117 protein-coding genes and 1 pseudogene (2 of these 118 running past the window's edge) are annotated in these 115,343 nt (G+C 42.8%); 3 read left to right on the top strand and 115 right to left on the bottom strand.

Going from position 1 to position 115,343, the window contains the following annotated elements:
- The 17 genes from ymdB to tepA form a co-directional block, all read right to left on the bottom strand.
- Positions 1–284, bottom strand: the start of a protein-coding gene (ymdB, locus tag Q3W56_RS01145) for a 2',3'-cyclic-nucleotide 2'-phosphodiesterase (RefSeq protein WP_019714462.1). Its footprint begins 511 nt before the window's first position; 284 of the gene's 795 nt are visible here — the first part of the coding sequence; it begins with the start codon at positions 282–284; its stop codon lies beyond the left edge, outside the window.
- Between the two features lie 70 nt (positions 285–354).
- On the bottom strand, positions 355–1,917 hold the full coding sequence (gene rny / locus Q3W56_RS01140; RefSeq protein WP_003221010.1) for a ribonuclease Y: 1,563 nt from the start codon (positions 1,915–1,917) through the stop codon (positions 355–357).
- 276 nt (positions 1,918–2,193) lie between these two features.
- Positions 2,194–3,369 carry a serine hydrolase domain-containing protein gene (locus Q3W56_RS01135; protein WP_302894206.1) on the bottom strand — a complete coding sequence of 392 codons (1,176 nt, stop codon included), beginning with the start codon at positions 3,367–3,369 and terminating at the stop codon, positions 2,194–2,196.
- Between the two features lie 176 nt (positions 3,370–3,545).
- Positions 3,546–4,592: a recombinase RecA gene (gene recA, locus Q3W56_RS01130; protein WP_019714460.1), complete on the bottom strand. Its 1,047-nt coding sequence runs from the start codon at positions 4,590–4,592 to the stop codon at positions 3,546–3,548.
- A gap of 172 nt (positions 4,593–4,764) precedes the next feature.
- The gene (locus Q3W56_RS01125; RefSeq protein ID WP_019714459.1) at positions 4,765–6,015 is read right to left on the bottom strand and encodes a competence/damage-inducible protein A; all 1,251 of its coding nucleotides are present in this window, start codon (positions 6,013–6,015) and stop codon (positions 4,765–4,767) included.
- Between the two features lie 17 nt (positions 6,016–6,032).
- A complete protein-coding gene (pgsA, locus tag Q3W56_RS01120; protein WP_302894205.1) occupies positions 6,033–6,614 on the bottom strand; it encodes a CDP-diacylglycerol--glycerol-3-phosphate 3-phosphatidyltransferase in 582 nt (193 codons plus the stop codon).
- Positions 6,615–6,663: 49 nt separating this feature from the next.
- A complete protein-coding gene (gene rodZ / locus Q3W56_RS01115; protein WP_483298514.1) occupies positions 6,664–7,578 on the bottom strand; it encodes a cell shape determination protein RodZ in 915 nt (304 codons plus the stop codon).
- An 18-nt stretch (positions 7,579–7,596) separates the two neighbouring features.
- Entirely contained in the window at positions 7,597–8,388 is a 792-nt protein-coding gene (locus tag Q3W56_RS01110; RefSeq protein ID WP_003220998.1) for a DUF3388 domain-containing protein, read from the bottom strand.
- A 129-nt stretch (positions 8,389–8,517) separates the two neighbouring features.
- Entirely contained in the window at positions 8,518–8,775 is a 258-nt protein-coding gene (locus tag Q3W56_RS01105) for a DUF3243 domain-containing protein (protein WP_003220996.1), read from the bottom strand.
- 80 nt (positions 8,776–8,855) lie between these two features.
- Positions 8,856–9,584, bottom strand: coding sequence for an elongation factor P 5-aminopentanone reductase (ymfI, locus tag Q3W56_RS01100; RefSeq protein WP_268400936.1), 729 nt, complete (start codon positions 9,582–9,584; stop codon positions 8,856–8,858).
- Positions 9,585–9,637: 53 nt separating this feature from the next.
- The gene (gene yfmH / locus Q3W56_RS01095; protein ID WP_302894204.1) at positions 9,638–10,924 is read right to left on the bottom strand and encodes an EF-P 5-aminopentanol modification-associated protein YfmH; all 1,287 of its coding nucleotides are present in this window, start codon (positions 10,922–10,924) and stop codon (positions 9,638–9,640) included.
- Positions 10,921–12,201 (bottom strand): EF-P 5-aminopentanol modification-associated protein YfmF, encoded by a 1,281-nt coding sequence (gene yfmF / locus Q3W56_RS01090; protein ID WP_302894203.1) that lies wholly within the window; start codon positions 12,199–12,201, stop codon positions 10,921–10,923. Before yfmF ends, yfmH begins: the two co-directional genes overlap by 4 nt.
- Before the next feature lie 201 nt (positions 12,202–12,402).
- Positions 12,403–13,614, bottom strand: a complete 1,212-nt coding sequence (gene bcbE, locus Q3W56_RS01085; protein ID WP_268400941.1) for a bacillibactin exporter BcbE — start codon at positions 13,612–13,614, stop codon at positions 12,403–12,405.
- A 138-nt stretch (positions 13,615–13,752) separates the two neighbouring features.
- Positions 13,753–14,478, bottom strand: a complete 726-nt coding sequence (locus Q3W56_RS01080) for a GntR family transcriptional regulator (RefSeq protein ID WP_019714452.1) — start codon at positions 14,476–14,478, stop codon at positions 13,753–13,755.
- Between the two features lie 143 nt (positions 14,479–14,621).
- Positions 14,622–16,988: a DNA translocase SpoIIIE gene (gene spoIIIE, locus Q3W56_RS01075; protein ID WP_302894202.1), complete on the bottom strand. Its 2,367-nt coding sequence runs from the start codon at positions 16,986–16,988 to the stop codon at positions 14,622–14,624.
- A 129-nt stretch (positions 16,989–17,117) separates the two neighbouring features.
- Entirely contained in the window at positions 17,118–17,330 is a 213-nt protein-coding gene (locus Q3W56_RS01070; protein ID WP_019714450.1) for a YlzJ-like family protein, read from the bottom strand.
- Positions 17,327–18,064 carry a translocation-enhancing protein TepA gene (gene tepA, locus Q3W56_RS01065; protein ID WP_302894201.1) on the bottom strand — a complete coding sequence of 246 codons (738 nt, stop codon included), beginning with the start codon at positions 18,062–18,064 and terminating at the stop codon, positions 17,327–17,329. The genes Q3W56_RS01070 and tepA overlap by 4 nt, the downstream gene beginning before the upstream one ends.
- A gap of 179 nt (positions 18,065–18,243) precedes the next feature.
- Here tepA and Q3W56_RS01060 point away from each other — a divergent pair.
- Positions 18,244–19,415 (top strand): annotated as a pseudogene (locus Q3W56_RS01060) (IS3 family transposase).
- Between the two features lie 60 nt (positions 19,416–19,475).
- On the opposite strand, the gene rnjB reads toward Q3W56_RS01060, so the two are convergent.
- From rnjB to Q3W56_RS00645, 83 genes are all read right to left on the bottom strand, one after another.
- Entirely contained in the window at positions 19,476–21,143 is a 1,668-nt protein-coding gene (gene rnjB, locus Q3W56_RS01055) for a ribonuclease J2 (protein WP_268400184.1), read from the bottom strand.
- A gap of 178 nt (positions 21,144–21,321) precedes the next feature.
- Positions 21,322–22,194, bottom strand: a complete 873-nt coding sequence (gene dapA / locus Q3W56_RS01050; RefSeq protein WP_302894200.1) for a 4-hydroxy-tetrahydrodipicolinate synthase — start codon at positions 22,192–22,194, stop codon at positions 21,322–21,324.
- 30 nt (positions 22,195–22,224) lie between these two features.
- Positions 22,225–23,439 (bottom strand): aspartate kinase, encoded by a 1,215-nt coding sequence (gene dapG / locus Q3W56_RS01045; protein WP_302894199.1) that lies wholly within the window; start codon positions 23,437–23,439, stop codon positions 22,225–22,227.
- Between the two features lie 91 nt (positions 23,440–23,530).
- Positions 23,531–24,571, bottom strand: a complete 1,041-nt coding sequence (gene asd, locus Q3W56_RS01040) for an aspartate-semialdehyde dehydrogenase (protein ID WP_302894198.1) — start codon at positions 24,569–24,571, stop codon at positions 23,531–23,533.
- 125 nt (positions 24,572–24,696) lie between these two features.
- Positions 24,697–25,299 carry a dipicolinate synthase subunit B gene (gene dpaB, locus Q3W56_RS01035; RefSeq protein WP_019714445.1) on the bottom strand — a complete coding sequence of 201 codons (603 nt, stop codon included), beginning with the start codon at positions 25,297–25,299 and terminating at the stop codon, positions 24,697–24,699.
- 2 nt (positions 25,300–25,301) lie between these two features.
- Positions 25,302–26,195, bottom strand: coding sequence for a dipicolinic acid synthetase subunit A (gene dpaA, locus Q3W56_RS01030; RefSeq protein ID WP_302894197.1), 894 nt, complete (start codon positions 26,193–26,195; stop codon positions 25,302–25,304).
- A 191-nt stretch (positions 26,196–26,386) separates the two neighbouring features.
- Positions 26,387–26,644 (bottom strand): YlmC/YmxH family sporulation protein, encoded by a 258-nt coding sequence (locus Q3W56_RS01025; protein WP_268400188.1) that lies wholly within the window; start codon positions 26,642–26,644, stop codon positions 26,387–26,389.
- Between the two features lie 78 nt (positions 26,645–26,722).
- Positions 26,723–27,952 carry a M16 family metallopeptidase gene (locus Q3W56_RS01020; protein WP_302894196.1) on the bottom strand — a complete coding sequence of 410 codons (1,230 nt, stop codon included), beginning with the start codon at positions 27,950–27,952 and terminating at the stop codon, positions 26,723–26,725.
- A gap of 39 nt (positions 27,953–27,991) precedes the next feature.
- Entirely contained in the window at positions 27,992–28,951 is a 960-nt protein-coding gene (locus tag Q3W56_RS01015) for a polysaccharide deacetylase family protein (protein WP_302894195.1), read from the bottom strand.
- Positions 28,952–29,068: 117 nt separating this feature from the next.
- Positions 29,069–31,186, bottom strand: a complete 2,118-nt coding sequence (pnp, locus tag Q3W56_RS01010; RefSeq protein ID WP_302894194.1) for a polyribonucleotide nucleotidyltransferase — start codon at positions 31,184–31,186, stop codon at positions 29,069–29,071.
- A 172-nt stretch (positions 31,187–31,358) separates the two neighbouring features.
- Positions 31,359–31,628, bottom strand: a complete 270-nt coding sequence (gene rpsO / locus Q3W56_RS01005) for a 30S ribosomal protein S15 (RefSeq protein ID WP_003220957.1) — start codon at positions 31,626–31,628, stop codon at positions 31,359–31,361.
- A gap of 156 nt (positions 31,629–31,784) precedes the next feature.
- Complete coding sequence (ribF, locus tag Q3W56_RS01000) at positions 31,785–32,735, bottom strand: bifunctional riboflavin kinase/FAD synthetase (protein ID WP_302894193.1); 951 nt, start codon at positions 32,733–32,735, stop codon at positions 31,785–31,787.
- Between the two features lie 18 nt (positions 32,736–32,753).
- Complete coding sequence (gene truB / locus Q3W56_RS00995; protein ID WP_019714438.1) at positions 32,754–33,683, bottom strand: tRNA pseudouridine(55) synthase TruB; 930 nt, start codon at positions 33,681–33,683, stop codon at positions 32,754–32,756.
- Positions 33,684–33,764: 81 nt separating this feature from the next.
- Positions 33,765–34,118, bottom strand: coding sequence for a 30S ribosome-binding factor RbfA (gene rbfA, locus Q3W56_RS00990; protein WP_003220952.1), 354 nt, complete (start codon positions 34,116–34,118; stop codon positions 33,765–33,767).
- A gap of 16 nt (positions 34,119–34,134) precedes the next feature.
- A complete protein-coding gene (locus Q3W56_RS00985; RefSeq protein WP_302894192.1) occupies positions 34,135–34,413 on the bottom strand; it encodes a DUF503 domain-containing protein in 279 nt (92 codons plus the stop codon).
- Entirely contained in the window at positions 34,410–36,557 is a 2,148-nt protein-coding gene (gene infB, locus Q3W56_RS00980; protein ID WP_302894191.1) for a translation initiation factor IF-2, read from the bottom strand. Before infB ends, Q3W56_RS00985 begins: the two co-directional genes overlap by 4 nt.
- A 19-nt stretch (positions 36,558–36,576) precedes the next feature.
- The gene (locus tag Q3W56_RS00975; RefSeq protein ID WP_003220946.1) at positions 36,577–36,879 is read right to left on the bottom strand and encodes a YlxQ family RNA-binding protein; all 303 of its coding nucleotides are present in this window, start codon (positions 36,877–36,879) and stop codon (positions 36,577–36,579) included.
- Between the two features lies 1 nt (position 36,880).
- Positions 36,881–37,156 (bottom strand): glucose-induced regulator RulR, encoded by a 276-nt coding sequence (gene rulR, locus Q3W56_RS00970; protein ID WP_019714436.1) that lies wholly within the window; start codon positions 37,154–37,156, stop codon positions 36,881–36,883.
- Positions 37,157–37,169: 13 nt separating this feature from the next.
- Complete coding sequence (gene nusA / locus Q3W56_RS00965) at positions 37,170–38,288, bottom strand: transcription termination factor NusA (protein ID WP_302894190.1); 1,119 nt, start codon at positions 38,286–38,288, stop codon at positions 37,170–37,172.
- A 34-nt stretch (positions 38,289–38,322) separates the two neighbouring features.
- Complete coding sequence (gene rimP, locus Q3W56_RS00960; RefSeq protein ID WP_003220940.1) at positions 38,323–38,793, bottom strand: ribosome maturation factor RimP; 471 nt, start codon at positions 38,791–38,793, stop codon at positions 38,323–38,325.
- Between the two features lie 329 nt (positions 38,794–39,122).
- A complete protein-coding gene (locus tag Q3W56_RS00955) occupies positions 39,123–43,436 on the bottom strand; it encodes a PolC-type DNA polymerase III (protein ID WP_302894189.1) in 4,314 nt (1,437 codons plus the stop codon).
- Positions 43,437–43,544: 108 nt separating this feature from the next.
- Positions 43,545–45,239, bottom strand: coding sequence for a proline--tRNA ligase (gene proS, locus Q3W56_RS00950; RefSeq protein ID WP_302894188.1), 1,695 nt, complete (start codon positions 45,237–45,239; stop codon positions 43,545–43,547).
- A gap of 32 nt (positions 45,240–45,271) precedes the next feature.
- On the bottom strand, positions 45,272–46,540 hold the full coding sequence (gene rseP / locus Q3W56_RS00945) for an RIP metalloprotease RseP (protein WP_302894187.1): 1,269 nt from the start codon (positions 46,538–46,540) through the stop codon (positions 45,272–45,274).
- 6 nt (positions 46,541–46,546) lie between these two features.
- Positions 46,547–47,698, bottom strand: a complete 1,152-nt coding sequence (gene dxr / locus Q3W56_RS00940; RefSeq protein ID WP_302894186.1) for a 1-deoxy-D-xylulose-5-phosphate reductoisomerase — start codon at positions 47,696–47,698, stop codon at positions 46,547–46,549.
- A gap of 61 nt (positions 47,699–47,759) precedes the next feature.
- Positions 47,760–48,569, bottom strand: a complete 810-nt coding sequence (gene cdsA, locus Q3W56_RS00935) for a phosphatidate cytidylyltransferase (RefSeq protein WP_302894185.1) — start codon at positions 48,567–48,569, stop codon at positions 47,760–47,762.
- A 3-nt stretch (positions 48,570–48,572) separates the two neighbouring features.
- Positions 48,573–49,355 (bottom strand): undecaprenyl pyrophosphate synthase, encoded by a 783-nt coding sequence (locus tag Q3W56_RS00930; RefSeq protein WP_268400199.1) that lies wholly within the window; start codon positions 49,353–49,355, stop codon positions 48,573–48,575.
- A 130-nt stretch (positions 49,356–49,485) separates the two neighbouring features.
- Entirely contained in the window at positions 49,486–50,043 is a 558-nt protein-coding gene (gene frr, locus Q3W56_RS00925; protein ID WP_003220926.1) for a ribosome recycling factor, read from the bottom strand.
- 1 nt (position 50,044) lies between these two features.
- Complete coding sequence (gene pyrH, locus Q3W56_RS00920) at positions 50,045–50,767, bottom strand: UMP kinase (RefSeq protein WP_003220923.1); 723 nt, start codon at positions 50,765–50,767, stop codon at positions 50,045–50,047.
- Positions 50,768–50,912: 145 nt separating this feature from the next.
- Positions 50,913–51,794: a translation elongation factor Ts gene (gene tsf, locus Q3W56_RS00915; RefSeq protein WP_019714429.1), complete on the bottom strand. Its 882-nt coding sequence runs from the start codon at positions 51,792–51,794 to the stop codon at positions 50,913–50,915.
- A gap of 101 nt (positions 51,795–51,895) precedes the next feature.
- Positions 51,896–52,636 (bottom strand): 30S ribosomal protein S2, encoded by a 741-nt coding sequence (gene rpsB / locus Q3W56_RS00910; RefSeq protein ID WP_003220918.1) that lies wholly within the window; start codon positions 52,634–52,636, stop codon positions 51,896–51,898.
- A 143-nt stretch (positions 52,637–52,779) separates the two neighbouring features.
- Positions 52,780–53,274 (bottom strand): DUF6115 domain-containing protein, encoded by a 495-nt coding sequence (locus Q3W56_RS00905; RefSeq protein ID WP_302894184.1) that lies wholly within the window; start codon positions 53,272–53,274, stop codon positions 52,780–52,782.
- 28 nt (positions 53,275–53,302) lie between these two features.
- Entirely contained in the window at positions 53,303–54,067 is a 765-nt protein-coding gene (sigD, locus tag Q3W56_RS00900) for an RNA polymerase sigma-28 factor SigD (RefSeq protein ID WP_019714427.1), read from the bottom strand.
- Between the two features lie 22 nt (positions 54,068–54,089).
- Positions 54,090–54,590, bottom strand: a complete 501-nt coding sequence (cheD, locus tag Q3W56_RS00895) for a chemoreceptor glutamine deamidase CheD (protein WP_302894183.1) — start codon at positions 54,588–54,590, stop codon at positions 54,090–54,092.
- Positions 54,587–55,216, bottom strand: a complete 630-nt coding sequence (gene cheC / locus Q3W56_RS00890; protein ID WP_019714425.1) for a CheY-P phosphatase CheC — start codon at positions 55,214–55,216, stop codon at positions 54,587–54,589. The genes cheD and cheC overlap by 4 nt, the downstream gene beginning before the upstream one ends.
- Positions 55,217–55,234: 18 nt before the next feature.
- A complete protein-coding gene (gene cheW, locus Q3W56_RS00885; RefSeq protein ID WP_302894182.1) occupies positions 55,235–55,705 on the bottom strand; it encodes a chemotaxis protein CheW in 471 nt (156 codons plus the stop codon).
- A 21-nt stretch (positions 55,706–55,726) separates the two neighbouring features.
- A complete protein-coding gene (gene cheA, locus Q3W56_RS00880; protein ID WP_302894181.1) occupies positions 55,727–57,742 on the bottom strand; it encodes a chemotaxis protein CheA in 2,016 nt (671 codons plus the stop codon).
- A 5-nt stretch (positions 57,743–57,747) separates the two neighbouring features.
- Entirely contained in the window at positions 57,748–58,818 is a 1,071-nt protein-coding gene (cheB, locus tag Q3W56_RS00875) for a protein-glutamate O-methylesterase CheB (RefSeq protein WP_302894180.1), read from the bottom strand.
- Between the two features lies 1 nt (position 58,819).
- Positions 58,820–59,716 carry a flagellum location/number ATPase FlhG gene (flhG, locus tag Q3W56_RS00870; RefSeq protein ID WP_302894179.1) on the bottom strand — a complete coding sequence of 299 codons (897 nt, stop codon included), beginning with the start codon at positions 59,714–59,716 and terminating at the stop codon, positions 58,820–58,822.
- Positions 59,707–60,807, bottom strand: a complete 1,101-nt coding sequence (gene flhF, locus Q3W56_RS00865) for a flagellar biosynthesis GTPase FlhF (RefSeq protein ID WP_302894178.1) — start codon at positions 60,805–60,807, stop codon at positions 59,707–59,709. Before flhF ends, flhG begins: the two co-directional genes overlap by 10 nt.
- Positions 60,807–62,840: a flagellar biosynthesis protein FlhA gene (flhA, locus tag Q3W56_RS00860; protein WP_302894177.1), complete on the bottom strand. Its 2,034-nt coding sequence runs from the start codon at positions 62,838–62,840 to the stop codon at positions 60,807–60,809. Before flhA ends, flhF begins: the two co-directional genes overlap by 1 nt.
- A gap of 32 nt (positions 62,841–62,872) precedes the next feature.
- Positions 62,873–63,955, bottom strand: a complete 1,083-nt coding sequence (gene flhB, locus Q3W56_RS00855) for a flagellar biosynthesis protein FlhB (protein ID WP_019714418.1) — start codon at positions 63,953–63,955, stop codon at positions 62,873–62,875.
- Positions 63,952–64,734 (bottom strand): flagellar biosynthetic protein FliR, encoded by a 783-nt coding sequence (gene fliR, locus Q3W56_RS00850; RefSeq protein ID WP_268400208.1) that lies wholly within the window; start codon positions 64,732–64,734, stop codon positions 63,952–63,954. Before fliR ends, flhB begins: the two co-directional genes overlap by 4 nt.
- A gap of 7 nt (positions 64,735–64,741) precedes the next feature.
- On the bottom strand, positions 64,742–65,011 hold the full coding sequence (gene fliQ, locus Q3W56_RS00845; protein ID WP_003220888.1) for a flagellar biosynthesis protein FliQ: 270 nt from the start codon (positions 65,009–65,011) through the stop codon (positions 64,742–64,744).
- Positions 65,012–65,025: 14 nt separating this feature from the next.
- Entirely contained in the window at positions 65,026–65,691 is a 666-nt protein-coding gene (gene fliP / locus Q3W56_RS00840) for a flagellar type III secretion system pore protein FliP (RefSeq protein ID WP_003220886.1), read from the bottom strand.
- Positions 65,684–66,343, bottom strand: coding sequence for a flagella biosynthesis regulatory protein FliZ (fliZ, locus tag Q3W56_RS00835; protein ID WP_302894176.1), 660 nt, complete (start codon positions 66,341–66,343; stop codon positions 65,684–65,686). Before fliZ ends, fliP begins: the two co-directional genes overlap by 8 nt.
- Positions 66,344–66,357: 14 nt before the next feature.
- A complete protein-coding gene (gene cheY / locus Q3W56_RS00830; protein WP_003220882.1) occupies positions 66,358–66,720 on the bottom strand; it encodes a chemotaxis protein CheY in 363 nt (120 codons plus the stop codon).
- Between the two features lie 25 nt (positions 66,721–66,745).
- Positions 66,746–67,885, bottom strand: coding sequence for a flagellar motor switch phosphatase FliY (gene fliY / locus Q3W56_RS00825; RefSeq protein WP_302894175.1), 1,140 nt, complete (start codon positions 67,883–67,885; stop codon positions 66,746–66,748).
- On the bottom strand, positions 67,875–68,873 hold the full coding sequence (fliM, locus tag Q3W56_RS00820; protein WP_003220879.1) for a flagellar motor switch protein FliM: 999 nt from the start codon (positions 68,871–68,873) through the stop codon (positions 67,875–67,877). The genes fliY and fliM overlap by 11 nt, the downstream gene beginning before the upstream one ends.
- A 33-nt stretch (positions 68,874–68,906) precedes the next feature.
- Positions 68,907–69,332 carry a flagellar basal body-associated protein FliL gene (gene fliL / locus Q3W56_RS00815; protein ID WP_302894174.1) on the bottom strand — a complete coding sequence of 142 codons (426 nt, stop codon included), beginning with the start codon at positions 69,330–69,332 and terminating at the stop codon, positions 68,907–68,909.
- Positions 69,329–69,544, bottom strand: coding sequence for a swarming motility protein SwrD (gene swrD / locus Q3W56_RS00810; protein WP_302894173.1), 216 nt, complete (start codon positions 69,542–69,544; stop codon positions 69,329–69,331). Before swrD ends, fliL begins: the two co-directional genes overlap by 4 nt.
- Before the next feature lie 39 nt (positions 69,545–69,583).
- Positions 69,584–70,378 carry a flagellar basal body rod protein FlgG gene (gene flgG, locus Q3W56_RS00805; RefSeq protein ID WP_302894172.1) on the bottom strand — a complete coding sequence of 265 codons (795 nt, stop codon included), beginning with the start codon at positions 70,376–70,378 and terminating at the stop codon, positions 69,584–69,586.
- Between the two features lie 21 nt (positions 70,379–70,399).
- Positions 70,400–70,825, bottom strand: coding sequence for a flagellar hook assembly protein FlgD (gene flgD / locus Q3W56_RS00800; RefSeq protein ID WP_019714412.1), 426 nt, complete (start codon positions 70,823–70,825; stop codon positions 70,400–70,402).
- Positions 70,822–72,273 carry a flagellar hook-length control protein FliK gene (locus tag Q3W56_RS00795; RefSeq protein WP_302894171.1) on the bottom strand — a complete coding sequence of 484 codons (1,452 nt, stop codon included), beginning with the start codon at positions 72,271–72,273 and terminating at the stop codon, positions 70,822–70,824. The genes flgD and Q3W56_RS00795 overlap by 4 nt, the downstream gene beginning before the upstream one ends.
- A 12-nt stretch (positions 72,274–72,285) precedes the next feature.
- A complete protein-coding gene (locus Q3W56_RS00790; protein WP_302894170.1) occupies positions 72,286–72,900 on the bottom strand; it encodes a MotE family protein in 615 nt (204 codons plus the stop codon).
- 11 nt (positions 72,901–72,911) lie between these two features.
- Positions 72,912–73,355: a flagellar export protein FliJ gene (fliJ, locus tag Q3W56_RS00785; protein WP_003220866.1), complete on the bottom strand. Its 444-nt coding sequence runs from the start codon at positions 73,353–73,355 to the stop codon at positions 72,912–72,914.
- Positions 73,356–73,357: 2 nt separating this feature from the next.
- A complete protein-coding gene (fliI, locus tag Q3W56_RS00780) occupies positions 73,358–74,674 on the bottom strand; it encodes a flagellar protein export ATPase FliI (protein ID WP_019714409.1) in 1,317 nt (438 codons plus the stop codon).
- Positions 74,671–75,423 (bottom strand): flagellar assembly protein FliH, encoded by a 753-nt coding sequence (gene fliH / locus Q3W56_RS00775; RefSeq protein ID WP_302894169.1) that lies wholly within the window; start codon positions 75,421–75,423, stop codon positions 74,671–74,673. The genes fliI and fliH overlap by 4 nt, the downstream gene beginning before the upstream one ends.
- Positions 75,416–76,432 carry a flagellar motor switch protein FliG gene (gene fliG, locus Q3W56_RS00770; protein ID WP_302894168.1) on the bottom strand — a complete coding sequence of 339 codons (1,017 nt, stop codon included), beginning with the start codon at positions 76,430–76,432 and terminating at the stop codon, positions 75,416–75,418. Before fliG ends, fliH begins: the two co-directional genes overlap by 8 nt.
- Positions 76,433–76,444: 12 nt before the next feature.
- The gene (fliF, locus tag Q3W56_RS00765; RefSeq protein ID WP_302894167.1) at positions 76,445–78,055 is read right to left on the bottom strand and encodes a flagellar basal-body MS-ring/collar protein FliF; all 1,611 of its coding nucleotides are present in this window, start codon (positions 78,053–78,055) and stop codon (positions 76,445–76,447) included.
- Between the two features lie 45 nt (positions 78,056–78,100).
- The gene (gene fliE / locus Q3W56_RS00760; RefSeq protein WP_302894166.1) at positions 78,101–78,421 is read right to left on the bottom strand and encodes a flagellar hook-basal body complex protein FliE; all 321 of its coding nucleotides are present in this window, start codon (positions 78,419–78,421) and stop codon (positions 78,101–78,103) included.
- A gap of 11 nt (positions 78,422–78,432) precedes the next feature.
- Positions 78,433–78,885, bottom strand: coding sequence for a flagellar basal body rod protein FlgC (gene flgC / locus Q3W56_RS00755; RefSeq protein ID WP_019714405.1), 453 nt, complete (start codon positions 78,883–78,885; stop codon positions 78,433–78,435).
- On the bottom strand, positions 78,885–79,274 hold the full coding sequence (gene flgB / locus Q3W56_RS00750; RefSeq protein ID WP_302894165.1) for a flagellar basal body rod protein FlgB: 390 nt from the start codon (positions 79,272–79,274) through the stop codon (positions 78,885–78,887). The genes flgC and flgB overlap by 1 nt, the downstream gene beginning before the upstream one ends.
- 378 nt (positions 79,275–79,652) lie before the next feature.
- A complete protein-coding gene (gene codY / locus Q3W56_RS00745; protein ID WP_003220850.1) occupies positions 79,653–80,432 on the bottom strand; it encodes a GTP-sensing pleiotropic transcriptional regulator CodY in 780 nt (259 codons plus the stop codon).
- A gap of 39 nt (positions 80,433–80,471) precedes the next feature.
- The gene (hslU, locus tag Q3W56_RS00740; RefSeq protein WP_483298513.1) at positions 80,472–81,875 is read right to left on the bottom strand and encodes an ATP-dependent protease ATPase subunit HslU; all 1,404 of its coding nucleotides are present in this window, start codon (positions 81,873–81,875) and stop codon (positions 80,472–80,474) included.
- A gap of 16 nt (positions 81,876–81,891) precedes the next feature.
- The gene (gene clpQ / locus Q3W56_RS00735; RefSeq protein ID WP_003238555.1) at positions 81,892–82,437 is read right to left on the bottom strand and encodes an ATP-dependent protease subunit ClpQ; all 546 of its coding nucleotides are present in this window, start codon (positions 82,435–82,437) and stop codon (positions 81,892–81,894) included.
- Between the two features lie 12 nt (positions 82,438–82,449).
- Entirely contained in the window at positions 82,450–83,364 is a 915-nt protein-coding gene (gene xerC / locus Q3W56_RS00730) for a tyrosine recombinase XerC (protein WP_302894164.1), read from the bottom strand.
- Positions 83,365–83,431: 67 nt separating this feature from the next.
- Positions 83,432–84,739: an FADH(2)-oxidizing methylenetetrahydrofolate--tRNA-(uracil(54)-C(5))-methyltransferase TrmFO gene (trmFO, locus tag Q3W56_RS00725; protein ID WP_019714401.1), complete on the bottom strand. Its 1,308-nt coding sequence runs from the start codon at positions 84,737–84,739 to the stop codon at positions 83,432–83,434.
- Positions 84,740–84,814: 75 nt separating this feature from the next.
- Positions 84,815–86,890: a type I DNA topoisomerase gene (gene topA / locus Q3W56_RS00720; RefSeq protein WP_268400220.1), complete on the bottom strand. Its 2,076-nt coding sequence runs from the start codon at positions 86,888–86,890 to the stop codon at positions 84,815–84,817.
- A 186-nt stretch (positions 86,891–87,076) separates the two neighbouring features.
- Positions 87,077–87,970, bottom strand: coding sequence for a DNA-processing protein DprA (gene dprA / locus Q3W56_RS00715; protein ID WP_302894163.1), 894 nt, complete (start codon positions 87,968–87,970; stop codon positions 87,077–87,079).
- Positions 87,971–88,030: 60 nt separating this feature from the next.
- The gene (gene sucD / locus Q3W56_RS00710) at positions 88,031–88,933 is read right to left on the bottom strand and encodes a succinate--CoA ligase subunit alpha (RefSeq protein WP_019714398.1); all 903 of its coding nucleotides are present in this window, start codon (positions 88,931–88,933) and stop codon (positions 88,031–88,033) included.
- A gap of 28 nt (positions 88,934–88,961) precedes the next feature.
- Positions 88,962–90,119: an ADP-forming succinate--CoA ligase subunit beta gene (gene sucC, locus Q3W56_RS00705; RefSeq protein ID WP_302894162.1), complete on the bottom strand. Its 1,158-nt coding sequence runs from the start codon at positions 90,117–90,119 to the stop codon at positions 88,962–88,964.
- A gap of 173 nt (positions 90,120–90,292) precedes the next feature.
- Positions 90,293–90,574: a FlhB-like flagellar biosynthesis protein gene (locus Q3W56_RS00700; RefSeq protein WP_019714396.1), complete on the bottom strand. Its 282-nt coding sequence runs from the start codon at positions 90,572–90,574 to the stop codon at positions 90,293–90,295.
- Positions 90,571–92,274 (bottom strand): hypothetical protein, encoded by a 1,704-nt coding sequence (locus Q3W56_RS00695; protein WP_302894161.1) that lies wholly within the window; start codon positions 92,272–92,274, stop codon positions 90,571–90,573. Before Q3W56_RS00695 ends, Q3W56_RS00700 begins: the two co-directional genes overlap by 4 nt.
- 28 nt (positions 92,275–92,302) lie before the next feature.
- A complete protein-coding gene (gene rnhB, locus Q3W56_RS00690) occupies positions 92,303–93,070 on the bottom strand; it encodes a ribonuclease HII (protein ID WP_302894160.1) in 768 nt (255 codons plus the stop codon).
- Between the two features lie 70 nt (positions 93,071–93,140).
- Entirely contained in the window at positions 93,141–93,989 is an 849-nt protein-coding gene (ylqF, locus tag Q3W56_RS00685) for a ribosome biogenesis GTPase YlqF (protein WP_019714393.1), read from the bottom strand.
- 144 nt (positions 93,990–94,133) lie between these two features.
- Positions 94,134–94,481 carry a 50S ribosomal protein L19 gene (gene rplS, locus Q3W56_RS00680; RefSeq protein ID WP_003220825.1) on the bottom strand — a complete coding sequence of 116 codons (348 nt, stop codon included), beginning with the start codon at positions 94,479–94,481 and terminating at the stop codon, positions 94,134–94,136.
- Positions 94,482–94,620: 139 nt separating this feature from the next.
- Positions 94,621–95,352, bottom strand: a complete 732-nt coding sequence (gene trmD / locus Q3W56_RS00675) for a tRNA (guanosine(37)-N1)-methyltransferase TrmD (protein WP_302894159.1) — start codon at positions 95,350–95,352, stop codon at positions 94,621–94,623.
- A complete protein-coding gene (gene rimM, locus Q3W56_RS00670) occupies positions 95,349–95,873 on the bottom strand; it encodes a ribosome maturation factor RimM (RefSeq protein ID WP_019714391.1) in 525 nt (174 codons plus the stop codon). The genes trmD and rimM overlap by 4 nt, the downstream gene beginning before the upstream one ends.
- 4 nt (positions 95,874–95,877) lie before the next feature.
- Positions 95,878–96,264, bottom strand: a complete 387-nt coding sequence (locus tag Q3W56_RS00665) for a YlqD family protein (RefSeq protein WP_019714390.1) — start codon at positions 96,262–96,264, stop codon at positions 95,878–95,880.
- Between the two features lie 121 nt (positions 96,265–96,385).
- On the bottom strand, positions 96,386–96,631 hold the full coding sequence (locus Q3W56_RS00660) for a KH domain-containing protein (protein WP_003220817.1): 246 nt from the start codon (positions 96,629–96,631) through the stop codon (positions 96,386–96,388).
- A complete protein-coding gene (gene rpsP, locus Q3W56_RS00655) occupies positions 96,631–96,903 on the bottom strand; it encodes a 30S ribosomal protein S16 (protein ID WP_003220815.1) in 273 nt (90 codons plus the stop codon). Before rpsP ends, Q3W56_RS00660 begins: the two co-directional genes overlap by 1 nt.
- A gap of 105 nt (positions 96,904–97,008) precedes the next feature.
- Complete coding sequence (gene ffh / locus Q3W56_RS00650) at positions 97,009–98,349, bottom strand: signal recognition particle protein (protein WP_302894158.1); 1,341 nt, start codon at positions 98,347–98,349, stop codon at positions 97,009–97,011.
- Positions 98,350–98,362: 13 nt separating this feature from the next.
- A complete protein-coding gene (locus tag Q3W56_RS00645) occupies positions 98,363–98,695 on the bottom strand; it encodes a putative DNA-binding protein (protein ID WP_003238590.1) in 333 nt (110 codons plus the stop codon).
- 169 nt (positions 98,696–98,864) lie between these two features.
- Here Q3W56_RS00645 and Q3W56_RS00640 point away from each other — a divergent pair, with 169 nt between their 5' ends.
- Positions 98,865–99,350 carry an Ig-like domain-containing protein gene (locus Q3W56_RS00640; RefSeq protein WP_019714388.1) on the top strand — a complete coding sequence of 162 codons (486 nt, stop codon included), beginning with the start codon at positions 98,865–98,867 and terminating at the stop codon, positions 99,348–99,350.
- 35 nt (positions 99,351–99,385) lie between these two features.
- Here Q3W56_RS00640 and ftsY read toward each other — a convergent pair whose 3' ends face one another.
- The 13 genes from ftsY to Q3W56_RS00575 form a co-directional block, all read right to left on the bottom strand.
- Entirely contained in the window at positions 99,386–100,375 is a 990-nt protein-coding gene (gene ftsY / locus Q3W56_RS00635) for a signal recognition particle-docking protein FtsY (RefSeq protein WP_019714387.1), read from the bottom strand.
- A 20-nt stretch (positions 100,376–100,395) separates the two neighbouring features.
- Entirely contained in the window at positions 100,396–103,956 is a 3,561-nt protein-coding gene (smc, locus tag Q3W56_RS00630) for a chromosome segregation protein SMC (protein ID WP_302894157.1), read from the bottom strand.
- A 101-nt stretch (positions 103,957–104,057) separates the two neighbouring features.
- Complete coding sequence (rncS, locus tag Q3W56_RS00625; RefSeq protein WP_014113767.1) at positions 104,058–104,807, bottom strand: ribonuclease III; 750 nt, start codon at positions 104,805–104,807, stop codon at positions 104,058–104,060.
- Between the two features lie 139 nt (positions 104,808–104,946).
- Positions 104,947–105,180, bottom strand: a complete 234-nt coding sequence (gene acpP, locus Q3W56_RS00620) for an acyl carrier protein (protein WP_003154310.1) — start codon at positions 105,178–105,180, stop codon at positions 104,947–104,949.
- A gap of 82 nt (positions 105,181–105,262) precedes the next feature.
- Positions 105,263–106,003 carry a 3-oxoacyl-[acyl-carrier-protein] reductase gene (fabG, locus tag Q3W56_RS00615; protein WP_019714385.1) on the bottom strand — a complete coding sequence of 247 codons (741 nt, stop codon included), beginning with the start codon at positions 106,001–106,003 and terminating at the stop codon, positions 105,263–105,265.
- Positions 105,996–106,949, bottom strand: a complete 954-nt coding sequence (fabD, locus tag Q3W56_RS00610; RefSeq protein ID WP_014113765.1) for an ACP S-malonyltransferase — start codon at positions 106,947–106,949, stop codon at positions 105,996–105,998. The genes fabG and fabD overlap by 8 nt, the downstream gene beginning before the upstream one ends.
- Before the next feature lie 18 nt (positions 106,950–106,967).
- Positions 106,968–107,969 carry a phosphate acyltransferase PlsX gene (gene plsX, locus Q3W56_RS00605; RefSeq protein ID WP_302894156.1) on the bottom strand — a complete coding sequence of 334 codons (1,002 nt, stop codon included), beginning with the start codon at positions 107,967–107,969 and terminating at the stop codon, positions 106,968–106,970.
- Positions 107,970–107,982: 13 nt separating this feature from the next.
- The gene (gene fapR, locus Q3W56_RS00600) at positions 107,983–108,549 is read right to left on the bottom strand and encodes a transcription factor FapR (protein ID WP_019714383.1); all 567 of its coding nucleotides are present in this window, start codon (positions 108,547–108,549) and stop codon (positions 107,983–107,985) included.
- 108 nt (positions 108,550–108,657) lie between these two features.
- Complete coding sequence (gene recG, locus Q3W56_RS00595; protein WP_302894155.1) at positions 108,658–110,706, bottom strand: ATP-dependent DNA helicase RecG; 2,049 nt, start codon at positions 110,704–110,706, stop codon at positions 108,658–108,660.
- A complete protein-coding gene (gene sdaAA / locus Q3W56_RS00590; RefSeq protein ID WP_302894154.1) occupies positions 110,684–111,586 on the bottom strand; it encodes an L-serine ammonia-lyase, iron-sulfur-dependent, subunit alpha in 903 nt (300 codons plus the stop codon). The genes recG and sdaAA overlap by 23 nt, the downstream gene beginning before the upstream one ends.
- A gap of 23 nt (positions 111,587–111,609) precedes the next feature.
- A complete protein-coding gene (gene sdaAB, locus Q3W56_RS00585; RefSeq protein ID WP_302894153.1) occupies positions 111,610–112,272 on the bottom strand; it encodes an L-serine ammonia-lyase, iron-sulfur-dependent subunit beta in 663 nt (220 codons plus the stop codon).
- A gap of 136 nt (positions 112,273–112,408) precedes the next feature.
- Positions 112,409–114,070: a DAK2 domain-containing protein gene (locus tag Q3W56_RS00580; RefSeq protein WP_302894152.1), complete on the bottom strand. Its 1,662-nt coding sequence runs from the start codon at positions 114,068–114,070 to the stop codon at positions 112,409–112,411.
- 15 nt (positions 114,071–114,085) lie between these two features.
- Positions 114,086–114,448 (bottom strand): Asp23/Gls24 family envelope stress response protein, encoded by a 363-nt coding sequence (locus tag Q3W56_RS00575; RefSeq protein ID WP_003221550.1) that lies wholly within the window; start codon positions 114,446–114,448, stop codon positions 114,086–114,088.
- A gap of 279 nt (positions 114,449–114,727) precedes the next feature.
- Here Q3W56_RS00575 and rpmB point away from each other — a divergent pair, with 279 nt between their 5' ends.
- Positions 114,728–114,916: a 50S ribosomal protein L28 gene (gene rpmB / locus Q3W56_RS00570; protein WP_003221548.1), complete on the top strand. Its 189-nt coding sequence runs from the start codon at positions 114,728–114,730 to the stop codon at positions 114,914–114,916.
- Between the two features lie 72 nt (positions 114,917–114,988).
- Here rpmB and spoVM read toward each other — a convergent pair whose 3' ends face one another.
- Together spoVM and Q3W56_RS00560 are read right to left on the bottom strand one after the other, a co-directional pair.
- On the bottom strand, positions 114,989–115,069 hold the full coding sequence (spoVM, locus tag Q3W56_RS00565) for a stage V sporulation protein SpoVM (RefSeq protein ID WP_003221545.1): 81 nt from the start codon (positions 115,067–115,069) through the stop codon (positions 114,989–114,991).
- A gap of 64 nt (positions 115,070–115,133) precedes the next feature.
- A protein-coding gene (locus Q3W56_RS00560) for a thiamine diphosphokinase (protein WP_302894151.1) crosses the window boundary here: on the bottom strand, positions 115,134–115,343 show its end. The gene runs 438 nt beyond the window's last position; the window shows 210 of its 648 coding nt (coding positions 439–648); the start codon falls outside the window, past its right edge; its stop codon occupies positions 115,134–115,136.

Raw genomic sequence — 115,343 nt, 5'->3', positions numbered from 1 at the left:
GTTCCTTCAGGAAAGTTTGCGGGGCGAACCAAGTTCGGAACATCATCTATAAAATCGAAAATTTCTTTTTTATCCCATGTGTGGTTCCCCATCGTGATGGCATCTGCGCCGGACTGGATTAGGCTGTGATAAATCTTTTCAGTCAATCCTTTTCCATGTGCGGCGTTTTCACCATTAATAATGGTAAAGTGCGGCTTATATTTTGTTTTTAGCTTTGGTACATATTCTTTTACCATGTCGCGGCCCGGTGAACCGACGACATCTCCGATAAATAAAATCCTCATTTTGTAATTCCCTTCTATCTTAAAAATTTCTTAGCCGTCAAAAAAATAAAGTGATGCTTAGCGCATCACTTTATTTTGCATACTCTACGGCTCGAGTTTCTCTGATCACTGTCACTTTAATATGACCTGGATAATCGAGCTCGTCCTCAATTCGCTTACGGATATCTCGCGCCAGTCGATGAGCTTCAAGATCATTAATTGAATCCGGCTTCACCATAATACGCACTTCACGTCCAGCCTGAATGGCAAATGATTTTTCAACACCTTCGTAGGACTCAGAAATTTCTTCGAGCTTTTCAAGTCTTCGAATATAATTCTCGAGCGTCTCGCTTCTTGCGCCAGGTCTTGCAGCTGAAAGCGCATCTGCTGCAGCTACCAGGACAGCGATAATAGAAGTCGGCTCTTCATCCCCGTGGTGTGATGCAATACTGTTAATCACGACTGGGTGCTCTTTATATTTGGTTGCAAGCTCTACCCCGATTTCAACGTGGCTTCCTTCTACTTCATGGTCAATTGCTTTCCCGATGTCGTGAAGAAGTCCCGCACGTTTAGCAAGCTTTGCGTCTTCTCCAAGTTCCGATGCCATTAAACCAGCCAAGAATGCGACTTCCATAGAATGCTTAAGCACATTTTGACCATAGCTTGTACGGAACTTTAAGCGGCCGAGGATCTTGATGAGATCTGGGTGGAGTCCGTGAACGCCAACCTCAAATGTCGTTTGCTCCCCCATCTCACGAATATAGTCATCGACCTCGCGGCGAGATTTTTCAACCATTTCTTCAATCCGTGCCGGATGAATACGGCCATCCTGAACGAGTTTATCAAGAGCAATCCTTGCTGTCTCACGTCTGATCGGATCAAATCCAGAAAGAATGACAGCTTCAGGCGTATCATCAATAATCAGGTCAATTCCTGTCAGCGTTTCAAGCGTACGAATGTTACGCCCTTCCCGTCCGATGATACGTCCTTTCATCTCATCATTTGGAAGATTGACAACTGATACCGTTGTTTCGGCAACGTGGTCCGCTGCGCAGCGCTGTAAGGCGAGTGAAAGAATGTTTTTCGCTTTCTTATCCGCCTCTTCTTTCGCGCGGTTTTCAGTTTCTTTTGTCATGATGGCGATGTCATGTGAAAGCTCGTTTTCAACCCGCTCAAGAATGATTTGTTTTGCTTCATCACGAGTCAGACTCGAAATTCGTTCCAACTCTGACTGCTGCATACGAATCATCTCATCCACTTTGCTTTCCATCTCTTCAATATGTTGTTGTCGTTCATTCAGAGAATGATCTTTCTTCTCCAACATCGCTTCCCGTTTATCAATTCCCTCATGTTTGCGATCAAGGTTTTCCTCCTTTTGGAGTAAACGGTTTTCTTGTTTTTGAAGCTCATTTCGTCTTTCACGAACTTCCTGTTCAGCATCTATTCGAAGTTTGTGGATTTCATCCTTTGCTTCAAGCAGAGCTTCTTTTTTCAGTGCTTCAGCATCACGCTTTGCATCTTCAAGAATTTGCTCGGCTGCACCGCGTGCGCCCGCAATTTTCGCTTCGGCAATGGTTTTACGAACAAAGTAGCCAACAACTAAACCGAGTAGAATCAGCAAAATGGAGATGAGAACCATCATAATTGGGGTCATACTTTCACCTCCTCTTGCTATGAACTTGGTTGTTGCTTACATAAGTGTCGGCATGTACATTGTCTAGTTTTCTCAACATACAGAACCTTCACAGGGAATGAGTATTTTCATCGCCCTTGTCAAGTTTAAAATGGTTTAACAATCATGTTAAAAAAACAAATGTTACAACTTCATTGTAAATGTGTCGGAAATACTTGTCAAGCTTGCCATCTTAACGTTTACCGACCTGCCGTCTTTTTACGTGCCGAATGCAATCCTTCCAAAGAAGATCATAAACTATTCTTGATTCAGAAGCTGGTATATCTTATTGTTCACTTGGCCTAATTTAGCGTTATTTTGAATGTTTGACAACAAAATAACAATGGTTTGCCCTGATTTGCTAAAGCTGTTCAAGATATTAAAGCCCGGCATGACACCATGGTTTGAATAGCTCCCGGGAGCGACATAAAATCCCATACCATATGTGGAGCTGCTCCCTGGCGTAAACATCTTTTCGTAGCTTTTTTGCGAATACAGTTTGCCGTCTATCAGCGCTTGGTCAAATTTGTACATATCTATAGCGCTCATATAAATATCACCGGCTCCATACAACTGAGATAAATTAAGCATATACGGTGTAACAATTCTGCTGCCCTTCAGCTTATACCCGACAGCAGGATAAGGTTCTTTATGATATGTTTTATAAAAGCCTGCATGCGTCATTCCCACTGGTTTAAAAATATGATTCGTTATGTACTGTTCATAGGGCTCACCGCTTACTTCAGCAATAATATAAGCGAGAACAGAATAATTGGAATCCTTATAGTCCCATACGCCCGGCTGGCGTTTGATTCCCTGACGTTCTATGTCTTGTATTAAATCGTCCGGAGCGATTGCCCCGTTGCCTTCAATATGTCCGTTTATTCCCGATGTATGTGTTAGCAGATTCTTCAAAGTAATCGTTTGACCGTTAGGAAAATGAGGTAAATATGTGCTTACCGGATCACTTGTTTGCAGTTTCCCCTTTTCCTCAAGCTGCAAAATAGCGGTTGCAATCAATGCTTTTTGTGATGAACCGACATAAAAAGATGTCAACGGATTATTTTGAATGTGGTGTTTACGGTCTGCATAACCAAAACCTTTATTTGTTACGATTTCTCCATTTCTGACAATCATGGCTGTACCGCTGAAACCGATCTCTTTTAAATAATTGCTGATTTTTTGATTAAGGTCGACTGTTTTGATTTGTTCCTCTGTTTTTTTGGCGGTTTTCTTTTTGACTTCTTTTTTCTGGCCGTTATCTGAAACAGCTGCAGTTTCTTGAGATAGCTCGTTCTCTTTACTATTTCGGTGTAGCGCATTCAAAATCGCAAAGCAAATCATCACAGCTAAAAGACCAAGCAAAAGTTTTCCTCTTTTATTTAGTTTACTCCGTCTGCGATTCGCAGTTCTTCTGCGGGTTGGGCTTGTCATTCATTTTTTCCTCTTTTCCTCCCAAAATAAATTCCATTTTGCACACGTTTTGTAGACGAATAAAGCACTGAAAAAGTTGTCAAAAAAAGCAAGATTTTTATCATGTTTTTGCAAAAATACAAAAAGGCTGAGTTTTTTAACTCAGCCTTTTGTATCATTTCAAACTTATTTTATTTTTATTCTTCAAATTCGAGTTCTTCTTGTGTGTCTCCAGCTTGCTGCTGAGCTGCTCCGTGATTATCCAAGCCGTAATGTTCGCGAATTTGCTCCTGGATCATCAGCATGATATCTTTATTTTCTTTCAAGAATTGTTTTGCATTTTCACGGCCTTGGCCAAGACGCTCTTCTTCATAAGAGTACCATGAACCGCTTTTTTGCACGATATCAAGTTCAGTTCCAAGATCAATAATTTCGCCTTCTTTTGAGATGCCTTCTCCGTACATAATGTCAACCTCGGCTGTACGGAACGGCGGGGCTACCTTGTTTTTCACGACTTTGATTTTCGTTTTGTTCCCCATTACGTCGTTGCCTTGTTTCAGCTGTTCAGCACGGCGCACCTCAAGACGCACGGAAGAGTAGAATTTCAGCGCACGGCCGCCAGGAGTTGTTTCCGGGTTCCCGAACATAACGCCGACTTTTTCACGGATTTGGTTAATGAAAATCGCGATTGTCTTCGATTTGTTAATGGCCCCTGAAAGCTTACGAAGCGCTTGAGACATTAAGCGTGCTTGTAAACCGACATGTGAATCCCCCATGTCTCCTTCAATTTCCGCTTTCGGCACGAGAGCTGCCACAGAATCGACAACAACAATGTCAACTGCACCGCTTCGAACCAGCGCTTCCGCAATTTCAAGCGCCTGCTCGCCTGTATCAGGCTGAGACAGTAAAAGCTCTTCGATATTGACTCCGAGCTTTTGCGCGTATACCGGATCTAGCGCATGCTCCGCATCGATAAACGCGGCTTGTCCGCCCTGCTGCTGAACCTCAGCAATCGCATGAAGCGCCACAGTTGTTTTACCTGAGCTTTCAGGACCATATACTTCAATAATCCGTCCGCGCGGATACCCGCCAATTCCCAGTGCTGTATCAAGAGCGAGGGAGCCGCTTGGGACAGTAGAAATTCTTGTATCTGTCTTTTCTCCCAGTTTCATAATGGAACCTTTGCCGAACTGTTTTTCTATTTGTTTAAGAGCCATATCTAAGGCTGCCTGACGATCACTCATTCTATTTTTTCCTCCTTTATGCTACCACTACATATACTATACCCTGTTTGAAGGGATTTGCCAAGAAAAAAGCGAACGCATATTCGGATTTTTTCTTGTCGTGATTTCTATCAAAATAACATAATGTATCAGAGAAATCATGTTTTCTTAGGAGGATAAGGTACTGAAAATATTATTTTCGCTCTAAAAGCTTCAAGAGTAAATGGCAGCCGTATTTAGCACCGCGTTTTCTGATTCCCGTTCTGGAACCCGCAAAGTGAAACTCGTGCACCTCTTCTTTTCCATTTGCTGAAATACCGATAAACACATGTCCAGGCTCATGCCCTTCTTGAGTATCCGGTCCTGCTACACCGGTAAAGCTGATGCCGATGTCGCTGCCAGTGAGCTTTTGAACACCCTTTGCCAGCTCTGATGCGCACTCCTTGCTGACCGCGCCAAATTGATCTAATGTTTCCTTCTTGACGCCAAGCACATTCTGTTTCACGTCGTTTGTATAGCAAACGACGCCGCCGGCAAATCGTTTTGAAGCACCGCTCAGATCCGTCAGCCATTCAGAAAACAGCCCGCCGGTAAAACTTTCCGCCGCGGAAATCGTAAGGCCTTTTTCCTTACATGCTTTAGAAAGCTCTTTTACAAGAGAAGTATCATCGTAACCATAGAAAAATTCACCGACACGTTCTAAAATAACAGCCTCTGTTTCTTTTAACAGACGCTCTGTTTCCTTTTCGTCAGCATGCTTGGCTGTCAGACGAAGCGTTACCTCTCCATCTGCCGCCAATGGAGCGATTGTCGGGTTGGTTTGTGCATCAATAATATCTTCCAAATCGGCTTCAAGCTGAGATTCTCCGATACCGAAAAAGCGAAGAACGGTTGACACAATTTTTTCATTGGAACCCATCTTTTTCATCAGAAGAGGTTTTGCTTCATTTTCAAACATGGGACGCAATTCACTTGGCGGCCCAGGAAGAAGCATATAAAAGCGCGATTCATGCTCAGTGAGCATTCCCGGTGCCATTCCAAAGTGATTTGCCAGTACGTCAGATCCTTCGATCACAAGCGCTTGTTTTCGGTTATTGGGTGACATCGTGCGTTTTGTTCGTTTGAAATAGTCCTCAATGGATTGGAACGCCTCATCATTTAACACAAGCGGACGCCCCAGCGCATTTGCAATCGTTTCTTTCGTCAAATCATCTTTTGTCGGTCCAAGACCTCCTGAAAAAATAATGAAGTCAGAGCGTTCTTCAGCAATACGGATGACCTGCTTCAGCCGCTCCGGGTTATCTCCGACTGCTGTATGGTAAAATACGTTCACTCCGATTTCAGCGAGCTGTTTGCTAATAAACTGAGCATTTGTATTAGCGATCTGGCCAAGCAACAGCTCTGAACCGACTGCAATAATTTCTGCTTTTTTTGGAAATTCCATGACGAAGTCCTTCTTTCTTAGTTAGATGTTTTTAACGCTTCCCAGTTCTTAGCGAAATATTCCCAGCCTGATACGACAGTAAAGAAGACAGCTACCCACAGCGCTAAATCAGCAAACGGGAATGACACAAGTTCAAACGGAAGATTATGAAGAAGCAATGCGGAAACCGCAATGATTTGTGCCCAGGTTTTAATTTTACCAAGCATGTTAGCAGCTACAACTTCTCCTGTTCCAGCTAAGACAAGCCTTAAACCTGTCACGGCAAACTCCCGGCTGATAATCACAATGACCATCCAGGCCGGAGCAAGATCAAATTGAACAAGGATAATTAACGCTGCGGATACAAGCAGTTTGTCCGCAAGCGGATCTAAAAATTTCCCGAAGTTTGTAACGAGATTCAGTTTTCGAGCATAATATCCGTCTATCCAGTCTGTTGTGGATGCAATAATAAATAAGATAGCCCCCGCCAAGTGTGCGACCGGAATCGATTCGTCTCCAAATTTGAGCCTGCCCCAGTCAAATGGCGCCAGCATGATAATCATGAAGATTGGGATTAATGCGATTCTAGCTAGTGTGATCTTATTTGGTAAGTTAAACATAAAGCCCCTCCAATTTCATACTCGGACGTGAAGAAAAGTCATCTGGTAATTAAGATGACTTTTCTTCCTGGTTATTTACAATCTTTATGGTTTGTGCCATCACTTGTTTCGGATCAAGTTCATATGAGAGAACCTTACCGTTGATTTTAATTTTCAGATTAGGTGCATATCCGGTGCGGATTTCAACTTTTTTCTGATCAGTTATATCTTTTTTATAGGTTTCATCTTTTTTCAGCGTTCCCTCTTTTAACGAACTGCTGTTTTCATCGCGCACACGAATCCAAGAACTGTCTAATGCCTTCAGTTCGAGTTCGATTTTATCAGCGCCGGACACTTCATAAGTCGTTAATGATCCTTCAGTGCCAGTTGCTTTAATCTCCAGTTTATCACTGTCGCTTTCTTCTTTTTTATCTTCTTTTTCTTTCGTTACTTTTTTAGTATCTGTCTCTTTTTCAGAGCTGTTGCTTTGATTCTCTTTTAGCGTTGAATCTTTTGGGATTTCGTACTTGCTTTCACTTTGTGTAATTGTTTTTTCAGATGCGGCATTGTTATCATCACTGTTTTTGTGATTCGTAAATTGAATGATCGCGTACACGATCGCAATCACGACAATGACGCCGAGAATGACAAGTATCGTTGGCAGCAGTTCCAGCACCTTAGATGCCGGTTTTGGCATTTCCTTTTGAGGATTCATGCCGGAGATCTTTTCAGACACATCGTCATGATACGTATTTGGGATATCTTTTTTATGCTCCTCAAACAGCTGATCCGCATCAAGCCCGACAGCTTCCGCATATTGCTTGATGAATGCCCGAACATAAAACTTCCCCGGAATAATGTCATAGTTTCCTTCCTCCAAGGCAGTTAAATACCTTTTTTGAATCTTTGTTGCCGCTTGGAGATCATCCAATGACATTGCTTTTTCCTCTCTGGCTTCTTTGAGCCGGATTCCTAGTTCAGTCACAACAAACACCTTCCAATTTTAAAAATCAAAGCTTGAAAACCCGGATTGATCAAACATTTGGGGTTCTTCGGCATGTTCATATGTAATAACCTCATCAGGGTCATTTCTAAGTTCAATAATATAATCAAAGTCATCTAGTGTATACTCTGTATTTTGAACGAATATGTCCGGATGCTCCACCACTTTTGTTGCAGGCAGCCTCATGATTTCTCTGACCAGCTGGAGATGGCGTTCTGATCCTCTTCGTGTTGACACAATTCCGTCAACGATAAAGACATTTTCAGTGCTGTATTCATCGGCAATCAGCTGGCTTCTTATCGTCTGCTTCAGCAAGGTTGATGACACAAACAGCCACCTTTTGCTTGCACACACGCTCGAGGCCACAATCGATTCCGTTTTTCCGACACGCGGCATCCCCCTGATTCCAATTAATTTATGGCCTTCTTTTTTGAACAGTTCGGCCATAAAATCGACTAATAAGCCAAGCTCGTCCCGTTCAAAGCGGAAGGTTTTCTTGTCATCGGCATCCCTTTGAATGTAACGGCCGTGACGGACGGCAAGACGGTCACGAAGCCTCGGTTCTCTCAGCTTCGTTACTTTAATTGTTTCCATCGTTTTTAAGATTGATTCTAATCGTTTAATTTGATCTATATGGCGGCACCTGAGAAGCATTCCCCTTCTGGAAAGATCGACGCCGTTTATCGTTACGATGTTAATAGAAAGCATCCCAAGAAGAGATGAAATATCCCCGAGCAGTCCGGGGCGGTTCACTTGAATTTCGTATTCAAAATACCATTCGAGCTTTGCCAAATGATATACCCCCTTCATTGTGGCAAAATTTTACCTTCCTTTATCATAAAGCATTTTTCTCTAATTAGAAAGAAGAATGTTGCTGTGATGAGGAAAACATAAAAAAGAGAGGAAAAATCCCCTCTCTTCTTAGTGAGTGCTGTTATTTTCAACAAGCTTGACCATCATATTGGCAATTGCGTGCTGTTCATCTTTTGATGCTACGCTCCAAAGATCTGCCAGCACTTTTTCCTGCTCGTTCTTAGATTCCACTTCATTAGCCAAGTAACTGCCGATTTCTGTCGCAAGATCTGTAATCGTATCCTGGCTCATACCTTTATCTTGCGCATAGTTCAGACGGTCACCAAGGAAGTTTTTCCAGTTATCCCAGTTTTCTAATACTGACATGCTCGTTTCCTCCATTTCATGTGAAGTTACATGATTATTGTGTCCGTCGCAAAAGAAACTATGCACCGAATATTTTCGAATCAGCAGTGCCAGCCGCCATTCACCGACAGAATTTGGCCAGTAATATATGATGCTTTTTCAGACAGGAGAAAAGCTGTTGCATCGGCAATTTCTTGCGGCCGTGCCAGCCGGCCAATCGGGATCTCATCCGCAATCTCTTCTTTTTCAGAAGGGGTGAATTGATTCATCATATTTGTATCAACCGCGCCCGGCGCTACGGCGTTTACCCTGATTCCGCTAGGCGCCAGCTCTTTAGCCAGTCCTTTTACAAACGAGTGCTGAGCTCCCTTTGCCATGCTGTACAGCACTTCACAAGATGCTCCAGTCTCGCCCCAAATAGAGCTGACAGCCACAATCGCTCCTGATTTATTCCGGATCATGCCTGGAAGAAGGTTTCTCGTTAGCATATACGGACTCGCCACATGGAGCTGAACCATTTCCTGAACAGTTGCATTATCCACATCCGTAATCAGTCCAAAATGGCTTCTTCCGCTATTTAAAACAATTGCATCAACCGGCTGAACAATTGAACTTGTCAGCTTATCTGCTCCTTCTGGCGCGGACAGATCGGCTTGCAAACTTTCAGCACGCACGCCAAACGTCTCTCTTAGTTTTTCAGCAAGCTCCGCTGCCGCGTTTTGATTTGTATGATAATGCAAAAGCAGATTGTATCCCTCTGCCGCAAGGGCTTCACTTATGCTTTTGCCGATGCCGCCGCTTGCTCCGGTGATTAGTGCTGTTTTGTTCATCCTCTTTCCTTCTTTCCGCAGAAAAACACCCCCCACACTGGAGGGATGTTTGTTTATGATTTAGGAACAACCTTGCAGACAGTCAGTCTGTCCGCAGCAATTTCCTCTTGTATGACTTTCTGGACATCCTCGAGAGTAATTTGCTCGAGAACCGTTACGACGTCAAACAGGCTCATATCCAAGAAAGCATAGCGGGTAAATTGGTTGGCAATGTATTCAGGTGAATTCAGCGCTTTTAAGAACGTGCCGATCTTTTTCTTTCTGGCAAGTTCAATCTTTTCAGCATTAATCAGTTCACCGGCCCGCAGAAGCATGCTTGATATATCTTCAGCCAATTGATCAGGCTCGGGTGTATCGCCGCCGATCGCCGCAAAACCGAAACCATATTCAGCTGTAAAATCAAAGCTGAACGTTTCGTCAATATACCCTTTCTCATAAAGTGATTCGTACTGGGCAGAGCTTTTGCCGAAAAGAGATTCCAGCAATAAGTTCATGGAAAGTTCATGCTTCAACAGCTCTTTGCCTAGTTTAAACGGATTCTTTGATTTCAGCCCGACAAGGCATTTCGGACCCTGCACATTCATTTTGATCTCTTTTTCTTTTCGGAAAACAGCTTCTTGCTCTTTCACTTCTTCCCGTTTGATTTCCGGCTGGTCGGTATACGGCTTTCTCTCTTGATTTTCTCTTACCTGAGTAATGATCGCTTCTGGATCTACAGGTCCGACAATAAAGAGGAGCATGTTGCTCGGGTGATAAAACGTTTCATAGCATTCATAAAGAAGATCTTTTGTAATATGTGAAATGCTTTCCACCGTTCCAGCTATGTCTATTCTGACAGGGTGTTCTTTGTACATGTTTTCAATGACCCCGAAGTAAAGCCTCCAATCGGGGTTGTCATCGTACATGTTAATCTCCTGCCCGATAATCCCTTTTTCTTTTTCAACCGTTTTTTCAGTAAAATACGGGTCCTGTACGAAATCGATCAGCGTCTCTAAATTACGTTCAACATTCGATGTGCTTGAGAAAAGATAAGCCGTTCTTGTGAATGACGTAAACGCATTGGCAGAAGCGCCCTGTTTGCTGAAATCTTGAAAAACGTCTCCGTCCGCTTTTTCAAACAGCTTGTGCTCAAGAAAATGGGCGATGCCGTCCGGTACGTGAACCATCTCATTTTTACCTAAAGGGACAAACCGGTTATCTATAGAGCCGTACTTTGTTGTAAAAACCGCATATGTTTTGTTGAAGCCTTTTTTCGGCAAAACGTAAACGTCAAGGCCGTTTGACATTTTTTCATGGTACAGCGTCTCCTGAAGCTGTTCGTATTCGATTGGTTTGATCAAGATGCACCCTCCGTCCCTTTTAAGAAATAAGTCGTATCAAGCTGAATCTTTTCACCGGCTTTCACGATATCCTCTTTTGTGACTTGCTCAATATTGGCAAGAAAGTCTTCGATAGGAATATCGACTTGGGCAGCGGCCTGCTGATACAAAAATTCAGATAAACCGTACGCTGTATCAATGGTTTCCAGCACTTGATTTCGAATGACAGCCTTTGTCTGAGCGATGTCCTGCTCACTGAAGTCGCCGTTTTTCATTGCCTGAAATTGCTCAGCAATAATAGAAACAGCCTGTTCGTAATTTTTCACTTCAATGCCCGACATCACCATTAATAAGCCTTTAAAACTTTCTATACGTGAAGCGGCGTAGTATGCAAGACTGGCTTTTTCCCGAACATTGATGAAAAGCTTGGAATGAGAGAATCCGCCGAACAATCCGTTAAACACTTGCAAAGCAGCATAATCCTGATCCGTATAAGTGATGCTGGTGCGGTAGCCGATATTCAGCTTTCCTTGTTTGACGTCTTCTTCATCAATTACTTCTTTAGGCTGGGCTTTTTGCTCAGCATGATTGTTTTCTGGCATGCCGATATTACGCTCTTTTGCTTGGAAATACTTATCAATTGCCGCTTGCACTTGGTTACTGTCCACATCGCCAACGACATAAAGATCGAGCTGATCTTTTTGGATAGCGCTTTGATATGTTTCATATAATTGATCGGCCGTAATGGCATCGACATCGTCGATTTCCCCATTGACATGAAGCGCGTAAGGCTCATTTTTGCACATTTCCTGTATCAGCCTTAAATTAGAGTAGCGCATTTTGTCGTCATAGACGGCTTGGATTCTTTGCTTGAGCGTCCGTTTTTCCTGAGCCACATATTGTGATTGAAATGCGCCTCCCTCTAAAGCAGGTGAAAAGACGATTTCTGCAAGGAGCTGCAGTCCTTTTTCAAGAAGCGGCATTTGATCTCTTAAATATTTTTCATTCGGGACTTCAAGCCTGAACGTAATGACATGCCGCTCTCCTTTTTTCGAAAGATCTGCCGAAACGGACGTCCCGTATAGTTCATCCAAATAAGAACGCAACTCTGCGGTTTTCGGATGGCTTTTTGTACCGCGAAGAAGCACATGCGGAAGCAACGCTCTTTTAGTGACTTGATCCTTTGTCAGCGGTGCAAGCATTTTAAAAATAAGCGAGACGGTTTTGAATTTTTCTGTTTTTACGATGTGTGCGGTTAAACCGCCGTGCTTTGTTTTGATTTCATTTACATATGACATATGGAACCTCCTTCGTTCATTTCTTATTAGTATGTATTATGACCAATTTTCAGCATACGCAGAAACACTCTTACATGTAATTATAGCAACTGTAGGATTTATAAGGAAACAATAACCTCCGCCCGACAGGACGGAGGCTGTATAGGTTAAATCATTTGCGCCTGCAGCACGACAATTGTAAACTGCAAGAGAGACGGTTGGCTAGACCGTCCCTAAGTTTTTTTCTTCCTCTTCACTTTTTTTAGCATCTACAGTAAAGAGCACTAAGAATAAAGAAACGATGCTGCAAAACGCCGATAGAATGAAAATCAGCCAGTTTGCATTAGACATTAACGCCGCAAAAACAGGCGGACCGATAGCTACTCCTATAAAGCGCATGCTATTGTAAAAGGAGGAAATGGTTCCGCATTCCTCACTTTCAATTCCTTCGGTTATCAGTGCATCTAAAGCAGGAAGCGCCATTCCAATCCCAATCCCGCCAAAGCTTAAAAAGACAAATAAAAAATAAAAACTGTGGTTCCACCACAAGGCAATAAACGACAGGGTTAACAGAGTCATTCCTGTAACAACACAAAACTTCATTCGGCCTTTATCTTTACCAATTTTCTTGCCAGCTATATAAGAACTCGTTGACAAAAATAAAAGTGGGATTGCCAGTAATCCGCCTTTAGCTACTCCGTCAATGGCATACTTCTTCTCCAGCGTATCTGATAAATAAAATAATATGCCGAATAACAAAAACATAATGACACACCCGATAATAAAGACCGTATAAAGCCAGCGTCCGTCCTGCTTAAAAATTTTTCGCACACTCTTGATAAATTCAGAAACCGCTGGCGCATCTTCATCTTCTTCAGGCTTGGCCACCAGAAACAACACGAGCAAAAAGCTGATCAAACAGAAAAACGGAATAAACCAAAAAGGTACAAACCAGTACCAAGAAGCTAGTAAGGCGCCTAGTATAGGACTCAATACCTTCCCTGACGTGTTGGCAGTTTCAATATCACCAAGGCCGGCGCTGACCTTTTCATCGTCTCCTTGAAATAAATCGCCGATAAACGGCATAACGATAGGAGCTGCCCCTGCAGAGCCAATACCTTGAAGAACCCGACCCGCCAAAATCATAGCGTAAGGACTTTTCATATAAGTTGAGGCAAAAGCAGCCACCAACCCACCTAATCCTGCTATGAGAAGGCATGGAAGCAATATTTTTTTTCTCCCGAATCGATCTGATAAATATCCGGCAATTGGAATGCAAATAATCGCTACTACTGAATATACAGTAATAATTAAAGACACTTGAAATGAAGTCACTCCCAGCTTTTTCTCCATCATTGGAAGAACAGGAATCAGCATGGAGTTCCCTAGTGTCATCACAAGCGGTACAGAAGACAATGCAATAATATTTTTCATTCCATTTTTCTCTCTCAACATTTTCACCCATTCACTTTCTTGTCATCCCTTATATATTGCGTTAACAGGAGTGAAAGTATGTACAAAGAAACATGAATCAGTGCAAACAAAAAAACAGACACATTTACAGCGCCCGTTTTAGAATCGTTTACGCAAAACATGAAATCTGAATTTATCCGCTCTAAAATAATTTAATGAGTAAAGCACCGGTTTATCGTGCTGATCGTAATGGGTTTGTTTTAACAGCAAAAGAGCTGTTTCCGGATCGCATTCCAGCACTGGCGAAATGGTATCATGATAGCCGATCGGTTCAATATCAGTCACGGCATAGCTGATCACGGAGCCTGAATTTTTCTCAAGCAGGTCAAACATTGATTCTTGCTGATGAGAGAAAGAATTCGGCAAAATATCCATCGGAATTTTGTCTATACAATACACAATCGGCTGTCCGTTAGCTGTTCTGACTCGTTCGAGGTAAAAAAGTTCTTGTCCATCTTCCATATGAAATCTCTTGCTATCATCTTCAGTCGGCATAAGCACTTGGGATGATAGAAAAATCGTACCAGGCGTCATATTTGCCTGTTCTATCATCTTCGTTACACTGTTCAGCTGTTCAATGCCCGAAAGAAATAACGGCTTAGAATGGACAAAAGTGCCTACACCATGCCTTCTGATAATGACATGCTCTTCTTCCAGTATCCGCAAGGCTTCTCTAAGCGTCGCTCTGCTGACACCAAGCTTTTTGGAAAGCTCAAATTCAGAAGGCAGCTTTTCCTTCTCTGTGTAGATGCCATTTTTAATATCCTCTTTAATTCGTTCAATTACTTTTAAATACAAGTGCCGATTATCAGCTTTTGTAGACATGTTTCCCCTCCGTAAACCACTTTCGATAAAAATTATTGAACAATTGGGACAACTATATCATGTTTTGTCGAAAAAATAAATAGAAAGGTTGTCAGTTTACATAATGTTATTATTAATAATTGAAGAAAGCTGAACTCTCTTCATTAAGAAGAGAGTTCATCATATTTCTCTTTTGATAATAAGACTTCCCTAGGTTTGCTGCCTTCATACGGCCCAACAACGCCCCGTTCCTCCATGGCGTCAATCAGACGCGCCGCTCTCGTATAACCGATTCTGAATCTTCTTTGCAGCATTGAAACAGATGCTGTCTGCATGCCGACAATTAATTCAACAGCTTCATCATATAGATCATCGGTAACCTCGGTATGAGTTTCCGTCGTCTCCTCAGGAATCATTTCTTCCTGATATTGCGCTTTCTGTTGTGTAATCACATGGTCGACGACCTTTTCCACTTCGTCATCCGACAAAAATGCTCCCTGCACACGGACAGGTTTATTAGCCCCGACAGGCAAAAACAGCATATCCCCGCGGCCGAGCAGCTTTTCAGCGCCACCCATGTCAAGAATCGTCCTTGAATCCGTCTGTGAAGATACGCTGAACGCGATTCGTGACGGAATATTCGCTTTGATGACCCCTGTGATTACGTCAACCGACGGCCGCTGTGTCGCAATAATGAGATGGATGCCGGCAGCCCGCGCCATTTGGGACAATCTCGTAATCGAATCCTCCACATCAGATGAAGCGACCATCATGAGATCGGCAAGCTCGTCCACAATCACAACGATATACGGCAGCTCCGGCTGTTTCGCTCCTTCTTCATTGTTGGCACGTTTTATATAATCATTGTATCCTTCAATATTTCGTGTACCCGTATGAGAAAATAACTCGTACCGCCGCTCCATTTCATTGACAACTTTTTTCAAAGCCTGTGACGCTTTTTTCGGATCCGTTACAACCGGAGCTAGCAAATGCGGTATCCCGTTGTAGACATTCAGCTCTACCATTTTAGGATCGATCATCATCATTTTCACTTCATGCGGTTTCGCGCGCATCAGAATACTTGTAATAATGCCGTTGACACAGACGCTTTTCCCGCTTCCTGTTGCCCCTGCGACTAAAAGATGGGGCATCTTGTTTAACTCAGCCAGCACAGCTTCACCTGAAATATTGCGGCCGAGTCCGATTAGCAGCTTTGCGTCCGGTCTGTCATTTAACTTGGACTCTAGCACTTCCTTCAGCGATACCATCGCCACCTCTGCGTTCGGAACCTCAATTCCGATTGCAGATTTGCCTGGTATTGGTGCTTCAATCCTAATATCCTTTGCAGCAAGTGCAAGAGCCAAATCATCGCTTAAATTGACAATTTTACTAACCTTCACTCCGACATCAGGATACACTTCATATTTTGTTACGGCCGGCCCAAGATGAACCTGTGTGACTTTCGCCTTTACGCCAAAGCTTTGGAAGGTGCGTTCGAGCTTTCTCGCATTTTCATAAATATTCTTTTTATCGGCCTGCTGGCCAGTATGCTTCGGATCTGCCAGTATATCAAGTGACGGCATCTCATAATCCTTATTTTCAAGCTCCGTAAAGGTCATAGGCGGAGCAGAAACAGTTTCCTGATCACCTGTTTCAGTCTGGATGTCCTGAATTGGCTCTGATACAGGTTCAGTGCGTTTTTCTATGACTGGAGACTCTTCATCTTCATTGCGATCTGAAAAGCTTGAGATAATCGGCTCTGAATGAATAAGAGGCGATACCGTTTCTAAATCCCCCTCTTCTTCAGGAGAAGGCTCCGGTTCCAGTTGCTGTTTTTTGCGGGCAGGTTTTTGTTTTTTGCTCGACGCTTTCGTTTTTTTCGATGACTTCATATTGGTTTTGACGGATTTCATATCATCAATAAATGCAAACCATTGTTCTTTTAAAAAGCGGCCAATCGGGCTCATCCACTTTTTCAGCGTTTCTTGAAGAGAGCGCCCTGTGACTAAAATCATCCCGATCAAAATCATAACAATCGCCATGATCTGAGAACCAGTTGACGCAAATAAAAAGTGTGAAGCAGCAAATAGCAGCGCACCGATCATTCCTCCGCCTAAATCAGGTGAAGCGGAGCTGCCATTCATGTCCATCAAGAACAATTCCCATGTGTTGCGCACCACGCTTGCAGACTCAATAGACCCTTTGTGCGTCAAATTTTTAAACAGCTGCACGTGAGAAAGCAGCAATATGCTGGCGATAATACAGTACAACCCGGCCTTTCGTCTCGTTAATAGGCTTGGCGTTTTCTTCTTCCAAAACAGCGAGACTCCTAACACTAATAAACCTAATAAGCATAAGATAAACCACTCTCCAGCAAAAAAGCGGAACAAGTAAATAAAGGTTTGCCCGACTACCCCCAGCTGCAGAATTGCAATAATTGAAATGGCTATACACAGCAATCCGTTGAGTTCGTATTTTATATTGAGCTGTTTCGCCTGTTTTTTTCTTGATTTTCGTTTTTTCTTTGCCACACTCATCACCTTACTGCGTTAAAAAATGTAAGTTCATACATAATGAAGAAAGCAGCCGTTTACAGGCTGCGTTTTTTCTGTAGGATTCCCCTATTATAGCATATTTTGCCCTTAAAAAAGGGGTGGATCTTATAGGTTTATTTTCAGCTTTTGTCCCGGTGAAATGTCGGGGTGCAGAAAATGCATTGGATTGGTGCTCATGATTTGAATCACTTCCGCTTCATTGCCTTTCATCTCAACGAGAAGCGGCACACCTCTATATTCAATTTGCTCATGTGCGCTTGTCTGTTGGTTCTGTTCAGCAAAAACAATTTCCTGCGGCATCATAGTATACAGAATCATTGAATCATCCGTCCTTCTTCTGCTCTTACTTCCTCGATCAGCTCATTCAGTTTATTGATCGCTTGTCCGACTCCTCCGACGTGATCGATCAATCCGTACTCGACAGCATCCTTACCAACGACATTTGTTCCGATGTCACGTGTTAAGTTTCCTTTTGAAAACATCAGCTCTTTGAACTTATCTTCGTTTACATTTGAGTGGCTTGTCACAAATTTAACAACTCTTTCTTGCATCTTATCCAGATATTCAAACGTTTGCGGCACACCTATTACCAGCCCGGTCAGCCGAACTGGATGAATCGTCATCGTTGCTGTTTCAGCAATATAGCTGTAATCACAAGATACCGCAATCGGAACGCCGATGGAATGGCCTCCGCCAAGCACAATGGAAACGGTCGGTTTTGATAATGATGCCAGCATTTCTGCTATTGCGAGACCCGCCTCAACATCTCCTCCGACAGTATTTAATATAATCAGCAGGCCTTCAATTTTGGGATTTTGTTCAATCGCCACGATCTGCGGGATGACATGCTCATATTTTGTTGTTTTGTTTTGCGGAGGAAGCTGAACATGGCCTTCTATTTGTCCGATAATGGTCAGACAATGAATATTTGTATCTTGGGGCAGCTGCGGAAGCGTCGTTTCACCAAGCTGCTGTATTTTATTCATAATGCTGTCTTTCGCGTCATTTTTTTCAGGACGCTCTTCTTCTGCGTTTTCCATACGATGATCCATTTCGCTTTCACCCTTTCCTAATTTCTCTTTGTATTATGAACAAAGATACTCAATTCAATCCCGGCTTGAAAGGCAAAATAATAAAGACCGGAGCAGTGATATTATCCCCTCTAAGTAGACAGTGTAAAAAGCCCACTTTTCAAAAGTGGCTGTTACACTATACTTGGAGGGGATTTTTTATGGCGAGAAAAGGGCAACACTTTCAGCACTATACCAAAGAATTCAAGATGAAAGCTGTCAACATGTATGAAGAAGGAAACAAAAGAACACGTTATCTGAAGAATTAGGGCTTCGGAGTCCAGCTCAAAAATTGGGTGAAAACCTATCGAGAAGGCAAGTCTTTAGATGATCAAAGGGGCAAAGAGACAAAGTCAGACAATCCTTTTATTGGACGCCCTAAGACAACAATTAAAAGTGTTGAGGAAGAACGAGATTATTTAAAGGCACAGGTCGAATACCTAAAAAAGCGTTATCCAAATCTGCATGGGGAGGACGGATTTTGAAGACAGCACGATTTGAAGCTGTGCACGAATTGAAGGATCGTTATCCGATTACGTGGCTGGTGTGTATCGCTAAAGTGTCACGGTCGGGGTACTATAAATGGTGCAAGACTCAACGGATTTCGAATGGCAAGGCAACAGAGAGAGCAGATCATAAAAGAACACATCATGGCGATTCACCACTCACGTCCTTTCTATGGCTATCCTCGGATTACCATCGCTTTAAAGAGAGAAGGATTTTGGATCAACCATAAGCGTGTTTACAGATTGATGAAAGAGATGAACATTCAATCGATCATTCGAAAAAAGCGACGTTATTTTGGAAGACAGGCACCGGTTGTCCTGCCAAACCGGCTTAACCGAGAATTTCAAACCAATCGACCTATCCATCTATATGTAACCGATATTACCTATATTGCTTGTGGACAGCGATTCTATTACCTTTCTGCCGTACAAGATCTTTACAACAATGAGATTGTCGCATGGAAGCTGTCAAAACGAAATAATCTTGAATTGGTCATGAAGACAGTAGAAAGTATGACAGCCCAACGGGACGTCCAGGGAGCTATCCTCCATTCTGACCAAGGCTTCCAATACACAACAAAAGCATATCAAAAGCGACTCGAAACCGTTGGTTTGAAAGGCAGCCATTCGCGTAAGGGAAACTGCCTAGATAATGCCTGTATCGAATCGTTTTTCTCGCATCTCAAAACAATTTTTCGACGTGTCAAACCGAAGAAGAGCTTCACAGGAGCGTTGAAGATTACATTCAATTCTATAATCACGAACGATTCCAGAAAAAATTAAACCAGTGTGCTCCGGTAGAATACCGTAACACACTGGTTGCTTAGGCTTTTTGTGGCTGTCTACTTGACAAGGGTAAGACCACAGCTCCGGTCTTTATTCAGCCATTATACTTCCATAATAATTGGGATGATCATCGGTTTACGTTTCGTTTTTTCATACAGGAATTGGTTCAGAGCATCTCGCATTGCCTGCTTCAGCGTTGACCATTCAACATTTGATGTTTCAGTCGCTTCTGTCACAATGGAACGAACAAGCTCAGTAGCCTGTACGATAAGGCCTTCAGACTCTCTTACATAAACAAAACCGCGAGTGATAATTTCTGGTCCTGATACAAGATGTTTCTTTTGTTTATCAAGTGTAATGACAACAATTAAAATCCCATCCTGTGAAAGCAAACGGCGGTCTCTCAATACGATATTGCCGATATCACCGACACCCAAACCATCAATTAAAATATTGCCATACGGAACTTTATCCCCGATTTTTACGTTTTGGCCGCGGAATTCAACGACGTCTCCTTTTTCAATTAAGAAGATATCACTGCGCTTCATGCCGATTTCTTCAGCGATTTTTGAATGGGCTTTTTGCATTCTGTATTCGCCGTTTACAGGAATTAAATATTTTGGTTTAAGCAGATTGATCATCAGCTTTAACTCTTCTTGTGAGCCGTGGCCAGATACATGGACACGCTTTTGTGCAAAGATGACTTGTGCACCGGCCCTCGCAAGAAGATCTACTGTTTTAGAATAAATGAGTTCCTGCCCAGGGATTGGAGTTGACGCAATGACAACAGTATCCCCTTCTTCAATGTTCAGCTGTTTGTGGGCTTTGTTTGCCATTCTTGTCAGTGCAGCTAACGGTTCACCTTGGCTGCCTGCTGTAATAATGGCCACTTCGCGCTTCGGATATTTCTTTACATCCTGTACAGAAATAAACAATTCATCATCTGCTTCAATATATCCGAGCTTTCTTGCCAGCTGCAGGACAGACTGAAGATTTTTTCCGGCAACGGCAATTTTTCTGCCATTTTGAGCCGCTGCATGAATGACTTGCTGGATCCGGTTAATATTGGATGCGAAAACAGCAATAATCACCCGGTTCACTGAATTATACAGCGCGTCCGAAATTTCTCCGCTGACAGCAGCTTCCGAAGGTGTATAGCCCGGGCGCTCCGCATTTGCACTGTCGGAAAGCAGGGCAAGTACGCCGCTATTTCCGATCTTGGCGATCTCGCCAATGTCGCACGTTTGGTTAAGTGCAGGCGTTTGGTCAAATTTAAAGTCTCCCGTGCATACAATAGATCCAAGTGATGTTTTAAGACTCACACCTACAGAATCAGGGATGCTGTGAATCGTTCTAAAGAACGATACTTTTGTCGATTCAAATGTAATGACAGATTTGGAGTGAATTTCTCTTAAATCAGTTTTTCGGTTATGTCCGTATTGTTTTAATTTTTCTCTCAATAGCGCAAGCGTCAGTTTTGTTCCGTACACTGGGACGGACAGCTTGTTCAATAAGTAAAAAACGCCGCCGATATTTTCATCGTGCCCGTGCGTTAAAAAAATTGCCTTGACGCGGTCAGCCCGTTCAATCAAATATGATATGTCAGGAATCACCACATCAATACCGAGCATTTCGTTTTCTGGATGCATAAGGCCGGCATCTACAACAAATATGTCTGAGTCAATCTCGATGACATAAAGGTTCTTCCCAATTTCTCCGACACCGCCAAGGGCGATAATTCTAACGTTTTCTGTATTTTTCTTTTTCAAAATCTATATCCTCCTAGTCTCATACCCGTCCATCATCACTTGTTCCTATTATAACTGAAAGTAAATTTAGAAAACAAGATAAAGCAGCAGGTTTAGGGAAAACCAATATGTATAAGAAACGGTCAAGCTCAGCTGAATGTGAGATTGACCGCGTTTGTTTCACTGTATGAAATTTTTCTTACAGTTCGCTGATCGTGCTGCTTAAGCTAAGCCGTTCATCCTCGGTTAAAGGGACGAGAGGAAGACGCACTGAACCGACATCAAGGCCTCTCAGCTGAAGCGCTGTTTTGACAGGAGCAGGATTAGGCGCTTTAAACAGTTCCTTCATAATCGGCAGCAGTTTCTGATGAATCAGTGCCGCATTAGCTGTTTGCCCATTCGTATAATTTTTGATCATTTGCTGCATATCAGAGCCTGCAATATGGCTCGCCACTGACACAACTCCTCTTCCTCCGACTGAGAGAATAGGAAGCGTCAGGGCGTCATCCCCTGAATAGACAGAAAAGTCTTCCGGCGTTTCTGCAACAATTTTTGTAATTGCTTCGAGGTCTCCGCTTGCTTCTTTTATCGCAACTATATTCGGAATGTCTGCCGCCAAACGGATCATCGTTTCAGGTGCAAGAGAAGCAACTGTACGGCCCGGCACATTATAAAGCATAACCGGAAGAGACGTTTCGGCCGCAATTGCTTTAAAATGCTGGTACATTCCTTCTTGAGAAGGTTTATTGTAATAAGGCGTAACAAGCATGACTGCGTCTACGCCTGCTTCCTCAGCTTTTTTTGTCAGCTTGATGGAATCTTTCGTGTTGTTGCTTCCAGTACCCGCTATAACCGGCACCCGGCCGTTCACTTCTTTTACCGTATATCCAAAAAGCGCAATTTTTTCTTCAGTTGAAAGGGTCGGAGATTCTCCAGTTGTTCCCGCTACTACTAAAGAATCCGTTCCGTTTTTCAACAAGTAATCAATCAGTGTAGACAGTTTTTGAAAGTCTACGTTCCCTTTATTGTCAAAGGGTGTAATCATCGCTGTAGACACATTTCCGAAATTCATTTTATTCACCTCATCATGATTCAATCACATTTACTTGGAAAGTTCAAACACTTCATGCAAAGCGTTTACAGCAGGTCCCATATCCGATTCATGGACAAGCACCCATATCGTCGTATGGCTGTCAGCCGACTGAAGAATCGGAATTTCTTTTTCTGAAAGAGCCGAAACAATTTTTGACGTGACACCAGGAACACCCATAATGCCCGCTCCGACCGCCGATACCTTCGCGCAATTTCTGGTTATCATCGGATCATAGCCCATATCCATTAAAATACGCTGAGCTGTTTCTGTTTTATTCCCGGCCACCGTATATACGATTTCACTAGGTGTAATGTTAAAGAAATCGACACTGATTCCCGCATTCGCCATCGCCTTGAACACTTCAGTCTGGACATTATACTGGCCAATTTTGGCAGGCACTTTGAACTGGCTAACATCTTTGACATGGGCAATTCCCGTAATCAGCCTTTCAAAAACATCGCTTCCGACTTTGGAAGAGTGATGCGATGTCACCAATGTGCCTTTATCTTTCGAATAAGTCGAACGAACGCGGATCGGAACCTTGGCCTGCATCGCAATTTCCACAGCCCGCGGATGAATGACCTTCGCCCCTTGATACGCCAGGTTGCAAATTTCTGTATAAGTCACGACAGGAAGCGGTTTCGCATTTTCCACTACTCTAGGGTCAGCAGTCATCACACCTTCTACATCAGTAAAAATATCGATGTATTCCGCGTCAACTGCTGCTCCAAGTGCGGCTGCGGACGTGTCGCTGCCCCCTCTGCCGATCGTTGTTGTATCACCTTTTTCAGTTGCGCCCTGGAATCCTGCGACGACTACAGCGTCATGATTCGCAAGCACACCGAATAAACGCTCCGGTCTCATTTCAATGATTTTCGCATTGGTATGCTGATCATTCGTTAAAAAGCCAGCCTGAGCCCCTGTCAGCGCAGTTGCTTTCACACCGTTATCAAGCAGCATGCTTGTAAAGACGACAGAGGAAATGGTCTCTCCGCAAGATAAAAGCAAATCCTGCTCCCGTGGAGAAATCGCTGACTGATCGCCGTAAAGCAGCCCAAGCAAAGAATCTGTAGCGTACGGGTCTCCTTTCCGGCCCATCGCTGAAACGACAACGACAACCTTATATCCTTCACTAATTGCTTCTTTAATATGCTCTAAAGCCAGTTTGCGGCCTTTATCATCTTTTACAGATGTTCCGCCGAACTTTTGAACAATTATCTTCACTGTTTTCACTCCAAATTATTCGGACGTAACAGAAGAGAGCAGGCTGATAGTGCCTTACTCTCTTCTATTCGTCTTTAGAAAATTCTCTCTATTATACGAGGTTTAGTTTTTTCAGGCTTTCTGCAATTTGAACAGAGTTCCATGCCGCGCCTTTTAATAGGTTATCAGAAACAACCCATAAATGAAAACCGTTTGCTCTGTCCAAGTCTTTGCGGATGCGGCCAACAAATACATCATTTTTGCCGACGGCATCAGCAGGCATCGGATAAAGCTGTTGGCTTGGGTCATCTTGAAGTGTCACGCCCGGAGCTTCTTTTAATAGATTTTTAATATCTTCAACTGTAGCGTCATCACGGTCTACTTCAATGTAGACTGACTCTGAGTGCCCAGTTTGAATTGGCAGTCTCACACATGTAGCCGCTACTTGAAGCTCTGGCATGTGCATAATTTTTTTCGTTTCATTTATCATTTTCATTTCCTCAAACGTATAGCCGTTATCTTGGAATTTATCAATTTGCGGAATCGCGTTGAAGGCGATTTGATAGTGTTTTTTGTCACCTTTTACAGGCATGATCACAGGCTCTATTTCTTCTTGGTTTAAAATCGCCTGTGTTTGGCTGTAAAGCTCTTGTACAGCTTCATTTCCAGCTCCTGATACCGCCTGGTAAGTGGATACGATTACTTTGCTTAAGCCGTATGCTTTGCGGATCGGTTCAAGAGCCGCAACCATTTGGATCGTAGAGCAGTTAGGATTGGCAATGATGCCGTTGTGTTCATGCAAGTCTGCCTCATTCACTTCAGGCACAACAAGCGGTGTATTTTCGTCCATACGAAACGCACTCGTATTATCTATAACAATAGCGCCGCGTTTTACAGCTTCTGGTGCCAATGCTTGTGATACGCTTCCACCGGCGCTGAACAAAGCAATATTTACCCCTTCAAAGCTCTCAGGAGAAGCTTCCTGAACTGTCAGCTCTTCGCCTTTAAACGTGACTTTTGTCCCCGCAGAGCGTTTTGAAGATAGCAATGTAAGTGTGTCCATTTCAAAGTTTCTGTCTTCAAGTGTTTTAAGCATTTGTTGCCCTACAGCTCCTGTCGCTCCGACAACAGCTACGTGTAAACCTCTTCCCATCTGTAAAACTCCTTCCGCCAATCAGCCTCATTGAATTGATTTGACTATGATTTTACGTTTTATTTTACCATAGAATATGCGGGTGATGACCGAATTTTTTAGTTTGGGAAAGATTTTCTGTAAATTTAGTCATTTCCCTGATAATTTTCAACAAGAACCGGCTGAAGCTGCTGATGCATTAGTGCCTTTTCAATAGTTTGCGGAAGCAGATCCATTTTGGCTACCATTGAATTCGGTTTTTTAAATGGATCGTCTTGCCCGAATGGAATAAAAAAGATATTTTTTGTTGACATGAGCCTCATTAAATTTGTTCCGTTTAAACCGAGAGCATCATTTGTCGAGATGCCAAGAACGACCGGCCGATTGTTTCGGATTGTCGCTTTTGCCGCCATCAGCACCGGACTGTCCGTCATGGCATTTGCCAGCTTGCTCATTGAATTGCCGGTTAAAGGAGCAATGACCATACAGTCAAGGGGCAGCTTCGGCCCAAGGGGCTCTGCCTTTACAATTGAATCAATGGCCTCATATCCAGTCAGGTCTTCGATTTTTTTCACCCACTCTGCTCCCTCTCCAAATCGGGTATTTGTGGATTTTACGTTAAATGTGACAACCGGACGAACTTCCGCTCCTTCGTTGACCAGCGCCTCAATTTGCGGGAAAACCGCTTCATATGTGCAATGCGATCCGGTCAGTCCAAACCCGATTCTTTTTCCTTGTAATGACGACATCCTTATTTTCCCTCCTCAGCTTGTATTTCAGCTAAAAGCTTGCTCAAGACGTTTGCGAGGATTTGCCCGGCTGTTTTAGGTGCGACAATCCCTGGAAGGCCAGGGGCAAGAAGTGCTTTAATCCCCTGTTTTTCGGCATATTTAAAATCCGTTCCCCCGGGACGTGAGGCCAGATCCAATATTAAAGTTTTTGGTGTCATGCTAGAAAGAACCGATTGATTTAAAATCATACTCGGTATGGTATTAATACAAATATCTATATCTTTTACATGCTCTTTCAGCTCATCGGTATGAAAAGGGACGAGCCCCATTTCAGTGATGCGTGCCAGATGCGCTGAGCTTCTTGCCCCCACTTTTACATTCGCCCCAAGTGCGGCAAATGTACGGGCAATCGTCATCCCGGTGCGTCCTAGACCAAGAACGGCCACCTGAGATCCGTGTATCGTATAATCCGTGTGCTGAATAGCCAGCATGATCGTTCCTTCTACTGTCGGAATAGAATTGTATATCGCAATGTCATCCCGCTCAAACAGCTTAACAAGTTTTCTGTTTGCTTGAGCTGCAATGTTTTCTAAATATGCGTTAGAAATTCCTGAGAAAATGACACAATGTCCAGGTGTTTTGTCGAGATGGTCCTGTTTTAACACAACCTCTTCATTCGAAAATACCGTCGATACGACACCTTCTCCTGTTGTTGCAGACACTGGAAGAATAATGCTGTCTATTTGCTGAAAAGGAATTTCATCAATGTTGCATTTTACTGCTCCGGTAAAACCGTGATCTAATTGGTCAAAACCGACAAGATAGATGTCAGCCTGCTGTTCAGTGAGCTTTCTTATAATTTCGAGCTGTCTTGCGTCACCGCCGATAATTGCAATTTTCAATCCGGTTAACATACTAAACGTTCACCTTCTTTGTATATACTGGATCTCTAGTTGTTAAGCTCCCCTTCATCTTATGATCAAAAGGAAATACCGGTGAATTAAATCATGCGCTTTTTTCATATAAAAAAACATCGGCTGCCAAAAGCCGATGTTTCAGATGTTTACTTAGAGCCCGCATCACAGTCATCAGGGGCTTTTTTCATTTACTCTTGTCGAGGAGCCATTTCCTCAGGTACGTCTAATATAATCATATCTGATCCGATCTTTTGAATATGATGCCAGGGAACACGAATGTCATGACCGTGTTTTCTCAAACCAAACCATTTAACTGTAGGAATGAGGAGTGCTGTAATTTGCCCATCCTGTTCATTGATTTCTAAATCGGTCTGGCCAAGCACTCCCAGCCGTTCAGCTCTTTTGATGTCTACAATTTCCTTTCCTGATAATTCACTGAGCCGCATGTCTGTCACCCCCTTGTACTATGTATGATCAAAGGGATAAAAAAATGCCTGCTCCGTTAAGGGGCAGGCATTTCCTTTTTAAGACGGCATATTGCCGGAAGGGCTGATGAGTGCCAGTGCATAATCATCAGTAAACAATTGTCTGGCAAGGCCATTGACACGCTCTAAGTTCACGGCGTTTAATTCATTGATAATCTCATCTAAAGTTTTATGTTTGCCGAGCAGCAGTTCATTTTTCCCGTTCCGGCTCATTTTGCTGTTTGTGCTTTCTAAGCTCAGCATCAGGTTTCCCTTCATTTGCTCTTTGCTGTTTTCCAGCTCTTTTGAGGTAATGCCGTCGTGTTTTAATGTGGCAAGGGTTTCTTGAATTGTTTCTGACAGCTGCTGAAGCTGATTTGCACCCGTTCCTCCGTAAATGGTCAGCATTCCGCTGTCCTCATAAGAGCTGTGATAGCTGTAAACAGAATAAGCGAGACCTTTATCTTCTCGTACATCTTGGAACAGCCGGCTGCTCATGCTGCCTCCGAGGACATTATTAAGGACGATTAAATCATAAATGCGTTCATGGCCAACCTGAAGGCCTTTAAATCCAAGGCACAAATGAGCCTGCTCTGTTTCTTTTTTTCTCGTCAGTTTTTCCGTGTAGAAATCGGGTGTTTCAAGGCCTGTTGCTTTGCCTTTCGCCTCATATGACCCGAACCATTTTTCTACATCTTTGATAAAACTGTCAGATATATTGCCCGCTACCGAAATGACCACTCGGTCCGGCGTATAATAATCATGCATGTATTGTCTGAGGGAGTCACCGTTGAAGGAAGCAAGCGTTTCTTCCGTGCCTAAAATTGGGTAGCCTAAAGAATGGTTGCCGTAAGTGGCTTTGCTCAGTAAATCATGCACAATGTCGTCTGGCGCATCTTCGTACATTTTAATTTCTTCATATACTACATTTTTTTCTTTTTTCAGCTCGTTTTCATCAAACGTTGAATGAAAGAACATATCTGCTAATACGTCCAGCGCGTAATTCGCATGCTCGTCAAGCACCTTAGCATAGTAGCAGGTATATTCCTTTGAGGTAAACGCATTGACCTGACCGCCAATACGATCAAAAGATTCTGCTATTTCGCGTGCAGATCTTGTGCTCGTCCCTTTAAAGAACATATGCTCTAAAAAGTGCGAAATTCCGTTTATCTCTGGCGTTTCGTGCCGCGAACCTGTGCCAATCCATACGCCGATCGCAACAGAACGGACTGTCGGGTTATTTTCCAGCACAACTCTTACACCATTTTGACACGTATATCGTTTAATCAAATTTGTTCCTCCTATTCAAAGACAAGCTGCCTGCATCTGTTACTTCAACAGTCTTGTTTCATCCATTAGTTCAGTGACTGTTCCAAGCGCGTATCCTTTATCTTTTATCTTTGTAATCAGCACTTCAAGACTTTCCGCCGTGGAGTCAGTCGGATGCATTAAAATCATGGCACCATTATGTATTTTGCTTAACACTCTCGTTTGAAGTGCAGACGGAGCCGGCTTTTGCCAATCAATTGTATCAACTGACCACATCACTGTTCCCATCTGTTTTTCAGCTGCAATGTCGACAACCTCTTTTCGGAAACTTCCGCTCGGCGGAGCGAACCACTTCGGCTTAACGCCGATCGTTTGTTCTATTTGCTCATTTGTCTTGTCGAGCTGCTCGGAAATTCTTCCTGTAGTCAGTTTGCTCATATCTGGATGATTGTATGAATGATTTCCGATTTCATGTCCGTCTTCCGCAATCTTCTTAGCGAGCTGTTCATTGTTTCTCACCCAATTGCCTTCTAAAAAGAAGGTAGCCTTGACTTGGTGCTTTTCCAGGATAGGGAGCATTTTTTCCAAATACTCATTTCCCCATGCCACATTAATTAATAAAGCCACCATCGGCTTTTCAGGATTTCCTTTATAAATAGGCTCAGGCTGAAGAGACTCAAGATGAACGCTTGGTTTCACTTGGCTGTATACCAGATCGTTTTCTCGAAACTCGCCGTGTTTTTTCATTTTTTTATATGATTGTTCAATATTGACCTTCAATCCATTGTAGCCGGGAATGCTTTTCCACACTTTATCGATTCTGGCATCCTGGGGCTTGACTTCGTACTCAGGCGCTTTTTGAAGCAATTCTACATATAACGGGTCTTTGGACGCCGTGACAGTCACCGTATCTTTTTTCATTGCCCCTATATAATCAAGTGTGTGCGGATTTTTCATCATCTCAAATGAGACAAAAAAAAGAAATAGAAAAACGGCAAACGGCACAAATCTTTTGTACATGTTCTGTCCCCCCTCACCTCACATTATGAAAGAGAAGGACAAGGTAGAACCCGCCTGCTTTTTAAAAGCTTCAAAATAAAGAAGCCGGGTCTCCCAGGCTCCTTTTTATGTTTTCATTTAAGATTGTTGTTCTTCTTTTTCTTTCTCTTCACGGAGCACCGCTTTACGGGACAAATTGACTCGTCCTTGTTTATCAATTTCAGTGACCTTAACAAGAATCTCGTCTCCGATTTTCACAACATCTTCAACTTTTCCTACACGTTCAAGCGCAAGCTCTGAAATGTGCACCAAACCGTCTTTTCCGCTGAAAATTTCAACGAAGGCTCCGAATTTTTCGATTCGTTTTACTTTACCTAGGTAAAGTTGGCCGACTACAACCTCTCTGACAAGGTCTTCGATGATTTTTTGCGCTTTTTGGTTGCTGCTTTCATCTGTTGACGAAATAAAGATTGTGCCGTCCTGCTCAATATCAATTTTAACACCGGTTTCTTCGATGATCTTATTGATTTGTTTTCCGCTTGGCCCGATGACATCGCGGATTTTATCAGGATTAATGGCCATTGTTAAAATTTTAGGCGCATATTGAGAAAGCTCTTTTCTTGATTCGCTTAATGTCGCAAGCATGCTATTAAGGATTTCCATTCTTCCTTTTTTCGCCTGCTGAAGCGCTTCTTCAAGGATCTCTCTTGAAAGGCCTTCAATTTTAATGTCCATTTGCAGCGCTGTTACGCCTTTTTCGGTTCCGGCTACTTTAAAGTCCATATCTCCAAGCGCGTCTTCCATGCCTTGAATGTCAGTCAGAACAGTGTAATGTTCGCCTGATTTGACAAGACCCATCGCGATACCCGCAACAGGGGCTTTGATTGGTACACCGGCATCCATCATTGCAAGTGTGCTTGCGCAAATACTTGCTTGAGAGGTAGAACCGTTTGATTCAAGCACTTCTGATACAAGGCGGACAGTGTAAGGGAAGTCTTTTTCAGACGGAATAACTGGCTCAAGCGCACGCTCACCCAGTGCTCCGTGCCCGATTTCACGGCGTCCCGGCCCACGCATTGGTCCTGTTTCCCCAACGCTGAATTGCGGGAAATTGTAGTGATGCATAAACCGTTTTGACTCTTCAACTCCTAAGCCGTCAAGAATTTGCACATCTCCCAGCGCACCTAGCGTACATACGCTGAGGGCCTGTGTTTGTCCCCTTGTAAACAGACCTGACCCGTGCGTTCTTGGCAAGAGACCGACCTCAGAAGAAAGCGGGCGGATTTGATCGACACCACGGCCATCCGGTCTTACTTTCTCTTCAGTAATCAGGCGGCGCACTTCATTTTTCACCAGCTTGGATAAAATCTGCTTCACTTGCTTGATTGTGTCTTCATCATGCTCTTCATCCTCGAATTTTGCCACAACTGTGTTTTTCACTTCATTAATGGCATCTTCGCGGGCATGCTTTTCATGAACTTGGATAGCTTTCAGCAGATCTTCTTCTGCTAAAGCTTTTACTTTATCACTAAGCTCTTCATCAATTTCATAAAGCGCAATTTCTGATTTCTCTTTGCCGACTGCTGCTACAATTTCTTCTTGGAATGCAATCAGGCGTTTAATCTCTTCATGGCCGAACATTATGGCTTCAAGCATGGTTTCTTCAGGAACCTCGTCCGCTCCCGCTTCTACCATGTTAATGGCATCTTTCGTACCGGCAACGACAAGATTGATGTCGCTTTTCTCAAGCTGATCGACTGTCGGGTTAATGATAAATTGATCATCAATGCGTCCGACAGTAACCCCTGCAATCGGTCCTTCAAACGGAATATCGGATACGGATAGAGCAAGAGATGAACCGAACATGGCAGCCATTTCAGAAGAACAGTCTTGGTCAACACTCATAACAATGCTGATGACTTGAACCTCATTACGGAATCCATCTGCAAACAAAGGACGGATCGGACGGTCGATTAAACGGCTGGCAAGAATCGCTTTTTCACTTGGACGTCCTTCTCTTTTAATAAACCCGCCCGGAATTTTCCCTACCGCATATAATCTTTCCTCATAGTTTACAGTAAGCGGGAAGAAATCAAGCGGTTTTGGTTCTTTTGAAGCGGTTGCTGTACTAAGTACTGCGGTATCACCGTAGCGGATCATCACAGCACCGTTTGCCTGTTTGGCAAGCTGGCCGGTTTCAACGGTAAGCGTTCTACCGGCCCAATCTATGGTAAAGACATGTTTTTCTTGTCCCATACGATTACGAACTCCTCTCTTCGTTGTGTGAAATAATCAATTACTCCTATTATGAACGAAATGAATTGAACATATCAATGTCAAAGTAGTATGTAAAAGGATTTCAATGATTTGTTATAAGAATTTTCGCTTTAATACGATAAAAAAGCGGGAATCCTCCCGCTTTTTACGATTATCGACGTAAGCCTAGTTTGTTAATTAACTCACGGTAACGAGTTACGTCTTTATTACGTAGATACGTAAGAAGATTACGACGCTTACCTACCATTTTAAGAAGACCGCGACGTGAGTGGTGGTCTTTCTTATGAGTACGTAAATGCTCGTTCAAGTTGTTAATTGAGTCAGTTAGGATAGCGATCTGAACTTCTGGAGATCCAGTATCAGATTCGTGTGTTTTGAACTCGTTGATGAGTTGGTTTTTACGCTCTTGAGTAATTGCCATCCTGTTTCACCTCCAAATCATATTTAGCCCCAGTTACCTAGCAACCGTCGGTGACTTCGGATTGCCAAGCAATGGTTTTAAGACTACGAAAACTATAATACTAAAAATCGCGCCCAGATGCAAATATTTTAGATTGAAATTTGTGTACGTTGCATGTTATTTCCGCAAATTGCTGAAATAACGGATGGCTTCCTGCTTATCCTTCTCAATTTGCTCTGTTAATTCTTTGATGCCATTGAATTTTCGCTCGCTCCGAATCCGTTTATACCATTCGATTTTTATAGCAGCTCCGTATACTTCCTGATTAAAATCAAACAAATTGACCTCGATTGAAGGCTGCTCCGGACGTTTTTCATAAAACGTCGGCTTATAGCCGATATTGCAAACGCCATTGTAAACTTTGCCGTTCATTTCCGCTTTTACGGCATATACACCCGTCGGCGGAACGATATAGCTGTTATTTAAACCGACATTTGCTGTCGGAAACCCGATGGTCCGCCCTCTTTTATCACCGTGAATGACAATTCCTTTTATAAAATAAGGCTGTCCGAGCAAGATTCTCGCCAATTCAACGTCTCCGTTTTGAAGCGCGGTACGAATATACGAGGAGCTAATTTTTTTATCCTGCTCCGTTAATTTTTCTACCATTGTGCACTCTGCTTTTCCTTCTAAATCAAGCGGCATGGTTTCCATTGTTCCCTTGCCATATTTGCCATACGTAAAGTCAAAACCAGCCACTGCGTGCTGTACATTAAGGCCAATTATATACTGATCCACAAACTGCTTAGGAGAAAGAGAAGCAAATGCTTCATTGAATTTAACGACGTACAGAATCTCTGTGCCTAATTGTTCAATTTGGTTTATTTTGTCTTCAAGAGGCGTAATCAGATCCTTTGGCTCCTGATCCCTGCCCAATACATGAGAAGGATGAGGATGAAAGGTCATCACAGCTAATGCCAGACCCTTTTCTTCGGCTATTTGCTTCGCTGTGCTGATTACCTTTTGATGCCCAAGATGAACGCCATCAAAATAACCTAACGCCATCACAGACTTTGCCTGCTCCTCTTTGATTAAATGATGAGGATGTTTTATATGTATCGTCTTCACAGAACGGTCACCTTTTTTCTATTGTTCGCTTTTTTGCATCAATACTTTTGCCGGCTTTAACAGCCCTTTTTTTGCAGGATGGGGGAAATAAATCGCCAAACAGCTTCCGGATTCAGTAAAAACGGCTATGCGGTCTTCGCTTGCCATTTCAGAAAACTGCTCGGGCGTCTCAAGCAAGGCCCCATTTTCTACTTTCTTAGCTAATGTATCACTTATGATCCATTTCGGCAAATGATTGAGCGCACGTTCAATAGGAACTGTATGCTCTCCCACGGTTCCGGACTGGACCTGTGCTTCCAGATCTTCAAAGGTAAAGCATTCATCAAGAGAGAAATCTCCGGATGCTGTGCGAATTAAATGAGACATATGAGCCGGATATCCGAGTTTTTCCCCGATCATGACCGCCAGCGTCCTTACATAGGTCCCTTTAGAGCATGTCACTGTAAATCGAAAGCTTGCGGTTTCTCCGTTATGTTTAATCTCTGTCGTCAGTGCGATGTCTTCAATGGTAATCATGCGTTTCGGACGTTCTACTTCAATCCCTGCTCTTGCGTACTCGTATAATTTTTTGCCGTTTACTTTTACAGCGGAATACATGGGAGGAATTTGCTCCTGTTTACCCTTTAAACTGTTTAACACCTTTTCTACTTCCGCTTTATCAATGTCTTGATTGACGGGCTTTGTTTCAACCGTTTCGCCGGTTTGATCCTCAGTTGTCGTTGAAAAGCCAAGCGTTATTTCCGCATCATACGTTTTAGACTTTTCAGTTAAGTATTCGACAATTTTTGTCGCTCTTCCCACACAAATCGGAAGCACGCCTGATACTTCTGGATCGAGCGTCCCCGTATGTCCTACTTTTTTTGTTTTTAACAGTTTGCGGATCTTCATGACACAGTCATGCGATGTCATGCCGACTGGTTTATGTAAAAGGAGAACTCCGTTAACCATTCGTCTTTCACTCCTTCTTTTGAGCTTTTCTCTTTAAACGCAGAAAAGAGGACAGACGATATACGCCTATCCTCTCCCTTTTTATTCAGATGGTTTCTCTGAATGTATTTCGTGAATCAGTGTTTCGATACGATTTCCGTAATCGATTGATTCATCGAATTCAAATTCAATTTCAGGTGTTTTTCGAAGTCTGATGCGGCTGCCAATTTCGGATCGGATAAATCCTTTTGCTTTTTCCAGCCCTTTCAGCGCTTCCTCCCGTTTCTTCTCGTCACCGAGAACCGAGATATACACCTTTGCAATTTGCAAATCACCTGATACACGTACATCCGTTACTGTCAGAAAACCAATTCTCGGATCTTTCAGCTTGCGGCTGATAATATCACCGAGTTCTTTTTTCATTTGCTCGCCGACACGGTTTGCTCTCATACTCAATTCAATCACCTCTAAGTTAAAACCATTCTGTCCTAGTGATAGTCCGTTCAATTTCAGGAAAAGAATCGATAAACGCTAGGACGCGCTGCAGCTCTTTTTCTGTTTGAACGCGAGAGGAAGTAACAGCGGCGATTCCGAAGCTGGTCCTTTGCCATGTGTCCTGATAGCCAATTTCCGAAATCGAAACATTGAACTTGTTTTGAACCCTGGTTAGAATCCGCTTCAGAACGGCACGCTTTTCTTTTAGCGATCCTGCATCATAAATGATGCATTCACACTCCGCAAATCCGATCACGTTCTTTCAATTTCTTGCATGACAAACGCTTCAAGAATGTCACCTTCGCGAATGTCATTGTATTTCTTAATTGTAATACCACATTCATAGCCTTGTGAAACTTCTTTCACATCGTCTTTAAAACGTTTCAGAACGTCTACTTCGCCTTCGAAGATGACGACGCCGTCACGAATTAAACGGAGGCCGCTGTTGCGCGTAATGGTTCCTTCAGTAACATATCCGCCGGCAATTGTACCGATTTTAGATACTTTGAATGTTTGGCGTACTTCTACTTGACCAATTACTTTTTCTTCATATTCAGGATCAAGCATGCCCTTCATGGCAGCTTCAATCTCGTCGATTACTTTGTAAATGATACGGTGAAGGCGAATATCTACATTTTCAGCTTCAGCCGTACTCTTAGCATTTCCGTCCGGTCTCACATTAAACCCGATAACAATTGCATTGGAAGCAGATGCCAAGATAATGTCAGATTCGGTAATTGCACCAACGCCTGTATGGATGATTTTTACTTTAACGCCCTCTACTTCAATTTTTTGAAGTGCGGCTGTTAAAGCTTCAGCAGATCCTTGAACGTCAGCTTTAACGATGATGTTGATGTCTTTTACATCACCCTGTTTAATTTGCTCGAATAAGTCATCAAGACTCAGCTTCGCTTTATCGCTGCGCTGCTCTTCAAGCTGTTTCGAAGCACGGGCTTCCCCAACAGAACGAGCTGTTTTTTCATCTTTAAAGACAAGGAATTGGTCTCCCGCTTGAGGGACATCATTCAAACCGGTAATTTCAACCGGAGTTGACGGGCCGGCAGTTTTCACACGGCGTCCAATGTCGTTAACCATTGCACGGACACGGCCAAATGTGTTGCCGACTACGATCGGATCACCGACATGCAGTGTTCCAGTCTGTACGAGCAATGTCGCAACTGACCCTCTGCCTTTATCGAGTTCTGCTTCAATAACCGTTCCTTTTGCCTGGCGATTCGGATTCGCTTTCAATTCTTCTACTTCACTGACAAGCAAAATCATTTCAACGAGTTCATCAATGCCTTTCCCGGTTAAAGCGGAAAGCGGAACAAAAATTGTTTCCCCGCCCCAAGCTTCAGGGACAAGTCCGTATTCCGTCAGTTCTTGCATCACACGGTCAGGATTTGCGGATTCTTTATCGACTTTATTCACAGCCACGATAATTGGAACCTCAGCAGCTTTTGCATGGTTAATCGCTTCTACTGTTTGCGGCATTACACCGTCATCAGCAGCAACAACGAGAATTGTAATATCAGTTACTTCCGCACCGCGTGCACGCATCGTTGTAAATGCGGCGTGGCCCGGAGTATCCAAGAACGTAATTTTCTTGCCGTTCTCTTCAATTTGATAAGCACCAATATGCTGAGTGATCCCGCCTGCTTCTCCTTCAACAACCTTCGTTTTACGGATGCTGTCAAGAAGCGTCGTTTTCCCGTGGTCAACGTGACCCATGATCGTAACGACAGGAGGACGAATTTCAAGATCCTCTTCATTATCAGGCTCTTCGTATTTTTCCAGCTCTGTTTCCTCAAGCACAATAACTTCTTCTGTTTCAACACCATATTCTGATGCAATGAGTTCAATTGTGTCTTTATCAAGCTCTTGGTTAATGGTTGCCATTACGCCAAGGAGCATCAGTTTTTTAATGATTTCTGAAGGCTCTTTACCAAGCTCTTCAGCCAGTGCGCCGACTGTTAATGTGCCAGAGAATGTAATTTTCTCAGGGAGCTCTTTTTTCGGCTTTACAGGCTTTTGCTGATGTTGGTTTTTATTGTTGTGGTTGCGTTTGTTTTTTTTGTTGTTGTTATTCTTCTTGTTTTTGTTAAATTGATTATTCTGCACGTCATTCTTCTTTCCGTCTCGAATTTTATTTGGTTGATTTCCAGCTGATTGCTGATTGATCCCTTGCGGCTGTTTGTTTTTGTTCGTTTCTGCTGGCTTTTGAGATTTAGCGGCTGCGCCGCCTTTTTTATATTTGGCATCAAGCTGTTTAATGGCCTTTTCCTCAAGCATGGCCATATGATTATTCACTTCTAAATCCATGTTTTTCAGTGCGGTTAAAATTTCCTTACTTGAAACATTTAACGCTTTTGCATATTCGTATACTCTCATTTTAGCCATTCGTTCACCCCCAAAAATATTAATCGAGCAAGCTGATCAGCTTATTCGCAAAACCTTGGTCAGTGACGGCGACAACGACACGGGCTTCTTTACCGATAGAGCGTCCAAGAACCGCGCGACTCTCGACTTTTTTATAAGGGACTTTATAATAATTGCACTTGTCGGTTACTTTTTTCGCTGTGTTAGAAGATGCATCCTCTGTAAGCAGGACAAGCTTTGCACGCGCATTCCTGATTTCTTTTATTACCAAGTCTTCGCCTGACACGACCTTACGAGCTCGATTGGCCAGACCCAGCAAGGGAAACCATTCCATTCCAGACATTTTATTTTTTCACCTTTTCCGCCAGTTCCAGCAATTCATCGAAAATCTGGTCATCGATTTGTGATTGAAATTGATTTTGCAAAGTGTTTTTCTTTTTTGCTGTTAAGATGCACTCTTTATCCAGCGTTAAATAAGCACCCCGCCCGTTCTTTTTTCCGGTCGGGTCTACTGAGACTTCGCCTTCTTTCGAACGTACAACTCGGATCAGTTCCTTTTTAGGCTTCATTTCACCAGTCACTACACATTTGCGTAACGGGATCTTTTTGTGTTTATTCACCTAAGGTCACCTCTTATTCATCCGATTCAGCAGTTTCAGGCTCCGTAAAGAGCGGCTCATCGTCTTCTTCTTCAAGTTCTCTCGGATAGATTCCAAGTTCTCTTGCGTCCGTTTCGCTCTTAATATCAATCTTCCAGCCTGTCAGTTTAGCAGCTAAGCGTGCGTTTTGTCCTCTTTTACCAATCGCCAGGGACAGCTGGTAATCAGGAACAATCACAGTTGTCGCTTTTTCTTCTTCATTAACCATGACATCCAGCACTTTCGAAGGGCTGAGCGCATTCGCGACAAATTCTACAGGATCACTGGACCAGTTGACAATGTCAATTTTTTCACCTTTTAATTCATTGACGATCGCCTGAACACGCTGGCCTTTAGGGCCTACGCATGAGCCGACAGGGTCCACGTCAGGATCGTCTGTTCGAACAGAAATTTTTGAACGGTCGCCAGCTTCTCTGGCAACAGATTTCAGCTCGACAGTTCCATCATAAATTTCAGGCACTTCAATTTCAAACAAACGCTTTAACAGGCCTGGATGTGTTCTTGACACATAAATCTGCGGGCCCTTCGTCGTTTTTTCTACTTTTGTGATGTATACCTTAATGCGATCATGAGGCTTGTAGCTTTCATTCGGCATCTGCTCATTAACCGGCAGCAAGGCTTCAATTTTGCCTAAAGACACGTAGATAAACTTATTGTCCAGGCGCTGAACGATACCTGTCATGATGTCTTCTTCACGGTCGATAAATTCAGAATATATTACACCGCGCTCAGCTTCGCGCACACGCTGTGTGACGACCTGCTTCGCTGTTTGAGCAGCTATGCGCCCGAAATCCTTAGGCGTTACTTCGATTTCAACGACATCGCCGACCATATATTCCGGATGGATGCCCTGCGCCTCTTCAATAGAGATCTCCAGCCTTTGGTCGTATACTTCGTCAACGACATCTTTTCTTGCAAATACACGGATGGAGCCTGTTTCACGGTTTAAATCCACCCGTACATTTTGCGCTTGATTAAAATTCCGCTTATAAGCAGAAATTAACGCAGCTTCGATTGCTTCAATGATAATTTCTTTGCTGATGCCTTTTTCTTTTTCAAGAATCGTGAGAGCATCTAATAATTCACTGCTCATTTAACGGTCTCCCCCCTTAAAACATTTGTATTCATCAGAATGTAACAGCTAATCTTGCATTAGCTATCTTTTCATACGGAATATTAATCCGTTTCTTTCTTGTTTTGATCGTGATCTCAACTGTCACTGTTTGTCCATCAAATTCAGCCAGTTCACCTTCAAACACTTTTACGCCCTCAATAGGCTCATAAGTCTTAATATACACATTTTTTCCAAGTGATTTTTCGAAATCGGCTTTTTTCTTTAGCGGACGCTCAGCTCCCGGAGATGAGACTTCAAGAAAGTAATTTTGGCTGATTGGATCTGCCTCATCAAGCTTTTCGCTTAAAGCTTCGCTTACTTTGGCACATTCCTCAATATCCACACCGTCATCGGAATCAATAAACACGCGAAGGAACCAGCTTTGACCCTCTTTGACAAATTCAATGTCAACGAGTTCCAGCTGAAGGCTGTCTACGATTGGCTGAGCCATTTCTTGAACGGTGTCAGTCACTTTTTTGCTCATGTTCTTCCTCCTTGTGCTGTCGATATCATATTCGTCTCGTCACTCTGCATAAAAACCCTGCTTCAAGAGAGCAGGGGCTAAAAAGTAAACGATGAACATGTCGAGACAAAATTCTCTTGTTCAATACAAAAGAGCGGGTTTCCCCACTCTTTGCCTCGGTAATCGTTAGCATTTCCAATAAAACTATACCATAACCATATTTTTATTGCAAATGAATATACGCTTACCTTCATACCTAAGCAAATGACAGAAACTCTAATGTTACGATGGCACTTTTTGCGGATATATATGCATAGAAGCAGAATTCCGAGAGAAATTCTGCTTCTATGTTAGAACAATGACAATTGGTTTTGATCAGGCAGTGATTCGAGGCAGCCGTGACGATCTAAATACTCTAGAATCGTTTTTGACACTTTCCCTCTCTTTTGCAAATCTTCTTTTGAGAGGAATTCGCCTTCTTCACGAGCCTTTACAATGTTTAGAGCGGCGTTCGTCCCTAATCCAGGAATGGAGTTAAACGGCGGGATAAGACTGTTGCCGTCAATAATGAACTCTGTAGCGCTGGAGCGATATAAATCGACTTTTTGGAATGAATAGCCTCTCTCACACATTTCAAGCGCTAATTCTAAAACAGTCAGAAGGTTTTTTTCCTTCGGAGAAGCATCAAGCCCTTTAGAATTAATATCCTCCATTACCGCCTTGATTGCCGTAGAGCCCTTGATCATTGTATCGATATCAAAGTCGTCTGCACGAACGGTAAAATAAGCCGCATAATACAGAAGCGCATGATGTACTTTAAAGTAAGCAATGCGGACTGCCATTAATACATAAGCCGCGGCGTGGGCTTTCGGGAACATGTATTTAATCTTTTTACAAGAATCAATATACCAGTCTGGGACATTGTTATTTTTCATTTCTTCTTCCCATTCAGGAGTTAATCCTTTTCCTTTACGCACAAATTCCATGATTTTAAAGGCAAGGGACGGCTCAAGGCCTTGATAGATTAAATAAACCATAATGTCGTCACGGCAGCCGATAACCTCACTCAGCTCACAAATATTATTGTGGATGAGCTCTTGCGCATTGCCGAGCCATACATCAGTTCCATGAGACAAGCCCGAAATCTGAACGAGCTCGGAAAAAGTTGTCGGCTTTGTGTCTTCAAGCATCTGCCGGACAAATCTTGTTCCGAATTCAGGGATTCCAAGAGTTCCTGTTTTACAGCCGATCTGTTCTTCTGTAACACCGAGTGATTCGGGTCCCTGGAAAATCTTCATCACTTCAGGATCATCGGTTGGAATTGTTTTCGGATCAATTCCGCTTAAGTCTTGAAGCATCCGAATGACGGTCGGGTCATCGTGTCCGAGAATATCCAGTTTTAACAGGTTATCATGGATGGAGTGGAAATCAAAATGAGTCGTTTTCCACTCTGAACCCGTGGCATCTGCCGGGAACTGAATCGGTGAAAAATCATAAATATCCATATAATCCGGAACTACGATAATACCCCCAGGGTGCTGTCCAGTTGTACGTTTTACACCTGTACATCCTTGTACGAGCCGATCTACTTCGGCCCCGCGCATATGGAGATTATGGTCTCCGGCGTAGCCTTTTACATAACCGTAGGCTGTTTTTTCTGCAACTGTGCCTATTGTTCCCGCTCGATATACATTGTCTTCTCCGAACAATACTTTTGTGTAATTGTGTGCTTGGGGCTGATATTCCCCTGAGAAGTTCAAATCGATATCAGGTACTTTGTCCCCTTTAAATCCTAGGAACGTTTCAAACGGAATATCATGGCCGTCTTTTTTCAAAGGTGTTCCGCAATGAGGACATAGCTTGTCGGGCAAGTCAAAACCGGAACCGACAGAACCGTCATTAAAGAACTCAGAATGCTGGCACTCAGAGCAGACATAGTGCGGCGGCAGCGGGTTAACCTCAGTAATCTCAGTAAGCGTCGCAACTAATGAAGATCCTACGGAACCACGGGAACCTACGAGATACCCGTCATCTAGTGAACGTTTTACAAGTTTGTGAGAGATCAAGTAAATAACAGCGAAGCCGTGTCCAATGATACTCTTTAATTCTTTTTCAATCCGCGCTTCGACAATTTCAGGCAGCTGTTCGCCGTAAATGCTTCTTGCACGCTGATAGCTCATTTCTCTGATTTCTTCATCGGCGCCTTCAATTTTCGGTGTATACAAATCATCTTTAATCGGCTTGATATCATCGATTAAAGAAGCAACCTTTTGGGTATTGGTAACAACGATTTCCTTCGCTTTTTCTTCGCCTAAAAAAGAAAATGCTTCAAGCATTTCGTCTGTCGTTCTGAAATGCACTTTCGGGAGTTCATGTCTGTTCAGCGGATTGGCGCCGCCTTGAGAAGATATTAAAATCTTTCTGTAAATTTTATCCTCATCATTCAAGTAATGTACATTTCCCGTAGCAACAACCGGTTTATTAAGCTTTTCACCCAATTTCGTGATATTCGCAATAATTTCTTTCAGCGATTTTTCATCGCGGACCAGTTCAAGCTCCAGCAAGTGACGGTACACTTCAGGCGGCTGAACCTCAAGATAATCATAGAATGACGCCACATCTTCAACCTCTTCAGGCGACTTTTGCATCATCCCTTCAAAAACCTCTCCCCTGTCACAGGCTGAACCGATCAGAAGCCCTTCCCTGTATTTCTCAAGCTGAGACCTCGGGATACGTGGCACTCTGTAAAAATAATGAATATGCGAAAGTGACACAAGCTTAAATAAATTTTTAAGCCCCGTGCTGTTCACAGCGAGTATTGTTGCATGATACGGTCTAGATCTTTGATAAGCGTTGGACTGACCCATATTTTCATTCAGCTCATCATGGTATTGAATGCCTTTTTCAGCTGCGTCTTTCAACATTTTCAGAAGCAAGTAAGCAGTCGCCTCAGTATCATAGATCGCTCGGTGATGCTGTGTCAATTCGATATCAAACTTTTTACAAAGTGTGTTCAAACGGTGGTTCTTAAATTCCGGATAGAGAAAACGGCCAAGCTCAAGCGTATCAATGACTGGGTTTTTAGCTTTTTCGACTTCAAGAAGCTTTTTATAAGCTACGTTTAAGAATCCCATATCAAAGCTCGCATTATGAGCGACAAGGATATCATCGCCAATCCATTCTCTGAAATCTCTTATCACATCTACGACATCAGGAGCGTCGCGAAGCATATCATCGGTGATGCCAGTCAGCTCTATGATCGTGGCTGAAAGCGGACGGTGCGGGTTCGCAAACGCCTCAAATTTATCAATAATTTCTCCGCCTTTTACTTTTACTGCAGCCAGCTCAATAATGGTATCGTATACAGCAGACAGTCCCGTCGTCTCGACGTCAAAAACAACATATGTTTCTTCCTCAAGCAGACGGTGTGCAGCGTTATAAGCAATTGGCACGCCATCATCAACGAGATTCGCTTCCATTCCGTAAATCATTTTAATTCCATGCTTTTTGGCGGCAGCATACGCATCAGGGAAGGATTGAACGACAGCATGGTCCGTCAAAGCGATGGCCTCATGCCCCCATTTTTTCGCCTGTTCGACAAGCTTTCCAATACCTGTAACAGCATCCATTTGGCTCATCGGAGAATGCAAATGCAATTCCACTCTTTTTTCTCCTTCAGGAGCCGAATCTTCCCGGGTTTTTGCTTTTATTTCGTTTACATCATTTGCGATCATGACGAGATCTCTGACGAAAGTGTCATTTTGAATGCTTCCGCGTGCTTTTACCCACATTCCTTTTTTCAGAGACTTCATTAGTGCCGCATCTTCTTTTTCACGTGCAAACATTTTGATTAAAATACTATTTGTGTAGTCTGTAATTTTGAAGATACACAGCGTACGCCCGCTTTTCAGCTCGCGGGTCTCCACGTCAAACACGTAACCTTGGACTGTAATTCTCCGTTCTTCGTCCATGATGCTGTCAAGCGTCCTGATTTCTTCGTTATCTTTAATTTGGTAACCGATGACAAGAGGCCCAGATGGCACTTGATCTTCATCACTTTCTTTATCTTTCTTCTCCATTTCAATCAGCGCCTGCATGGCCCGCTCTTGGTCTTCTGCAAGCTTTTGCTCCCGAAACTTTTGAACTTCTTGCTCGGATACAAATATTTCAGCGTCAAGCTGAAGGTCTGGGAACCCAAATTGACGGTAGCCGGCTTGTATCATGGAACTGTATTTGTTCTTAAGAGCAGCCGCTTCTGTATCCGTTTTTGTTTTGACAATTAGTTTATTACCCTTCAGCTTCGGTTTTTGCTGGTTTAAGAGACTGATAATCGGCGGCGAAATGCCTTGCAATTCTTCAATGCATCGTGACCAGTAGTCTTGAACGATACTTTCACTAACGTCGGCATCCTGCACTTCAATTGAAGATGTCACTTTTGCTATGTGGGCAAACGATTGCGTCAGCCTCGTTGTTAATGTGTCATATATTTGAAAAGGCAGCAAAGATTTAAATTGAAAATGAAAATGCCAAGACTTAGAAGCTTTGTGTATTGTCAGCTTTTTAATCTCGCCATCTTCAAAGTATGTCATGAAGGTATCATCTGTCATATTAATCTGCTGCAGAAGAATTTGAAACTGCCTTCTGTTTACTGATAACTGTTCCATTAAGACAGTATCCCTCCCTAAAAACATCATAAGTGAAGGTACCTCAGGCAATGAGGTACCTTCTATTATTTCTATTTTAACATGTTTTTTGATAAATCGTTATGGTGATTACTGCTTGCAGATAAAAGCAGATAATTCGTCTACTGAAACCTCAGTTGACTCACCCGTTTGACGGATTTTCACTTCGACAATTCCTTCGTCCGCTCGTTTTCCGACAGTGATGCGGATTGGAAGGCCAATTAGATCTGAATCAGCGAATTTTACGCCGGCGCGTTCAGTACGATCATCATAGAGCACTTCATAGCCTTCTGCTTTTAAATTGGCATACAGCTTTTCAGCAAGCTCTCTTTGCGAATCGTTTTTCATATTCAAAGCAAGAATATGAAGATCGTACGGCGCAACGCTTTTTGGCCATATTAATCCTTTTTCGTCGTGATGCTGTTCAGCAATAGCTGAAAGCGTTCTTGACACACCTACTCCGTAACAGCCCATCAGCATTGGTTGTGCGCGTCCGTTTTCGTCTAAGTATGTCGCATTCATCGCTTCAGAATAGCGTGTTCCGAGTTTAAAGACTTGTCCAACCTCAATTCCTTCCGCAAAACGGATCGTGCCCTTACCATCTGGTGAAGGATCACCTTCTTTAATGAAACGAAGATCAGCGAATTCTTTAATATGCGCATCACGGTTCACGTTGACATTTTTATAATGATGATCTCCTTCATTCGCACCGGCAACAGCATTGACCATTGCTTTCACAGCCTGATCGGCATATACTTCAACATCTTGATTGACACCGACAGGACCGACAAAGCCTGGCTCTGTTCCGAGCTGCTGAATGACCTCTTCAGATGTGGCAAGCTCCACAACTTCTGCTTGAAGCAGGTTTTTCACTTTAATATCGTTGACTTCATGGTCGCCTCTTACAAGCACTAAGACAAAACGGTCATCTGCTTTAAACAAGACCGATTTAATGCAGGTTTCAGCGGAAACCTGTAAAAACGCAGTCAGTTCTTCAATTGTTTTCACGTTTGGCGTGTGGACTTTCTCTAAAGCCTTAGGCTCTTCATCAGAAGGTACTTCTCGGTAAAGAACTTCAGCCATTTCGATATTAGCCGCATAGTGTGATTCATCTGAATATGCAATTGTATCCTCACCGATTGCAGAAAGTGCCATAAACTCGTGCGTATCCTTTCCTCCCATTGCACCTGAATCGGCAATGACAGGTCTTACATTAATGCCGCAGCGGGCAAAAATATTAGAATAGGCCTCGTACATTTTTTGATACGTTTCATCCAGACTCTCTTCAGATGCATGGAAAGAATACGCATCCTTCATAATAAATTCGCGGCCTCTTAACAAACCGAAGCGAGGACGTTTTTCATCTCTGAACTTAGACTGAATTTGATACAGAGTCAGAGGGAGACGTTTATAAGATTTAACCTCATCGCGAACAAGTGAAGTGATAATTTCTTCATGCGTAGCCCCTAAAGCAAACTCACGGCCATGACGGTCTTTTAGTCTCATCAGTTCATGGCCATACGTATACCATCTGCCTGATTCCTGCCATGTCTCAGCCTGCTGCAATGCGGGCATAAGCATTTCAACGGCATCAATTTTCTCCATTTCTTCACGAACAATCTGCTGAATGTTTTGAATCACCTTATACGCAAGAGGCATATAGCTGTATACCCCGCTCGTATTCTGTCTGATAAATCCTGCTCTCAGAAGAAGCTGATGACTTTTTGCTTCGGCATCAGCTGGAACTTCACGGAGCGTAGGAATAAGCGTCAAGCTTTGTCTCATTTCTTCGCACCTCTGATTGATTTACTTTTCGTTTACAAGAACAGCCGCTGGATATCATTCCATGTGACGACCAGCATAAGAAGCATTAAGAAAGCTACCCCGATAAACACAACAAATGCTTCTTTTTCCCTGTTAATCGGCTTGCCCCGAATTGCTTCAATAAATAGGAATAACAGTCTTCCTCCGTCAAGTGCCGGAATTGGAAGCAAGTTGACAATCCCAAGGTTAATGCTTAGAAACGCAGCAAACTGAAATAAGTTCACTAACCCTGTTTTCGCCACTTGGTCTGTCATGTCATATATGCCGACCGGACCTGACAGCATATCAAGTTTAAATTGGCCTGTTACTAATTTGCTTAAGTTGGTTAAAATGGCTTTGGTGACATCAACTGTTGATGTCGCGCCGTAAGCAACTGCTGATAGAACACCTTTTTCAGTCGGCGCATAGGAACCGAAACGTCCGATTGTTTTTTTGTTCTCATCCTTTACAGCTTCCGGAGTCACTGCAATATGAAGCGTTTTGTCATTTCTTTTTACATAAACATCCATTTCTTTTTCCGGATTTTCTTTTACAGCGGAGACAATGTCAGTCCAGGACCTCATTTTCTCTCCGTTAATGCTTTGGATATAATCCCCTTCTTTTAGCCCCGCTACGGCCGCCCGGCCATTGTCTGTCAGCTGCCCAAGCACAGGCTCATTAGACGGCACGCCTTGAATCAGCCCAAGCATCACTAAAATGACGTAAGCTAAAATAAAGTTCATAATCGGCCCTGCAGCAATCGCTTTAATCCGCTGCCACACAGGTTTGGAACCAAATTGGCGATTATACGGCGCAATCTGCACTTCTTCTCCGTCTACAATGAAAAAGGATGTTTGGCTGACAGTAAAGCTGGAAAGCTCATCCTCTTTCCCCTGTTCATAGCCTGTGATCTTCATGTCATGCTCTAAATCCGCTGTTTCTACTTCGATGACTAAAGCATTCGGGTATTTTTCCTTTTGATTGATGATGACTTTCTCAACTTGATCTTCTTTATTAAATAGAAGCCCAACCGTGTAACCGGGTTTCACCTCAATCATTTCCGGATCTTCGCCAGCCATACGGACAAATCCGCCGACTGGAAGGAGCCTGATCGTATAAACTGTTTCATTCTTTTTGAAAGAAAAAATCTTTGGACCGAAGCCGATCGCAAATTCACGGCAGAGAATTCCCGCTCTTTGGGCTAGCAATAAATGGCCCAGTTCATGGAAGAAAACGAGCGTTCCGAAAATAATGATAAACGCTATAACTGTATTCACGAACATACCACCTTATGTGAGTATTGAATTGACGTATCCCCGGGTATCTTTGTCCACTTCTTGAATGTCCGCCAGACTCGGTTTTTTAACTAGCTGATGGCGAGATAGTGCCTTTTCGATACAGTCTTCAATAGCCAAAAACGGTATCTTGCCGGCTAAAAAGGCAGCGACAGCTACTTCATTTGCCGCATTAAGCACTGTCGGCATTGTTCCTCCTATTTTACCTGATTCAAAAGCAAATTGTAAGCAGCGGAACCTGTCAAAATCAGCTTTCTCAAAATGGAGGCTGCCGATTTCCCATAATTCAAGCCTTTTCGCATCTGGTAATGGCAACCGGTCAGGGTAAGTGAGCGCATATTGAATTGGAACCCTCATATCCGGAGTTCCGAGCTGTGCGATCACACTTTTGTCATGGAACTCAACCATTGAATGGATGATGCTCTCCTTATGTAAGACCACATCAATTTGATCATATGGTATATCGAAAAGCCAATGTGCCTCGATCACCTCTAACCCCTTATTCATCATTGTAGCCGAATCAATCGTAATTTTTGCACCCATTGACCAATTTGGATGTTTTAATGCGTCCTCAACTGTTACTGATTCGAGCTCCTCCCGCGTCTTGTCCCGAAAACTTCCGCCGGATGCCGTAATGATGAGGCGTTCGATGTTTTTAGCCTGTTCGCCTTGCAGCACTTGAAAAATGGCTGAATGCTCACTGTCAACAGGCAGCAGCGGAACATCGAATTTCTTAGCGTGTTCTTTTACTATATGCCCTGCAGTGACAAGAGTTTCCTTATTTGCAAGCGCAATTGTTTTTTTCTGTTCAATTGCCTTTAACGTAGGGATAAGACCAACACTTCCGAGCAAGGCGTTGACAACGGTGTCAACCTCCTCCATTACTGCTGCTTCTATCAGTCCCTCTTCCCCAAGCCCGATTTGGCATTCAAAAGAAAAAGACATTTGTTTTAATTTACGATATGTATCTAGATCACCGACAGAGACAAACTTCGGCTGAAAGGCCTCTATCATTGGGACGGCCTTATCAATATTTCTGCCAAACGACATAGATACCAGCTGAAATTGATCTTGATGTGTACGAAGTACGTCAAGTGTCTGTTCGCCGATTGATCCTGTTGCTCCTAAAAGACAAATATTCTTCAAAGTTGCCACTACTCCTATTCTTTTTGCTGCATAATCAGTCTCATATTCATATTAGACGTTTTTATGAAAAAATGGCAAGCAGAAAGTACAAGAAAGGCATAACAAACAAGAAACTGTCAAAACGGTCTAAGATACCGCCATGCCCGGGAAGAATCTTTCCAGAATCCTTTACATCATAATGTCTTTTTAAGGCGGATTCCACTAAATCTCCAAGTTGTCCGAAGACAGACAAAAACAGCGTGATCAATAACAGATAGATATACGGGACCGGAAGGTGTGCAACAACCTGAAAAATCGTCGCCAATACAAGCGCGATAACAATTCCACCTACAAATCCTTCCACTGTTTTATTCGGACTGATTTCAGGCCACAGTTTTCGCTTACCAAGCGCTTTCCCGACAAAATATGCACCGGAATCAGTGGACCAAATCACGACACACGCGTAAAAAATGTATGTTAACCCGTATTGGTCAAGATTTCTGATTTCTATAAAATAATGAAAACACATTCCGATGTAAATTGCTGCAAGCATAATAAAACCGACTTCATCAAAAGTAAAGGTGTTTTTCACCAACACTGTGTAAGTCAGCAAAAGCAGTACCGCAAACAAAGCGATTTCCATTTTTGAAATACCGTCCGCTTCAAAAAACGAATACTGGCTTGGCAATAAGAACATCCACAATAATAAAAGGCCGATCAAACCCGGCAGTGAAACCAGCTTCAGCTTTTTCATTCGTAAAAGTTCAAAAAGCGCCACACTGCCCATAACATAAATTAATATGGTGAACGGCAATTTCCCGACAATAACCAAAAATAAAAATACAATTGCTGCCAGAACACCTGTCAAAATTCTTTGTTTCATGTGCACCATCCTCTAAATTCCGCCAAACCTCCGGCCTCTTTGCTGATATTCTCCTAACGCCTGTAAGAAGTGATCTTCTTTAAAGTCAGGCCACAAGACGTCAGTAAAGACAAATTCACTGTAGGCAACCTGCCATAGCATAAAATTGCTTAGTCTAATCTCGCCGCTCGTTCGAATTAAAAGTTCAGGATCCTGCAAAGATTCAGTCATTAAATAATTAGAAAAAAGAGATTCATCGATGTCTTCAATATTCAAAGAGCCATCCTTCACTTTTTCCGCAAGTGTTTTTGCAGCAGTGACAATCTCTGTACGGCCTCCATAATTAAGAGCAAAATTAAGAATCATTCCGTCGTTTTGTGCCGTATCCTGTACCGCCTTTTCAATCGCACGTAATGTGTGTGCCGGCAAAGCCGTTTTATCTCCAATGATCCGAACCTGTACATTTTCCTCAACAAGTTCTGGAAGATACGTATTCAAAAATTCTTCCGGAAGTTTCATCAAAAAATCGACTTCCATTTTCGGCCTCTTCCAGTTTTCTGTTGAGAATGCATACAATGTCAGTACTTTTACACCTAATTCGTTTGCAAGCTTCGTTGTCCTTTTTACCACCTTCATCCCTTCATGGTGGCCTGCAATTCGGGGAAGAGAGCGTTTTTTAGCCCAACGGCCATTTCCATCCATGATAATGGCGATGTGTTCGGGAATTTCTCCCTTAAGTATGTCTTCTTTTGTATAACGTTCTAAGTTGGAAGCCGCAGTTTGCTGGTTCTTCCAATTTTTGAGTATGTTGAGCATGAGATTCCTCCGTCACCCAAAAAGGTTGCATTCCCTGCTGATAATCAATGTAATCAACAGTATTAACAAAAAAACCCCCTGTAAACATGAGAGGGTCTTTTCACTATTATCTATTGTACATAGTTTTTCATTAAACTTCCATGATTTCTTTTTCTTTGTCTTTTGTGACACTGTCAATTTTTGACACATATTCATCTGTCAGTTTTTGAACGTCTTCAGTTGAAGCACGCAGTTCATCCTCGGTAATGTCTCCGTTTTTCTCAAGTTTTTTGAGATCATCGTTAGCATCACGGCGAACGTTACGGACAGCTACTTTCGCGTCTTCAGCATATTTTTTTACAACTTTCACTAATTCTTTCCGTCTTTCTTCTGTTAACGCCGGTATCGCAATTCGAATCATATTGCCGTCACTTGTTGGCGTAATACCTAGATCAGCTTTTAAAATTGCTTTTTCGATATCGCCGATTGCTGATTTGTCGTACGGCGTTACAACGAGCATACGAGCTTCAGGCACGTTAATAGAAGAGAGCTGATTTAAAGGTGTCTGTGCTCCGTAATATTCAACCGTTACTTTATCTAATAGAGATGGATTTGCACGGCCTGCGCGTACAGTAGCCAATTCACGTTGATAAGCAGCAATTGCTTTTTCCATTTTTTCTTTTGTTTGAGTTAATACTTCTTTTGACACGTTATTTCCCCCTCACGATCGTTCCGATTGATTCACCGATAACGGCACGTTTGATGTTTCCTTCTTCCATAATAGAAAAGACGATAAGCGGAATGTCATTATCCATGCATAAAGATGATGCTGTTGAATCCATGACTTCCAGGCCGTCTTTAAGAACGTCAAGATAAGAAAGTGATTCATACTTAACAGCTGATTCATCTTTTCTAGGATCAGCGTTATACACACCGTCAACATTATTTTTAGCCATTAAAATAACGTCTGCTTCAATTTCAGCAGCCCGCAGTGCAGCTGTCGTATCAGTTGAGAAATATGGGTTTCCTGTGCCCGCAGCGAAAATAACGACACGTTTTTTCTCTAAGTGGCGTATCGCTTTTCTTCTTATGTACGGTTCAGCAACTTGTCTCATTTCAATGGATGTTTGCACTCTGGACTGGATTCCGAGTGTTTCCAAGCTGTCTTGGAGAGCAAGCGAATTCATAACTGTTGCCAGCATTCCCATATAGTCCGCAGTTGCACGGTCCATGCCCAGGTCACTTCCTGTTTTTCCGCGCCATAAGTTGCCGCCGCCTACTACAACAGCCACTTCGACTTCAAGCTCAGCGATTTCTTTCACTTGCTTTGCAATGGATTGAATGACAGTTGGGTTAATTCCGTTTCCCTGTTCTCCTGCCAATGCTTCCCCGCTAAGCTTTAATACGATACGTTTGTATTTTGGTTTTTCCATGATAACCTCCAAGTGTAAACATTGCCGTTTTCTATTATGCAAGAGAAAAAAAGGTTTGTAAATATAGTTTTAAAAATAGGGAACACAAAGTGTGTCCCCTATACTGCCTGAAAAGACGCGACTTGGCCGCGAAATCTTTTCGCCATTATTTTTTCACTTGGTTCATTACTTCTTCAGCAAAGTTTTCTTGACGTTTTTCGATGCCTTCTCCAACTTCATAGCGTACATAAGTTTGAACAGTTGCGTTTTTCGCTGCAACCACTTGTTTCACTTTTTCATCTGGGTTTTTAACGAACGCTTGGTCTAAAAGACAAATTTCTTCGAAGAATTTGTTCAGACGGCCTTCAACCATCTTCGCTACGATGTTTTCAGGTTTACCTTCTTGAAGGGCTTGCTGAGTTAAAATTTGACGCTCATGATTTCTTTCTTCTTCAGATACTTGATCACGAGAAATGTAACGAGGGTTAACCGCAGCAACGTGCATTGCGATATCTTTCGCAGTTTCTTCGTCAGTTGTACCGTTTAGAACAGTTAATACGCCGATGCGGCCGCCCATGTGTAGGTAAGCACCGAATGCAGAGCTGTCGTCTTTTGTAAGAACTGTAAAGCGGCGAAGAGTGATTTTCTCACCAATTTTAGCAACTGCACTTGTGATGTATTCTTCAACAGTAGAGCCATTTTCCATTTTTTGAGCCATTGCTTCTTCAACATCTGCTGGAGCATTTGCTAGAAGGTGGTCAGCTAAAGTGTTAAGTAGCTCTTTGAAGCCTTCGTTTTTCGCAACGAAGTCAGTTTCAGAGTTTACTTCTAAGATAACGCCTTTGTTGCCGTCAGTTTTAATAAGAGTAGAACCTTCTGCCGCGATACGGTCAGCTTTTTTCGCTGCTTTCGCAATCCCTTTTTCTCTTAAAAGGTCAATTGCTTTGTCCATATCTCCGTCAGTTTCAGTTAACGCTTTTTTACAATCCATCATGCCCGCGCCAGTTTTTTCACGCAGTTCTTTTACTTGCTGTGCAGTAATTGCCATTTGTATTCCTCCTTATATGTTAAAACAAGAGTATGTATATTACACATTTTTCTTGAAAAAAGGTGATAAAAGGCAGTCCCTCTTATCACCTTTTGAATAGGTTACGCAGTTGTTGTTTCTGTTTCTGGTGCAGTTTCTTCAGCAACTTCCGCTTCTTCTTCGCCTTGCTTCGCTTCTAAGATTGCATCTGCCATTTTAGAAGTTAGAAGTTTAACAGCACGGATAGCGTCATCGTTCGCTGGGATGACAACATCGATTTCATCTGGATCACAGTTAGTATCTACGATACCGATGATAGGGATGTTTAATTTGCGAGCTTCCGCAACAGCGATGCGCTCTTTACGAGGATCGATGATGAACAATGCATCAGGAAGATCCTTCATATCTTTAATTCCGCCCAGGAATTTTTCAAGACGCTCTAATTCTTTTTTCAATTGAACAACTTCTTTTTTAGGAAGTACATCGAACGTACCGTTTTCTTGCATTTTTTCAATGTCTTTAAGACGTTTAATACGTTTTTGGATTGTTTCAAAGTTTGTTAACGTACCGCCCAACCAGCGTTGGTTGACATAGTACATGCCAGAGCGTTGAGCTTCTTCTTTAACAGAATCTTGAGCTTGTTTTTTTGTTCCGACGAAAAGGATTTTTCCGCCTTCAGCAGCAAGATTTTTAGTGAAGTTGTAAGCTTCCTCTACTTTTTTGACTGTTTTTTGAAGGTCAATGATGTAGATTCCGTTACGCTCCGTGAAAATATAACGCTTCATTTTTGGGTTCCAACGGCGTGTTTGGTGACCGAAGTGAACACCAGCTTCAAGCAATTGCTTCATAGAAATGACTGACATGTTATTTCCTCCTAATATAATGGTTTTTTTCCTCCGCTTAGGTCATTTTTGTGCAGAACTGCCGCCTGCAGCACCCTCTGCATAAATCGTTAAGCGTGTGTATTTAACACCAAGACATAATATAACACAGCTTTATCCGACAATCAAGAATCCTTTACACCTTTGGAGCGAAATTTTAAAAATAGCTCGATTTCTGTCTTTCCGCTCTTCAGTTTCTGAGCAATTTGACTGGCCGAATACCCCTGCTCATATAATTCTATGGCCCGGTCTTCAAATGATTGGGCAATACTGTTTACGCTCTCTTCCTGACGCTCAACCTCAGTAATCAGACCTTTAAGAGGATTCTCTTCTTCTCGAGCAGCATCCGGCTCTGAATCTTTTTCAGGGTGCCGAAGGTCTGAATTTTCGGTTTCTTCTTCCGTATGACTTGAAGGTGAATCGATATTTTCTATCAGTTTCTCATTTTCTTCTTTTAATTCAAGAAGAAATGCAGCCAGTGTGTTTTCCGTCTCTTCAAGTATCTTCTTTTGCTGTTTTTCTGTTTCCTTCACAGCCGCGAGCCTCGTATACAAGATAATGACAGCGTACAGAAGAACGCCGTGGAGCGTAAAGCTTAAAAGCCATAATAGTGTTGACATGTTTTTCACTCGCTAACCATGAATTTCTTTATTGAATCACTTTTTCCAGCAGATTCTTTAATTTAAATAATGCCTTTGAATGGATCTGTGATATGCGGGACGTAGAAAGATTTAATACTTGTCCGATTTCTGTCAATGTCAGCTCCTCTTTGTAGAACAAACTGACAACAAGCTGTTCTTTTTCAGAGAGTTCGTGAATTTTTTCAGCAAGCTGTGCAATCAGTTCATCCTTCATAATCTTTTCTTCAGGCGGAATATTCTTGTCATCTCTGATCATGACCTGAATGTTTTCACCGTCATCTTGATCATGGAGCTTTTCATCAATTGACAGCAGATTTGCAAAAAAACCTTCATTCATTGTTGACACGACATCCTGTACCGTCATTCCGAGTTCCTCTGCAATTTCTGCGGGCGATACATTCCGAAGATAACGCTGTTCAAGCTTTTCAATTGCTGCTTCAACCTTCTTTGTTTTTTCGCGTGAGGTTCTGGGCAGCCAATCTTCTTTACGAAGCCCGTCTATGATTGCGCCGCGAATTCTAAACGAGGCGTAGGTATCAAATTTTAAGTCCCGGCTGGGGTCAAATTTTTCAAGGGCATCATATAAACCAAGCATACCAAGGCTCATAAGATCGTCTTTATGCACTGATTTCGGCAGCCCGACAGAAATTCTGCCTACATGATATGTAACAAGCGGCATGTAACGGCGCATTAAATCGTCACCGGCTTTAGGATCTTTCCACTCTTTCCAGCGCGTCCAAAGCACCTGATCTTCATAATTCAAGGATTGCATTGTTATCCCCCTAATACCTTAATTAAATCGTTTTTTCACCTTGTTTAACAGTTCGAATATGCAGCATGCAGGACTTCGGTTCAAATTCTATCGTCCGGCCGCTTGAGCCACCCGTATCTTCACTAATGATAGGAATATTATATAAAGACAGCTGTTCTTTTATCGCTAATACATTTCTCGGTCCTATCTTCATCAAATCATTTGTCGATTTAAATTTAAACATCTCTGATCCGCCGGCCAGCTTTGCTTTTAATGCGAATTTCCGGCATCCCGCTTCTATCAACATATCAATCGTGGTCTTTACGGCTGTGTCAGCATACTTAGCCCGATTGAGTTTGGCAGTTTTCGATAACGTCGAATCAGGAAGCATGACATGAACAAGCCCCGCCGTCTGCTTTTCTTTATCATAAAGCACCAGTCCCACACATGATCCCAACCCAGAGGTCCTGATGGTGTCCGGGAAGCTGGCGATCTTCACATCAGCAATTCCAACCTTTACAACAACAGCCTCAGTTGTACTCATAATGATGCACCCAAGGCAACAAAGAGCTTTTCAAATGAATCATAGTCCGGCAGCATAAACATATGCGCTTTCAGCTTTTGCTGATGGCTTTGGTCAAAAATTGACGTGTCCACAACAATAGCGTGTTCTCCGACCTGACTGAGTTCCATCAATCCTTCGCTTATCACAGCGCCGAACATGTCCAGTGAAACTTCAGGAACACTTGGATAAAGCTGGAGTTTCGTCAAATCCGCCAAAGCTGTTAAATATGATCCTGCTAAAATATTGCCCAGTTCATGCAAAGCGGATGAGCTCATATGATCTTCGCCTAAGTCTTCTATATCAAAATCGGGGTTTCCAATCAGCTCTCTGATAAACTGCTCCGCCTGATAAAAAGGCATTATAAAGAACATTGAACCCGTTAAGTCGCCTTCCATTCTTAAAAAAATGCTGGCAACCGGGATATCGGCGCCGCCGAAAAAATCGACAAGCTCATCGAAAGACAACAGCTTTGCAAATGGGACTTCCATATCTATCTTTCTATTTAACAGCTGTGCCATTGCAGAGGCGGAGTGGCCAGCGCCTATATTGCCGACTTCCCGCAAAATGTCCATCTGCTCTTCTTTGATTCCATTAAAAATACTCATGTCATAACCCCTTTAAGATTAAGCTTGATCGGGCACAGCGGACTGAGATGATTCTTTATCCAAAACCGCGTTCGCATCAATAATATTTAAGAGTCTGTTCTCTTGTTTCACAATCTGTTCGATCGACACATCCGTATCTTTCTGGATGCTTTCTGGAGCGGATTCGATTTCACTTTCTTGTACGGTTATCACATCATTAGCTTCATCCACGATCCAGCCGATTTCAGTATCACGATAAGCAATAATGATAATTCGTGTTTCATCGGTAATATCATACTCTGGCAAATTCAGGCGTTTTCTTAAATCAATAACCGGAGTCACTACCCCGCGCAAATTGATTACTCCGCAAATATATGGTAAGACGCCAGGCACTCTCGTTGGCTTTTGCCATTTTTCAATTGATTTCACCTGAGTGACGGAAATAGCATATTCTTTGCCATTAACCATAAAGACAATCATTTTTTCGCCCGTTTTAATTTCCGCAGTCATGTGAGACACCTCCTCGAATGGTTAAATAATCAGTGCATTACAATCAATAATGAGCGCTACTTCTCCATCTCCTAAAATAGTAGCTCCGGAAATTGCAAAGACGTTTGTTAAATAATCTCCGAGTGATTTCAGCACAACTTCCTGTTGGCCAATAAAGGAGTCCACCACAAATGCAGTAGGTTTGTCGCCTTTTTTCACGATAATGATATGGAGCTGTTCCGCATCTTGTCTTGTATCTTCTATTTTAAACTCTTCTTTTAAATAAACGACAGGGACAATATGCCCTCTAAAGTCAATCACTTCACGGTCATGCGTTTGCAAAATGTCTTTTCTGTCAATAACTGCCGTTTCAATAATTGAAGAAATTGGAATAGCAAATGTCTCTTCTTCCAATTTGATCAGGAGAACTGAAATAATGGACAAGGTAAGCGGAAGCTGGATGCTGAATAGAGAGCCTTGACCTTCTGCAGATTTCACACTGACTGAACCGCCCAGAGACTCCAGCTTGTTTTTTACAACATCAAGTCCGACACCACGGCCGGAAATATCAGAAATCTGATCAGCAGTAGAGAACCCTGGAGCAAAGATCAATTCGTAAATTTCATTGTCTTCCAAGGTTTCAGCTTCTTTTTCCGTAATGACCCCGCGCTCAAGCGCTTTTTCAAGAATTTTTTTACGATTAAGGCCTGCACCATCATCCTCTACCTCAATAAAGACATGGTTGCCGCTGTGATAGGCTTTAAGCACAACTTTTCCAGATTCCGGTTTTCCCTTTTGCAAACGTGTTTCCGGTGACTCGATACCATGATCAATACTGTTTCTGATCAAGTGAACGAGAGGATCTCCGATTTCATCAATTACTGTTCGATCCAGTTCAGTTTCCGCACCGACAATCGAGAGTTCAATTTTTTTATTCAGCTCTTTTTGAAGCTGGCGAATCATTCTCGGGAAGCGGTTAAAAACGGTTTCAACCGGAACCATTCTCATATTAAGAATAATCGATTGCAAATCCCCAGAAATTCTCGTCATTCGTTCAACCGTTTCAGTCAGTTCATTGTGCTCAAGCTCTTTTGCAATCTGCTCGAGACGCCCGCGGTCAATGACAAGCTCTTCAAATAAGTTCATTAAAGAATCAAGTCTGTCAATGTTGACACGAATTGTTTTAGAACCGCCGGCTGTATGCTTCGCCTGTTCTTCGTTTTTAGCAGGCTGTTTTGGTTTCTCCTGCTTCACAGGTACAGGTGCTGGCAAATCTGCCGGCTTAGATTCTTCCGGCTTTTCAGCTGTTGTTAAAGGAGCCCCTTGAATGACTTCAACATGCTCAATTTCTGAGACGCCATTGATTAATTGTGCAATCTCTTCCGCTGATTGTTGTGTTAAGAAACAAACTTGAAAGTCAGTGCCGAAATCTTCTGTTTCAAGCACTTCCGCACTCGGAATTGTTTTGGCTACTTCTCCAATTTCATTAAGTTTCTCAAACACCATATAGACACGAACTGCTTTTAACATACAGTTTTCGTTTAGAGAAATCTTGACTTCATATCGTTTGAAACCTTGCTCCTCCGCTTCTTGTATGACAGTCCGCTCAAATTCATCATATTTCCAATCAGATGCTGTATTCTGTGCTTCTGCAGGTTCCGCAGAGGCAGCTATTTCAGTGTGTGCACCATTCACATCAAGCTTTGCACTCACTTCTGAGATATCTCTTTTACCATCCCCGCCATCAATAATAGATTGAACCATGGCTTCCAGGTGATCCAGGGTTTCAAACAAAATATCCAGCCATTCTGGGGTAACTGCCATGTCTCCGTTTCGGATTGCATCCAGCACATTCTCAAGCAGGTGGGTTAGATGTGCTAAGTCGGTATAGCCCATCGTTGCGCTCATTCCTTTTAATGTATGGGCAGCCCTGAATATATCATGTACGAGCTGAAGGTCAGTCGGGTCTTTCTCTAAAAGGAGAAGCTTTTCATTACATGTTTGTAAATGTTCTTTACTCTCATCAATAAAGACATCTAAATACTGATTCATATCCATTTGAATCACACCCTCTCTTTTTTCACACAGCTTGTGATGGATGCTGCGATATCTTCCACATGTTTAATCTCATGGATGAGCCCCGCTTTAACAGCTGCTTTCGGCATCCCATATACGACACAAGATTCTTCAGACTCCGCGATGGCTTTCACATTGCCGGCCGTAAGCATATCTCTTAAGCCGGCAGTGCCGTCACTTCCCATTCCGGTCATGATAACCGCTACTTTTTCATAGTCTGCCAGTTTTCCGACAGAACGGAATAAATGATCAGCTGATGGTTTATGACGGCTTGGCGTATCGAGATTATCAAGCACGATCTGGAGTCCTGCGCTGTTTTTGATAACGGATATGTTTTTGCCTCCCGGTGCTATGTAAACACAGCCGTTAAGAGCTGTTTCACCATCTTTTGCTTCTTTAACTTGAATGTCAGATAAATGATTCAGCCGCTCAGCCAATGAAGCAGTAAAACCTTCAGGCATGTGCTGAACAACAACCACTGGTGCGCTTAAATCCTTAGGGAGCTTCGGTATCACCTTTTGTAACGCTCTTGGACCGCCTGTTGAAGTGCCGATACATACAATTTGTCTGCCTGTGCCGGGGTTCGGCTTGCTTAATTCAGGCTTTACAGCACGCACTATAGGTTCAGGCCGAACTGCCTGTGAAACAGGCTGTTTCCGCTTGCCGGAAAGCCCAGCCGCGATGACACGTTCAACTAATTGTTCTTTAATTTTGTACAAATCCAGAGATATGGAGCCTGATGGTTTTGTGATAAAGTCAAAGGCGCCGATCTCTAAACAATTAATAGTGCACTCTTTACCTTTCTCTGTCTGGCTTGACACCATGATGACCGGCAAGTTATAAATCTCAATAATGTTTCGCAGTGTGTCTGTCCCGTTCATAACCGGCATTTCAACATCAAGAGTAATAACATCCGGCTTCAGTAATTCAATCTTCTTAAGCGCTTCTTCTCCGTTTCTCGCAGTTCCGATTACCTCTATCTGCTTTTCCTCGGTTAAAAAATCACTTATCATTTTTCTCATGAAAGCTGAATCATCAACTACAAGCACACGAATCAAATTAAGCCCTCCTCATTAAAAAAGAAGATAATTTCTCAATAAATGTCTGTTTGTCTTCTTTTTGTCTTGTTTCTTCTCTTTCAAACAAGGCGTCAGCTAAAAGACGGACTGACCGGCTGGCTTTTGCCTGAGGACTTTTTATGAAAAAAGGAACCTGTTCGACAACTGCTTTGCTCACGATCGCATCGTCAGAAACGGAACCGGCAAACTGAACCTGAGCATCTAAAAACATACGAATCGTGCGGGAAAGGCGGGTAAAAGCGTCTAGCCCTTCCTTTTGATCACGGCACCGATTGACAGCCACCTTCATGGAAAGTTTATTTTCTGTCAAAACCAAGTGCTTGACAGCGCTGTATGCGTCCATGATGGCCGTCGGTTCGGGAGTTGTTATGATCAAAATATCTTCTGCCGATAAAATAAAAGGCAGCTGATCTTTTGATAAGCCCGCTCCCATGTCAAACAGCACATAATCGAACTGGCTTAACGCATGAGAAAGCTCATTAGCAAAAAATGCCCATGTTCTCTGGTCCAGCTGAAACATTACATCCAGACCGGTTCCCCCTGGTATATACCGCAAACCCTTTGGTCCATTGGATAATGACTGCATCAAAGGCTTTCGATCGGTTAATACATCGATAATTGTCGCGGACGATGAGGTTCCCATTAATATATCAATGTTCCCCATCCCAATATCAAGATCAATAAGCAGTACCTTCTTACCTTTATCCTGCAGCGCAAGGGCCATGTTTAAAGTAATATTGGATTTGCCGACACCGCCCTTGCCGCTGATGACAGCAAGTGTCTTCGCTTTCTGTGAATAAACCATTGGCAGAACACGCTGACGCTTTTCCATTTTCGCCCGTAAAGTTGCTGCTTGGTCAAATCTGTTCATCTGCACAGCATCCTTACAAAATCAAGCGGAGATACAGTCTGTATATCCTCCGGCACATTCTGGCCATTCGTGATAAACCCGGCCCCTATTTTTGATTCTGCCAGTATATTAAATACAGAACCTAAGGAAGTAGTCTCATCTATTTTCGTAAAAATAAACTGATTGACAGGGACGGATGAAAACCGTTTGACAATATGCTTTATATCCTCATATTTTGCAGTCGCGGATAAAACGAGAAATGATTGAATGCTGCTCTCAAAAGGAATCGTTTCTTTCAATTCATCAATGTATTGCTGCTCCTTGAAGTTTCTTCCGGCTGTATCAATAAACACATGATCATACTCAGAAAATAACTCCTTCGCCTGCTGGAATTCTTCTTTTGTATAGCAAACTTCCAGAGGAGCCTGCAGCAGTTCAGCGTATGTTTTCAACTGTTCAACAGCTGCTATCCGATACGTATCTGTTGTAATAAAAGCGATTTTTTTCTGTTTTTCAAGCATAGATATGGCTGCGAGCTTAGCCAGCGTTGTTGTTTTTCCAGCCCCTGTTGAACCAAACAGCACGATATACTTTGAGTGTATAGGCTCCTGCCACTTGTCTGCTGAGGGCAGCGTATCGCATAGTATATCCTGAAGTTTATCGACCACGTTTTCTTCCGTCAGACCTCCCGCTTCCACAGAGCAGCGAAGCAATTTTTTCAGCGCGCTCGTCTTGGTCGACTCTTTAATCCCCGTTTCTTGCAGAAGCTTTTCTGCTTTTCGCAGCGGCTCAGGAAGTACAGATTGATAAGCTGAAAAATCAGCGGGCTCATGTTGTGACGGAATTTGAGCGGGATATGTCCTCTCCTCTTTTTCCGGACTGCTGAGAGGAGTTTTTAATGTTTGTTTCGGCTCATCTGCTTTCTGGAGCGTTTTATTCTCAAGAAAGCCCTGATCCAATACGGCAATGACTTCAACAGCAGGCTTGTTGATGAGCCCGAACCATTTTCGCTTTTTAATTTTTTTCGAATTTAATATGACCGCTTCATTACCTAACTCTTTTCTAATGAGAAGTGCCGCTTCTTGCATTGAAGCAGCAGTAAATTTTTTTATTTTCATTAAATATCCACCACTCCAATGCTTTGTACCTCAACATTCGCCTCTAATTCGTTATAAGAAAGTACCGGAAGATCAGGGAAGTATCGTTCCAGAAGCTGTTTCACATACATTCTGACAGGCGGCGAGCAGAGAAGAATCGCAGTTTCCTGACGTAATGAGAGCTGTTCGGCTTCTTTAGCAACAGAGCGCACAATACTTTCTGAAACATCTGGTTCAAGCGACAAATAATTCCCGTGTTCCGTTTGCTGCACACCATCTGCAATTGCCTTTTCTACACGCCCCGAACAGGTAACAACCTTCAATACTTCGTTTTCTCTGGCAAACTGGGCTGTAATTTGTTTAGCCAATGCCTGTCTTGTATACTCGGTCAAAAGATCTGAATCTGTTGTTAATTTTCCATAGTCGGCAAGGGTTTCAAAAATCGTTACTAAGTTTCGGATTGAAACTTTTTCTTTTAAAAGCTTAGCCAGCACCTTTTGAATATCACCGACAGACAACGGATTTGGCGTAACCTCTTCCACAAGGACTGGATACGTTTCTTTCAAGTGGTCAATAAGCTGTTTCGTCTCCTGTCTTCCGATCAATTCGTGGGCATACTGCTTAATTTTCTCCGTAATATGGGTCGAAACGACTGAAGCAGGATCGACAACTGTATAACCAAGCATGTCAGCTTCATCTTTTACCGATTCGCTAATCCATTTTGCCGGCAGTCCGAATGACGGTTCCACTGTTTCAATCCCTTCAATGAGATCGTCTTCAGGTGTAGGCGACATCGCTAAATAATGATCAAGCAACAGCTCGCCTTTTGCTACTTCGTTACCTTTAATTTTCAATCGGTATTCATTAGGCTGCAACGCTATATTGTCTCTGATGCGCACGACAGGAATGACAAGCCCGAGTTCCAGAGCCAACTGACGGCGTATCATGACAATTCGGTCTAATAGATCACCGCCTTGATTGGCATCAGCAAGAGGTATCAAACCATACCCAAACTCAAATTCTATTGGATCGATGTGCAGAAGCTGAACAACGCTTTCAGGGCTTTTAAGATCGTCAACCTCAGCCTCTTCCTCGAGAATCTCTTCCACTTCTTCTTTTTCCTTACCTGATTTAGATAGCATATAAGCGCCGAAAGCAAGTAGCCCTGCAAGCGGACCCGTCAGAAAAATGCCAATCGGAGTGAAAATACCAAGAAGCAAAATTGTAGATGCTGCGACGTATAAAAGCTTTGGATAAGCAAACAGCTGACCTGTAATGTCATGCCCTAAGTTTCCTTCAGAGGCAGCTCTTGTCACGACAATACCCGTAGCTGTAGAAATTAACAGCGCCGGAATTTGCGAAACAATTCCATCCCCTACAGTCAGCATCGTAAATTGTGAAGCGGCCTCTTGAATGGACATCCCCTGCTGAAGCATTCCGATCACGATACCAAAAAGAATATTGATTATCACAATGATGATCCCGGCTATTGCGTCACCTTTTACAAATTTACTGGCACCGTCCATTGCTCCATAAAAGTCTGCTTCTCTTGCCACTTTTTCGCGGCGGTGCTTCGCTTCCTGTTCGGTAATCATCCCTGCGTTTAAGTCAGCATCAATACTCATCTGCTTCCCTGGCATTGCGTCCAGCGTAAACCTTGCTGCAACCTCGGAAACACGTTCAGCGCCTTTCGTAATGACGATAAACTGAATAATAATGAGGATGATAAATACAACGAGTCCAACTAATACATTTCCGCCGACAACGAAATTTCCGAAAGTCTCGACGACTTTTCCTCCTTCACCATGTGAAAGAATAGAACGGGTAGTTGATACGTTCAAGCCCAAACGAAATAAGGTTAAAAGCAGCAACAGTGACGGGAAAATCGAAAACTGAAGCGCTTCTTGCATATTCATTGTGGTAAGAAGCACGATCAATGCAAGAGAAATATTAACAATGATTAAAATACTTAACAGCCATGGAGGAAATGGAATCACCAGCATCGCCACAATGAGGACAACACTTATTAAAACGGATAAATCTCTTGTTGACATGCTGTTTTTTCTCTCCTTCTAAATCGAAAAATTCAATATACTTTTTGTTTTGTTTTATATACGTAAGCCAGAATTTCTGCCAAGACTTTAAAAAATTCTTCCGGCACTGCCTGGTCAATTTCTACCTGGTCATATAACGCACGGGCAAGCGGTCTGTTTTCCACCATCATGACATCATGCTCTTTAGCAATTTTCCTGATTTTTAACGCCAGATGGTCGACACCTTTTGCAACAATATAAGGAGCGTCCATTTTTTCTTCATCATATTTCAGGGCAATCGCATAGTGGGTCGGGTTTGTGATAATGACATCAGCTTTGGGAACTTCTTGCATCATCCGCCTCATTGCCATTTCCCGCTGTCTTTGTTTAATTTTAGACTTGATAATCGGGTCTCCTTCAGATTTTTTGTACTCATCTTTTATATCCTGCTTTGACATTTTGATATTTTTCTCATAGTCAAATCTCTGATATAAATAGTCGAGACCAGCAAGTATCAACAAAGCCCCTGCACCGCTCAGCCCCATCCACAAGGTGAGTTTTGAAACAAAAGAAAGTGCCTCTTCGGGTGTCAGGAGCGGGAGCCGGAGAATTTCTCCATAGTGCAGCCAAAGCACAGCAAAAGCCGCAAAACCGACAACAGTGATTTTCAATATGGATTTAATTAGCTCTACAATCGCCCTCATACTGTATATTCGTTTAAAGCCTTTGATCGGGTCCAGCTTTTCAAGCTTGGGCTTTATCACTTCAGCAGAAAACAAGAACCCAACCTGCATATAGTTGCTGACGACCCCTGCGACAAGAGCGACAAGCATAATAGGTGCAAGCACAAAGGCAGTATCCTTTAATAAGCTGATAAACAGTGTATGAACATTTGATTCTGAGAGCTTCATTGTGAGCGACTCGGTATAAAATGTTTCTAAAAATGACAGCAGCCTGTCCCTCATAAACGGACCAATCGCAATGAGCGAAAGGAATATCACTAATAACGAAACGGCCGTATTGACATCTGCGCTTTTGGCAACCTGTCCTTTTTTTCGCGTATCCTTCCGTTTTTTCGGAGTAGCTTTCTCTGTCTTCTCTCCCGCAAAAAACTGCAGGTCAATTCTAAGGTTCATGAAGAAACACCAACCAATGCTAAAAGATTCCGCATCGTTTCAATCGTTAAACTGAAGACATTCCGCACAACGACGAACATAACAGACATACACACAATGAGCATGATGAAACTGATAGCGATCTTTAAAGGCAGACCGACCACAAATACATTTAATTGCGGAACAGATCGAGCCACGATACCTAATGCTAAATCAACAAGAAACAAACTAGCGACAACCGGCGCTGACATTTGAAAAGCAATAATAAACATCGCATTAAAGCTTTTTGCGATAAAATAAGCAAACTTTTCATCGCCGAAATTCGGAAATGCCTGATCAACTGAAATATACTGAAAGCTGTAGTAAATACCGTCCAGTAGTAAATGATGGGCATTGACACTCAGCATAAACAAAAGTGCCATCGTATAGATAAACTGGCCGATTAACGGACTTTGTGCACCTGTTTGAGGATCAATAACGTTCGCAATTGAAAATCCCATTTGAAAATCAATAAACGAGCCGGCAATCTGTACTGCAGCAATCATCATATAAGCAATTAAGCCTAGACAGAGGCCAACCAAAGCTTCTTTAAACGTCAAGAGCATATACTGCCCATCTATCTCCAAAGAGGGAGGTTTATCAATGGTGCTGAAACAAATGACCGCGAGAAAAAAAGCAAATCCAATACGATGAACTGCTGGAACATTTCGGTGTCCGAAAAGCGGAATCGTTACAAAAAAAGCAGAGATTCTAATAAAAACCAATAAAAAAGCAGGAAATAAGTCAATAATTGAATTCATCTCTACATTACCCTGCAAAACGGTTTAAATTAGAAAACAGCTCTGTTGTAAATGAAAGAATGGTGGACAGCATCCATGGACCAAAAAAAATCAGGGCCAGAAGAACCGCCACGATTTTCGGAATAAACGCCAAAGTCTGTTCCTGGATTTGAGTTGTCGCCTGAAATATGCTGACGATTAAACCGACCAGTAAAGCGATAGCCAATAATGGCCCGCTGATCATCAGCGTTACGTATACGGCTTTTTCCGCCATAGAAATTACAAATTCTGAACTCACGTTTAGCACCTACCCTAAAAGCTCTGAAGCAAAGATTTCACAATTAAATACCAGCCGTCTACTAAAACAAAAAGTAATATTTTAAAGGGCAGAGAAATCATAACTGGAGGGAGCATCATCATTCCCATAGACATTAAGACACTCGCCACTACCATATCTATAATTAAAAATGGGATAAAAATCATAAAACCTATTTGAAACGCTGTTTTGAGCTCCGATATGGCAAAAGCGGGAACCATTGTTGTTAGCGGAATATCTTTTAATGATTCGGGTTTATCCATTTTCGCGTAATTCATAAACAGCGCCAGATCCTTCTGCCTTGTGTGTTTACTCATAAATTCTTTAATCGGTTCCTCAGCTTTCGAATACGCTTCGTCCAAGCTGATTTTGTTGTCCATCAATGGGGTCAGCGCTTCTTTATTAATCTCTGAAAAAGTAGGAGCCATAATAAAGAACGTTAAAAACAGCGCAAGTCCGATAAGAACCTGGTTTGGCGGCATAGATTGCGTCGCCAGTGAAGTCCTGACAAATGACAGAACAATGACGATGCGAGTAAAACAAGTCATAAGAATCAATATTCCAGGCGCCACTGAAAATACAGTTAACAATAATAATAATTTAACAGTTGAACTTACGTTTTCCGGATCGCTTGAACTAAAAATATTTATAAACTCATTCATGATGACGTGGGCCTTTCTTCTTTCCTTCAGAACGGTTTTGTTTTAACTCTTCAAGCTGCTCTTTTAATGCTTTTGAAAATGAAGGCATCTTTTGCTGCGGCTGTTGTTCAGAGCCCTTAAGCGGCTTCACAAACTTTTGCCACTCTATTTTGCTTGACATTGCCTCTTCATGCTGGCTGAGAATCACTTCAATCTCTGTTTCATCCTCAATTTCTTTTAACAGCTGGATCGTCTCTCCTACTCCGACGACGAGCACGCTTTTTCCGACTTTAATCAATTGGATGGATCTGTTTTGGCCGACCGGTGTGCCGCCAATATTTTCAACATATTGAAAAGGCTTTAGAAGCCGATTTCTTTTGTTCATGAGCTTAACCAGACCGTAAATCAGCACGATAACAAACAGTAAAGCGAAAATCATTTTCACAAAATCAAAAGCTGAGACAGAAGGAGCAGCCGCTCCCTCCGTCTCATCAGCAATTTGTGTTGTTTTTTCTTCCTTTTGCTCTGACTTATCTGCAGTTTTTTCATCTTTCTTTTGAAACCATTCGTTTACAGTTGAATTATCAGAGTCTGCCGCGGCAGCAGCAATCGGATGTACACTGAATAAAATGAAAAAACTAATAAAAGCAATGAAATATTGACTCTTTTTCAACAGTCGTACACCCTTTAACTTAATGTTTTGTTGATTGCTTCAAGCACACGGTCTGCCTGGAAAGGTTTTACGATAAAATCCTTGGCGCCTGCCTGAATAGCATCGATAACCATTGATTGCTGTCCCATAGCCGAACACATAATGATTCTTGCCTGTGCATCAATCTGTTTAATTTCTTTTAATGCTGAAATACCGTCCATTTCTGGCATTGTAATATCCATAGTAACGAGGTCAGGGGAATGCTCTTTATATTTTTCTACTGCCTGTGCTCCATTTTCAGCTTCCGCTACTACTTCAAAACCGTTTTTCACCAAAATATCTTTAATCATCATTCGCATAAATGCTGCGTCGTCTACAATTAAAATTCTGTGTGCCATAATCTATCTCTCTCCTTGTGTTTCGTTATTTTAAATTATTAATGCGCTCTGCCTGGCTTAAAATGTCAGTGACTCTTACTCCGAAGTTTTCTTCAATGACAACGACCTCGCCTTTGGCAACGATACGCTGATTAACTAATATATCTACCGGCTCACCCGCTAATTTATCAAGCTCAATAATACTTCCGGCAGAAAGCTCCAAAATTTCTTTTACGCTTCTCTTCGTTCTGCCAAGCTCAACAGTAATCGAAAGCGGGATATCCAAAAGCATATCCAGATTGTTAATAGGAGCTTGCGAAGCCTCGTTTGGATCAAACGCGGAAAATTCAACCGGTGAAACCTGAACTGGGGCTGCTTTTTTCGGTGTTCCTTGCCTTTTTGGCGGCAGCTGCTGTTGCTGCTGTGGTTCAATACGCGGCTCTGGCGTCACAGGCTCTTTCGGCTGCTCATATGTAACATCAGGAGGCGGTATTGTATCTTCCTCTGCATTTCCTGTATTCATAAGGCTTGAAATTAAATCTTTCGCAAATGTCAGCGGGTAAAGCTGCATAATACTGGAGTCTATTAATTCTCCAACTTTTAAATTGAAAGAAACTTTCACCAGCATTTCATCATCCGGAATACGGTCAGTTCCCTTTTCTTCAGTGACATCGAGCAATTCAACCCGAGGCGGTGAAATATCAATTTTTTTACTGAATACAGTAGACATTGATGTAGCTGCCGATCCCATCATTTGGTTCATCGCTTCTTGAACCGCACTTAAATGGATTTCACCCAGTGAAGGGTCGGCGCCTTTTCCGTCTCCCCCAATCATTAAGTCAGCAATGATTGCCGCGTCATTTTGTTCCACGACCAGCAGGTTGCTGCCGCTGAAGCCCTCCGTATAATTTACTTCAATCGCTACATACGGTTCAGGAAACGCATCGCTGATTTTACTTTTAGGAATGACAGTTACGCTCGGAGTCGTAATATCGACCTTTTGATTTAAAAGCGTTGATAGTGCTGTCGCAGAACTGCCGAATGAAATATTTCCGATTTCACCGATCGCATCACGCTCCATTTCCGATAAGTCATGTACTTCCGGAACCTCTGGCTCATCCAGCGTGCTGCCTGTGCCGTTAAGAAGCGCGTCAATCTCATCTTGAGATAATCTATTATTCTCCATCTTGTTCACCTCTTATGTCGTGATCTAAAATTTGCACTGCCTGTTTTCGATTCACCCGGCCGGCTTGTCCTAAAAATTTCGGCTTATCTCCGACCAATACAGTAAGAGGATCCGTGACTGATTTGTCCAAAGTTATGCAGTCTCCGACTTCTAAACTTAAAAACTCTTCTATTGTCAGTTCAGATGTGCCGAGCTCGGCCACGACAGGTATTTGTGCTGTCATGATACGTTTTTCAAGCGACTTTGTTTCCTCAGGCTTTGGCTCATTTCTATCTGATTGCATCCAATAGTGGACTGAAAGCTTCGGTATGAGCGGCTCGAGGACGATATGCGGGATACAGAGATTTATGACACCGCTGATTTCACCGATTTGGGTATTGAGTGAGATCACCACGACTGTTTCATTAGGAGATACCATCTGAACGAATTGCGGATTCACTTCAAACTCAGTCATCTCCGGTTCAATATCAGCAATTGACTGCCAAGCTTCTTTATAATTTCCCAGTGCATTTTCAAATAAATTAGAAATGATTTTTGTTTCAATTTCTGTCAAACTGTCAACCTTATTATGACTGATTCCAATTCCGCCCATTACCCGATCCATCATCGTATATGCAATTGTCGGGTTAACCTCCATCATAATTCTGCCTTCCATCGGATGGACGTCAAACAGATTCAAAATCGTCATGTTTGGGATGGATCTGATAAATTCCTCATAAGGGACCTGGTCAACAGAGCTGACAGATATGTGAATATAGGTCCTGAGCTGAGCAGAAAAGTGAGTAGTAAGAAGTCTTGCAAAATTGTCATGAATTCTCGTTAGACTGCGGATCTGATCCTTGGAAAACCGCAGCGCACGTTTGAAATCATAAACTTTCACTTTCTTTTCTTTTTCTTCTTTTTTCAGCTCTTCAGCGTCCATTTCACCGGTTGATATGGCAGAAAGCAGCGCATCTATTTCATTTTGGGAGAGAACTTCTCCAGACATTTTCCTCACCTCCGTATTCTGTCAAATTATTGTTTATTGCAGATTAAAGGAGGTAATATACACTTTTTCTACTTTTCCTTCTTGGAGGTAGCTATTTAATTTTTCTTTTAGTTCCTTCTTAAAGGCTTCTTTTCCCTTGTCTCCCTCAATCTCATTAGCTTTCGTATCAGCCAGCTGTGATATGACAGCGTCCTTCACTTGAAAATCACGTTTTTCAAGTTCTTCTTTTGATTTATCAGAGTCAGTTTCAAGTTTAATAGCAAGCCGGATAATGTTATCAGACTTTAAATTTGTTGTGATCTCTTCTATTTCAACAGTAGATGCAACGATTTCATCAATACTTTTTTTTGCTTCACTTTTTTCTCCGGGCTTTCCGCCTAAAACAAAATAAGCCGCCGCCCCAAGAGCACCAATTACGATAAGAATAATTAGTAAAATGATCATTAGTTTTTTCTTCATTCCGGTTCCTCTATTCCTTGATCCATTGAAAATATTTGTATTTTTCGGTAGAAAGATGCGATCTTTCCCAGAACAGCTTCTTCATCTTCTTTTACTACAAACTTTTTACCGTTTGACAGAGTGATTGTAGTATCCGGAAAGCATTCAATCTGTTCAATAAATAGCGCATTCAGTGTAAAGGGCTGCCCATTTAAACGGGTTACTTTAATCATAAAACAGCGGAGAAGCGATTACTCGCCTCTCCTCCCTCCTTAACGTTTAAGGTTAACCAGCTCTTGAAGGATTTCATCCGATGTTGTAATAATCTTGGAGTTTGATTGGAACCCGCGCTGAGCAACAATCATTTCAGTAAACTCATCAGTTAAATCAACGTTAGACATTTCTAGAAATCCTGACTTCAAGGCACCTGTACCGCCGTCACCAGGCTGATTAGCTGCACTAGCAGTTCCAGAGTTCAAAGATTCACGATACAAGTTGCTTCCGATTTTATCTAACCCGTCACTGTTTGCAAAAGTAACAATCCCGATCTGTCCGCCATCTTGCGGTTTACCGCCAGCATCAACAATTGACACTTTTCCATCAGATCCGATACTAAAGCTTTGAGCATCTAGAGGAATATTTATTGTTCCTCCCGTCATATTTAACACATGGTAGCCATCACCAGTCACCAATGTTCCGGTATTATCTAAATAGAAGTTTCCGGCTCTTGTGTAAGCCGTTCCATCACCTGTATCGATTTGAAAATAACCGTCGCCGTCAATCGCTAAATCAAGCGTTCTTCCTGTGCTTTGTGTTGCGCTTGTTGAATGGATGGTATCAATTGTGCCAGATGATGAACCTAAACCGATCTGCTTAGAGTTAGTTCCCCCGATTGTCGCACCAGCAGCAGAACCGCCGGCAATCGTTTGACTTACCATATCTTTAAAGGTAACCCGGCTCTTTTTGAATCCCACTGTATTTACGTTGGCAATATTATTGCCGATAACATCAAGTTTTGTTTGAAAGTTTTTCATACCGCTGATTCCAGAATAAAGTGAACGTAACATAATATACTCCTCCAGGTGTTTTTATTTATAAGATTGTCCCACAGACATGACATTCGCCGGGCTGATCTCGGTCCCATCATCAAGAACGAGATAATAATTTCCTTTAGAATGTTTAACAGAACTTACTGTACCCGTTTTATCTGTTGCACTTTTACCATCAGTCCAAGATACTTCTTTTCCTATCCAATCAACATAAGTTGTAAACGGATCTTGGTTTTCAACGAATTTAGTCATCGTCGTATTCAGATTCATCATCTGTTCCAGGCTTGAAAAAGTCGCCATCTGGCTGATAAATTCTTTGTCATCAACCGGATTAAGCGGATCTTGGTTTTGAACTTGAGTCATTAATATTTTTAAAAACTCGTCTTTTCCCAGGTTGCTGTTGCTTGCAGTGGCAGTGCTGCTTGTTTTTTCAGGCAATTTATATTCTGAGCTTATTGATGTCATTCTTCTTCCTCCAATTCAAGCATTGACACTTCATCAAGCAAGTCTCCAAACTCGTTTGATTGCTTTTTCTGTCTTTCCTGTCTCTGCCCCTCCTGCTGCTGTTTCTGTTCATCAGAAAGCTGGCCGTATATCGGCTGATCTCCGCTTTGGACTGGGAGAGTAAACCGGTCAATTTGGACGGCCATATTCGGCAATGATTGCTTCAGCTGAGGCAAATGTTGTTCGAGCAACTCTTTTGCAGATTGGCTCGATGCAATGATTTTACTCTGGAATATTCCATTTTCATTTGTCAGCTTAATTGTGACAAATCCTAAATGTTCAGGGTTCAGCCGAATGGTGAAGCTTCCCGTCGATCTACCGAATGGCGTATATTTCATCTGCTTCCATGCATTGATCACTTGATCAGCCACTGTTTTTGTTTCGGGAGTCGGTAAATCAGATGACATTTGCTGCAGATCAAGTGCTTGAATTCCTCCTATGCCCCGGTGCCCTGAATATAGCATTTGGAGTCCTGATTTACTATCTACAGGCTGATTATCTCCAGATGCGTCCGATGCAACTTTGCTGGATAAACTTTGCGAAAGCGGTGCGAGGACACGCTTTTCAAAGTCTTGCAATGATTTGGATGATTTCGATAACAAGAAAGCTTTCAGCTGACTTTCAGCTAAATTCCATTCTTTACTCCCTTTTTGAGTGAGCATAGACATTTGTTCCAACAAGCTTTGAAAACTTTTCAGCTCTGACGCTGTCATCGAATAAAGTTTTGAGCTTGACTCATCTTTAGTGAATATTTGCTGTTTAAGATCCTGAATCAGCTGTTGAGATACACCCCTATTTTCTAATGCAGAAAGAAATTGATCTCCATTTTGATAAATGACATGAGCTTCATTGCCATTTCCGCGGTCAGACAGCTTATTCCCTTCTAGCAGCTGACTAATGAACATCTGGATAAGGACGAGTTCTTTAGCACTCTCAGATATTTCATTCTCTTCTGTATCAAACTTCAGTTCTCCATTAATGTCAGCAGCAGAATCATTGGCAGCCAGAGCCGTTTTACCTGCTGAAATGATTTTCTTCACTTCTGCAAGTAATTGATCCGTTCCGCCGGACATTTTTGATTCAACTGCTTGCAACAGATTCTTCAGCATTTGCTGAGCGGTTTCATCCAACTGCTTCCCTGTTAGTTTGCTTAGTGTTTGCAGAAGTTCCGCTTTTTGTTTGTCTTGTTCTTCATGACTTGCATGTAGCCAATCACTGATTTTTTTAAGCGCAGCTGCTAAAAGCCGATCACTGGAAGCAGGAGTTCCCTTTCCTTGTTCTGAGAGTTCCTTCAAACCAGCCTCAGACATAAGCCAGTTTTGAAAAACTCCCTGGTTGCTTTTCATAGTTTTAGCCGCAGTACCCGCTGTGGTTTTCAGCAAAGGTCCCGCAAATTCAAGCAGCTTCACCGTTAATTCCCCCTACTCTTGGCTGGCAGCAATTTTTTCTGTATAAGTTGCTGCTTGCTCAGGAGTCATTTTCGCCAATATGTCAGCAAGCTGCTTTTTGCTTAGGCCATTCAATATTTTAAGCGCTTCTTCCTCCTTTAATTGGGCAATAATTTTAGCAGCCTTTCCGCTGTCCATGCTTTTATATACACTGATCACTTTGTCATTTGCAGAAGAAGAATTCGAGCCTGAGGCATTTTCAGTCTTATCTTCTGCTGTCTTTTTTTGATCCTCCGCCGTCTTTTCAAGTGAACGGATCTTTTGATTGAGCCTGTCGATTTCTGATTTACTCGTTTCTAAATCTTTATTCAATATACTGATTTCACTTTTTTGATCCTTAATGGTCTTTTCCAGAGCTGCCGTATTACTGCTATCCTTGCTTGAAGATGTGTCTTTTTTATTTTCGGTTTCAGGAACCAGTTCTTTTAGAACCGGCGTTTTTGCCGCAGCTTCCTGTATCGGCTTTATAACATTGACACCAGCAGCCCAAAGAACAATCCCCCCTGTGATAAGAAGAAACATCAGCGGGAGAATAATGATAAGCAAAACCGAACGGAACTTACCTGATTCTTTCTTTTTGCCGGACATTACATTCGCTCCTAATGGCCTTGAATCATAAACTGCTTAATCGAAATATCATCCATTTCCTTCATCTCAGCAGCTTTGTCTTCAATAGCAAACATTTTAAACTGTTTTTCACGCATTTTTTCAAACTTTTTCACTTCAATATTTTTCTCTGTCAAAATTTCTTGTTTTTGATTCATTTGATTTCTTTTCATAATAACAAGCTTTTGATAGTGATAAATTGTATTTTCAAGATTTGAGACAAATTGCTGGTAATGCCTCATTTCTTGTACACTCATACCGCTTTTTAATTTCTTTTCCTTATCTTGTTCAAGCAATTCCTTTTTGCTCATATTCTCATATAATTTCTCAGCAACGTTTTCAAATTCAGAAACGGATTGCTGATATTCGGATAAGGATTGATCTTTCTCATTTTCTTTTAGTTCCAGCAGCTTCTGGAATCTAAATTGATAAGCCACGGTTATTCCTCATTTCCTGTCAAACTAGTTAATGAAGCAATACTGTCTTCTAATAATGCTGATTCGTCTGTTCCCTGTTTTAAAAATTGAATAAGTTGCGGATAAAATTGTATCGCTTCATCAATTTCTCTTGACGATCCTCTTTTGTAAGCTCCGATATTAATGAGATCTTCCGAATTTTGATATGTCGATAAAAGTTCACGGAATTTATTTGCTGCATCTAGGTGTTGCCTTGTCGATATGTTTGACATCACCCTGCTAATGCTTTTCAGTATATTAACTGCAGGAAACTGGCCTTTATTGGCAAGCGCCCTGTCCAATACAATATGTCCGTCTAAAATTCCGCGAACAGTGTCAGCAATCGGCTCATTCATGTCATCCCCGTCTACCAATACTGTATAAAACGCGGTAATGGTTCCGTGCTCATTTGCACCAGTTCGTTCTAATAAACGAGGTAAAACAGCGAACACAGAAGGTGTATAGCCTTTTGTCGTCGGAGGCTCTCCGGCGGCTAGTCCAATCTCACGCTGCGCCATTGCCACCCTTGTAACAGAATCCATCATAAACATGACATTTTGGCCTTTATCGCGGAAATACTCAGCAATTGCCGTTGCTGTATATGCCGCTTTCAATCTCATTAATGCTGGCTGATCTGAGGTGGCAACGACAACAATTGATCGTTTCAAGCCCTCATCCCCAAGATCTTTTTCAATAAACTCCCTAACCTCTCGCCCGCGTTCCCCAACAAGTGCAATGACGTTTAAGTCTGCCTCTGTCTGCTTGGCGATCATCCCCATTAATGTGCTTTTTCCGACACCGCTTCCTGCAAAAATGCCAATCCGCTGGCCTTTGCCGACTGTCAGCAAGCTGTCAATTGATCTGACTCCGACACCCATCTTTTCGCGGATAGGAGGCCGTTTCATCGGATTAGGTGGTGATTGCTCTGTCGATACAGGCGAAAGCCCTTTGGGCAAAAGCTTGCCGTCAAGCGGCTCTCCAAAAGCATCGATGACTTGTCCGATCAGTCCGGCTCCGACTTTAACCCGAAGAGATTCACCAGTGGCTTCTACAATGCTGCCGGGTGCAATGCTTGCAGCCTCTAAATAAGGCATAAGCAATATATTTTCTTCCTGGAAGCCGACAACCTCAGCTTTAATGACATTCCCAGATTGCCCTTTTGCATAAATCAGGCACACGTCGCCAATTGAGCTTGCAGGCCCTTTTGATTCAATCATCAGGCCGATCACCCGCTTGACTTTTCCGTATCGTTTATACGAGTCCGTCATTTCTATACAATCTATCAGACTCTGTATCTTCATTCAGCTGCCCCCGCTTCCAGCGCTGTCAGAAGTTTATCTTTCAATTGCATCAATTGTGTGTCAACACTCGCATCTATCCTGCCAAAAGGCGTTTCAATATAACAGGATCCTTTTTGAGCTTTTTCATCAGCATATATGCCAAGCCGGCATTCTTTATAAAGCAGCTGCTGGATTTCATCTTTTTGCTGAAAGACTGTCTCGTAGTAATATGGATCCACATATATTGATATATCGTCATATTCCTTTACTTCGTTTATAACCTGTTTCACTAGCAGGAGAAAAGCTTCTTTATCATCTGACTTTTGCTGCCAAACTTTTTTAGCTAGTGCAACGGCAAGCTCAACGATTTCTTCATTAGCGTCTTCAAGCTTATCCTCAACAGCTTTTCTGGACATTGCAGTTATGCTGTTTGCTTGGTCGATCAGCTCGCCATACTGTTGAAGCGCCTCAGCTTTTCCTAATGCCACACCTTGTTCAAAGCCCTCGGCTTTTGCTTCCTCAATAAGCTTCTGTTTTTCAGCCGCCCAATCATTTTTTTCCTGCTCAATTTGACGGCGAATAATTTCTATATGGCTGTTTGCCTGCTCCGAAATCCGGTCAGCTTCCGCTTTCACTCGGGCCATAAACGCTTCTGGGTTCTCGTCAGCCTGCAATAGGTGAGAATGGTCATTACGCACTTCTTTGACAGAGAGTTTTCTTCTTTCCTTTTGTGGAGAAAAAGATGATTCCTGTTTAATGATATTAGACAATAATATCGTCTCCTCCGCCTCTTGCTATCACAATTTCACCGGCTTCCTCAAGCTTTCTGACGATGCTTACAATTCTTGATTGTGCATCTTCTACATCTTTCAAGCGAACAGGGCCCATAAATTCCATTTCTTCTTTAAAGGTTTCTACCATACGCTGTGACATATTGCTGAATACAATTTCTTTGACTTCTTCGCTTGCAACCTTTAATGAAAGGAGCAGATCGTCGTTTTCAACATCGCGAATGACTCTCTGAATTGCGCGGTTATCAAGTGTAACAATATCTTCGAAGACAAACATCCGCTTTTTAATTTCTTCAGCAAGATCGGGATCCTGAATTTCCAATGAATCTAAGATCGTCTTCTCTGTTCCTCTGTCTACCCCGTTTAACACTTCAACAACAGCTTCAATTCCGCCTGTTTGAGTATAATCTTGAGTAAATGCAGAAGATAATTTTTGTTCCAGAATCCGTTCAACCTCATTAATAATTTCGGGTGATGTTCTGTCCATCACCGCGATTCTTCTCGCAACCTCAGCCTGTACTTCAGGATTCAGCTCGGATAAAATTTGCCCAGCTTGCACAGGATCCAAATAAGACAAGATTAAAGCCATCGTCTGCGGATGTTCTTGCTGTATAAAATTTAAAATTTGTTCGGGCTCCGCTTTTCTGGCAAAATCAAATGGTTTAACCTGCAAAGAAGAAGTCAGCCTGTTTAGAATGTTTTCCGCCTTATTCTCTCCAAGCGCCTTCTCAAGAACTTGTCTCGCATAGCTTAGGCCGCCTTGAGAGATATAGTCTTGCGCAATGGCTATATTATGAAATTCTTCTATAATTTCATCCTTTTTTTTATGATCGACACTTCGAACACCTGATATTTCCAGGGTAAGCCTTTCAATTTCTTCATCGGTTAAGTGCTTATATACAGAAGCTGACACATCTAACCCCAAGGAAATCATGAGAATGGCTGCTTTTTGTTTTCCTGTAAGCTTATCTTGATCACGTCTCGCCATTTCTAATTCCTCCTAATCCTCGGCCAGCCAGCTTCTCAGCAGTTTTGCAAAATCTTCCGGCTTGTCTTTCGCCATCTTTTCGAGCTGTTTTCGTCTGACTGTTTCCGCTGTTTCATTTTCCTCTTCATTGATATCAGGCAAATTGATTGGTTCTTGAGGAACTTCATACTCATATTCCTCAAATTCATCCTCTTGCGCCCGTTTCTTTCTGACAAGCATAATGATCAGAACAATGATCGCTGCGATTAAAACACCGCCTACGATATATGCCCACAGCGGGATACCTGAAGGTTTTTCCGTATTTGTATCCAAGTTGACTTTCCCGTCAAATGGCTGAACGGAAACGACAATTTTATTATTAATATCTTCATCAGAAAGGTTCTGGTTTTGTGTTGCATCCTTATCTAGTGATGTTCTGACTACAGTTGAAAGGATTTTTTGTATATCATCCTGTCTTTCTGTTGATAGCGACGCTGTATTTTTGGCGTCAGGCGGCTCTACCATTACTTGAATTCCTAAATCTCTGACCTTATACGGGCTTTCAGCGATTTCTTTATGGATTCGGTTAACCTCGTAATTGATTTTATTGCTGCTTTTTTCGTAGTTCCCACTGTTAGAATTCGCATCGGTTTCGGCATAACCTTGCGTATCTTCGTCGCCGGTTCCGGCAGTTCCACCGTTGGCAGCACCGTCACCTTGGTATGTTTCAGATACCTTTTCAGCGCTGACTGCAATGCCTTCCATGTTTTCTTTATCAACAGGTTCGACAATGTCTTCTGTGCGATTTTCTTTAGTAAAATCAATGTCTGCTGTAACGGAAACAACGACTTTATCTTGTCCCATCATTGTTCCAAGCAGTGACTGAACATGTTTTTGAATGTCCTTTTCGACTTGGGACTTAATTCCCTGCTGAGAAGAATAACTATCCGCGTAGGACCCTGCATCGCTGTCTGATTTGTCGTAGTATGTTGAGTTTTGATCCATGATGACGATGTTATCTTCTTTTAGGTTCGGTACACTTTTCGATACCAGATGATACAATCCGTTGATCTGGCTTTGTTCAAGTGTGTAGCCCGGCTCAATCTGAAGAACGATTGAAGCAGATGCTGCAGATTGCTCCTCACCGACAAACACAGCGTCTTTCGGGAGGTTAATCATTACTTTTGAATTTTTGATACCGTCCATTTCATTGATCAAATTTGACAGTTCCGTCTGTGTGGCTTTCACTTTCACCATATCAAACTCATTGTCTGTCAAACCAAAGCCGGCATTCTGCCCGAAAAATGAATAGTCAATAGATCCAGTTTTGGGGAGTCCTTCTGCAGCCATCTGCACTTTTAAAGAATCAACCTGATCTTCTGGAACACTAATGACTGTACCGCCATTCGAAAGTTCGTTTGGCACTTTTTTCGCATCCAGTTCTTCTTTGATTTGCCCTGCTTCTTCGGCAGACAAATCCTTGTATAGCGGCGCCATTTTAGAACTTGAAGCAAAAACACTAATAATAATTCCAATAATAATAATTGCCGCTAAAGCACTAATCATTAAAATCTTTTGTGGTTTAGATCTATTTTTCCAAAACTCACTCGTTTTGTTTTTCATTTGCATTAGAGTACGATTCATGTTAACCCCCGGTCATTCCACTCTTTCTCTTAATCGTCAGACCCCCTACATTTGCATTCTCATAATCTCCTGATAAGCTTCCACAGCTTTATTTCGGAACTCTGTTGCTGCAGTTAGAGAGATGCTTGCTTTTTGAGCGGCGATCATGACCTCATCAAGATTTACATCTTTTCCTGCAGCTAAGGCATTCGTCATGTTGTCAGAAGCTACTTGGGACTCATTTAAAGAACTAATAGAGTTTTTTAAAAGCTCCGAAAAGCTTGTTTGATTTGAAGAATCTGTTTTTTGGCTATTGTTTACTTGATTTTTTGCATTTTGAGTGTTTTGAGTATTTTGAACCTGAAAAGGAGAAATTGCATTAATCACATTCATTCACCTTACTTTCCGATTTCTAACGCCTTCATCAGCATTCCCTTTGTGGCATTCATCGCTGTGACATTCGCCTCATATGATCTTGTGCTGCTGACAAGGTCAACCATTTCTTTCAACGGATCAACATTAGGCTTTTGTACATATCCTTCAGCGTTTGCATCAGGGTCTGTCGGATCATAGACAAGATTAAATGCTGAATCATCTTCCGTAATTTTAGAAACTTTTACACCGTTTCCAGCATTGCCGCTTCCGCTCATTTGAGAATTGAGAATGGAAGAGAACGATTCACCTTTTGACTGAAGGGAGACCATTTTTCTTCTGTAAGGCACCCACTCTCCGTTCACCTGCTGAGCTCTTGTCGTATCCATATTTGCCAAATTAGAAGATACAACGTCCATTCTGACTCGCTGAGCTGTTAAAGCAGATGCTGAAACATTTAAGCTATGAAAGGCTGTCATCATTTCCCTCCTGTTAATACGGTCTTCAGCGAATTAAATTTACCGTTCATTCTTTCAACTAAAGCTTGATAGTTGATTTGATTTTGTGCCAATTCTGTCATCTCTTTGTCAACGTCAACATTGTTTCCGTTTTGCTGATACGATGTATCTCCGCTCGTTACAATTGAATAATTCGAATCAGTAACGGAAAAATCAACATGACGATAGTCTGTTTTTATCGCTTCAAGACGAGAGGATTCTTGATCTAATAAATTTTGGAAAGAGACTTTTTTCGCCTTATAGTTCGGTGTATCTATATTGGCGATATTATTAGTTATGACTTTTTGCTTAATATTAGCTCTGCCCAAGGCATTTTCAAGATTATGTATCGTTCCAGAAAATAAGCTCAAATCCACTTACCTCCATTTCAGTTTTTTTCACCCTCAATATCCTTGTCGAGAATTGTAAAACTATATGCTTATTGTAAGAAATAACAGGCATAAAGTCTATGAAGATCGTGTAAAAAAATGTCCTCACAATTATCTATTTTATAAATAGGTATATAGTCCTAGATTGTTAGAACTACATTTTCCACTTTAATATAAGCCTGAAAATAGCAGAATTTCTGTTTTTTTTATATTATTTCTGTAATATTTAAGTCTTTTTAAAGAAATTTTTGAGATTAATTAAAATTACTACAAAGAAAGACTTTCAACCCAGGAAATAAAGTTTATTGATTTCCTATATTTGAAATAAAAAAGAACCCCTTAAAAGGGGGTTCTTTGCGATTAATGAGATTTTAGATTTTCTAATTCGATTAGGAATTTATTGTTTAGGACTTTGATATAAGTACCTTTCATTCCTAATGATCTTGACTCGATAACACCCGCGCTTTCCAGCTTTCTGAGTGCATTCACAATAACAGAACGGGTAATCCCGACGCGGTCAGCGATTTTACTTGCAACGAGAAGACCTTCGTTTCCGTCAAGCTCTTCAAAAATGTGCTCAATTGCTTCAAGTTCACTGTAAGAAAGAGAACTGATAGCCATTTGAACGACAGCTTTGCTTCTTGCTTCCTCTTCGATTTCTTCTGCTTTTTCTCTCAGGATCTCCATACCGACAACTGTAGCGCCGTATTCAGCGAGAATTAAGTCATCGTCATTAAATTGATCCTGTAACCGTGAAAGAATAAGTGTTCCTAATCTTTCTCCGCCTCCAATGATCGGTACGATTGTTGTTAAACCAGCTTGAAACAGGTCTCTGTTCTCAACAGGAAAAGCAGTATATTCACTATTAATGTCCAAGTTAGAAGATGTTTCAGGGACGTTAAACAGATTTTTCGTATATTCTTCAGGGAATTGACGATCCTCAAGCATTTTTTTCATACGATCATTTTCAATTTGCTGGTTAATAGAATATCCAAGGAGTTTGCCTCTGCGGCTTACAACGAAAATATTGGAATCAATTACATCCCGTAGCGTCTCCGCCATTTCCTTGAAGTTTACCGGTTTCCCTGCCGCAGCTTGCAGCATGGAGTTAATAATTCGTGTTTTTTGTAATAAAGCCATGATAAATAATCCTCCTAAACGTTCCTCTTATTAAATTTTTCACAAAATAAATTGACTTAAATCTTTGTTTTTTGCTATCGTTCCGAGCTTTTCTTCGACATACTGTGGTGTAATCGTTATTTTCTCCATTGTTACGTCAGGAGCTTCAAACGACAGATCTTCTAATAAGCGTTCAAGTATTGTATGAAGGCGTCTCGCACCGATATTATCTGTGTCCTGGTTCACATGATAAGCAACTTCAGCAATCTTATGAATAGCTTCGTCAGAAAATTCAAGAGATATACCTTCTGTCTGCAATAATGCCTGATATTGTTTCAGCAGTGCATTATCCGGCTCTACCAAAATTCTCACGAAGTCGTCCACCGTGAGTTTGCTCAGTTCTACACGAATCGGGAAACGCCCCTGCAGTTCAGGAATCAAATCAGACGGTTTGGCCATATGAAACGCCCCTGCTGCAATAAATAACACATGATCTGTTTTTACAGAACCATATTTAGTGACAATGGTAGAACCCTCAACGATTGGGAGAATGTCCCGCTGAACGCCTTCTCTAGATACATCGGCAGAAGATGACGCGCCGCCGTTTTTTGCAATTTTATCAATCTCGTCAATAAAGATAATACCGCTCTCTTCTGCTCTCTGAACAGCTTCCTGGCTGACTTCATCCATATCGATGAGTTTGCTTGCTTCTTCATTCGTCAGGACTTTTCGGGCTTCTCTGACTGTCATTTTGCGCCGTTTCTTTTTCTTTGGCATTAATCCGCTCAGCGCATCCTGCATATTCATGCCCATCTGCTCCATACCCGAGCCCTGCAGCATGTCAAACATAGAAGGCTGCTGCTCTTCGACTTCTATTGTAACATAGTGGTCTTCGAGCTCTCCTAAAGCCAGCTGATGCGCCATGCGTTTTCTTTTTTCTTCAATGTTTGCTTCTTCCTGGCTCTCCGCCTCATCTTCGCCGTTCGGCTGGCTGCCGCCAAAAAACATTTCAAACGGATTTTTAACGCCTGATTGTTTTTTCTTCCCAGGAACTAACAGACGAACAATGCGTTTGTTTGCATTCTCTTCTGCCTGCTCCTTTACTTCATTCATTTTCTCTTCTTTTATAAGCCGAACAGACGTTTCCACAAGGTCTCTGACCATTGATTCAACATCTCTGCCTACATAGCCGACTTCAGTAAATTTTGTGGCTTCAATCTTGATAAATGGCGCACCTGAAAGCTTGGCGATTCGTCTTGCAATTTCAGTTTTTCCAACGCCAGTAGGCCCCATCATTAAAATGTTTTTCGGAACGACCTCGTCCTTCAGCTTTTCATCCAGAAGACTTCTTCTATAGCGGTTTCTTAATGCCACGGCGACAGCTTTTTTCGCATTTTGCTGACCGACAATATATTGGTCTAACCGATCTACAATCTGTCTTGGTGTTAACGGTTGTTTTTCCATGCGCCTCAAGTCCTTTCTATTCAAGCTCTTCCAGTATGATTTGATCGTTCGTGTAAACACAAATTTCGCCTGCTGTTTCTAACGCAGCTCTAGCAATCTCACTTGCAGACATGCTTTCACCGGCATGCTTTTTCAGAGCTCTTCCGGCTGCCAGAGCGTAATTGCCTCCTGATCCAATCGCGAGAATGCCGTCATCTGGTTCGATCACCTCGCCTGTTCCCGATACGAGAAGCAAAGTATCCTGATTCATAACTATCAGCATGGCTTCAAGCTTTCTAAGCACTTTATCGCTACGCCATTCCTTCGCAAGCTCAACAGCTGCCCGTTTTAAGTTGCCGTTATATTCTTCAAGCTTAGCTTCAAACTTTTCGAATAATGTGAAAGCGTCTGCAACAGATCCTGCAAACCCGGCAAGAACCTTACCGTTAAACAGTTTTCTCACTTTTCTTGCAGTGTGTTTCATGACAACAGCCTGGCCAAATGTCACTTGGCCGTCTCCGGACATAGCGCTTCGTCCCTTATGCTGCACGGCAAATATTGTGGTCGCATGAAAAGATGACATAAAGGGCCTCCTTTAATTTTTCTTAAAAGCTCTTGGATGGTGAGACATATATGTGTTTCTCAACATTTCCTTCGAAACGTGCGTGTATATCTGTGTCGAAGACAGATTGGAATGCCCAAGCAGTTCCTGAACGCTTCTCAAATCTGCTCCTTCATTTAACAGATGAGTGGCGAACGTATGTCGAAGCATATGCGGATGGATATGTAAAGTGCCGGACGCTTTTTGAACAAGCCCGCTTAAAATATGCCTGATGCCTCGGGCTGTAAGCGGTCCGCCTCTTTGATTTACGAATAATAGATCATGAGGTTCTTTTGCTTTCATCAGCAAGAACTGCCTCCCGCTATTCATATATTCCTTTAATGCTTCGCGGGCGTAAGACCCAAAGGGGATATAGCGCTGCTTCTTGCCTTTACCGTGAACAAGCACTGTGTCCATAAATAAGTCAACGTCGTTAACAGTTATGGAACAGCATTCACTGACCCTCATTCCGGTGGCATAGAGAAGTTCTAACAGCGCTTGATCCCTCATTCCGGCCGGCTGGCTTATATCTGAAACTTCAAACAGCTCTTCAAGCTCTTTTTGATATAGAAACTTTGGTATCCGTTTCTCTTGTTTCGGCAGATGAACAAGCTGAAACGGATTTTCTTCAACAAGTTTTTCCCTCATCAGAAACTTATAAAAGCTTCTTAATGCAGATATCTTTTTGCTTATTGTTTTTCTTGATAAACCTTTTTCATAGGCTTCTGTCAAAAAAATCCTAGTATCTTGATATGCAGCTTTTTCAAATCCATTTATACCTTGAACGCGCAGGAAAGTCTCGAATTCTTCAATTGAATCCACATAATTCACAATAGTATATTGTGAATAATTTTTTTCAATTTGTAAATATTCAATGAATAACTTTACGAAATTCTTAACATTCTCCATGCCTAATACCTCCCCAGGAAGGGCTTTTAAATGGTATCACAAATCGCGTTCAGGTTGCAATCAATACCTATATTGTTTTCGAAATTGTTTGAATTGTCTCGATTGCACGGTTCGCGTATTGTTCATTACGCTCTTTTTTATTTTTAATTTTAACAGGCAATTCTTTTAAAAGCCCAAAGTTTGCATTCATCGGCTGGAAGTTTTTCTGGTTTGTTGTTGTAATGTAGTGAGCCATGCTGCCTATTGCTGTTTCCTGAGGAAAAGTGACGAGCTCTTCTCCTAAAACCAGTTTAGCCGCATTAATACCAGCTACCAGTCCAGAGGCAGCGGATTCCACATATCCTTCTACTCCCGTCATTTGGCCTGCAAAGAACAGATCACTGCGGTTTTTAAATTGATATGTCGGCTTTAACAAGCTTGGAGAGTTAATGAATGTATTTCTGTGCATCACGCCGTATCTGACGATTTCTACGTTTTCAAGTCCTGGAATCAATTTGAGAACTTCCTTTTGGTCTCCCCATTTTAAATGAGTCTGGAATCCTACAATATTATAGAGTGTTCCCGCTGCATCATCCTGTCTGAGCTGAACGACAGCATGTGGACGTTTTCCTGTAACAGGATGCTCTAAACCAACCGGTTTCATCGGTCCGAAAAGCATCGTTTTCTTTCCCCGTTTTGCCATGACTTCAATCGGCATGCAACCTTCAAAGAAGATTTCTTTTTCAAATTCTTTTAATGGGACTGTTTCTGCTGATGTTAATGCTTCATGAAAACGGTCAAACTCTTCTTCTGTCATAGGGCAGTTTAAATATGCCGCTTCCCCTTTATCATAACGAGATTTCAAGTACACTTTATCCATATCAAGGCTATCTTTTTCTACAATTGGCGCCGCTGCGTCATAAAAATACAAATAGTCCTCGCCAGTCAGCTCCTTCAGCTGTGCAGACAGCGATTCAGATGTTAACGGACCCGTTGCGATAATGGTTGGACCTTCAGGAATTCCAGTCACTTCTTCATTAAAAACGGTTACGTTTGGATGATTTTTTACCCGATTTGTCACACTTGCGGCAAATTCATGACGGTCTACTGCGAGAGCGCCGCCAGCCGGTACCGAACATTCATCAGCAGCCGCGATGATGGCTGAATCAAGCGCCCGCATTTCTTCCTTTAATACACCGACAGCGTTAGCAAGCGTATTGGAACGCAGAGAGTTGCTGCACACAAGCTCGGCAAATTTATCTGTATGGTGCGCAGGCGTTTGTTTAACAGGTCTCATTTCATATAGATTGACTTGGATCCCTCGTTTGGCAAGCTGCCACGCCGCTTCACTTCCTGCTAGTCCGGCTCCGATTACATTCACTGTTTGTTGGTTCATCTTTCACATCTCCTAGTTTATTATTCAAGGCCTTCTTTTAACACACAAAGAAGGTGAGCAAGACCCTGCTCACCGCTACTTCTGTGGTTCTTCCTTATAGTCGCATTCCACACATTGGACTTGTATGCCTTTTTTGAGTTTTTTCTCGACGAGCATTTTTCCGCATTTCGGGCATTTTCGTTCAATTGGTTTGTCCCAGGAAACGAATTCACATTCCGGATAACGGTCACAGCCGTAAAAAACCCGTTTCTTTTTCGATTTTCGTTCAACAATATTTCCTTCACCGCAGCTCGGGCACTTCACACCGATTTGTTTGACAATCGGCTTTGTATTTCGGCAATCGGGGAAATTGGAGCAAGCTAGAAATTTACCGTATCGGCCCATTTTATACACCATAGGAGAACTGCACAATTCACAATCTTCTCCGGCATATTCTGGTTCAATTTCTACTTCCTTCATTTCTGATTCGGCTTTTTTCACGCGCTTTTCAAAATCGGTATAGAAGTTATCAATAATCTGTACCCATTCTATATTGCCTTCCTCAACATTATCAAGGTCTTTCTCCATTTTTGCCGTAAACTCAACGTTAATGATTTCAGGGAAAAATTCCATGATCAGCTCAAGTACGATCTGCCCTAATTCTGTGGGAACAAACCGTTTATTATCCAGTCCAACGTACCCGCGCCGCTGAATCGTATCAAGCGTCGGAGCATAAGTCGATGGACGGCCGATCCCGAGTTCTTCAAGCGTTTTAACCAAACGGGCCTCAGTAAAACGCGGAGGCGGCTGGGTAAAATGCTGCTCCGGTTCTATATCTTTTGATAATACCGTGTCGCCTTCATGTAAGTCAGGCAGCATCCGGTCTTTTTCTTCCATTTGATCGTCTTTTCCTTCAACATACACCTTCATAAACCCGGAAAACTTGACTTTACTTCCATTTGCACGGAATGTCAAACCATTGTTTGTCAGGTCGACACTCATTGTATCGAGAACAGCAGGTGCCATTTGGCTGGCAACAAAGCGCTCCCAAATTAATTTATACAATCTCATTTGATCTCTGCCAAGTACTGCTTTCAATTCACTTGGTTTTCTGAGAACAGATGTCGGGCGAATCGCTTCGTGAGCGTCCTGAGCATTTTCATTTTTTTTCGCAGGCTTTCGTTTACCACCTAAGAACTCTTTGCCGTATGCCTGATCAATAAATGCAGCGGCTTCATCTACCGCCGTATTTGAAATACGGGTTGAATCCGTTCTCATATACGTGATCAGACCGACCGTTCCTTCTCTACCAAGATCAATTCCTTCATATAATTGTTGTGCAATCATCATCGTTTTCTTCGCTCTGAAATTGAGCTTGCGGGCCGCTTCCTGTTGCAGGGTGGAAGTGGTAAAAGGCAAGGCCGGATTACGTTTGCGTTCCTTTTTCGTTACTTTTTCAACTGTATACTTATTGCCCTTGAGCTGAGAAAGAATGTCTTTTACATCGGCTTCACTTTTTAAAGGAAGTTTTTTGCCGTTTTTTCCGAAAAAGCTCGCTTCGAACGTTTCCTGTCCTTTTAAGAACGTACCGTCAATTGTCCAATATTCCTCCGGCTTAAAGTCGTTAATTTCTTTTTCGCGGTCAATAATCAAACGGAGGGCAACGGATTGAACGCGGCCTGCGCTAAGCCCTTTCTTGACTTTCTTCCATAGAATAGGACTGATTTTATATCCGACAAGTCGGTCTAAAATACGTCTCGCCTGTTGTGCATCCACTAAATCCGTATTGATCGCGCGAGGATGCTTAAACGATTCCTTAATGGCATCTTTTGTAATTTCATTAAACACCACACGGCAATCCGAATTGAGATCTAAATCAAGGCTGTGTGCCAAGTGCCATGCAATCGCTTCCCCTTCTCTGTCGGGGTCAGCTGCGAGATACACTTTTTTAGCTTTTTTCGCAGCCGTTTTCAGCTCTTTTAACACCGGGCCTTTACCTCGAATGGTAATATATTTTGGTTCAAAATTCTGTTCTATGTCAACTCCCATTTGACTTTTTGGAAGATCCCGGACATGTCCCATTGATGCTTTTACTTTATATTTTTTACCTAAGTAACGTTCAATCGTTTTCGCCTTAGCGGGCGATTCCACGATGACTAGATAATCAGACATTTTCATCCCCCTCAAGAGGTGTTCTCTCTCTTTTCAAGTATTTCAATTTTGTTTTTGCAGCTGTCTTTATTTGGCTTTCAACATTTCATTCTTAATGATGAACGTCATTATTTAAATAGAAAACAATATGCAACTTTAAATCCTCACTATTATTAAATATTACAATGCCGTTTGTCAAACGATAATTCAAAAGGGTTCCGTATATTGAACGTTTCTCTCAGGAAGCTCCTCGAAAATATCCTCTGCTGACCATATGGCTTTAGCCCCCTGCTGGATCAGTTTTATAGGACCTCCGGCGTAAGGGTCAAATAATGAGCCGGGTACGGCAAATACTTCTCTTCCTTGTTCCAGTGCTTGATATGCAGTAATCAGCGAACCACTTTTTTCTTTGCCCTGCACGACAATAACGCCTTCACTTAATCCGCTGATAATACGGTTTCTCATAGGGAAATGCCATTTTTGGGGTTTGGTTTCAGGTGGGTGCTCTGACAGAAGGATATGGTGTTTAGCCATATGATCTGCTAACTGAAGATTTTCCCGAGGATATATGTGTTGAAATCCGCCCGCAATGACGCCGATTGTCCGCCCTTTCGCCTTAATACTTGCAACATGGGACATTCCATCTATCCCAGACGCCAGTCCGCTGACAATCACCCAATTTTTACGGCAGAGCTCTTTTGTAAGATAATTGACAATTTGCATCCCATAAGGTGTTGGATTTCTTGTCCCTACAATTCCAATTTTCCTCCCTTTAGAAAGTAGGGTCATATCACCCTTTGCAAACAGGACGGCAGGCGGATCATAAATGGTTTTCAGCCAGAAAGGATATTGCTTTGAAGAAATCGGGATGGGGGTAATACCTTGCTCATGGTAACTAGCAAGTACGCGCCGAAGCTTTGGATATTGTTCTTCTATTTTATTTTTTAATGCAGCTGCCTTTATTTTACCTCGAGTAACAGTTTCTAACACGGGTGACGTCAGCGACATAGATGGATCGGCTTTCCACCATTTTAATAGAAGGGATGGAGATAATAATTGATTGATTCTGCAAGTTATTAAACAGGCAGCGGCCTGATTCAACATATTGACCTCCTTTTGACAGAAAAAGCAGGAACAGCCTTGACGGCTGTCCCTTCTTTATTAATGCGTTTTGCAAGTTTCGAACAAGTTCTTCTCTTTCAGCACCTTAATTAAGGTTTCACCCATTACAGAAGGTGTCTCCGCAACTTCGATTCCGCATGCATTAAGGGTTTTGATTTTTTCATCAGCTGTCCCTTTTCCACCGGAAATAATGGCGCCTGCATGCCCCATGCGCTTCCCTGGAGGTGCTGTTTTCCCGCCGATAAAACCGACTACCGGTTTTGTCATGTTGGCTTTAACCCACTCTGCCGCTTCCTCTTCGGCAGTACCGCCGATTTCGCCAATCATGATGACAGCGTGTGTGTCAGGATCTTCGTTAAACGCTTTTAAGACATCAATAAAGTTTGTTCCATTTACAGGATCGCCGCCGATTCCAACAGCTGTAGATTGTCCTACACCCGCTTCTGACAGCTGGTGCACCGCTTCGTATGTTAATGTTCCTGAACGCGATACGACGCCTACATGACCCTTTTTATGGATATATCCAGGCATAATGCCGATTTTACACTCTTCAGGCGTGATGACACCAGGGCAGTTGGGCCCTATCAGTCTCGTTTTCTTGCCTTCCATGAAGCGTTTGACCTTTACCATATCCAAAACCGGAATATGCTCCGTGATACAAATCACGAGATCAAGATCCGCATCTACCGCTTCCATAATGGCATCAGCTGCAAATGGTGCCGGCACATATATAACAGACGCGTTAGCGCCAGTCGTTTGAACTGCTTCAGCCACTGTATTAAATACAGGAACACCTTCCGCTTCAGTTCCGCCTTTTCCAGGTGTTACACCGCCTACGATATTTGTGCCGTATTCGAGCATCTGCTTCGTATGAAATAAAGCGGTAGAACCTGTAATCCCTTGCACAATAACCCTTGTATCTTTATTAATAAAAACACTCATTATCTGGTCCCCTGCCTTTCATTCTTTCCTAAACTAAGGATACGATTTTCTGCGCGCCGTCAGCCATTGATTCCGCAGATGTAATATTTAATCCTGATTCACTAAGGATCTTCTTCCCTAGATCCACGTTTGTGCCTTCAAGACGGACGACAAGCGGCAATGTCAAACCGACTTGTCTTGTCGCTTCAACAACCCCTTCTGCGATGACATCACATTTCATAATGCCGCCGAAAATGTTGACAAAAATCCCTTTAACGTTTTGATCAGAAAGAATGATTTTAAATGCTTCCGTGACTTTTTCTGCGGTTGCACCGCCGCCCACATCAAGGAAGTTGGCCGGTTCTCCTCCATAATGCTTGATAATATCCATTGTGGACATTGCAAGTCCCGCGCCGTTTACCATACAGCCGATATTTCCATCAAGAGAAATGTAGCTTAAGTCATATTTGGACGCTTCGATTTCTTTCGGATCTTCTTCATCCAAATCTCTGTATTCCATAATGTCCTTTTGTCTGTACAACGCGTTGCTGTCGAAATTCAATTTCGCATCAAGCGCCATCACGTTTCCGTCGCCAGTAACAACGAGCGGATTGATTTCGGCGATTGAGCAGTCTTTCTCAACAAACGCTTTATATAGTCCAAGCATAAATTTAGCGGCTTTTCCTACAAGTTCCTTTGGAATATTAATAGCGAATGCGATTTCTCTAGCTTGATAGCCTTGGAGGCCAACAGCCGGATCAATGACAGCTTTCTTGATTTTTTCCGGTGTTTTCTCTGCTACTTCTTCAATTTCCGTTCCGCCCTCTTCAGAAGCCATCAGAACGATTCTAGAAGTTGCGCGGTCAAGCACAAGCCCCACGTAGTATTCTTTTTTAATATCGCAGCCTTCTTCAATAAGTAAGCGTTTTATTACTTGACCGTCCGGACCCGTCTGATGTGTAACTAGGGTCTTCCCTAAGAGTTCTTCGGCATACGCTTTCACTTCGTCTAATGATTTTGCTATTTTTACCCCACCAGCTTTGCCTCGACCGCCAGCATGAATTTGAGCCTTTACGACATAAACCGAGCTGGATAAGTTCTTTGCTTTCTCAACTGCTTCTTCTGCTGTAAAAGCCACTTTACCTTCAGGAACAGATACCCCATAATTTCTGAGGACTTCTTTTCCCTGGTACTCATGGATATTCATTTCCCATCCTCCTAACTTATGTAACAAAACTAAAATAGACTGCGCTTTCATTCTATAATAATACTGGAAGAATTGTCTAGAGTTCGATGCAAAATCTTTAAATCCTTCTAAACATTCAAACTTTTATTTTATTAAAAACATAAATTTCAAACGAAGGATGGGGAATATTTTATCTATTTTTTATTTTTTACGCTTTCGTCCAATCTGTAAATGAACGAAAAAATCTCGGCTACTGTTTCATAAAGAGCTTCCGGGATTTGATCATCTACAGTCAAATGGCGCATTAATTCGACAAGAGTCCGATCTTCTTGAATCGGGACCCCTGCCTTTTTCGCTTCTTTGATAATGTTGTCGGCTACATGGCCCTTTCCTGTCGCAATCACTTTCGGCGCCTTGTCTTTTTGGTCGTCATAATGGAGAGCCACAGCTTTTCTAATCGGCGTCTGCTCTTTCATACTTTCACATCCACTTCCTGATCACTGATGCTTGTTACATACTGGTCGATTGCAGCCTTCTCTTCGCAGTGAATCCTTTTTTTAGCGTTTACCCCTGAAAGACTGTATCCCATGTCCTTCAGGCCCTGTTTAAGCGCGGGCACCATCGGATCGATTGCAGCCTGAAGCTCGAAATCAGTCTCAATTGTAATGGTCATGACTTTTTGCTGTATCAAACAATCAACAACGGTTTCTTTTAACGTATGCAGCTGCAGCAAAAACAAAAGGCGGCAATGAGAAGGATCAAGCTTTCCATCCACTTCCTTCTTTCCTTTAAACAGAACCGTCATGTCCTGAACCCCTGACTTCGAAAACAGCGGAAATGACATTACAATTTGGCTGTATGACGGATGGTCCTGCTGCATGAAAAGCAGGCCGTTTAATTTATGAAAAAGCTGATCGGCTTCTTGTTTGACAGGTTCAGCTACCTCATGCGACGCTCTTGCGGCATAAAGAGCCAGCTTGATGGATTGTATTTCGTCAGGTGTGACTGCGCTTCCTTGTTCAAACGCTTTAATGAATGCAAGCTCGTCCCTTGCGCCGATAGCCGTTTTCACATTGGATAAGAAAGAAAGAACATCTGCCCTGTCAGCCAAATTAGGTGCTGCCTGCTGAACAGCCTTTAAAAAGACTTCGGCTTCCCGATCTGTGACTTGTGCCGCCTGAAAAACAGCTGAAGCTGCAGGTGAGTTACTATCACCCGATGAAGCAGCCGCCTTAATCCAATTTGCTGCTTCTTTCACAATGTGAAGGCTGTTTTTTTCAGCAGATTCCGTCAGCTTTGTCAGCAGCTGGCGGGCTTCTTTGATGGGAATGTCTGCTGCTGTTTTGCCAGACTCGCCTTGTATGCTTCTCTGTTCCGCCTTTCCGAGGGAACCAGATTGTACGCTAAGCTCGCTGTTTCCAACTGTATTGCCTGGAGAAGATGCTTTGGAATTGTCCGTTAGAGAAATAAGCTTATCAAGCAGACGTTCCGCATGGACATCATTTTCACTATTAAACAGTGCCGTAACTGCTTCTTTTAGCTTTGCCGTCATTTGGTTCTGCTCAGGGTTTTGGTTGATTGCCTGAAGTAGCCGGGAGACATGCTGATGAAGCGGAACAGGCGATTTCACAGCGTTGACACCGCTCAAAACCTCGGGATGAATGGGAAGCTCACGCTTTAAAGCGAATAGAACGGTTTCAATCGCTTTTTTTGTATCTGGCGCAGGCAGCGTCTCCATCCAGCGGACAGCTGTTTTGATATCATTTTCTGTTACAGGTGTTTTACTCTTCAGCATTGCTCCAGTCATCATGAGAGCGGCGTTGGAAGGTTTTACTGAAATGGCATTTAAAAGTTTGCCAGCTGCATCCTGAATGGATTTGGGATTTTGGTCAAAGCTTTGAACGACCTGAAGACGGCCTGTCTGCTCTGCTGTTGTTTTTTCGTAGGAAAACCAATAATACGCCTGAGGGCGAAGCTGAGTTTCAAGTTTTCCCTGGACAGTTTGATTGCCGACTTGAATCAGCGCATGCTGACCTCCTAATAGACGAAGCACTTTTCCTAAAAGGAGACGCTTCTCCCCGTTCAGCGCTTCGCTAACGTTTGATGTTTCCTGCGGGACTGATGTATTTCCAAAAAGGTGCTGCAGCGCCTTTTGCACATCATTTCGTATATTCATTTAAAGAGGTGCCTCCTTGTCCATCGGTTTATCTGAAAGATTGAACAGGAGCGAAAGTTTTGCGGTGCAATTCAGTTGGGCCGTATACTGCGAGAGCTTCGAGATGCTCTTTTGTCCCATAGCCTTTATTTTTTTCAAAGCCGTACATGGGGTATGTTTCGGCATAAGCGCTCATCATCCGGTCTCTCGTCACTTTCGCGATACACGCACCTGCTGCAATAGACACGCTTTTAGCATCGCCTTTTATAATTGCCGACTGGTCTATGCCGACCGGTAGCGTCATTGCGTCAACAAGCAAATAATCAGGTGTATCTGACAAATCGTGTATCGCTTTTACCATTGCCATCTTTGAAGCTTCATATATATTGATTTCATCAATGATAGAGGCTTCTACAATTCCTATTCCGACCGCCAGTGCTTCTTTCATAATAAGCTCGTAATATTCGTCACGTTTTTTTTCTGAGAGCTTTTTGGAGTCTGTCAGCCCAAGTATTTCACATTCCTCTGGAAGGATGACTGCGCTGGCGACAACGGGCCCTGCCAATGGCCCCCGGCCGACCTCGTCAACACCTGCAATCAAGCGAAATCCTTTGTTTCTTGCCAGTTTTTCATAGGAAGTCATATTCACCCATTGTTCTTTCAGCGCTTTTTCTTTCGCCTGCTTTTTAAGCCATTGCTCTACAAGCGTTTGAACGCTTTTTCTCGGGTCTTTTTCACATTGGGCAAGAAATGGGTCTTGTGCATCTTTCACTTCCTGCAAACGGTCTTTAATGTCCTTTACGGTTAATGTATTCACTTTCTCTTCTCCCTTACTCTATGTATCGGTTCGGTCACGAAAAAATAAAGACCCGCATTTCTGCGCGTCTTTACATAGTCGGCTGTTCAAATGACAGCCTACCGAACTTTTCAGTGCGGATATCGCGGATAATGACTTCAGTCGTCTTATCGTAGTTAATGAGCCCCCCGCTCATGAGACAGCCGCGCTTTTCACCTATTGCATCAAACAGCTCTGCAATGTCCTCTGGGATCTCATCAAGGCCGTAACGCTCTTTCAGCCGTTCAGGATAGTGCTCTTCGAGAAAACGAAGGCCAAACACAGCCACGTCCTGCAGATTGATAATCGAGTCTTTAATAGCCCCGGTGACGGCCAGCCTCAAGCCGACAAGCTCATCCTCAAACTTTGGCCATAAAATCCCCGGTGTATCCAATAGCTCTAATTCTTTCCCGACTTTGACCCACTGCTGAGATGTCGTAATACCAGGTCTGTCTCCCGTTTTTGCTATATTTTTCTTTGCCAGCCGGTTGATAAGCGTTGATTTTCCGACGTTTGGAATGCCGATAATCAAAGCGCGAATTGCTCTCGGCTTCACACCTTTTGCCCTCATCCGGTCAAATTTTTCTTGAAGGATCTCTTTTGATGCCGGCACAATTTGATTTAGGCCTTGTCCGTTTACAGAATTAATGGACAAGGAGCGGATCCCCTGGTTCTCAAAGTGCTCTTTCCACTGCTGTGTAACTGCCGCATCAGCTTTGTCGACCTTGTTTAACAGCATAATTCGCGGCTTATTTTTTAAAATATCTTCAATCATTGGGTTTCTTGATGACATTGGAATTCTGGCATCGACCAATTCATATACTATATCGATTAATTTTAATTTTTCGGTTACTTCCCTTCTTGCCTTTGCCATATGGCCCGGGAACCATTGAATTGTCATGTGACACGAACACCGCCTTTATCTCTTCAGTATGCATGATTCTTTGTTGTCCTTTATGTATTTTACGATGCCTGTCCGGCATTTTCAAATTCTGTATAAAAAAAGAGCTTGTTACAGGTAACAAGCTCTTTTCGTTCGTTATCATTATCGTCTGATCTCTTTAATACGAGCCGCTTTTCCGCGAAGTTCACGCAGGTAGTAAAGCTTAGCACGGCGTACTTTACCGTAACGTACAACTTCGATTTTCGCGATTTTTGGTGTGTGTACAGGGAAAGTACGTTCAACGCCAACACCGTAAGAAATCTTACGAACTGTGAACGTTTCGCTGATTCCACCACCACGACGCTTAATCACAACACCTTCAAAGATCTGGATACGCTCACGGTTACCCTCAACAACTTTAACGTGTACACGTAAAGTGTCACCAGGACGGAACGCAGGAAGATCAGTACGAAGCTGTTCTTTTGTGATATCTTCAATTAGTTTTTGCATCGTTTTCAACTCCTTCCAACAGATGCTCTTGGCCACAAAACCCGGCACAGCGGAACATCGTTTTCAAGCTTGCAGCGGATGAGCCCGCTTAAGCCACAAGTAGTATCTTATCACAATTTCATAGCCTATGCAATAAAATCTATTTTTTTTCCCATTCAGAAATCCATTTTCTTTGCTGCTCTGTAAGCGGGTAGTCTTTCAAAAGATCCGGACGTCTTACATAGGTCCTTCTGATCGATTCTTTATTCCGCCATTCTTTGATTTTTGCATGGTTTCCTGATAGAAGTGTTTCAGGCACTTTTAAACCTTTGTAATCTGCCGGTCTTGTATAATGCGGGTGTTCTAAAAGGCCGGTGCTGAATGAATCCTCAATATGGGAAGCCTCTTTGCCCAGCACACCCGGTAGCAGTCTGACCACACTGTCTGCAATCATCATTGCGGGAAGCTCGCCGCCCGTCAGAACAAAATCGCCAATGGATATTTCATCTGTTACCAGATGTTCGCGAATGCGTTCATCATAGCCTTCATAGTGGCCGCAAATAAACAGCAAATGCTCTTCCTTTGCTAATTGTTCGGCTTTTTTTTGGGTAAAACGCTCACCCTGCGGACAAACGAGGATAATACGCGGAGCAGCTGCTGCCTTTGATGTCAGATCCTCGACCGCGTCAAAAACAGGCTGAGGCTTGAGAACCATGCCTGCGCCGCCGCCATAAGGATAATCATCAACAGTATTGTGCTTGTTATCAGAATACTCCCGGAAATTCACGACCTGAAACTGCACCGCATCTTTGTCCTGGGCTTTTTGAAGAATCGATGAGCCAAGCACACCTTCAAACATTTCGGGAAACAGCGTCAAAAAGTCGATTTTCATTCGTCTATTAATCCTTCCATGAGTTCAATCTCTATTTTCTTTTCGCTGACATCGATATGTTTGACCACTGATTCAATGTAAGGAATGAGTGCGTCTTTTTTCCCTTTTCGGCCGATAACCCAAACGTCATTAGCTCCAGGCGTCAAAATTTCTTTAACCTTTCCGATAAGTTCACCGTCTTCGGTAAATACTTCGCACCCAATGATTTCGTGGAAATAAAATTCTCCTTCATTCAGCTCTCCTAAATCTTCTTCAGGCACTTTAATGATTGCGTTTTTCAGTCCCTCTACTTCATTCAGGCTTTGTCTTTCTTTAAACTGCAGCAGATGAAATTGCTTATGCAGTCTGTGCGTGTTTACTGTTACTTCCACTGGTTCGTTACTTCCGTCCATAAACAAATACAGCGTGTTGCCCGGCTTATACCGTTCTTCGGCAAAATCTGTTTTCGAAATCACCCGCACTTCGCCTTTGATTCCGTGGGTGTTTACGATTTTACCTACATGAAACCATCGCTTTGTCATATGATCACCTCTGGCGAATTTCAATTACTTTTCCGTCTTTTATGACGATGGTATTTGCTGCTGTTTTCTCGTGCCAGTCATCCCCGGCTTCAATTGTCAGCAGTGCATCGACTTCCTTTTCTTTCATTTCACTGCCAAGCGGCAACGTATGTACTTGAGAAATTTGAAAATCGATTATTTTGATATTGTCTTTTCGCTTTTCTATTGCCTTTTTAAATTGTTCAATCATATCTGGGTTTTGCTGTTCTTTCTCATGTTTTCTAAGCTGAAAATAGAGCTGGCTGCATTCTCGTTCAAGCATTTGTTTCTTTTCGGCAAAAGAAGCTAAAAGCTTTTCTTTGCTGCGCTCGGTTAAGACTTGCATAACGGCTACACGGTGAATAATTTGCATCGCACCAAGCTCCCCGCTTTTAAAACTTTTTTGGCTCGGGCATTATCTATTTTGCCTAAGCTTCTATCAGTTTACCCTTTTTTTGCGTGTAAAAAAAGGGGAGGTGCCGGCCCTCTCCCTTTTAGTCAAATATCTCAAATTGAACTTTCTTAGAAGACTGTGCGCCAGCTGCAAATACAGCTGTTCGAATCGCTTTTGCAGTCCGGCCTTGCTTTCCGATAACTTTACCGGTATCTGACTTATGGACAGATAAGCGCAGCGCAATCTTTTGATCGGTTTCTTCTCTTATGACGCGAATGTCATCTGGATGATCAACAAGCGGCGTCACAATTCGGACAATCAAATCTTCCAAGTGTTGATCAGTCATTACTTGCCTTGTTTAGCGTTGTGGAATTTTTCCATGATTCCTTGGCTAGAGAACAAGTTGCGAACTGTATCAGATGGTTTCGCTCCAGTTTGAAGCCATTTAAGAGCAAGCTCTTCGTCGATTTTTACTTCCGCTGGTTTTGCAACCGGGTTGTAAGTTCCGACTGTTTCGATGAAACGACCGTCACGTGGTGAACGAGAATCTGCTACAACAATACGATAGAAAGGAGATTTTTTTGCTCCCATACGTTTTAAACGAATTTTTACTGCCATTTTACTAGCACCTCCGAAAATATTTCAACAAGATAGTATATTAACAATGATAAAAGTGTTTGTAAAGTGTTTTTTCTTAACAACGGTTTTATCATGTATAACCGATTACATAAAAGGCAACTTAAACCCTTTTTTCTTACCTTTTGACATGTTTGTCATCTGCTTCATCATTTTTTTCATTTCTTCAAACTGCTTAAGCAGACGGTTGACCTCCTGGACGGATGTCCCGCTTCCTTTCGCAATCCGCTTCCGCCGGCTGGAATTGATAATATCCGGCTGTTCTTTTTCAAGAACAGTCATTGATTTGATGATCGCTTCCACATGATTCAGCTGCTTTTCATCAACCTGGATGTTTTTCAAGCCTTTCATTTTACCTGCACCCGGCATCATTTGCAGAAGCTCATCAAGCGGCCCCATGTTTCTGACCTGCCCGAGCTGCTCCAGAAAATCGTCCAATGTGAAGCTCATTGTTCTCATTTTTTGTTCCAGCTCTTTGGCTTTGTCTTCATCAACACTGGCCTGTGCTTTTTCGATCAATGTCAGCACGTCACCCATGCCGAGAATCCTTGATGCCATGCGTTCAGGATGGAACGATTCTAATGCATCAAGCTTTTCGCCTAAACCGGCGAATTTAATCGGCGTGTTTGTGACCGCGCGAATAGAAAGCGCAGCACCGCCGCGTGTGTCTCCATCAAGCTTAGTTAACACAACACCGGTTAAACCGAGCTGTTCATTAAAGCTTTTGGCAACATTCACAGCGTCCTGACCCGTCATTGAATCGACGACAAGGAAGATTTCTTCCGGATTGGCGATTTCTTTCACGTTAGTCAGCTCATCCATCAGTTCATGGTCAATATGCAAGCGGCCTGCCGTATCCAAAATGACATAGTCATAGTGTTCTTCCTTGGCTTTTTTAATAGCCTGTTTAGCTATTTCTACAGGGCTGACCTGATCACCAAGGGAGAAAACAGGCATGTCAAGCTGTTTGCCGAGCGTTTCCAGCTGCTTAATTGCGGCTGGACGGTAAATATCGGCAGCAACCAGCATCGGTTTGCGATTATGCTTTTTGCGCAGCAGATTCGCCAGCTTACCGCTTGTTGTCGTTTTACCGGCACCTTGGAGACCGACCATCATAATAACAGTCGGCGGCTTTTTTGCGACGGCGATTTTGCTCTCTTCGCCGCCCATCAGCTCAGTCAGTTCCTCTTTAACAACTTTAATGACCTGCTGGCCGGGCGTCAGACTTTTCATGACGTCTTGGCCTACAGCGCGTTCACTTACTTTTTTAACAAAATCCTTGACTACTTTAAAGTTAACGTCAGCCTCAAGCAGCGCAAGACGAACCTCACGCATCATTTCTTTAACATCTTGTTCGCTGACTTTCCCTTTTCCGCGGATTTTAGAAATCGTCTGCTGCAGTCGGTCGGCTAATCCTTCAAATGCCATAGTTTGCCGCCTCCTAATCTAATTTCTCAAGCGCTTCAATCAGAGCTGTAATTTCTTCCTCTTCTTTTGAACCGGAAGCAAGCTCCTTCAGCTTATTAAACATCTCTTTACGCTCCTGAAACTTTTTCAAAAGGAGCAGCTTTTCTTCATATTGTTCAAGCATCGCTTCTGTTCGTTTGATGTTATCATAAACAGCTTGTCTTGAAACCTCATATTCTTCGGCTATTTCGCCTAGGGAGAAATCGTCCAAATAATAAAGCGACATATAGCTCTTCTGTTTTGACGTCAACAACGACTGATAAAAATCAAACAGATAGTTCATTCTCGTTGTCTTTTCAAGTGACATTTGAGCTCTCCCCTTTGTTAAGTCAAATCCCTTTACGATAACTTAGTTTACACGGTTTTATCGAGACTGTCAAGTTTTTATCTTGTCAAAGGATTGGTTGCTTTTTTGCTAAATATCATCCAATTTATTCCGATATTGTATATGAACCTATTTAAAAGGAGGATGTCTTATGAAAAAAATCGGTTTATTGTTTATGCTGTGTTTGGTACCCATATTTACAATCATTTTCCCGGCACAACATGCAGACGCTGCTGAGGTGCCTTATAAAGCTTCAATCACAAATATCAGCACAGATGGAGGGGTTTACGGTAAAATCAATTACGGGCAAGGACAATTTTGGCGAGTCAAGTACAATATTACAATAAGCGGCAAATTACTCGACCAAAACGGACAGCCCGTGCCAAACGCTCCAGTAAAATTTGAAGCAGATACGAAGGTCGGAAATACAACAAAAACAGCTTCAGGAATAACCGATGCAAACGGAACATTTGAGGTTCCAATGTATGTGGGGCCAGCTGCAGGGTATTATACGTATTACACATCTGTTTCCGTTCATTACTATGACATCATCCCGTTCAGAGTTTATTCAGAAGATTCGAGATTGGTATCCACAGATAACAGCCTTTATCATTTCGCCTATCAAGTGAGAAGATAAAAAAGAAAAAGGCCCCAAAATATGAGGGCCTTTTTTTAATCGTCGGCTTTTTCCACTAAATCTGAAAAGAGTCCGTACACATACGATTCAGGATCAAATTCCTGAAGATCATCAACTTTTTCTCCTAACCCGACTAGTTTAACCGGGATTTGAAGCTCGTTGCGGATCGCAAGAACGATTCCGCCTTTTGCCGTACCGTCAAGCTTCGTTAAAGCAATGCCGGTAACGTTTGTTGCTTTAGAGAACTCTTTCGCTTGCGCCATGGCGTTTTGGCCAGTTGTGGCGTCAAGGGCAAGCAGTACCTCATGCGGCGCTTCAGGAACTTCTCTTTCGATAACGCGTTTCACTTTTTCAAGCTCTTTCATCAGGTTTACTTTGTTTTGGAGACGCCCTGCCGTATCACAAATTAATACATCGGCATTTCTTGCTTTCGCAGCATGTACAGCATCGTAGATGACAGCCGCAGGATCGCTGCCGGCCGTCTGCTTAATGACTGGCACTCCCGTACGCTCTCCCCATACTTCCAGCTGTTCAATGGCTCCCGCTCTAAATGTATCTCCGGCAGCAAGTACAACAGATTTTCCTTCTTGCTTCAGTTTATGGGCAAGCTTTCCAATTGTTGTCGTTTTGCCGACTCCGTTTACACCTACCAGAAGGATAACATTTAAACGCCCATCTTGAATATCCAACTCAGAAATTTGCTCATCTCCGCTGTTATAAATCTCGACCAGTTTCTCAGAAATAACAGATTGGACTTCCATCGGATCTTGAATATTTCTGCGTTTCACTTCTTTTTTCAGCTCATCTATTAATTCCATAACGGTTGTAAAACCGACATCCGCACTGATGAGAACCTCTTCAAGCTCTTCGAAGAAATCCTCATCCACTTTACGGTAACGGGATACAAGATCATTCACTTTGTTTTGAAAGGAGTTTCTTGTTTTTTCAAGGCCATCCTTAAACTTTTCAGATACGGAATCTGTCTGTTTTGTGATTTTCTCTTTTAATTTTTTAAAAAAGCTCATCTTTTTAACCTCTTTCCTCGTTACTGAACGAATTCTTTTGTTTCTTCCAGCTTCACTGAGATTACCTTGGAAACACCGGATTCCTGCATTGTTACGCCGTATAGCACATCCGCTTCCTCCATGGTTCCTTTTCTGTGGGTAATCACGATAAACTGGGTATCGCTGCTGTATTTTTTTAAATACTGTGCAAATCGGAACACATTCGCTTCGTCAAGCGCAGCCTCTACTTCGTCAAGGACGCAAAACGGCACAGGACGAACCTTTAAAATTGAGAATAAGAGCGCTATAGCAGTTAGCGCACGCTCTCCGCCTGACAGAAGATTTAAGTTTTGCAGTTTTTTCCCCGGCGGCTGTGCGATAATCTCAACTCCTGAATGAAGCAGATCGTTAGGATCAGTGAGCCTCAGTTCAGCTCGCCCTCCTCCAAATAAGGAGCGGAAGACGTGATCAAAGTGTGAGCGGATTTGGACGAATGTGTCATTAAAGCGTTTCGTCATTTCTTCATCCATTTCTTCAATCACTTGGAACAGGGTATTTTTCGCTTCAGTCAAATCTTCTTTTTGTTCTGACAGAAACTTATACCGTTCGTTGACTCTCTCAAACTCGTCTATGCTTCCGAGGTTTACGGTACCCAGCTCTTCGATTGCCAGTTTAATTAGCTTCACGCGCTTTCTTGCTTCCTCTGGATCAGTTTCAAGCTGATATTTCTCTTTTGCACCCTCAAAAGACAGGCTGTATTCCTCACGTAAGTACTGAAGTAAGTTATCAAGCTCAACTTCCATTCGGCCGAGTTTGACTTCTTCGTCTTTTAAGAGCGTCGTTTTTTGTTTATAGAGGCGTTTCATTTCTTTCAGCTCACGCTCATAAGTATCAAGCCCATGCTGAAGCTTGATACGCTGATCGCGTCTTAACGCAATAAGTTCGATCGTTTTCGTTTTGTCATTCAATTTATGTTTTGCGGCCTCTTCAAGCTTTTCTTCACCGCTGGTGCTTGATGACATCTCTGACGTTAAGAAGCTTAAGTCCTCTTTCGCTTCTTTTAACGCAAACTCTGTTTCTGTAAGCTCTTTCTTTAATCTGGCAAGGTTGTCCTCTTCACCCTTACATGCCTGCTCTTTTTTGGCAGCTGTGATTTTCAGCTCAGTCAGCTCGTTGGAGAGTGACTCTTTTGTTGAGGATTGTGTTTGTTTTTGTTTCGTTAGTCTGTCAATATCCTCTTCAAGCTGTTTCATCTTTTCTGACACGGCAGAAAGCTCTTCTTCCAGCTTGCGTTTGCGCGTTTTCTTCTCTTCATCGCTTTCTGACAGAGCAGATTTTTCTTGATCATAGAGCTCTAAATGGGTATTGATATTTTTCTCAGCAACTTGAAGTTCGTACAGCTGCCCTTTTACATCCTGCTGCTTTAATCTTAAGCCTTCCCCGGTCTCTCTTAAGTCAGCCAGTTTTTTCTCCATATCCTGAATGGATTGCTTAAGGGTTTTGACTTCTTGTTCAAGCAGTGCTGTTTTCTCTTCCATTTCAGCGAGCCGTTTGCTCACATCTTCAAGCTCCCTGCTTCTTCCTAGCAGTGAGTTATTTTTCTTTTTAACCGCGCCGCCCGTCATTGATCCCCCCGGATTCACGACATCTCCCTCAAGGGTTACGATGCGGTACCGGTGCCCCAGAAGCTTTGCTAGTTCGTTTGCTCCCTTTAAATCCTCTGTGATCAGCACGGTTCCAAGAAGGTTCTGGATGATGCGCCGATACGCAGGATCAAATGTGACAAGTTCACTGGCAACCCCGAGAAATGACGAATGCTGAGCTGCTGTTTCCGCATCCCGGCTTTGAAGCTGGCGGTCTTTAATAACAGAAAGAGGCAGAAACGTCGCCCGGCCGAAGGAATTCTGTTTTAAATATTGAATCGCTTTACGGGCAGACTGTTCGTCGTCGGTCACGACATGCTGGGCAGAAGCGCCGAGCGCAATTTCAATGGCCGTTTCATACTTCTGTTCTGTTGAGATGAGCTCAAGGACCGCTCCGCGAATACCGCCAAGGCGCTCTTTCGCTTTCAGCACTTCTTTAACGCCTTGATAAAAGCCGGAGAAATCCCCCTGCATCGTCTCAAGCATGTCCTTTTTCGATCTCGCTTGCTGAACGTATTGGTACGCCTGATACAGTGCAGATTCATTTTTTTCGTATTGGCGCTTTTTCTGCTCATATTTTGTCTGCATATCACGATAAGCACTAACTTGGCTGTGAATCTCCTGCTCGATTCGGGCAAACTCCGTTTCATATGCTGCTTTTCGCGCAGAAATATCGCGCCGTTCCTGAAGATGCTTTTCATTGTTGTCCGCAAGCCTTTGCAATACAACAGCCGATTGGGACATCTGGTCATCCAGCAGCTGGAGCTCATTGCGTATCGAAGCCTGGCTGTTCAACAGCTCAAAGTAATCGCTTTTCAGCTGCTCAATTTTCTCTTCGACATTTTCATTGTGAAGACTGAGAGCCTGTTGCTTTTCTTTTACCTGAGCCCTTAACTGTTTCACCTCTGCCTGAAGTGTTTCGAAGATAGCTTCCTGCTTCGCAAGCTCTTCTTTCAGCACCGTTTCTTTTTGTTGAAACTGTATAATAGCTTCTTCAAGCTGTTCTTGGTTTTGCACAGCGTTTTTCTTACGTTCTTTCAGGACTTCTTTACGGCCTTCAAGCTTTTCCAGCTCTTCACTCGTCACCAATAGGACCTGCTGGAGCTCATTTACTGATTCATCAAGCGCTTGAATTTTGTCTCGCGTATCCTCAATCTTTGCTTCTTTGGCAGAGATCGCAGACGATTCAGCGAGCTCTTCTTCCTTAGCGAGCTGCACTTTCTCTTTAAGAGTTGACCATTTCCCATGCAGCTCTTCGATATCATAGGCAGTCAGCGCAATTTCAACATGCTCCAGCTCTTTCTTTTTTTCCAGGTAGTCTTTCGCTATTGATGCTTGAATTTTAAGAGGTTCAACCTGTCCTTCAAGTTCATGTAATATATCTTCAACCCGGTTTAAATTGTCCTGTGTCTCAAACAGTTTATTTTCTGCTTTTTTCTTTCTTGTTTTATATTTAAGCACCCCGGCCGCTTCTTCAAAGATGCTGCGGCGATCCTCCGCTTTGCTGCTAAGGATCTCTTCCACTTTCCCTTGACTGATAATAGAAAATGCTTCTTTCCCAAGGCCAGAGTCCATAAATAAATCAATAATATCTTTTAAGCGGCAAGGCTGATTGTTAATCAGAAACTCACTCTCGCCTGATCTGTATACACGTCTTGTGACACTGACCTCATGGAAGTCAATCGGCAAGAAATGATCATCATTATCAAGAGTAAGCGTAACTTCAGCTAGATTTAATCGTTTTCTCGAATCACTGCCGGCAAAAATAATGTCTTCCATTTTTCCGCCGCGAAGAGACCGTGCTGATTGTTCACCGAGAACCCAGCGAATGGCATCTGTGATGTTGCTTTTTCCGCTTCCGTTTGGGCCGACAACAGCTGTCACGCCTTTAACAAAGTCTACAGAAATCCGTTCTGCAAATGATTTAAATCCTATAACGTCTAAACGTTTGAGGAACATAGCGATCCTCCTTATGTAATAAGTATTTCAATTCTATCATAAAACATGGGTGAAATAAGACGGCATACATACTGAAATCCCCCTTATGATTCAGGGGGATTTTATTGTCTCGTATGGTGTTTTTGCAATTTAGCTAAAGCTTCCTGAGCAGCGTGCTGTTCGGCTTCTTTCTTTGAACGGCCGTTTCCGACTCCGAGTGGTTCACCTTTTAGAGATACGATGGCTTCAAATTCACGGTTATGCGCAGGTCCTTTTTCGTTGGAGATTTTATACTCCAAAGAGCCTTTGCCGTCCCGCTGCACATATTCTTGCAGCTGGCTTTTGAAATCCATCACATGAGAAAAAGCACCATCGTTAATTTTAGGGAACACATAGACTTTTAAGAAACTTTCGACCGGCTCTAATCCCTGGTCAAGGTACAAGGCTCCGATAAATGCCTCAAAGACATCCGCCAATAGTGCAGGACGCTTTCTTCCGCCTGTCATTTCCTCACCTTTACCCAAGAGGACAAGGTCGCCGAATGACAATTCGTGGGCCAATGAAACGAGAGACGGTTCGCATACAATCGCGGCTCTCAGCTTCGTCAAATCTCCTTCACTCATAGCCGGATACTTGGCAAATAAGAATCTGGAGATCGTCAGTTCCAAAACAGCGTCACCTAAAAATTCAAGCCTTTCATTATCCTCATACGGCTTTTTCCGATGCTCATTCACATAAGATGAATGTGTAAATGCTTGATACAAAAGCTTTTCATTTTGAAAGTGAACCGAAATCCGTTCTTGAAACTCTTTAAACTGTTCTACTTTTTTATAGAACTTTTTTTTATCTTTATAATGTGAGTGTTTTGACATAGTAACCTCCATAGGCACATCAGGTTCACCGCGCTTCTCTGACTAAACCGGATACAGCGCGCGTAAAAGCGGCATGCTGTAATAACTGCACGAATAAAGGGCTAAAGCCCCGCGTTTCGGCGGGACTTTTAGCATCAGCTTATTGCTGGTTTTGTATGTAGTTCACAGCGTCGCCGACTGTTGCAATCTTTTCAGCATCTTCGTCAGAAATTTCCATATCAAACTCGTCTTCAAGTTCCATAACAAGCTCAACTACATCTAGGGAATCAGCACCTAAGTCTTCCTTGAAAGAAGCTTCAAGTTTGACGTCTGCTTCATCAACGCCAAGGCGATCTACGATGATTTTCGTTACACGCTCTAATGTGTCTGCCATAGCAATTCACCTCCCCTCAAGTATTATAGTGGATTCGTTTTTAAAAAACTAGAGAAACTATGATGAAATTTCGAGAAAAAACTTACATCACCATTCCGCCGTCAATATGTAGCGTTTGGCCAGTCATGTAACGAGCTCCCTCTGAAGCAAGGAACGTGACAACGCTGCTGACGTCACCAGGTTCGCCAAAGCGTGCGAGCGGAATTTGTTTCAGCATTTCGTCTTGAACGTCTTTTGCAAGCTTATCTGTCATATCAGTTGAGATAAATCCAGGCGCAATCGCATTTACCGTAATATTGCGGCTTGCGAGCTCTTTAGCAGAAGATTTTGTTAAACCGATTACGCCGGCTTTTGCAGCCACGTAGTTGGCTTGTCCAGGATTTCCGCTGACACCGACGATAGACGATACGTTAATAATTCGGCCTGAACGCTGTTTCATCATTTGTCTTGTAACAGCTTTTGTGCAGTTAAAAACACCCTTCAGGTTAATGTTAATGACATCATCCCATTCATCTTCTTTCATTCTCATGATAAGGTTGTCTCTTGTAATTCCGGCATTATTAACTAGAATATCAATCGCAGAGAAAACAGAAAGCGTTTCTTTTATCATGTTTTGTACATCTTCGGGATTTGATACATCCGCTTTGACAGCAATTGCTTTTCTGCCCATTGATTTGATTTCATCTACCACTTCATTTGCTTTCGCTTCATTGCCGGAGTAGTTGACGACAACGTTCGCCCCGCTTTTTGCCAGGTCAAGGGCGATTGAGCGGCCGATTCCGCGGGATGCGCCAGTGACAATAGCTGTTTTGTCATTAAGCATTTTCATTTTCCTCCTTAAGCGTTTGAATTGCCAGCTCGATCGTTTCCGGATCTGATACAGCAATTGTTTTTAAGCGTCTGTTTACTTTTTTCACAAGGCCTGAAAGCACTTTTCCGGGACCGATTTCAACAAAAGTCGTCACACCCTCTGCAATCAGCTTGTTTATGCTTTCCTCAAAACGAACAGGAGAATAGAGCTGCTCAATGAGTTTCTCTTTGATTTCTGCTTTTTCAGTCATGACGTCAGCAGAAACATTTGAGATGACCGGAACGCCAGCGTCTTTTATGTCACAGGAGTCCAATACTTCTTTTAGCTTTTCAGCAGCAGGCTTCATCAGTTCGGAATGGAACGGACCGCTTACTTCAAGCGGAATGGCACGTTTTGCACCGTTCTCTTTTGCCTGTTCAGATGCAAGCTCTACACCTTTAGCTGTTCCAGAAATAACAATTTGTCCAGGACAGTTGAGATTTGCAAGCTGTACAAGATGGCCTTCCTCCGTGACTTTATCGGTTACTTGCTTTAATGCTTCGGCATCCATGCCAAGAATCGCGGCCATCGCTCCTTCGCCAGCAGGAACTGCTTCATTCATAAACTCTCCGCGTTTTCTGACGGTATAAACAGCATCTTTGAAAGACAGCGCGCCAGACGCAACAAGTGCGGAATATTCACCGAGGCTGTGTCCTGCTGTGAAATCAGGTGTAATGCCTGATTCTTTAAATTTCTCAAGAACAGCAATGCTTGTCGTCAGTAAAGCAGGCTGCGCATTGTATGTAAGTGTTAACTCTTTGGCATCACCTTCAAAAATCAGTGAGCTTAGTTTTGTTTCCAATGTTTCATCCGCTTCATCGAACAGACGCTTTGCAGCAGGCACCTGCTCATAAAGCTCTTTCCCCATGCCGATAAATTGTGATCCCTGTCCCGGGAACAAAAACGCAATTTTACTCATGATGTAAAAACCTCCAGACTATTCAACTGTTTTTTCTTCTTTAACTTCTTCCTGAATGAGCGCAGCCACATTTTGGGTGACCATCTCTCTTGCTTGACGAATCGCATGAAATATAGCATTCGAATCTGATGAGCCGTGCGCCTTGATCACAGGCGCTTTTAAGCCGAAAAGACTTGCTCCGCCATAATTCGAATACTCCATTTTCATTTTCATTTCTTTCAACTTTGGCTTCAGCACAGCTGCTGCAAGCTTTGATGTGAGATTAGACGTCATTACTTCTCTCATCATCTTAAAAATAGATAACGCAGAACCTTCGAGCGTTTTGAGTGTAACATTCCCGGTAAAGCCGTCTGTTACTACAACATCCGCCACATCATCTAAGAGGTCTCGCGCTTCCACATTTCCGATAAAATGAATGTTTGCTGTTTCTTTTAATAGTTGAAACGTCTGCTTCGTCAGTTCGTTTCCTTTTTTATCTTCTGTTCCGACATTTAAAAGCCCGACTCTCGGTGAAGTGACTCCGCGCACTTGCTGAGAATAAACAGAACCCATGATGGCGTATTGAACGAGGTGCTCCGGTTTGGCATCGACATTGGCGCCGACATCAAGGAGAAGAAAACCGTCTCCTGAAACAGTCGGAAGTGTCGGGGCAAGCGCCGGGCGGTCAATCCCTTTAATTCTTCCGACAATAAACAGACCGGCTGTCATTAACGCACCGGTATTCCCTGCTGAAATGCAGGCGTCAGCTCTGTTTTCGGCAACTTCCTGCGCCATAAGGACCATAGATGAGTTCTTTTTTCTTCGTACGGCACGGACCGGTTCATCTGTAGGCTCAATCACTTCATCTGCGTGCAGCACCGTGATGCGATCTGATGTTGTTGTTAAATGTGATTCTATCGTTGTTTTGTCACCGACAAGTGTGATATGGAGATCATCAAATGCCTCTATACCCTTTATAACTCCGTCAATAACGGCTTTGGGAGCGTGGTCTCCTCCCATTGCATCTACAGATATTCTCATGCATGCTCCACCTTTATGAATGTTTTGAACGGTACATGTCAAAATGTCCAGAAAAAACAATTTCTTCGCCGACATAGCTGTTCACTTCGACAACTGTTCTTCCTTTTCCTTTTTCGACGGCCGTCACTTTCGCTTTCGCTACGACACGTTCACCCTGCTTTACCTGTCTTGTAAAGCGGATGTCCGCACTTGCAGTCAGCGCCAGCTCGTCATCAATGACTGCAACAGCCAAAGAATTCGCCTGCGCAAATAAATGGTGGCCTCTCGCAATCTGATTCCGGCTGAACACATGCTCCTGCTTTATTTCTAAAATGGATATCGCCTGATCATCCAGCTCAAGGTCAATAATTTCTCCGATCACTTCATCAAGTGACAGGGATTTCACTTCATCTTCAAGCGTTTTCTCTGCCACGTTCTTAATTCTTTCTCTCAGCTCCGGTATGGAAAGCTCTAAGCGGTCCAAACGTATCGTCTGGATGCTCACCCCAAATTTACCTGCTAATTCTTCATCTGTAATAAAAGGGGTTACTTGGATCGTCTGCTGAAGTAATTCCTGGCGTTCTCTCTTATTTCTTCTCATATCTAAACACCATCCGGACAATTAAGACTAGGTACTAATAGTAGTATATAATTTCATAGATTGGAATGCAACGATTGTTTCTGGCTGAACACCAAAAACTTCTGGTACTCAGCTTAATTTTTCCCCGTCCATTACTCCGCTCTTCAGCAATTGTTCTCTCAGCACACCGTATTCCGGCTCCTTCCAGAACGCATCAGAAGCCACAAGATTCGCTGCATCTTGCCTTGCCGTTTCAAGCGCCCTGTAATCATGAACCATGTCCGCTACCTTGAATTCAGGCATTCCGCTTTGTTTTTTCCCGAAGAAATCTCCCGGGCCTCTCAGTTCCAGATCCTTTTCAGACAGCTCGAAGCCGTCGTTGGTCTCGGACATAATTCTCATCCGTTCTTTCCCTGTTTCTGATTTAGGATCGGCCATCAGAATGCAGAAAGATTGGTGCTCGCCCCGTCCGACACGGCCGCGCAATTGGTGAAGCTGTGACAGCCCGAAACGATCGGCGTCATAAATCACCATAATAGTTGCATTCGGAACATTCACGCCGACCTCAACAACAGTGGTTGATACGAGAATTTGACACTGATTCGCGCTGAATTCTCTCATGACCTGATCTTTTTCATCGGAATGCAGCTTTCCGTGCATAAGTCCGACGTTCCATTTTCCCCGAAAAATGTCAGATAGCATATTGTACACGTCAATGGCGTTTTGCACATCGAGCTTGTCTGATTCTTCAATCAGCGGGCAGATAATATAGGCCTGTCTGCCCTGCTTTAATTCTTTTTCGACAAATGCCAAAATACGGTCCAGCATATCATGCTTTACCCAATAGGTTTCGATTTGTTTTCGCCCCGCCGGCATTTCATCTATGACAGATACATCCATTTCACCGAACACTGTGATGGCTAACGTTCTTGGGATTGGAGTGGCTGTCATAAAGAGAACATCGGGATCCTGCCCTTTATTCCGAAGCTTTTTACGCTGCTCAACTCCAAATCGATGCTGCTCATCTGTGATCACAAGACTTAACGCCTTAAACTCCACGTCATCCTGAATTAAAGCGTGGGTCCCTACAAGAATATCAATCTCTCCCGCCTCAAGACGTTCAAGCAGTTCTTTTCGCCGCTTCCCTTTAACAGAGCTTGTCAAAAGGGCCACACTGACATCCCACTTTTCAAATAGTGAAACGAGCGAATCCGCATGCTGTTCGGCCAGAATTTCTGTCGGCACCATGAGCGCACCCTGGTATCCGGATAGGATGGCGGCGTAAAGCGCAATGGCGGCGACTGCCGTTTTTCCTGATCCAACGTCCCCTTGAAGAAGACGGTTCATTCTGTATGGAGATGACATGTCTGCTGTTATTTCGCGAAGCACTCGCGACTGAGCGTTTGTGAGGGGAAACGGGAGGCTATTAATAAATCTCAGGAGTTCTTCATTTGAAAAACGCTGCCGTATCCCTTGAGTCTGCTCTCTTTCCGCCTTTCGGAACGCTTGCATTTTCAACTGAAACAACAAAAATTCTTCGTAAACAAACCGGCGTCTGGCAAGCTTTAACGCTTCCCTTGTTTCAGGCTGGTGCATTGCTTTTAACGCCTGATGATAGTCCGGCAGCTTATATCGTGTTTTTAACTTTTCCGGAAGAGGATCTAAAAGTGAATCTGAATATTGGGTCAGCGCCTGATGAATAAAGCGTCTCATCATTTTGACGGTAACATTTTCTTTTACAGAATACACTGGTTCAATGCTCTTATCCTCTTGGTGCGGACCGTTTTTCAACTCCTGAACAGAGATGGTTTGGCGGTGCTTGTCCCATTTTCCGGAGACCGTCACAACAGAACCCAGAGAAAGCTTTTTCTTCAAATAAGGCCGGTTGAAACATACGGCTGTAACTAAATAGTGGCCAACAAGAACCCTAAATGTCAGCCTGTTTCGTTTCTTTCCGTAATAGGTAAGAGAAGGCTCTGAATGAACCTTCCCTTCGACTGTAACTCTTTCATCATGCTTTACTTCTTCTAAATCCCTCAGCTCGTAGTCATCATAGCGATAAGGGAAATAATTCAGAAGATCAGAAATGTCATAAATACCAAGTTCATTCAATGTTTTTTCTGTTTCCGGCCCAATACCCTTAATGTTAGCTATACTAGTTTGCTGATGTTGTTTCACTTGAACCTAGCGCTCCTCCGAAAATTTTTTTCTCTAATTCTCTTCCTGTCGGTGTTGCTGCTAAACCGCCCTGGCCTGTTTCTCTAAGCGCAGTGGGCATCGTTTGGCCAATTTTATACATGGCATCGATAACCTCATCACATGGAATGCGGCTTGTAATGCCTGCCAATGCCATATCAGCAGCAATCATCGCATTTGAAGCGCCCATTGCATTCCGTTTTACGCAAGGGACTTCAACAAGCCCCGCAACAGGATCACACACTAGACCGAGCATATTTTTTAATGTAATGGCCATGGCCTCCGCGCTTTGTTCGGGTGTTCCGCCTGCCATTTCAACAATCGCCGCAGCAGCAATGCCTGAGGCTGATCCAACCTCTGCCTGACATCCCCCGGCGGCGCCAGAAATACTTGCGTTATTAGCCACGACAAATCCGAAAGCCCCGGCTGTAAATAAAAAGCGGATCATTTGTTCTCTTGTTGGGTTCAGCTGTTCTTTTACTGCAAATAACGTGCCAGGCACCACACCGGCAGAACCTGCAGTCGGTGTCGCACAAATCGTTCCCATAGCCGCATTTACTTCATTTGTTGCAACAGCTTTTGATACAGCATCTAAAATAAGCGGGCCAGACAGGCTTTTACCCGATCGAATGTAGGCCTGTAATTTAACGGCGTCACCGCCTGTTAAGCCCGTTTGGCTCGCAACTCCCTCGAGACCTTTCTGGACCGCAGCCTCCATAACAGTCAGATTGTGGTCCATCTGCTGAAAAATCTCTTCTTTTGTTTTTTCTGTTACTTCCATCTCTTGCGCGATCATCACTTCAGAGATGGATATTTGCTTTTCTTTAGTAATCTCAATTAATTCCTTTACATTACGAAACATAACTGGCTCCTCCTGACCTTTCGCTAGTCAGCAATCTTTGTCACTTGAATAATATTCGGCAGCTTCGACAGCTCGTCGAGAACGTGGTCGTCAATATTTTGATCGACTTCTATTGTCATCAAAGCAAGCTGGCCGATATCCTTTCGGGCTACTTCCATATGTCCTACGTTAATTGAAAATTTCGCCAGAACATTGGCAACTCCGGCAATTGTGCCAAACTTGTCATTATGAACAACTAATATGGCTGGATGATTTCCTGACAGCCTGAGATCAAAACCATTTAATTCTGTGATTTCAATCTTTCCTCCGCCAATCGAAATACCCGTCAGCTCGAGCTCTCCCTTTTCATCAGAGATAGTGATTTTGGCTGTGTTCGGATGGACTGGGACAGCGTCTTCAACCCGAAACTCTATATCAATTCCTTTATCTTCGGCAATTTTTATAGCTGTTTTAATTCGTTCGTCGAATGTATCAAAATCAAGCAATCCGCCGATAATCGCGACATCTGTGCCGTGGCCCTTGTACGTTTCCGCAAAAGAACCGTAAAAGGATACAATGATGCGCTCAGGCTCTCTGCCAAATAAACTTCTGGCCACTCTCCCGATTCTCGCCGCTCCCGCTGTATGCGAGCTGGACGGACCGATCATCACCGGGCCGATAATATCAAAAACGCTTCTGTATTTCATGCTATTCCTCCTTATACCAGAGTTTATAAGCGCTTTGTTTTTAGACTAATTGATCAGATATAAAATGGCAAGCGGGCGCGTTACAGCGCTGCCGCACTTAAAAGCAGACATAAGAATAGAAGGGCAATTTGCCCTTCTATTCTGCAGAAACGATATACGAATACAGCGGCTGTTTTCCGTTATGGACCTCAACCTCAATCTCCTCGTACTTTTCACTGAGAAACGCTTCAAGCTCCTCAGTTTCTTCCTGAGACGCATCCTCACCATATAGGATGGTGACAATTTCGTCGTCTTCTCCGATCATTTCTGACAACAGCATTTTCGCGGCTGACAGCTGATCTTCAGCAGTGCCGATAATCGTTCCATTCAGTATCCCCATAAAATCACCTTTTTTAATGTCTTTGCCGTCAATATGAGTATCTCTGACTGAGTACGTCACCTGCCCGCTTTTTACTTGTTGGATGGCGCTGAGCATATTGGCTTTGTTCGCTTCTGCTTCTTGATCCGGATTAAATGCCAGCAGGGCTGACATCCCTTGCGGAACCGTTTTGGCCGGAATGACAAAAACCTTTTCATCCATTACACTGGCCGCTTGGTTAGCTGCCATGATAATGTTGGAGTTATTTGGCAAGATAAACACCGTTTCTGCATGCAGAGATTTTACGGCCTCGACAATATCCTCAGTGCTCGGATTCATAGTCTGTCCGCCTTCGATTACAACAGAAGCGCCGATGCTTTTGAATAAGTCAGAAATGCCTTCTCCCATCGCCACAGTTACAATGCCATACGGCTGCTTTGCCGTTGATTTTTCGTTGTTAGCAGGGTTGCTTTCTTGGCTGATGATGGAGGTATGCTGTTCTCTCATATTCTCTATTTTAATTTTGATTAATTCACCGTAATGCTGGGCATAGTTTAATACATTTCCCGGCTCTTCAGCATGGATATGCACCTTCGCCAGTGATTCATCCGCAATAACTAACAGAGAATCACCAAAATGGCTGAGGTCTTGTCTGAAAGTACCTTCGTCGAATTCTCGTTTTGTCTGATCGAGCCTTACCATCACTTCGGTACAAAAACCAAATTCAATATCTTCGGTATTCATCATGCTTTGCGCGCTTTTATGATGCTCTGCGCTGACCATGTCGTCAAGTGAGGGAAGAACAGCTTTCTGAGGCACAGTTTCACCTCTTAATGAAGCTAGGAAACCTTCATACACACAGAGCAGACCTTTGCCGCCGCTGTCGACGACTCCTACTTCCTTCAGGACAGGAAGCAATTCAGGGGTCCGGTTTAAAGACGCCTCTGCTTCTTCTGTCACTGCAGTCATCAGCATTGTGATATCGGTTTCTTTTTCTGCCAGGGTTATCGCTTTTTTCGCAGCGTCTTTTGCAACTGTTAAAATGGTGCCCTCTACAGGTTTCATGACAGCTTTATACGCCATGTCAACACCTGCTTGCAGCGCAGCGGCAAACTCCAGAGCATTAATTTCTTTTTTTGTTTCAATGCTTTTACTGAATCCGCGGAACAATTGGGACAGGATCACTCCTGAATTTCCGCGCGCTCCCATGAGCAGTCCTTTAGATAACGCGGAGCCTACCTTCCCGATATCATCCGTATTCATTTGCTCCACTTCTCTGGCTCCGGAAGTCATCGACAGATTCATGTTTGTTCCAGTATCGCCGTCCGGCACCGGAAACACATTCAGCGCATCAACCGCACTCGCATTTTGAGACAGATTCTGCGCTCCCGCAAGAATCATCTCGGCAAAGGTTCTGCCGTCTAATGTTCTGATAGACAATCCTACTCCTCCTAACTACGGGTTCGTCACTCGGACACCTTGGACATAAATATTAACAGAGTCCACTTCCAGTCCGATGGTTTGATTTACGGTGTACTTTACTTTTGTTTGGACATTATGTGCCACTTCAGAAATTTTGGTGCCATAGCTGACAATGATATACATGTCAATATGTATCTGTTCTCCTTCTTGGCGAACTTGGACACCCCTGCTGAAATTCTCTTTCCGAAGGATTTCAGTCAGTCCGTCTTTGATCTGGTTTTTAGAGGCCATGCCGACAATGCCGTAACAGTCAATCGCCGCGCCTCCTGCAACCATCGCAATGACTTCATTAGATATATCAATCTGCCCGTACTTCGTTCTTAATTCAATGGACACGCTAGTTCCTCCTTCGAATGCATAGAGTTACAGCTATTCTACTATATGGTTTCCATTATGAAAAGAAAAGACCTGGCCATTGCTGCCCGTCCCTCTACATATACTATAGCACCGCTGTTTCTGCAAGATGTCAAGTGAATTTTCTTGAAAGATGATGAAACAATAGTTGCAAACGTTTTTTAGCTGTGGTAAATTATTTAAAGTATCCATATCGAAAGCATCTCAAGACCATATGAATGTTGAAAAGTAGATGTTTTGTGCAAGTGAGGAGGGAAACAAATGGCACGTAAATGCGTTATTACAGGTAAAAAAACAACAGCTGGGAATAACCGTTCTCACGCAATGAACGCTTCTAAGCGCACTTGGGGCGCGAATCTTCAAAAGGTTCGTATCCTTGTGAACGGAAAACCTAAAAAAGTATATGTATCTGCTCGAGCTTTGAAATCCGGTAAAGTTGAGCGTGTATAACAAAATGAACGCCTGCCTCGATAAGTGGCAGGCGTTTTTATGTGGTGAAAGAGGGCTCTGAACCCCTGGGCTTTAATCTTTTCTAAATGAGCCCAGCATCGCCCGGACAATTCCTCCTAAAAACTTCGGCAATTTAATGGTGTAAAATTTCATTTTTTGTCCCCTCCTATAACGTCCCGTAACCGCCTGTTCATTGGTTTCAGCATGAAAGCACAAGCTAATCCGTGCTTCTTATCATTATTAATATGCCTTTTGCAAACGAAAAAGTACCTCGTGAATGAATGAGTTCGTTACTAATACATAGTGTTGAACCGAGCATAATATGACACTTATTTAGCGGATATTTAAAACCAGTCAGGGTCAGCTCATGTATTTCTTCGGAAAACGGTATGAAAGAGATATATCGCTTGTTTTCATCCTTCTCAAC

Source organism: Bacillus sp. C28GYM-DRY-1 (genome assembly GCF_030519405.1).
In the GTDB taxonomy this organism is placed as follows: Bacteria; Bacillota; Bacilli; order Bacillales; family Bacillaceae; genus Bacillus; species Bacillus spizizenii_A.
The sequence above is the reverse complement of the archived record's forward strand: the minus strand, read 5'-3'. Positions and strand labels throughout refer to the sequence as shown.

Excerpts from the sequence above, each read along its gene's own strand:
- infB (WP_302894191.1), bottom strand. The coding sequence starts at position 36,557 with ATGGCTAAAATGAGAGTATACGAATATGCAAAAGCGTTAAATGTTTCA.
- flgG (WP_302894172.1), bottom strand. The coding sequence starts at position 70,378 with ATGTTACGTTCACTTTATTCTGGAATCAGCGGTATGAAAAACTTTCAA.
- ymfI (WP_268400936.1), bottom strand. The coding sequence starts at position 9,584 with ATGAACAAAACAGCACTAATCACCGGAGCAAGCGGCGGCATCGGCAAA.
- tsf (WP_019714429.1), bottom strand. The coding sequence starts at position 51,794 with ATGGCAATTACTGCACAGCAAGTAAAAGAACTGCGTGAAAAAACTGGC.
- nusA (WP_302894190.1), bottom strand. The coding sequence starts at position 38,288 with ATGAGCAGTGAATTATTAGATGCTCTCACGATTCTTGAAAAAGAAAAA.
- codY (WP_003220850.1), bottom strand. The coding sequence starts at position 80,432 with ATGGCTTTATTACAAAAAACACGAATTATTAACTCCATGCTGCAAGCT.
- pnp (WP_302894194.1), bottom strand. The coding sequence starts at position 31,186 with ATGGGACAAGAAAAACATGTCTTTACCATAGATTGGGCCGGTAGAACG.
- Q3W56_RS00790 (WP_302894170.1), bottom strand. The coding sequence starts at position 72,900 with ATGTCCGGCAAAAAGAAAGAATCAGGTAAGTTCCGTTCGGTTTTGCTT.
- rncS (WP_014113767.1), bottom strand. The coding sequence starts at position 104,807 with ATGTCAAAACACTCACATTATAAAGATAAAAAAAAGTTCTATAAAAAA.
- hslU (WP_483298513.1), bottom strand. The coding sequence starts at position 81,875 with ATGGAAAAACAACCGTTAACACCAAGACAGATTGTAGATCGGTTAGAC.
- cheY (WP_003220882.1), bottom strand. The coding sequence starts at position 66,720 with ATGGCACACAGAATTTTAATTGTAGACGACGCAGCATTTATGCGAATG.
- fliM (WP_003220879.1), bottom strand. The coding sequence starts at position 68,873 with ATGTCTGGAGAAGTTCTCTCCCAAAATGAAATAGATGCGCTGCTTTCT.
- xerC (WP_302894164.1), bottom strand. The coding sequence starts at position 83,364 with ATGGAGAATGTTAAGAATTTCGTAAAGTTATTCATTGAATATTTACAA.
- flhA (WP_302894177.1), bottom strand. The coding sequence starts at position 62,840 with ATGTCAACAAGAGATTTATCCGTTTTAATAAGTGTTGTCCTCATTGTG.
- rplS (WP_003220825.1), bottom strand. The coding sequence starts at position 94,481 with ATGCAAAAACTAATTGAAGATATCACAAAAGAACAGCTTCGTACTGAT.
- fliI (WP_019714409.1), bottom strand. The coding sequence starts at position 74,674 with ATGAAGATACAGAGTCTGATAGATTGTATAGAAATGACGGACTCGTAT.
- ylqF (WP_019714393.1), bottom strand. The coding sequence starts at position 93,989 with ATGACAATTCAATGGTTCCCGGGCCATATGGCAAAGGCAAGAAGGGAA.
- smc (WP_302894157.1), bottom strand. The coding sequence starts at position 103,956 with ATGTTCCTCAAACGTTTAGACGTTATAGGATTTAAATCATTTGCAGAA.
- Q3W56_RS00660 (WP_003220817.1), bottom strand. The coding sequence starts at position 96,631 with ATGACTGATCAACACTTGGAAGATTTGATTGTCCGAATTGTGACGCCG.
- proS (WP_302894188.1), bottom strand. The coding sequence starts at position 45,239 with ATGAGACAAAGCTTGACGCTTATTCCTACGCTCCGTGAAGTTCCAGCT.
- bcbE (WP_268400941.1), bottom strand. The coding sequence starts at position 13,614 with ATGAAAAATATTATTGCATTGTCTTCTGTACCGCTTGTGATGACACTA.
- dapA (WP_302894200.1), bottom strand. The coding sequence starts at position 22,194 with ATGAATTTCGGAAATGTGTCTACAGCGATGATTACACCCTTTGACAAT.
- rpmB (WP_003221548.1), top strand. The coding sequence starts at position 114,728 with ATGGCACGTAAATGCGTTATTACAGGTAAAAAAACAACAGCTGGGAAT.
- plsX (WP_302894156.1), bottom strand. The coding sequence starts at position 107,969 with ATGAGAATATCTGTAGATGCAATGGGAGGAGACCACGCTCCCAAAGCC.
- flhF (WP_302894178.1), bottom strand. The coding sequence starts at position 60,807 with ATGAAAATAAAAAAATTTACTGCTGCTTCAATGCAAGAAGCGGCACTT.
- rny (WP_003221010.1), bottom strand. The coding sequence starts at position 1,917 with ATGACCCCAATTATGATGGTTCTCATCTCCATTTTGCTGATTCTACTC.
- Q3W56_RS00640 (WP_019714388.1), top strand. The coding sequence starts at position 98,865 with ATGAAAAAAATCGGTTTATTGTTTATGCTGTGTTTGGTACCCATATTT.
- Q3W56_RS00905 (WP_302894184.1), bottom strand. The coding sequence starts at position 53,274 with ATGTCAACACTATTATGGCTTTTAAGCTTTACGCTCCACGGCGTTCTT.
- fliL (WP_302894174.1), bottom strand. The coding sequence starts at position 69,332 with ATGAAGAAAAAACTAATGATCATTTTACTAATTATTCTTATCGTAATT.
- cheC (WP_019714425.1), bottom strand. The coding sequence starts at position 55,216 with ATGAGTATTTTTAATGGAATCAAAGAAGAGCAGATGGACATTTTGCGG.
- flhB (WP_019714418.1), bottom strand. The coding sequence starts at position 63,955 with ATGAACCTTAGAATTGACCTGCAGTTTTTTGCGGGAGAGAAGACAGAG.
- Q3W56_RS01125 (WP_019714459.1), bottom strand. The coding sequence starts at position 6,015 with ATGGAATTTCCAAAAAAAGCAGAAATTATTGCAGTCGGTTCAGAGCTG.
- cheD (WP_302894183.1), bottom strand. The coding sequence starts at position 54,590 with ATGAGTACAACTGAGGCTGTTGTTGTAAAGGTTGGAATTGCTGATGTG.
- Q3W56_RS01135 (WP_302894206.1), bottom strand. The coding sequence starts at position 3,369 with ATGACAAGCCCAACCCGCAGAAGAACTGCGAATCGCAGACGGAGTAAA.
- clpQ (WP_003238555.1), bottom strand. The coding sequence starts at position 82,437 with ATGTCATCTTTTCATGCGACCACAATATTTGCCGTGCAGCATAAGGGA.
- Q3W56_RS01015 (WP_302894195.1), bottom strand. The coding sequence starts at position 28,951 with ATGTACAAAAGATTTGTGCCGTTTGCCGTTTTTCTATTTCTTTTTTTT.
- dpaA (WP_302894197.1), bottom strand. The coding sequence starts at position 26,195 with ATGTTAACCGGATTGAAAATTGCAATTATCGGCGGTGACGCAAGACAG.
- ffh (WP_302894158.1), bottom strand. The coding sequence starts at position 98,349 with ATGGCATTTGAAGGATTAGCCGACCGACTGCAGCAGACGATTTCTAAA.
- pyrH (WP_003220923.1), bottom strand. The coding sequence starts at position 50,767 with ATGGAAAAACCAAAATACAAACGTATCGTATTAAAGCTTAGCGGGGAA.
- Q3W56_RS00700 (WP_019714396.1), bottom strand. The coding sequence starts at position 90,574 with ATGAAAGAGCAGACGCCGATTAGAAAAGCTGTGGCTCTCCATTATGAC.
- rpsP (WP_003220815.1), bottom strand. The coding sequence starts at position 96,903 with ATGGCAGTAAAAATTCGTTTAAAACGTATGGGAGCAAAAAAATCTCCT.
- fliR (WP_268400208.1), bottom strand. The coding sequence starts at position 64,734 with ATGAATTCAATTATTGACTTATTTCCTGCTTTTTTATTGGTTTTTATT.
- fabD (WP_014113765.1), bottom strand. The coding sequence starts at position 106,949 with ATGAGTAAAATTGCGTTTTTGTTCCCGGGACAGGGATCACAATTTATC.
- Q3W56_RS00975 (WP_003220946.1), bottom strand. The coding sequence starts at position 36,879 with ATGTCTGGAATGGAATGGTTTCCCTTGCTGGGTCTGGCCAATCGAGCT.
- asd (WP_302894198.1), bottom strand. The coding sequence starts at position 24,571 with ATGGGAAGAGGTTTACACGTAGCTGTTGTCGGAGCGACAGGAGCTGTA.
- rimP (WP_003220940.1), bottom strand. The coding sequence starts at position 38,793 with ATGAGCAAAAAAGTGACTGACACCGTTCAAGAAATGGCTCAGCCAATC.
- fapR (WP_019714383.1), bottom strand. The coding sequence starts at position 108,549 with ATGAGAAGAAATAAGAGAGAACGCCAGGAATTACTTCAGCAGACGATC.
- fliY (WP_302894175.1), bottom strand. The coding sequence starts at position 67,885 with ATGGAGAATAATAGATTATCTCAAGATGAGATTGACGCGCTTCTTAAC.
- sdaAB (WP_302894153.1), bottom strand. The coding sequence starts at position 112,272 with ATGAAATACAGAAGCGTTTTTGATATTATCGGCCCGGTGATGATCGGT.
- topA (WP_268400220.1), bottom strand. The coding sequence starts at position 86,890 with ATGTCTGATTATCTAGTCATCGTGGAATCGCCCGCTAAGGCGAAAACG.
- Q3W56_RS01070 (WP_019714450.1), bottom strand. The coding sequence starts at position 17,330 with ATGATTCTGTATACTATGATGCCGCAGGAAATTGTTTTTGCTGAACAG.
- trmFO (WP_019714401.1), bottom strand. The coding sequence starts at position 84,739 with ATGAACCAACAAACAGTGAATGTAATCGGAGCCGGACTAGCAGGAAGT.
- sigD (WP_019714427.1), bottom strand. The coding sequence starts at position 54,067 with ATGCAATCCTTGAATTATGAAGATCAGGTGCTTTGGACGCGCTGGAAA.
- sdaAA (WP_302894154.1), bottom strand. The coding sequence starts at position 111,586 with ATGTTTCGTAATGTAAAGGAATTAATTGAGATTACTAAAGAAAAGCAA.
- dpaB (WP_019714445.1), bottom strand. The coding sequence starts at position 25,299 with ATGTCGTCATTACAAGGAAAAAGAATCGGGTTTGGACTGACCGGATCG.
- flgD (WP_019714412.1), bottom strand. The coding sequence starts at position 70,825 with ATGACATCAATAAGCTCAGAATATAAATTGCCTGAAAAAACAAGCAGC.
- rimM (WP_019714391.1), bottom strand. The coding sequence starts at position 95,873 with ATGACAAAGCGATGGTTTCATGTAGGTAAAATCGTAAACACCCACGGA.
- rpsB (WP_003220918.1), bottom strand. The coding sequence starts at position 52,636 with ATGTCAGTCATTTCTATGAAGCAATTGCTTGAAGCTGGTGTTCACTTC.
- Q3W56_RS00645 (WP_003238590.1), bottom strand. The coding sequence starts at position 98,695 with ATGTCACTTGAAAAGACAACGAGAATGAACTATCTGTTTGATTTTTAT.
- truB (WP_019714438.1), bottom strand. The coding sequence starts at position 33,683 with ATGGTTAACGGAGTTCTCCTTTTACATAAACCAGTCGGCATGACATCG.
- rpsO (WP_003220957.1), bottom strand. The coding sequence starts at position 31,628 with ATGGCAATTACTCAAGAGCGTAAAAACCAACTCATCAACGAGTTCAAA.
- trmD (WP_302894159.1), bottom strand. The coding sequence starts at position 95,352 with ATGAAAATCGACTTTTTGACGCTGTTTCCCGAAATGTTTGAAGGTGTG.
- swrD (WP_302894173.1), bottom strand. The coding sequence starts at position 69,544 with ATGATTAAAGTAACCCGTTTAAATGGGCAGCCCTTTACACTGAATGCG.
- Q3W56_RS00695 (WP_302894161.1), bottom strand. The coding sequence starts at position 92,274 with ATGAATATACGAAATGATGTGCAAAAGGCGCTGCAGCACCTTTTTGGA.
- rseP (WP_302894187.1), bottom strand. The coding sequence starts at position 46,540 with ATGTTCGTGAATACAGTTATAGCGTTTATCATTATTTTCGGAACGCTC.
- acpP (WP_003154310.1), bottom strand. The coding sequence starts at position 105,180 with ATGGCAGACACATTAGAGCGTGTAACGAAAATCATCGTAGATCGCCTT.
- Q3W56_RS00665 (WP_019714390.1), bottom strand. The coding sequence starts at position 96,264 with ATGCAAATTATTCACCGTGTAGCCGTTATGCAAGTCTTAACCGAGCGC.
- cheA (WP_302894181.1), bottom strand. The coding sequence starts at position 57,742 with ATGGATATGAATCAGTATTTAGATGTCTTTATTGATGAGAGTAAAGAA.
- spoVM (WP_003221545.1), bottom strand. The coding sequence starts at position 115,069 with ATGAAATTTTACACCATTAAATTGCCGAAGTTTTTAGGAGGAATTGTC.
- fabG (WP_019714385.1), bottom strand. The coding sequence starts at position 106,003 with ATGCTTAATGACAAAACAGCTATTGTCACTGGCGCATCCCGCGGAATC.
- pgsA (WP_302894205.1), bottom strand. The coding sequence starts at position 6,614 with ATGTTTAACTTACCAAATAAGATCACACTAGCTAGAATCGCATTAATC.
- fliP (WP_003220886.1), bottom strand. The coding sequence starts at position 65,691 with ATGAATGAGTTTATAAATATTTTTAGTTCAAGCGATCCGGAAAACGTA.
- fliG (WP_302894168.1), bottom strand. The coding sequence starts at position 76,432 with ATGGCGAGACGTGATCAAGATAAGCTTACAGGAAAACAAAAAGCAGCC.
- yfmF (WP_302894203.1), bottom strand. The coding sequence starts at position 12,201 with ATGTCATATGTAAATGAAATCAAAACAAAGCACGGCGGTTTAACCGCA.
- Q3W56_RS00955 (WP_302894189.1), bottom strand. The coding sequence starts at position 43,436 with ATGGAACAGTTATCAGTAAACAGAAGGCAGTTTCAAATTCTTCTGCAG.
- ftsY (WP_019714387.1), bottom strand. The coding sequence starts at position 100,375 with ATGAGCTTTTTTAAAAAATTAAAAGAGAAAATCACAAAACAGACAGAT.
- cdsA (WP_302894185.1), bottom strand. The coding sequence starts at position 48,569 with ATGGTGCACATGAAACAAAGAATTTTGACAGGTGTTCTGGCAGCAATT.
- Q3W56_RS01080 (WP_019714452.1), bottom strand. The coding sequence starts at position 14,478 with ATGTCTACAAAAGCTGATAATCGGCACTTGTATTTAAAAGTAATTGAA.
- Q3W56_RS01025 (WP_268400188.1), bottom strand. The coding sequence starts at position 26,644 with ATGCGGCTCAGTGAATTATCAGGAAAGGAAATTGTAGACATCAAAAGA.
- fliF (WP_302894167.1), bottom strand. The coding sequence starts at position 78,055 with ATGAATCGTACTCTAATGCAAATGAAAAACAAAACGAGTGAGTTTTGG.
- flgC (WP_019714405.1), bottom strand. The coding sequence starts at position 78,885 with ATGACAGCCTTTCATAGCTTAAATGTTTCAGCATCTGCTTTAACAGCT.
- tepA (WP_302894201.1), bottom strand. The coding sequence starts at position 18,064 with ATGGATCATCGTATGGAAAACGCAGAAGAAGAGCGTCCTGAAAAAAAT.
- Q3W56_RS00930 (WP_268400199.1), bottom strand. The coding sequence starts at position 49,355 with ATGCTCAACATACTCAAAAATTGGAAGAACCAGCAAACTGCGGCTTCC.
- sucC (WP_302894162.1), bottom strand. The coding sequence starts at position 90,119 with ATGAATATCCATGAGTACCAGGGAAAAGAAGTCCTCAGAAATTATGGG.
- sucD (WP_019714398.1), bottom strand. The coding sequence starts at position 88,933 with ATGAGTGTTTTTATTAATAAAGATACAAGGGTTATTGTGCAAGGGATT.
- Q3W56_RS01105 (WP_003220996.1), bottom strand. The coding sequence starts at position 8,775 with ATGTCAGTATTAGAAAACTGGGATAACTGGAAAAACTTCCTTGGTGAC.
- cheW (WP_302894182.1), bottom strand. The coding sequence starts at position 55,705 with ATGACTGCGGAAATTAAAACGGGCGAAAAAATGATTGTCTTTATGGTT.
- recA (WP_019714460.1), bottom strand. The coding sequence starts at position 4,592 with ATGAGTGATCGTCAGGCAGCCTTAGATATGGCTCTTAAACAAATAGAA.